This is a genomic window from Acrocarpospora catenulata (assembly GCF_018476525.1).
In the GTDB taxonomy this organism is placed as follows: Bacteria; Actinomycetota; Actinomycetes; order Streptosporangiales; family Streptosporangiaceae; genus Acrocarpospora; species Acrocarpospora catenulata.
Genome location: NZ_JAHCST010000005.1, coordinates 1 through 115,343, shown reverse-complemented (window position 1 = coordinate 115,343; position 115,343 = coordinate 1). Strand labels below are relative to the sequence as shown.

Genomic DNA, 115,343 nt, shown 5'->3' with positions numbered 1-115,343 from the left:
TCGCCAAACTCGCCGAGGGCATGCCCCCCGACTGGGCGGCAACCGTCTGGCTCATGGCCGGGTGCGGCCTACGCATCGGCGAAGTCCTCGCCTTCAACGAAGACTGCCTTCTGTTCGGCGGCAAGCGAATCAGAATCTCCCAGCAGGTCACCCAGAAGCACGGCTTAGGCCCGCTCAAGCACCGAGAGGAAGGCGAATACCGGGACATCCCCCTTCCCCGGTTCATCCACAAGGTCATTACCACCCACCTGGACAGCCACAGCAGCAACGAAGACGGCTACCTGTTCCAGGGACGCAGGCACCCGTACGTGAACCATGAAGTGTTCCGCGTCAAGTTCAAGGCCGCTGCCAAGGCGGCCGGACTCCCCGAGGACTTCACCATCCACGGCCTCAGACACGCCTACGCCTCCATGCAACTCTCCCAGGGCATCCCGATCACCGACCTGTCCCATTGGCTCGGCCACAAGGACATCAACGAGACCTACAAGACCTACGCACACCTACTTGAGGAGGCATGGGACCGCGCCCTTGAAGCAATGGAGAACGCCTATCAAGCGGCCATCACGCCAGAAGAAGATCGTGCCGCGTGCTGACGTTGTGCTGACCCTCAAGCCCACAGAAACCGGTCTACCTTGGACTTTTGCCCCCAGATGGCACATTCCCAGTATCGTCCACCCAGAGAATCCCAGGTCAACGGCCTGGGATTTTTCGTTTCGAAGATCGCTGACCATGAAATCGGGAACGAAACGGGAGTACACCGCTCCCGCAAGATCAATATTGCGGTGATCGCGACTCATGGCTGGTCCGCGTCGACAGCCGCGGGCGGCAAGGTCACCCTGGTGGAGTTCCTGGGCCTCGAATGCGAGGCGCAAGAAGTATGCCGGGGAGGTCACCGATGGTGATGGCGGCGGGCCGCTCGTGCGGCCCGCCGCCGTCATTGGCTACGCGAAGGGCAGGCGGATGACGCTCTGGTTGCCGATCCCGACGTTGGTCGTGGTGGAGCCGATCGCGCTCCAGATCTCGACCCGCACCGAGCCGTTGGCCAGGTTGCCGAGGGCGCCGGTGGCCGTCTTCACCCCGGACGCCTGGGTGTAGTGCTCCCAGCCGCTCACCGGGTCGGTGGCGAAGTACGCGTACGTCTCCACCCGGTCCCAGCTGCCGTTGCCGGTCAGGTCGTAGGAGACCCTGATCTGCGTGGCGTTGCCGACGTTGGTCCCGGCGTCCACGAACACGTCGAACGTGGTGGCCGCGCCGCTGAACGTGCCGGTCAGCCCGGTCGCGTTGTAGACGGCGGCGTTGGTCGGGACACCGTCGTGGTTGCCATTGGCCGCGGCCAGTGTGACGCTGCCGGCCGCACCCGTCGTCCCCGGCAGCGAGCCGTTCGACTGCGGGTACCGGTTGGCGGAGAACTGAGCGGGCGGTGAGGGCGACGGGCTGGGCGACGGGCTGGTGCAGACGCCACCGCCGTAGACCTTGAACTCCCACAGCGAGTAGCCCCATGCGGTGCCGCGCGCCGTACCGTAGAGCCGCACGTAGCGGCCCGACCCGGACACCGTCAGGTTGTCCGTGCCGCCGTCACCGGTGGTGGTGGTGTAGATGTCGGTCCAGGTCGTCCCGTTGGTGGAGGTCTGGATCTGGTACGACCGCCCGTAAGCGGTCTCCCAGGTCAGTTGCACCGACGAGATGTTCTGCACCGAGCCGAGGTCCACCTGGATCCACTGCGGGTCGCTGAACGCGCTCGACCAGCGGGTGGCCCCGTCGCCGTCGAACGCCAGGTTGGCCGGGTAGCCGCTCTCGATGCTCGACGAGGTGGCCGGTCGGCCCTGCGAGAGCAGCGAGGTCGGTGTGCACGGCGAGGGCGACGGGCTCGGGGACGGGGACGGGCTGGGCGACGGGCTGGGCGACGGCGTGCCGCCCCCGGTCGCGTTGCCGCCGCTCCAGGTGAACAGGCCCGAGGTGACGGTCTTGCCGGCCGGCGCGGTCAGCGTCGTGCCGTTGGAGAAGGTCACCGTCAGGGAGCTGTTGGTGATGTTGGAGGCTACGTAGGTCCGTACACCGTTCTTCACGAAGACCTTCGCCAGCGGGTGGTTCGCGGTGACCGTGGTGTCCACCGTACCCAGCGAGGCCAGGTTGCGCAGCCAGTGGAAGGTGTGCGCCTTGCTCTCGCCCTCCTCGGAGGTGAATCCTGGATTGGCCTGGAAAGCTGCCAGAGCGGCCGGTCCGTCGCCGAGTGCCCGGAACTCCTGGAGGATGTCCTGCCAGACCGTCGGTGGGCCGCCGTTGTTGGTGACCAGCTCGTTGTAGTTGGTCAGCACGTAGGCCGGGTACTCGCCGAGGTAGAAGTGGCCACCGGTGATCGGCAGCATGTTGATGCCCTGGATCATCTCGGGCTCGGCGCTGAACCAGGTGGCGTACGCGCCGCCGGAGCCCCAGACCATGCCGACCGTGGAATGCCCGAAGGTGGACGGGAAGTTCTGGTTGCGCACGTCGAACCAGTACTCCTGGATCGCCGCGGTCTGGGTGGCGTAGATGAACACGCCGGCGTCGCGGACGGCGGTGTTGCCGGTCGCCTGACCCCACTGGATCAGGGCGTTGGCGAAGTTCATCCCCTCCGAGGAGGACTCCTGGTTGTTGCCGGAGCCGAACGCGCCGTGCCCGGACGCCCAGTCGTGGCCCGCATAGATGTCGAAGTCACGCAGGTACGGGAAGCGGGTGTCGTTGCGGTCGTAGTTGTTGGCGTCTCGGATCAGCAGGTCGACCATGCCGCCGTACTGGCCGTTGGTCGCCCAGGTCGGGTCGAACTTCGCCAGCGTCGCCGCGGCCGCGATGTAGTAGCCGTAGTGGAAGTGGTGGTCGTTGAGCTCGGCGTCCGAGCCGTAGGAGGCCGGGTAGCCGAGCAGGGTGCCCCAAGCCGAGTTGTAGTAGAAGACCCGGCTGGTCTTTCCCGGGCTGGCGGTGAACCAGTCGTTGAGCCTGGTCCGGATGCGGTTGAGCGCCGAGTCCCGGACAGCGGTCAGGTTGAGCTGGTCGGCGATCTCCGCGATGCGTGCCGCCCGGCCCAGGCCCTTGCCGGTCCAGTAGGTGTCGTCGCCGAGGCCTGCTGTGGGGTCGCCGAGCTCCGCGTTCAGGTAGTTGGTGATGGTGGTCAGGTCGCCACCGGCGTTGTCGCCGACCGCCGGAATCTCCGGCAGCACACCCTGGAACTTCATCGTCGTGCTGAACGAGGTGCCGGTGACCACCTTCATCTGGCCGCGCGCCGAGATGTAGGTCTGCGCCAGCGGCGTCGAGCCGGTCAGGTAGTTCCACTGGTGCGGGTAGAGCGCGATGACGGTGCCGCTCGCGTTGCCTTCCCGGGCCGTGGTGGTGAAGGTGTAGGTGGTGCTGACGTTCGAGGTGCCGGGGTTGTAGGAGTACGACACCCGGGTGCCGGTGACGTGCGCGTGGGCGTACTGCGCGTAGGTGTTCGCCAGGCTGGTGCGGGTGGCCGCCGGGGTCGACGGCGACGTCGGCAGCACCGCGACCGAGAAGTAGTTCTGCCCGTTCAGCGTCGAGGAGATGCTGGTCCCGCTGACCGTCCAGGTCGAGCCGCTGGGGGCGAAGCCGAGGTAGTCCTTGCCGTTGACGGTGAACCCGATGGTCCCGCCGCTGTTGGACCACACGGTCGGGGTGCCGCTGGTGGTGATCTGCGCGTTGCCGCCGGTCTTCTGGAAGTAGGCGAACGGCAGGCCGTGCCCGATCGTGGCCTTCAGCGTCCGCGTGCCGTCACTCCAGTACGGGGTGACCGTCCAGTCCGTCCAGCCGTCCACCTTGGTGTCCGGCGAGTTCAGCCCGGTCACGCCGACCAGGATGTCCTGCACGTACGGGTAGTGGTACTCCCCGACGCCGGTCGCGGTGCCGCTGATCGCGGCCACGGTGTTGTAGGAGAAGCCGAGGCCGCCGGCGAACGTGTCATACGAGATCGGGTGCGCGTGCAGCGGCTCGCCGTAGGCGCAGTCGAGCCGCTTGAACAGCAGCGACGACCACCAGTCGTTGGTGGGGACCGCGCCGGCCGGGGCGTTCGCGGTGACGTAGGCGCGCGGGTTGGTCGACAGCGATCCGCAGCCGGACGGCAGGGCACGGCCGGCCGGCAGCGTATCGGCGTACGACCCGGCGCCGACCGTGCCCGCCTGGGCGGCAGGCGTGCCGGCCACGAAGGCGAGCATCGTGGCGATCATCGCCAGCACCACGCCGACCACGACCGGCCGCGACACGGTACGGCGGGCCGGCGGGCCGGCGCTGGGCAGCGAGGTGCCGGGTAACTGAGCCCCGATGGGCTGGTCCATTTTTCCTCCGTGGGGGGACGACCGGGGGTGCGAGAGTCGGGGGGCGGACGGATCGGTGGCTACAGCGGGTGATGTCTCGGTTTCGAGATGGAATCGGGGACGCACCGGAGAAAGCGGACGGGCTCGCCACTGCACTGAGAGCGCTCTCTCAGCGCGCAAACTAACGCCCGGAATACTTCTCGTCAATGTTTCTCAGTGATTGCCCGGAGGTTAATCCCTCCGGTGCAGGTCAATGCGGTCCGGTGTCGCGGCGCCACAGCCGCCCCGGCGCCGCACGCCCTCGGGGTGCGGGCTGCGACGTCGACCAGCGGGTGGCACCGGCGTGGGCGGATGCGAGGGAACGGCGGTCCTCCCGCGGCGGACCGCGCGAGGCGCGCCCGTCGCCCTTGTCCATTGACGAGCGAGGGAGCCCGGCCTAACCTGCGAGAGCGCTCTCTACACTGGAGGCTCTTCCAAGACGAGTACTCGTGAACCTTCTTCCCGGCGAGGGAACCCGTCCCGCTCCTCTTACCTGAGCCGCCTCACTCGACGAATGTGAGGACTTTGGCAAATGCCTACCAAGCGAAGGGTCTTAGGCACCCTGGCCGCGATCGCCATGGCCATTCCGATCGCGCTCGCCGCCCCTGCGCCCGCCCAGGCGATCGGACCCGCTCTCCTGCCCGTGACCGTAACCAACAGCACAGGCCGCGCCGACGCGGTCTATCTGTACGTGATCGGCGTCAACCTCAGCACCGGCCGGCTCGGCTACGTCAACGCGGCCGGCACCTTCGTCCCCTGGACCGGCGGCCAGATTCCGCCGTCACCGGCCCCGGACGTGTCCATCGCCGGACCCGGAAACGGTGCCAGCACGACCATCCGGTTCCCGCGTGGCTTTTCCGGCCGGGCGTACTTCTCCTTCGGCGAGAAACTCAAGTTCTTCCTGACCCCCGACGGACTCGTGCAACCCGCGCCGTGGGCGAGCGGCGACCCGAACCGCGACATCCTGTTCGACTGGAGCGAGTTCACCTACAACGACTCCGGGCTCTGGCTCAACAGCTCCCAGGTCGACATGTTCGCCGTCCCGCACGCCGTCACCGTGACCGGCGCCACCGGCGCCACCAAGCGCACCGGCGACGTCGTCTCCAACGGGCGCCAAACCACGATCAACTCGATCCGGGCGCAGGCAGGATGGGCGAACACCGCCTACACCCGTTCCGACGGCACCGTGCTGCGCGTCCTCGCGCCGGGCAAGGCGGCCGAGGCCGGCCTGTTCAGCCCCACCTACCTGGACGGCTACATCACCTCGGCGTGGAACGCCTACACCGGCAGGACACTGACCGTGGTGCCGTTCACCGACCAGCCCGCCATCAGGTACTTCGGCCGGACCAGCGGCAACGTCATGAACTTCACCAACTCCGCCGGACAGCAGGTCGCGTCGTTCAACAAGCCGACCAGCGCCCATGTCTGGGGCTGCGACGGCAACCTGCACGCGCCCAACGACCAGGTCGTCGGGCCGATCGCCCGCACGCTGTGCGCCGCCCTGAACCGCGGCACCCTCGGCACCATCGACACCCAGCCCAGCCTGGACGCGTCCCAGTTCTACCTCAACAACCCAACCAACCAGTACGCGAAGATCATTCACGCGAACATGGTCGACAAGAAGGCCTACGCCTTCGCCTTCGACGACGTCGGCGCCTTCGAATCGCTGGTGCACGACGGCGACCCGCGCTCGGCCGGCATCATCCTGAGCCCGTTCGGCGCCGGCGACCCCAATCCCCCGGCCTCATGGGTCAGCCTGGTCAACAAGACCAGCGGCAAGTGCCTTGACGCCCGCTCCTCCGGCACCGCGAACGGGACGGCGATCCAGCAGTACACCTGCAACAACTCCTACGCGCAACAGTTCCAGCTCCAGCCCACCAGCGGCGGCTACGTGCGGATCAACAACCGCAACAACCCCGCCCAGGTGGTGGACGTGAGCGGGGTGTCCACCGCGGACAACGCGTTGCTGCACCTGTGGGCCTATGGCGGCGGCAACAACCAGCAATGGCTGGCCGTTTCCGAAGGCGGCGGTTACTACCACTTCACGGCCCGGCACAGCGGCAAGTGCATCGACGTGCCAGGCGCGTCCACCGCCAACAGCGTCCAGTTGGTGCAGTACACCTGCAACGGCACCGGCGCGCAGTCGTTCCGGCTCGTCACCCAATCCTGAGATCCCCTCGGTCTCGACAAAGCCCCGGCTGGAGCCGGGGCTTTGTCGAGAGGGTCAGCGGGCGGTGGTCAGTTCGACGGGCAGGTCGCGGCGGCTGATGTTGAGTTTGCGGTAGATGCGGGTCAGGTGTTGTTCGACCGTGCTGACGGTGATGAAGAGTTTGTCGGCGATTTCGCGGTTGCTGTAGCCGATCGCGGCCAGGTCGGCGACCCGGCGTTCCGCGCTGCTGAGGGTGGAGGATTCGGGACGTCCGCCGGGTTCTGCGTCCGAGGAGAGCGCGCGGACGAGGGGTTCGGCCGCGCACTCCTCGGCCAGGGTGAGGGCCTGTTTCCGGACGGTTCTGGCTCGGCGGGCTTCTCCGGCCCGGGTGTAGGCGGAGCACAGGTCGGTCAGGGCGCAGGCCAGTTCATAACGGGCGCCGGCCTCCTGGAGCAGGTCGGCGGCCTGGCGCAACAGCTGGGGGCGGATGCGGGGTTCTCCGGCGGCGGCGAGCAGGCGCAGGGCCGCGCCGTACTCGCGGGTTAACAGCGGACCTGCAAGGCCGATCTGGTCCTGGATGAGCTGGCGCGCCCGGGCGGAACGCCCGGTGCGCGTCAGCGCCTCGGCCGCGCCCAGCCGCCAGCTGACCAGGCCAGGGCGGTCAAGCGCCCACGAAGCGGTCAGCTCACCCACGGTGCTGAAGTCACGCAGGGCGGCACGCGGATCACCGGCCGCGAGATGGCAGTGACCGCGGGCGTCCAGGTACTGCAGGCCGTAACGGGTGTTCGCCATCGGGTCGGGCACCGGCTGGACCGCCAGCTCGGCGGCTTCCTCGTGACGGCCCATGGCGGTCAGGGCCCGCAGCCGGACGGACAGCGGCCCGCCGAGCGCGACGCCCCAGCTCGTGGCGGGCACCAGGTGAAGGGCGAGTTCCCCGTAGCGGTCGGCGGCCATCAGGTCGCCCTGGCGCAGGCTGATCTCGGCCCGGATGGCGGCCAGCCGCGCCTGCCGGCTGGGCGCGCGGCGGGCGACAGCCTCCTCGATGTACGCGTCGCACCAGGGCGCGGCCAGGTCCAGCCGCCCGCCGAAGGTCATGGCCAGCAGCGCGCACTCGACCGCGTCCATGGACATGTCGTCCAGCCGGGCCCCGCGCAGGACGCGTTCCAGGTCGGGCACGACCTCGGCCCCTGGCTCGCCGGTGAGCACGGTGGCGAGCCCGGCGGCGGCCTGCAGCCGCTGGATGCTGCGGGCGGAGGTGATGACCCGGCCGTCGGCGGGCGCGTCCGGCAGGTGCCCGGTCATCAGGGGGTAGGTGCAGCGCAGCCAGGCGCGGGTGGCCCGCACCTCGGCGACGGCGCGGGCGTCCATGCCGGTCGCGGGGCCGACGTGGGTGAGCACGTCGGCGGCGTCGTCGAACCTGCCGTGCCACATGAGCGCCTTGGCCAGCACGACGGCGTCGGCGTCGGCCAGGCAGCCGGAGCGCAGCGCGTCCGCCAGTTCGGCCAGGTAGAGGGTGGGCGCGCCGGGGTTGATGCGCCATTCGGCCCGGACCAGCAGGGTTTTGATCTCCGCCCGGCGTTGCTCGTCGGCGCAGGCGCCGTCGGCGAAGGTGAGGTAGGTGACGGCGTCGGCGACCCTGCCCTCGTCCAGGGCCGTCCTGGCGGCCTCCTCCAGGGCGGGTACGGCCCAGGGGCCGCCGCCGTCGCTGGCGGCCACCAGGTGCCCGGCGACCGCCTCGGCCGCGGCGCCACCACGGAAGGCCAGCTCGGCGGCGCTGCGGTGCAGGGCCGCCCGGTCGTCCTGGTCCATGTCGGTGAGGATGGCGGCCGGCGCCGCGCGGTGGCGGAACCGGCCGGCCTCGTCGAGCACACCCATTTCGGCCAGGGAGCGCAGGCCGTACTCGACGGCGTCGGTGCCGAGGCCGGTCAGTTTGCTCACCTCGCCGGGGCGGACGTCGCCGGCCTGCCCCAGTACGGCGAGCGCGCGGGCGACCCGCGGCAGCCACGGCTCGGCCCGGCCGAGGCAGGAGAGCACGGCCCTGCCGTAGTTCTCGCCGCCGCCGGGGGGATCCGCGAGCAGGGCCGTCACCAGCAGGGGGCTGCCGCCGGTGGCGTGGTGCAGCCGGGCGGCCTCCGCCGGGCTCGCGACCTGCTCGGCCAGCCGGGCGACGCCCGCCGGGGAGAGCGGGCCGAGCCGCAGGTGCCGGCAGTGCGGCTGGCGGAGCAGGTCGGCCTGGAAGAGCGCCGGCGGGTGCCAGGCCACGTCGGCGTGGCTGAACGCGGCCAGCACGTGCCGGAACCGCACCCGCCGCGCCAGGTAGGACAGGCACAACAACGACGCCTGGTCGGCGAACTGCACGTCGTCCACCACGATCAGCAGCGGGCAACGTTCCGCCAGTTCGAGCAGCATGGCGCAGAGCGCATGGGCCACATGCGAGTCGACCCGGTCGCCGGTCTCGCGCACGCCCTCGTCGAGCAGGCTCAGCATGCGCTCGCGGTCGGCGACCACGAGCGGGGCGTTGTGCAGCAACTGGCCCAGCACGGCCAGCGGCAGCTCGGTCTCGGCGCTGGAGCAGACCGCGTGCAGGGCCAGCGCGCCACGCTCGAAGGCCAGGTCGACCAGGTCGTCGAGGAGGGCGCTCTTGCCGACGCCGATCGCTCCCCCGACCAGGGCGATCCTGCCTTCCCCGTGGACGGCGTCGTCGAGCAGGCCGCGCAGCTGTGCGACGGCTTCGTCGCGTTCGGCGAGTTCCATGACCGCCCCTCAGGCCCGGGCCAGCGCGGAGCGCACGGCCGCGCAGGAAGCGCCGATGACGTCGCGGTCGCGGCCCGCACCCCAGACGGGACGCCCGCCGACCACGCACTCGGCGTAGGCCATCACCCGGTCGGAGCCGGCCACCCCGGCCCGGTGGATCATGCGGACGTCGATGTTGAGCGCCGCCAGGCTGCCGCCCAGAGTGTGCACGTCGTCGCCGGTCCGGGCGTCGAGCCTGGCCCCCTGGAGGTAGAGGGTGACCGGCACGAGCGGGCCCAGCGGGGCGACCCTGGCCAGGTATTCGCGTTCGAACAGCCGGCCCAGGTCCTCGGCCGGGAGTTCGCCGCCGGCGGCATCGGTGGCGGCCTGGACGACGCGGGCGAAGTCGGCGCGCATGGCCTCCGGCAGGTCGATGCCGTGGCAGGAGCTCATCAGGTAGGCGACGCCGCCCTTGCCGGACTGGCTGGTGATGCGCACGATCTCCTCGTAGGTGCGGCCGATGTCCTGCGGGTCGATCGGCAGGTACGGAATGGTCCACGGCAGCTCACGCGGGTCCGCGCCGGCCTGCTCGGCGGCGCGTGCCCGCGCGTGGAAGCCCTTGCGGATGGCGTCCTGGTGAGCCCCGGAGAAGGCGGTGTAGACCAGGTCCCCCGCGTACGGATGCCGGGGGTGCACGGGCAGTTCGTTGCAGTGCTCGACGACCTGCCGGATGGCGGTGATGTCGGAGAAGTCGATCCCGGGGTCGACGCCCTGGCTGTACATGTTCATGCCGAGGGTGACCAGGTCGAGGTTGCCGGCCCGCTCCCCGTTGCCGAACAGGCAGCCCTCCACCCGCTGTGCCCCCGCCAGCAGCGCCAGTTCGGCCGTGGCCACGCCGGTGCCGCGGTCGTTGTGCGGGTGGATCGACAGGCACACGTGCTCGCGCCGGGTCAGGTTGCGGTCCAGCCACTCGATCTGGTCGGCGAACAGGTTCGGGGTCGATCGCTCGACCGTGGTCGGGAAGTTGAGGATGATCTCGCGGGCGGGCCCCGGCTCCCACACGTCCATGACCGACTCGCACACCTCCAGCGCGAAGTCGAGTTCGGTCTCGTTGAACAGCTCGGGTGAGTACTGGAAGGAGAGATCGCAGCCCTCGAGCGACCTTTCCGCGTACTTCAGCATCAGGCGGGTGCCCTGCACCGCGAGGTCGCGGCACTCGTCCCGGGTCATCCCGAAGACGACGTCGCGGAAGAACGGCGCGGTGGCGTTGTAGAGGTGCACGGTGGCGCGGGCGGCGCCCCGAACGCTCTCCAGGGTGCGCCGGAGCAGCTCGTCGCGCGCCGGGGTCATGACCGTGATGCGCACGTCGTCGGGGATGAGGTCACGTTCGACGAGCATGCGCACGAAGTCGTGGTCGTCCTGGCTGGCTACCGGGAAGCCGACTTCGATCTCCTTGTAGCCCATGCGGACCAGCAGGTCGAACATGACGAGTTTGCGTGCGGGGTCCATCGGGTTGACCAGGGACTGGTTGCCGTCCCGCAGGTCGGTGGAGAGCCAGCGTGGCGCTGCCTGGATGGCGCGGTCCGGCCAGCGGCGCCCCGGCAGCCCGACCGCGGGAAAAGGTGTGTATCGCGTGGTGTCCACGGCAATTCCTTTCTCGGTCCGAGACGTGCTCGACGCCTGGACGCTATTGCCGGGCCCGGGCGCGGGCAATGAAAGTGGACCGGAGGAACCGGTGGAGTATCGAAAGGAGTACGCCGGCTACCACCTCCTGCGCAGCACACTTAACGACCTGCGTAAAGAGTGCGCATACTCCCCGGCATGGCGACCATCAGACTTCTCTCGCAACCGCTCCGCGGCGGCTTCGGCCGCACCCTCGGAATGTGCGTGACCGAGGCACGTCCATCCGTTCTCGTTATTTTCCTGATGCGTTTCGCGACGGGTGCGGCGCTGGAGACCCGGGTGGCCGGCTGGGACGTGACGCGGGTCTGCGCCACCGCCGTGGTCTGGGAACTGGCGGTCTTCGCGGTCTACCTGTTCAACGGGGCGATGGACCTGCGCGAAGACCAGGTCAACGGGTCGCGGCGGCCGATCGCGCGGGGCGACCTGGCGCCGGCGGCGGCGCTGACGGTGTCGCTGGCCGCGGCCGTGGCGGCGTTGCTGGGCTCGCTCGTGCTGGGCGGCCTGACACCCCATCTGGTCGCCGCGCTGCTGGTGCTCGGGTTCGCCTACTCGGGGCCGCCGTTCTACCTCAAGCGGCGCTCCAGCACCACGGCCGTCGTCGGGATGTCCGGCGGGCTGTTGTCGTACTGCGCCGGGTTCACCGCGCCGAACGTGCCGGTGCAGGACATCGCCGTGCTGCCGATGCTGGCGGTGGCCGGGTCGTTGTGGATGGCGGTGGTGGGCACGCTGGCCAAGGATCTGCCGGACATCGCCGGGGATGCGGCGGCCGGGCGCAGTTCGGCGATCGCGGCCCTCGGCGAGCGGCGGGCGCGGTGGGTGCTCTCCGGCGCGGCGCTCGGGCTCGCGCTGACCTTCTGCGCGGTTTCGGTCACGTTCGACACGCCATTACTGCGGTCCGCCGGGACAATGCTGGCCGGGGCCACCGGAATAGCCATTCTCTGCCTTAGCGCGGCGGCCCGCGGAAATCGCGTTCGGCAACGCCGCCCTTACCGTCTGTTCATGGTTACGCAATACGCGGTGCATATCGCGGCGTTGTTGCCCGAAACAGCGGAAAACATATTGCCGATTTCATAGGTCTGGTCCAGGATGGAGCCAATCGGCCGCCTCCATGTTGGAGGGTTCGTTGGCGGAGGACACCCCTCGGCGCTACATCGACCACCATCGCGCGGAGATACTGAACGCTTACGCACGCGCTTTGGAGCAGTCCGACAATCCGTTGAGCCGGGACCGGACGGCACTCGCTCAGGCCCTGGCCAACGCCGGGCAGATCCTTGACGACATGGGCGAGGCGTTGCATGGCGGAGAACTGCGCCTCGACCGTCACCACTCGCGGCTGGCCCACGAGATCGGCGCCACCCGCGCCGAGACCGGCGTGCATCCCGAGCAGTCCCTGCGGGCCGCGTCCGCCTGGTTCCAGGCCGTCGTACGCACCCTGGAACAGCACCTCCCCGGAGACGAGGAGGGCCGGCGGGTGTTCGCGCTGGCGGTGCTGAGCCTGGAGCAGAGCATCAACGCCCGGGTCAGGGAGGCCGCGACCGGCTACTCAAGTTTTCTGCTCAACCGGGTCCGCGAGGCCCAGCAGGAGGAGCGGCGGCGCATCGCCCGGGAGCTGCACGACCGGATCGGCCACTGGGTGAGCGTCACCCAGCGGCATCTGGAGCTGTTCGAGCTGTACCGCGACAGTGAGCCGGTGGCCGCGCTGGCCAAGGTTCAGGTCGCGATGCAGGCCACCCTGGAGACCATGCACAACCTGCGGGCCGTCACCTCCGAGTTGCATCCGCCCGACCCGCTGAACAGCCTGGAGAAGGCGCTGCTCGGTTACCTCGAAAGCACCTCCACCGAGGACGCGGTGGTCAGCGCCAAGGTCAACGGCAACGAGATGTGGGCCACCCCCCACGTGCTCGACGAGACCTTCCTCATCCTGAGGGAGGCCGCCAGGAACGCGCTCGGCCACGGCGCGCCGTCGATCGTCCTCATCCGGGTGGACATCGCCCCGCACGAACTACGCGCCTCCGTCGACGACGACGGCACCGGCTTCGACACCACCCGCCGGCCGGTCCACGGCGGCGGGGTGGGCCTGCGATCCATGCAGGAACGGGCCCGGGCCGTCGGCGGCTCGGTCGCCGTGAACAGCAGCCCCGGCGGCGGCGGCACCCGCGTCGAACTGCTCATACCGCTCTGAGTCACTCCGAAGGCCAGGACATGGGTGAAATCAACATCGTGATCGTTGACGATCACGCGCTCTTCCGCGAAGGGCTGCGCGAGATCCTGGAATCGCAGGAGGACCTGCATGTCGTCGGGGAGGCGGGTGACTCCTACGCCGCCGTGGCGGTGGTCGCGCGGGAGCGCCCCGACATCGTCCTGCTGGACGTGGAGATGCCCGGGGAGGAGGTCACCGACACGGTGACCCGGATGCGCTCGGCCTCACCGCGCAGTCAGATCCTCATCCTCAGCATGTACGACGGCCCGCAGCTGTTGCGCCAACTGCTGGCCAAGGGGATCAGGGGTTACCTGCTGAAGAGCGTGCACTGGCAGGAGCTGGTCGCGGCGGTGCGCAGCGTGCACAACGAGACCGACCGGGTGGTGTTGTCGGTGTCCCGCGAGTCGCTGGCCAAGCTGGAGCAGTCGCCGACCGCCGCGACCCTGACCGACCGGGAGCGGGAGATCCTGGAGCTGGCCGCCGACGCGCTCAGCAACCACCAGATCGCCACCCGGCTGACGCTGACCGAGGCGACCATCAAGCGTCACCTGCGGAACGTGTTCGCCAAGCTCGGCGCGGTGTCCCGGATCGACGCGGTGAACAAGGCGATGGCGGCCTCGCTCATCACCCCGCACCGCGACCTGATGGCGGGGCGCCGGCCCGCTCCCCCGAGGGGTTTCCCGGAGGGAAGGCCTCGTCCAGGCGGCGCAGGTGGCCGGGGGTGAGCCGGACCTTCGCGGCGCTGAGGTTCATCTCCAGGTGGATCGGGTCCCTGGTACTGGGCACGGGCACGATGTGCTCGCCCTGGGCCCGCAGCCAGGCCAGGGCGAGCCGGCTGATCCCGATGTCCAGGTCGGCGGCGACCCGTTGCGCGGCGCGCAGCCGGGGGAGCGCGGCGGCCAGCCGGGCCGAGGTGAACCGGCGGTCGGCGCGGCGGCGGTCCCCCGTCCGGAGCTGGCCGGGTGAGGTGATGCGCCCGCCGAGGAACCCCCGGCCGAGCGGGCGGCAGGCGATGACGTCCAGGCCGAGTTCCCGGGCGGCGGCGATCTCGCCGTCCTCTGGGGTGCGGTGCCACAACGAGTATTCGGCGACGAGCGCCGTGACCGGGCAGACGGCGTGCGCGCGGCGCAGTTCGCCGGCGGTGACGCCGCGCACGGCGATTGCGGCGACCTTGCCGGATTCCAGCAGCCGGGCGGCCCTCTCCATGGTCGCCTCGATCGAGCGTCCTGGCACGGCTGGGCTGACCGAGTAGAGGTCGATGCGGTCCATCCGCAGGCGGCGCAGGGAGGCCTCGCAGTCGCCGGCCACCCGCCACGAGCCGGTGCCCGTCGAGATCATGACCCCGTCGCGGCCGGCGAGCGCGCGGCCGACCAGCGACTCGGCCTGCCCGCCCGGATCGTACGCGTCGATCAGGGTGACCCCGGAATCCAGGGCACGGCGGATCAGGGCCGTCCCGGACGCACTACTCACATGTCCGTACGCTCCAGAAATGGACATACAGCCCAGTCCGATCCCGGACGCAGCCAAGGTAACGCGCATCTGACCTTCCACGTCGCCGTTCCGCCGTCGGCATTAATGAGTAAACCGTGGCCGGGACGCGGGGCAACCCCCTAATTTTCGCCCCCTAATTCCCGGGCCATTCATTGACCCGGCCGCAGGCCGCCGAGAAAACTCTAGGAAAAGCTTAGGAAAGCGCTCCACGCGCCCCGCCGGAAAACGATATTCAGGGGTGACACTGGTGTTTCAGCAATGGCTTGTCGCTGACCCTTCCGCTGCGGTCCCCCTGGAGTCCATCGCGACGCTCGGGCCCGAGGGAACCAGCAGTGAAAGTGCCGCGGTCCACCTGTGGGCGGCGCGCGGCCGGGGTGGCCCGTCGCGGGTCCGGCTGCTCGACACGTACGAGGAGGCCGCGGCGGAGCTCAAGGCGGGGCGGGTCAGTCACCTGCTGGTCGCCAACGCCTACAGCGGCATCAACACGTTCTACATGGACCGCGAGTTCTCCCTCGCGCTCGCCTTCGTGTACGACACTCCCCCGTACGGGCTGGCCACGCCATGCCCGGGGAGCGTACCGCACGCGGTCAGCATCGCCACGCACCCGGCGGCGGCCCCCCTGGTGGGCGAGCTGCTCCCGGCGCGGCACGCGGTGACCACGATCCTCTACACCGACTCCACCAGCGTGGCGGCGGCCACGGCGCGGCGCGCGGAGACCGACCTGGCGCTGACCACGCAGCCGGCGGCGCTCGTGCACGAGCTGGAGTTCATCTCACGCACCCGGCCCATCCGCATGTTGTGGTCGGCCTTCACCCTGCACTCCCGAAGTGAGGACCCATGCTCGTGATCGATGGACCCGCGGTCCGTGAGCTCTACCCGATGTCCACCGCCGTCGAGGTGATGGCCGAGGCGATGCGGCGTTACAGCGGGGGTAAGGTCACGCTGCCGCTGCGGACGATCCTGCGCCCCGAAGGGGAGACCGGGCTGATGGGCACGATGCCCGGCTACGTCAGCGGCGACGACAGCGGCGACGATTGGGCGGGCTTCGGGCTGAAGGCGATGATGCTCAAGCCGGAGAACCCCGCGCGCGGGCTCGACCTGCACATCGGCGTCGTGATCGTCTTCGACCGGGAGACGGCGCGGCCGCTGGCGATGATGGACGCCTCCGCCGTGACCGCCGTGCGCACGGCCGCCGTGACCGCGGTCGCCACCGGCGCGCTGGCCCGGCCCGACGCCGGTGACCTGGCCATCCTGGGCTCGGGCGTGCAGGCGCGCAGCCACCTGGAGTCCATCCGGCTGGTACGGCCGCTGCGCCGGGTCCGCGTGTGGAGCCCCAACCCCGACCACGTCAAGGCGTACGTGGAGTGGGCGTACGAGGAGCTGGGCGTCACGGTCGAGGCCACCGACGGCCCGGCCGCCGCGCTCGCCGGCGCCGACCTCGTCTGCACGACCACCTCCACCCGGGACCCGATCGTGCGGGCCGCCGATCTGGCGCCCGGCGCGCACGTGAACGCGGTCGGCTCGTCGTTCATCGACCACCGGGAGCTGTTCCCGGACGCCGTGGCGGCGGCCTCGCTCTTCGTGGACAGCCGCGAGTCGGCCACCCGCGAGTCCGGCGACCTGCGCGGCGCAGTGGAGGCCGAACTGGTGGACCACGGCCACATCCTGGCCGAGATCGGCGAGGTGCTGCTCGGCGCCCACCCCGGCCGGACGAGGGACGACGAGATCACCCTCTACAAGTCGCTGGGCCTCGGCGTGCAGGACATCATGTCCGGCTTCGCGATCGCGGCGGCAGCCAAGGCCGCAGGCCGGGGGCTGGAGTTCTCCCTGGATGGTCACTGACATGCTGGTCTGCACGGTGGACTCTTTCACCGACACGCCTTTCCGTGGCAATCCCGCGGCCGTCTGCCTGCTGGACGGGCCGGTCTCCGACGACTGGATGCGGGCCGTGGCCGCCGAGATGCGCCATTCGGAGACCGCGTTCCTGCTGGGCCGGTCACTGCGCTGGTTCACCCCGGCGGCGGAGGTCGCGCTCTGCGGCCACGCGACGCTGGCGACCGCGCACGTGCTCTACAGCACGGGCCGGGCGTCCGGGCGGGTGGCGTTCGACACGCTGAGCGGGGTGCTGACCACGGACCAGGCCCCCGGTGGGCTGATCACGATGGACTTTCCCGCGATCGCGGCGGCCGAGGCCGCCGCGCCCGCCGGGCTGGCCGAGGCGCTCGGCGTCAAACCCGGGTGGGTGGGCCGCAGCCGGTTCGACCTGCTGGTCGAGGTCGGTACGGAGGACGAGGTGCGCGCCGCGGCACCCGACTTCGACCGGCTGGCCGAGATCGACACGCGGGGCGTGATCCTCACGGCGGCGGCGATCGGCCAGGGCGCGGACTTCGTGTCGCGCTTCTTCGCCCCCCGCTACGGAGTGCCGGAGGACCCCGTCACCGGGTCGGCGCACTGTGTGCTGTCCCCGTACTGGTCGGAGCGGCTGGGGCGGGACCGGCTCACCGGTGCCCAGTTGTCGGCGCGTGGCGGAACGGTGGTGACCACACTGCGTGGCGACCGCGTCGAGCTGGCCGGGCAGGCGGTCAGCGTCTGGTCAGGTCAGCTGCACGTTTGAAGAAGCTCCCCGCCGGACGAGGCGGGGAGCTTTCAGCGTGCCACCAGTTCGGCGACGGGCCGGAGCCATGCCGCGTGACGGGGGTTCCGGCCGCGCACCACGTCCGTGTAGGCAGCGGCGAGGGACGTCGTGACCGGTCCCGGCCGGCCTGAGCCGATGGCGCGGCCGGCCAGTTCGATCACGGGGACGATCTCGGCTCCGGTGCCGGCAAGGAAGACCTCTTCGGCGGTGAACAGGTCGTCGCGGGTCAGCTCGCGCACCTCCGCCGGCACACCGAGGTCGGACGCCAGCGTGAGAACGGTGTCGCGGGTGATGCCCGCCAGGATCCCGGCCGAGGCGGGCGGGGTGACCAGCGTGCCCTGCCGTACGGCCAGGACGTTGGCGGTCGTGGCCTCGGCGACCTGGCCGCGGGTGTTGAGCAGGATGGCGTCGGCGTACCCGGACGCGCGGGCGTCGTCGAGGGCGAGGGCGTTGTTGACGTACCCACCGGTGATCTTGGCCCGGACGGGGAGCACGTCCTCCGGCGGGCGCCGCCACGCGCTGAGCGCGCAGCGGATGCCCTGCTTGTCGGTGTAGGACCCCATCTCGAAGGCGTTGATGGAGAACGCGTCGGAGACGCCGCGCAGCTGGACCCCGGGGGGTGTGCCGGGCAGCAGCCGGAGTTTGTACGCCAGGGGCCGCACGTAGACGTCACCGCCATCAGGCCCGGCGCGGCCGAGCAGTTCGGCGGTGATCGCGCACAACTCCTCGACCGTCAGCCCCACCTCGATGCGCAACATGGCGCAACTGTCCAGCAGCCGCCGGTAGTGGTCGTCGGCGCGGAACAGGGCGAGACCGCCGTCCGGCTGCCGGTAGGCGCGGATGCCTTCGAAGACGCCCGTGCCGTACTGCAACGCCTGCGTGGTGACCGGCACCCGCGCGTCGGCGAGGGGCACGAACCTTCCTTCGTGGTACGCCCACGGGATGACCCGCGGAGTCGTCATCACGACCTCCCGGCGGCGATGGCCAGGGCCACGGCGCGCTCGGCGTCGTCGGCCTGGCGCCGGTCCTCGACCCTGGCGGCCTTCCAGCTGACCATCGCGCCGGTCGTGCTGACCGCGCCCACCGGGCCGTACTCCACCCGGAGCGGCACGCCGAGCGCGTCGTGGCAGTCGCGGGCCATGGCGGCCTCGTCCACCCGCAGGCCGCCGGGCGGCGGTTCGAGTCGCAGCGTGAGCCCGTCGGCGTCGATCACGATCTGGTAGTCGAGGTAGCCGCGCGGGCGGCGGAGCAGCAGGTCCTCCAGGTCCAGCCCGCTGATCCTGCGGCCGCCGACGGTCAGTTCGTCGCGGGTGCGCCCGAGGACTTCGAGGGTGGGCGCGGGGATCGGGGCGCCGGGCCGTGGCGGGGTCAGCCGCACCAGGTCGCCGGTGCGGTAGCGGACCAGCGGCTTGCTGCCCTGGTAGAGCGAGGTGACGACCAGCTCGCCCGCCGCCGCGGCCGCGCCGGTGGCCGGGTCGACGACCTCGTAGTAGTTGAGCAGCGGCACCGTGTAGAGGAGGCCGTCGGCCGCGGCGGCGCCGAGCACGGAGGCCTCCTGGGAGGCGTAGAGCGCGTTGTACGCCGTGGCGCCCCAGACGGCGCCGACGTTCTCCAGCAGGCTCGGCGAGGCCGGCTCCCCGGTGCACATGATCACGTCGAGCCGGAAGTCGCGGCGCGGGTCGAGACCGGCCGCATGCGCCCGCTTGGCCAGCGCGAGCGCCATGCCAGGGGTGCTGAACAGACCGGTCAGCGGGAGGTCGCGGAGCACCTCCAGGGCCCGGCCGTAGCCGACCATGGGCGAGTGCGGCCACATCTTCGCCACCGCCAGGTCCAGGTTGCGGCAGACGTCTCCGAAGGTGTCGCCGAACGCGTGCATCTCGGTCGGCCCGGACACACCGATCACCTGGCCGTCCCCGTACTGCCGGAAGATCGTGCCGTAGTAGAAGGTCAGCGCCATGTTGTTGCTGAGGGAGTCCACGTTGTCGCGCGGGCAGGGCGTGCTGGCGCCGGTGGTGCCGGTGGTCTCGTAGTAGATCCAGGCTCGGGGCAGCGGGCGGGACAGGATGCGGGCCCGCGCGCGGCGCAGGTCGTCCTTGGTGGTGAACGGCAGGCTTTCGGGGCCGGTCAGCGTGGCCGGGTCGATGCCGGCCAGGTGGTCGCGGTAGAAGGGCGAGTTGACCTGCGCGTACGCGACGGTCGCGCGCAGCCGGTCGAGCTGGTGCGCGGCGAGGTCCACCGCCGACCAGCGCCCGGCGACGAAGGCGGCGTAGTCGTCGCGCAACTCCCGCCCGAACCTGGCCATCCGCTCGTCAAACAGCGTGAACACGGATGCCTCCGTTCACGTCACTCTCGACGACGTCGACCATCACCCAGTCGCTGATCTCCCGCCAGAGCCGCACGGACTGCTGGTGGAACGGGTGGACCAGGTAGCGGTCGAGGGCGTCCTCGTCGGCCACCGTGCCGACGACGAGGAAGTCGTAGGCGATGGCACGCGGCGAGATGTTCCGCGCGGCCTGCCAGGTCAGCAGGTCGCCGACCTCCTCGCCGACCCGCGCGGCCATCCGCTCCGCGCGCTGCGCGATCGGATCCTCCCAGGAGACGCCTGGTTTCAGCTTGAAGAGCACCACATGCTTGATCATTTAAGGAGACCTTCCTCCAGCCCGCGGGCGTCGATGGTGAGCTCGGCGAACCGTTCCGCCCGCGCGGTCCTGGCCCCGGCGAGCCGGGAGAACACGCGGATCGCGGCCGTCTGCCGCTCGCCGAGCGAGAAGTCCAGCCCGCCGAAGTACGCGGCCAGTTCGTCCGGCCGCAGGCCCGAGCCGGGCGCGGCCGACGCGGCGACCTCGCGGGGGTGCGCGCGGGCCAGCGTGATCGCGGCGGTCAGGGTGCGGCGCACGTCGGCGACCGCGGCGGGGTTGGCGGCGGCGAACTCGCGCCGCGCGGCCCAGACCGCGAAGACCATCGGCAGCCCGGTCCACTCGTGCCAGACCTGGCCGAGGTCGTGCACGGCCCAGCCGGGCGGCGTGCGGAGCGTGCACCTCAGCGCCTCGTCGCCGATCAGCACCCGCGCGTCGGCGTCCGCGTCCGGCGGCACGTACACCGGGCGGACCCCGGCCACGTCCTCCAGGAACATCCGCGCCAGCAGCACGCTGGTCCTGCTCACCCTGGTCAGCGCCACCGGCCGCCCGTCCAGCTCGTACGGCGGGACCCGGCCGGCCAGCACACACGACCGCACCGGCCCGTCGCTGCCGATCGCCAGGCCCGGCAGCACCACCAGCCGATCCCGATGGCGCAGCGCGTGCACCAGGCTCACCGGGCTGACGTCGAGCCGCCGCCCGAGCAGCGCCTCCCCCAGCCGGGGCGGCGTGTCGGACCGCAGCGGGTACCGAGCCCCGAGCCGCGCCAGCCCCCACCGGATCGGATGGCAGTTGAGGAACGCGATGTCCCCCAGCCGGGTCATGACGCCCCCATTCCGGACAACACCCTGTCCGCCGCCGCGGCCCCTTTGGCCAGCTCGTCGCGGGAGATCGTGAGCGCGGGGCGGAACCGCACCGCGCGCTCGCCGCCGGGCAGCAGCAACACCCGTTCGTGCACGCGCATCCGCCGCAGGAACTCGGCCCGGGTGCCCGCGTCGGGCAGGTCGAACGCGGCCATCAGCCCGCGCCCGCGCGGGTTGGCGACCAGCCCCGGGTGAGCCAGGCCGAGCTGCTGGACCAACTCCAGCAGGTAGCCCCCCAACGCCGCGGTTCGCGGGATGAGCCGGTCGCGCTCGACCACCTCCAGGATCCGGGTCGCCCGGACCATGTCCGCCAGGTTCCCGCCCCAGGTCGATCCCAGCCGGGAGGGCACCGTGAAAACGTTGCCGGTCTCGTCCACCCGCCGGCCGGCCATCACCCCGCACACCTGGGTGCGCTTGCCGAACGCGACCACGTCCGGAGCCAGTCCCAGCTGCTCATAGGTCCAGCGCGTGCCGGACGCCCCGCACCCCGTCTGCACCTCGTCCAGCACGAACAGCACGTCGTGGCGGTGGCACAACTCCTGCATGCCGCGCAGGAACGCGGGGTCGACGTGGTTGTCGCCGCCCGCGCCCTGGATGGGCTCGGCGATGAAGCAGGCCACCCGGTCGGCGTGTGCGGCGAGGTAGTCGGCGGCGGGCCGGAGGCCGTCGCGGAAGTCCAGGCGCGGCCACCGCCAGGCCGGGTAGCGGTCGGTGACGGCGGGATCGGTGTTGGTCAGGCTCATCGTGTAGCCGCTGCGGCCGTGGAACGCGTGGCGCAGGTGCATGACCTCAAGCGCCGGCTGTCCCGTGCGCCGCGACTTCCAGTCGAAGGCGATCTTCAGGGCGTTCTCGACCGCCAGCGCGCCGCCGTCGATGAAGAACAGGTGCGGCAACGCGGGATCGCCGAGCACGCGGACGAAGGTCTCGACGAACCGGGCGTACTCGACCGTGTGCAGGTCCGGATTGGTCACCTTGTGCGCGGCGGCCGTAACCAGGGTCGCCACGAACTCCGGCTCGGCCAGCGCCGGATGGTTCAGGCCGAGCGGCAACGAGCCGTAGAAGGAGAGCAGGTCCAGGTACGCCTCGCCGGTGCGCGCGTCGACCAGCTGGGAGCCCTGGCTGCGCGCCAGGTCGACCACCACGTCGAGCGTGCTCACCTGCACGTGCCTGGCCAGGCTGGCCCGGACCTCCGCCGGGTGCACGGTCATGTCCACTCCCCCAGGTCGAGCAGGTCGAGACGGTCGAGTACGGCATCCGCCCCCGCGACAGGACCCGGCCGCCCCGGCACCGCGACGCAGGCGAGACCGGCGGCCTTGGCGGCGCGCACGCCGATGACCGAGTCCTCCACGGCGAGCGCCTCCCCGGCGGGCACACCCGCCCGGCGCAACGCGACGCGGTAAAGGTCCGGGGAGGGCTTGTGCAGGGCGGCGTCCTCTCCGGTGACCACCGAGGAGAACCCGGCCAGGCGCAGCCGGGTCAGGTGGTGTCCCACCCAGCGGGCGGGGCTGCTGGACACCACCGACACCGGGACGCCCCGGGCCGCGGCGGCGGTCAGCAGTTCGGGCACGCCCGGCCGGGCCGGCTCCAGGTCGGCCAGCTGAGCCCGGCGCCCGCGCTGCCAGGCGAGCACCTCGGGCCCGATGGTCCGGCCGAGCTTGACGCGCAGGTCGGCCAGCGCGACCTCGGAACCGCGTGAGTTGCCCGCCATGCGGACCCACAGCGCGTCGGGGTACTCCAGGTCGAACGAGGCGTACAGCTCCTGCCAGGCGCGCAGCGCGGCCCGCTCGGTGTCGCAGATCAGCCCGTCGAAGTCGAGGAAGAGCGCGCGGACGGCCACCTCACACCCCCAGCGCCGGGAGCCGGGCGCAGAACCGCGCCAGCGCCTCGGTCCAGTGCGCCATGGGGTGGCCCAGCGAGGCGATGCGGTCCATCCGCAGGTGCGAGTCGCGCGGCCGTTCCCCGACGAAGCCGAAGTCCGCGAGACCGGCCCGGGTCACCTCGCCGCCGAGGTGGCGGGCGACCTCGCGGCCGACGTCGTACCAGGACGCGCGGCCGCCGTTGGCCGCGTGGATGGTGCCGGTGTACGGGTGGCGCAGCAGCCACACCAGGGCGCGGGCCAGCTCGTCGACGTGGGTCGGGCCGCTGAACTGGTCGTCGATCAGGGCCGGCCGCTCCCCCGCGCGCAGCGCGGCCGTCAACTCGGCGACCTGGTCGCACGCACCGCCGTACAACCAGGAGGTCCGCACCACGAGGTGGCTGGGCACGAGGGCGGCCAGGCGCTCCCCGGCGAGTTTGGTAAGGCCGTAGACGCTGACCGGGTTGGGCGCGTCGCTCTCGCGGTAGCCGCCGCGCCGCCCGTCGAAGACGTAGTCGCTGGAGATGTAGACCAGCCGCGCGTCGAGGCGGGCGCAGGCCTCGGCGACGTGGCTGGTGCCCTCGACGTTGACCCGCATGGCCAGCCGCGGGTCGCTCTCGCAGGCGTCGACGACGGCGAGCCCGGCGGCGTGCAGCACGACGTCGGGCGCGAACGCGTCGATCGAGCGGCGCACGGCCGTGCCGTCGGCGATGTCGAAGTCGCCCACCGACACACCGAGCACGGGCCAGTGCGCCGTCTCGGGTTCCGCGGCCAGGGCGGCGGTCACGGCGGTGCCGAGCAGACCGTCCGCGCCGGTCAGGTAGATCCGCATCACAGGTGGCCGAACTCGGCCAGCAGCTCGGTCACGGTGGCGCCGGACGCGATCTTCTCGCGGATCACCCGCTCCTTGCCGATCTGCACCTTGGTCTGCGCCAGCACGACCTCCGCCTGGTCCGCGGGGACGACGGCGATGCCGTTCTCGTCGGCGACGACGAGGTCACCGGGGTTGATCACCTGGCCGTCGACGACGATCGGCACGTTGACCCGGACCGGCTCGGTGCGGTCGTGCACGGCGGTCGGCGAGGGCCGCGGCACGGTCGAGCGGTACCAGACGGGGAAGCCGAGGTCGCGGATCTCGTCCACGTCGCGGATGGCGCCGTCGACGATCCCGGCGGCGACGCCGGCCTTCAGCGACAGGGTGGACATCAGGCCGCCCCACATGGCCGTGCGGGTCACGCCGTGGCAGGCCAGCACGATGACGTCGCCAGGCTTGGCGCGGGCCAGCACCGGCATGCAGTCGACCAGGTCGTCCACGGCCAGTTCGACGGTGAGCGCGGGACCGGCCACCCTGTCCTTGGGCGTGACCGGCAGCAGGCCGCCGATCGCGCCCCTGCGCCGCTGGGCGTCGGTGACCAGGCAGCTCGGGCTGTACTCGGCCAGCACGTCGCGGAACCCGGCGACCAGCTCCGCGGCGGGCCGGATCAGCTCGTTATAGACGGTGTCCATCGGCTGTCTCCAATCGAGGGGGCAGCGCGGCGCCGATGGCCGCGGCCAGGTTGTCGGCGTGCAGACCGTGCGCGGTCAGCACCTCGTCGTCCGCGCCGCAGCGCGGTATGCCGGTGAGCGCGAGGCCGCGCAGCGTGGGGCGGGCCCACGGGTCCAGGTCCAGCAGGGTGCGGGCGATCAGGTCGGCCTGGCCGCCCCGGGCGTACTGGTGCTCGACCACGAACAGGTGGCCGGCCTCGGCGACCAGTTCGGCGAGCCAGGCGGAGTCGAGCCGGTTGTGCCAGGGCAGGTTGGCGACGGTCACCGAGACGCCCTCGCCGGCCAGCCGTTCCGCGGCGCGCAGCAGGTGAGCCAGCACGACCGGGCCCGCGCCGAGCGCCACCACGCTGCCGTCGCCCGGGCGCACGACCTGCCCGCGCCCGGTCACCAGCGGCGCGGCCGGCAGCGCGGCCACCTCGGCGGGCACGGGCACGCTGGCCAGCCGGAGGTAGACGCTGTCGGGGGCGGTCAGGCAGTAGTCCACGGCCTCGGCCAGCTCGGCCGCGTGCGCGGGTTCGAGGATGACCAGGCCGGGCACGCCCGACAGCGCGCCGACGTCGCGCACGGCCTGGTGGGAGTGGCCGGGGGCGGCCGGGAGCAGGCCGGCGAGGCTGCCGACGTAGACGACCCGGCGGCCCTCGGTGGCGTTGTTGTAGATCTGCTCGTTGGGGCGGGCGTGCAGGAAGCAGGAGAAGGAGTGCGCGAACGGCACCATCCCGCCCGCGGCCAGGCCGCCGGCCATCGAGACCATGTCCTGCTCGGCGATGCCGCACTCCACGAACCGCCCGGGGTGCGCGTCGCGGAACGGGATCAGGCCGGTGTCCAGGATCAGGTCCGCGTCGAGCGCGACCACCCGCTCGTCGTTGGCGGCCCGCTCGGTCAGCAGCCGTCCGTAGATCTCCGGGAGCCGGGGACCGCCCGGTTTGGCGGGCAGGTCCACGGTGGCGCTCTCCAGCGCCACCGGTTCCAGGTCGTACGGCTCAAGCACGGCGGCCAGCGTGGTCAGCAGCTCGCCCTGGGCCTGGTCGTGGTCCTGCGGCGTGGGAGCCCCGCTGTGGTGGCGATACCGCCACTCGCCGGGGGCCATCGAGGTGGCGGCGAACGTGGCGCAACCACCACCCTTGACGGTGTCGGCCACGATGACGGCGGGCTGCCCGGCGAAGGCCGTGCGGCGTTCCGCCAGCGTGGCGGCGATCGCGGCGACGTCGTGGCCGTCGCAGCGGAGCGCGGCCCAGCCCGCGGCGGTGAACTTGGCGGCCAGGTCGCCGAGGTCGCTGACGTCGCGCACCCAGGTGTCCGACTGGATCTTGTTGTGGTCGACGATGACGGTCAGCTCGCCCATGGCCTGCCGGGCCGCCCCGGCCAGGGCCTCCCAGTTCTGGCCTTCCTGCAGCTCACCGTCGCCGGTCAGCACGTACACCCGCCGCCGCCGGCCGCTGAGCCGGTCGGCGAGGATCAGGCCCTTGGCCTTGGAGATGCCCATGCCCAGCGAGCCGGTGTTGAACGGCATGCCGGGCGTGTTCACGTCGGGGTGGCCGGGCAGCCCGTCCAGGCGGCGGAGCCGGTGCAGCAGGTCCTCGCCGAGCAGGCCGAGGCCGATCAGCGAGGCGTACAGTCCGGGGGCGTCGTGCCCCTTGGAGGAGAAGTAGACGTCGCCCGCCGCGGTGAACGGCTCGCGCAGCTCCGCCAGCAGGAGCCAGGCGACCAGGTCGGCGGCGCTGAAGCTGGAGCCCAGGTGACCCGACCCGGCCCGGCTGATCATGTGCAGCGTGTTGATCCGTGACATCGTGGCGAACGCCCGGGCCCGGTCGCCCGGGTCCGGCACCTCCGCCAGCACCCGCAGGAACTCGCGGCGCGGCACCCAGGACAGCGTCCTGCGCATGGCTCTCCTCCCATCACCAGCAGCTGTAGCCGCCGTCGACGACGAGCTCCACGCCCGTCACATATCTGCTGAGGTCGGAGGCGAGGAAGAGCAGCGGCCCGACCAGGTCGTCCGCCTCCGCCATCCGGCGCATCGGCACCCTGGCCCCGAACTTCTCGCGGAAGGCCGGGTCCTGGTCACCGAGCACGCCGCCCGGCGACAGCGTGTTCACCCGCACCCCCTCCGGGCCCCACAACGCGGCCAGGTAGCGGGTCAGCGAGGCCACCCCGGCCTTGGACATTCCGTACGCGGGGGGTTTGAGGAACGGCGGATCCAGCGGCAGATGCTCGTAGAGCCGGGGATCGGGGGCGAGCCCGCCGTAGAGGGAGCCGATGTTGATGATCGACCCCCGGCCGCGGCGGGCCATCTCCGACCCGAACACCTGGCAGACCCGGAGCGTGCCGTGCGCGTTGACCGCGAACACCCCGCCGGAGGCCTCGTCCGGGATGTCGGAGAACCGCCAGCTGCCGCCGAGCGCGGACGGCGGCTGGTCGATGCCCGCGTTGTTGACCAGCACCGACGGCGCGCCGAGCGCCGAAAGGCACTCGGCGAGCGCGGCGCGCAGCCGCCCGGGCTCGGTGATGTCGGCGGGGATGAGCACGAACTCGTCCTCGCGGCCGTCGAGCACTTCCTTCAGCTGCGGGCTCGGCCCGTCCCTGACGTCCAGCCCGGCGACGCGGGCGCCGGCGTCGAGCAACGCCTTCACCCAGACCGCCCCCAGGCGTCCCAGCACGCCCGTGACGACCGCCACGTTTCCGGACAGGTCAATCACTAGATCAGCACCCCCAGCGTGATGTCCGCGTCGGGTTCGAGATCCTGGGCGAGGCAGCGGCCCAGCACGAGCGTCATCTGGTCGGGGCTCAGCCCGTCGCCGGGCGACCTGATCGCGATGTCCTCCCCGGTGAGCCGGTGCCCGGCCCGCAGCGGCCGCCCGGCGACCAGCTTCTTGCCCATCTTGCGCAGCGCGAGGCGCTCCTGCGGCAGCAGCCGCTTGACCGGGTCGCCGAGCGCCTCGCGGTTGCGGCGCAGCCCCTCCACCAGCGCGGCCAGGTCCTGCGGCTCCAGCGAGAAGTGGTGGTCGCTGCCCGGGCGGGTGCGGTCCAGGGTGAGGTGCTTCTCGATCACACGGGCGCCGAGCGCGAACGCGGTCCAGCTCAGCTCGGGGCCCAGGTCGTGCCCGGAGAACCCGATCACCGTGGTCGGGAACTCCGCGCGGTAGGTGGTGATCACGGAGAGGTTGAGCTCGGCCGGGGTGGCCGGGTAGACCGCGGTGCACTGGAGCAGCGCCAGCTCGGGGTTGATGGGCAGGATCGCGTCGCAGGCCCGCCGCACCGCGTCCATGTCGGCGGCGCCGGTGCTGACGATGAGCGGTTTGCCCACCTTGGCGGCGTAGGTCAGCAGGGGGATGTTGGTCAGGTCGGCGGAGGCCATCTTGATCGCCGGGAGGTCCAGCTCGGCGAGGAAGTCGACGCTGCCGAAGTCGAAGGCGGTCGAGATGAAGTCGATGCCCAGCTCGGCGGCGAGCACGGCCAGCTCCCGGTACTCGCGCCGGCCGAACTCCAGGGCCTCGCGGTGCAGGCCGTAGGTGGCGCCGTAGCTGTTGCGGCCGGTGTACGGCTCGTCGTACATGCGGCGGGTGAAGAGCCGCTTGTTGTCGCGCTTCTGCAGCTTGGCGGCGCTGGCACCACTGGCCGCGGCGCGGCGCAGCAGTTCCTCGGCCTTGGCCAGGTCGCCCTCGTGATTGTGGCCGATCTCGGCTATCACGTAGGCGTCGGAGTCATCGGATATGGCGCGGCCGTTGATGTTGAGCTCTCTCACCGGTCGAATCCCTTTCATGACCAGATATGGAGGGGACCCCGCGTCGTGATTCCGATGAAGAACGACAGGGTCACCCTCCGTCCACTGCCTGCGTTCGGACGGACGAGGTGATAGTTGCGGGGATCGAACAGGACGCCGTCGCCGAGTTCGGCTCTGACCTCGGCCACCGGCTGGTCCTCGGCGAGGGCCGAGTCGTAGCCGTAGCCGTCCCGGTGGCCCTCGTCGGAGGGCCGCCAGCGGCGGCGGAAGACGACGGACTCGCCGCCGCCCTCCGGCATCGACAGGAAGCAGTTGAAGGCGAGCTGGCAGACGGGGATCTCGTCCAGCAGCCCGGGGAACTCGCGGACGACCTCGTCGAAGTGCATCCGAGCGCCCTGGTTGATCTCGCGGATCATGCCGGCGAACATGGGCCGTCCGCCGGACGTGGCCCGCCGGACGTCGTCGTGCCAGCCCTCGCGGAGCCGGTCGGCGGCCAGGTCCAGCGGGTCCTCGCCGTGCAGCAGCGTGGCCCTGGCCTTGGCGGAGCGGTCGCCGTAGTCCCAGTACTCGGCGGTGAGGCCGTTGTTGCCGTAGTAGTCGTACGCCGCCGGGCCCAGCTTGGCCACCCGGGGCTGCACGAACCGCTCGTCGTAGCTGCCCATCTCGCAGCCTTCGAGCGCGCGCATGACCTCCTGGCACTGGTGCCGCGTGAAGAAGTCGCGAACCCGGACCGCGGCCACGACACCGGCGGACAGTCGGAGGATGTGCTGCGGTTCGAGGCGGTCGGTGACCTCTGTGCCGAACAGCACGAGATTGTCTGATAACGCGGTTGTCACTGCTCTCCCCTTTGCTCCCATTCGCTGATCAGCGCCGCGAGGCGGTCGAGTCCGGCGTCGATCTGATCCGGTGTGAGCAGGCTGCAGGCCAGGCGGATCTGCCGGTGGCCGCCCTGCCCGCCGTAGAAGTGGTGCATCGGGGTCCAGATGACCCCGTGCTCCCGTGCCGAGTGCGCGAGCACCTCGTCGTCGGCGGTGAACGGCACGCTCAGCACGGCGAAGAAGCCGCCGCCCGGCCGGTTCCAGGTCACCCGCGAGGGCGGCGGGAAGCGGCGGGCCAGGCCGTCCAGGAGCAGGCGCAGGTTGCGTCCGTACAGCTCGGTCTCGGCGCGGTTGGCCGCGCGCAGGTCGAAGTCGTTCTCCAGCAGCTTGCCGGCGATGACCGCCTGCGCGACGGGCGGCGTGTTGACGCTGATCATGCTCTTGACCTTGGCCAGCTCGTCGGCGAGGGTGCCGCCGCCGCGCACCGGCTGCCCGGCGGCCACGAAGCCGACCCGGGCGCCCGGCATCGCGGTCTTGGAGTACGACCCGAGGTAGACCACCACGCCGTGGCGATCCAGCGACCTCAGGGTCGGCATCCGCGGCCCGAACAGCCCGTACGGATTGTCCTCAAGCAGCAGCACGTCCTGCTCGGCGGCCAGGTCGAGCAGCGCCAGCCGGGTCTCCAGGTCGAGGCTGAGCCCGGTCGGGTTGGCGAAGTCGGGCACCAGGTAGCAGGCCCGGGGGCGCAACCCGTCCCGCCGGCATTTGTCGATCTTGGCGGCGAAGTCGTCCAGGTCGATGCCGGTCCGGCCGCTCTCGACCGGAACGACGGGCAGGTCGGTCAGCCGGGCCGCGCCGGTGACGCCCACGTACATCGGGGTGGTGGCCAGCAGCACGTCCCGCTCGTCCGCGCGCAGCGTGCGCATCAGCAGGAAGAGCGCCTCCTGGCAGCCGACGGTGACCACGATCGACTCGGGGTCGGCCGTGATGCCCTCGTCCGCCGCCAGGTTCCTGGCGATGAGGTCCTGGATGACGCCCTTGGTCCTGCCGTACTGGAAGAGCCGATCGCGGGCGACCCGCGGGCCGATGTGGTCGACGTAGACGCGCAGGTAGCGGTGCACGTCCTCGACGGAGAAGAACCCGGCGTACGGCCGGCCGGGGGCGAACGAGATCGCCCCGGGGTAGCGGTCGGCCACCTCGTTGAGCAGGTTCATCGAGGTCAGCGCGGGATCGGAGAGCGACGGGTGGAGTTCGCTCAGGTCTAGCATGGGAACACCTCCGCCGTGAGCCGGCCCGCGGCGGCGAGGTCGGGGCACCCGGCGAGGGCCAGCGCGTTCTCCAGCTCGGTGCGCAGCAGCGCCAGCACCGCGGCGGCGCCGTCCCTGCCGCCCGCGGCGAGCCCCCAGAGCGCGGGCCTGCCGAGCAGCACGCCGGACGCGCCGAGGGCGAGCGCCTTCAGCACGTCGCCGCCGTCCCGTACGCCGCCGTCGAGCAGCAGCTGGCAGCGGTCGCCGACGGCCTCCCGCACGGCGGCGAGCGCGGTCAGGCTGGCCACCGCGCCGTCCAGTTGCCTGCCACCGTGGTTGGAGACGACCAGGCCGTCCACGCCGAGGTCGGCCGCCCGGCGCGCGTCGCGCGGGTCGAGCACGCCCTTCAGCACCAGCCGGGCCGACGTCCGCGCACGCAGCCACTCCACGGCCGACCAGTCGAGCGACGGGTCGATGGTGACCGCCGCGTGCTCGGCCAGCGGGGAGCGCCCGGTCCGCCGGGTGCGCGCCGCGTCGTCGGGCGCCCTGAGGTTGGCCGGGCGGACCTCGGCCGGGAGCGTGAATCCGCTGCGCACGTCACGCAGCCGCCGCCCCATGGCCGGGACGTCCACGGTCAGCATCAGCACGCCGCAGCCGGCCGCGTCGGCCCGGGCGACCAGTTCGGCGGTCACGCCCCGGTCGCGCAGCCAGTAGAGCTGGAACCAGGTGTCCGCGCCGGTCGCGGCGATCTCCTCGATCGGCACGCCGGACAGGGTCGCCGCGGTGAACGGCACGCCGGCGTCCCTGGCCGCCGCCGCGAGCGCGGGTTCGCCGCCGGGGTGGATCGCCCCCTGGAAGGCCATCGGCGCGATCGCCACCGGCATGCTCGCCGGGGTGCCGAACAGGACCGTGGCCAGGTCGGGGTGGGAGACGTCGCGCAGCACCCGCGGCACCACCGCGCAGCGGTCGAACGCGCCGACGTTGGCGCGCAGGGTGCGCTCGCCGCCGCTCCCGCCGGCCACGAAGTCGAACGCGTCGGCGGGCAGCGCGGCCATCGCCGCGCGCTCCGCCTCCAGCATCGACGCCCAGGAGATGGCCGCGGAGGTCATCAGGCGTCCCTGGTGGCGCGCTCGACGGCCTCGTAGAGCTTGCGGATGTTGTTGCTGCCGAACGTGGTGGCGCCCTGCCGTTCGATCAGCTCCATGAACAGGGTGCCGCGCGGGTGCTCGGAGCGGGTGAAGATCTGGAAGAGCTGGCCGTCGTGGTCCTGGTCGGCCAGGATGCCGCGGCTGCGCAGCGCCGACACCGGATGCGCCGGGTGGTCGAGACGGCCGGCCAGCTCCTGGTAGTAGGGGCCGGGCGTGCTCAGGAAACGCACGCCGCGCTCGCCCAGCTCGTCCACCGCGCGCAGGATGTCGGGCACGCTGAAGGCCAGGTGCTGCACGCCGGAGCCGCCGTGGTTCTTGAGGAAGTCGTCGATCTGGCCGGGCTGGGCGCCGGGCAGGGGCTGCAGCAGGGTGATGGTGACCTCGCCGGAGCGGCTCTGCACCACTTTGGACTGCATGGCCTGCGCGCCGACGTGGATGTTCTCCTCGAAGATCTGCTGCCAGCCGAACGCGCGCTCGTAGTGGGCGACGGTGTCGGCCAGGGTGCCGGACTCCAGGCAGACGGCCACGTGGTCGATGTCGGTCAGGCCGGGCGGGGCGGGTTCGTCAGAGTCGGCCGGGCCGGCCGGGCCGGCCGGGCCGTCGACGAAGACGTGGGCGACGTCGCCGAAGCCGGCGATCCCCTCGCGCAGCCGCTCGGCGCCGGCGGCCAGGGCGTCGGCCGTGGCCGCCGCCGCGTCCGGCACCCGCAGGGCGATGGTGGCCACGCCGTCCCCGTGCTGCAGGACGTACGCGCTGGCGGGGTGGTCGTCGGCGGTTCCCTGGGTGACCACGAGGGTGATGTGGCCCCGGCGCAGCACGACCGACTCGTGATCCGCCGCGTGCCGCCGTCCGGCGACGTGGAAGCCGTACCGCTGGACGAATTCGCCGGACCGGGCGGCCGCGTCGCCCACGTACAGCTCGACGTGGTCGATCGCGGCATGCGATCCAGCCGTTCGGTGCGTCATGAGTACCCCCACGGAAATGGACCGGATTAATTCGCTCAGCAGCCTACGAAGGCATTTTTCAAAGGGTCAACGAAATGGCGGGGAATAGGAGCTCGGCGTTTTCCGAGGGGTGCCGATAAATGGTTCAGGGGTCGCTGAATAAGGGTCGAGATTAAGGGTTGTCCGTTCTTCGCACGGCCGCTGACGATGATCTCGTCCACTCGCTTCACCGACCTATGGAGAGATCCATGAGCAACCCGTTCGAGGACGACGCGGCGGTGTACCGGGTTCTTGTGAACGCGGAGGGCCAGCACTCGTTGTGGCCGGAGTTCGCCGATGTGCCGGCCGGGTGGCAGGTCGTGCTGACGGCCGGGAGCCGCCGCGAGTGCCTGGACTACGTGGCCGAGCACTGGACCGACATGCGCCCCGCGAGCCTGGTGGCGGCGCTGCGTACCGGCCGGTCGTAGCCATGTGGTACACGATCCCCGACCTGGTCAGGCGGTGGGCCGCCGAGACCCCGGCCGCGCCGGCGCTGATCGCCGGCGGCCACGTGCGCACGTACGCGGAGCTGGCGGCGCGGGTCGACCGGACGGCGCGCGCCCTGGCGGCGCGGGGCGTCGGCACCGACGAGGTGGTGGCGCTGGCCCTGCCGCGCTCGGCTGACCTGGTGGTCGCCATGCTGGCCGCCATGCGGGCCGGCGGCGCCTTCATGCCGGTCGACCCGCGCCTGCCGGCCGAACGGATCGCGTTCATGTGCGCCGACACGCGGCCCCGCTGCCTGCTGACCACGGCGGAGCTCGCGCCCGGCCTGCCCGAGACCCCCGGCGTCGAGCACATCCTCGTCGGCGAGGTCGTCGACGACTTCGGCACCGACCTGGTCGAGGACCTGGCCGGAGACGCCGGCTCACCGGGCGGGTTGCTGCCGTCCCAGCTGGCGTACGTGATCTACACCTCGGGTTCGACCGGACGGCCGAAGGGCGTCGCGGTGACGCACGCGGGGATCGCGGAGTTCACCGAGGACCTGCTGAGCAGCGCCGGGGTCGAGCCCGGCGGAGTGGTCGCGCTCATGGCGTCGCCGAGCTTCGACGCCTCGATCATCGAGCTCCTGCTGGCGCTGGGCTCGGGCGCCGCCCTCGCGATCGCGCCGCCGGAGCTCGTGGGCGGCGCCGAGCTGAGCGGCTTCTTCGCCGAGCACGGCGTGAACTACTCGATCGTCCCGCCGTCGGTGCTGGCCACCGCACCCTCGCCCGGACCGTCCGAGTTGCCGGAGTTGCGTGGCCTGCTGGTCGGCGGTGAGGCCTGCCCGCCCGCCCTGGTGCGCGCCTGGGCCCCGGGCCGCCGCATGGTCAACGCCTACGGCCCGACCGAGGCGACCATGGCCGTGACGATCAGCCGCCCGCTGGTGGCCGGTCACGACGCGCCGCCGATCGGCCTGCCCGTCGGCGCCACCCGGCTGTACGTGCTGGACGGCCGGCTGAACCCGGCCGAGGAGGGCGAGCTGTACGCCGGCGGCGACGCGCTCGCCCGCGGCTACGTGCGCCGCCCCGGCCTGACCGCCGAGCGGTTCGTGGCCGACCCGTTCGCCGCCGACGGCAGCCGCATGTACCGGACCGGCGACCTGGTCCGCAGGCTCCCCGACGGGCAGCTGGCCTACCTGGGGCGGGCGGACGACCAGGTCAAGGTCCGCGGCCTGCGGATCGAACTCGGCGAGATCGAGGCCACGCTCGGCGCGCACCCCGCCGTCGAGCAGGCGCGGGTCGTGGTCCACGAGGACCGGCACGGCGAGCGCCGCCTGGCCGCGTACGTGGTGCCGGCCGAGGACGCCGCGTCCCACCAGGAGGGCGCCGGGCAGCACGTCGACGAATGGCGGCAGATCTACGACGAGGTGTACACCGAGATCGACCACCGCGGGTTCGGCTCGGACTTCTCCGGCTGGAACAGCAGCTACACCGGCGACGCCATCCCCGAGGAGCAGATGGCCCGCTGGCGGCAGGCGATCGTGGACCGCGTGCTGGCGTTCGGGCCACAGCGCGTGCTGGAGGTCGGCGTCGGGTCCGGCCTGATCCTGTCGGAGATCGCGCCGTTCGCCGAGGAGTACTGGGGGACCGACTACTCGGCGCCCGCGATCGAGGGCCTGCGCGCCTGGCTGCCGTCCGTGCCGGAGCTGGCCGCGAAGGTCAGGCTCGCCGCCCAGGCGGCCGACGTGCTCGACGGACTGCCCGCCGGTCACTTCGACACCGTGATCATCAACTCGGTCATCCAGTACTTCCCCGACGAGGACTACCTGCGCCGGGTGCTGAACCAGCTGCTCGGCCTGATCCGGCCGGGCGGCCGGATCTTCGTGGGCGATGTGCGCAACCTCCGTCTCGTCCGGGCGATGTGGACCGCGATCCGGCTCGGGCAGGCCGGCGACGGCGAGGACGCCGTGACTCTGCGGCGCGAGGTCGAGCAAGCCGTCGCGCTGGAGAAGGAACTGCTCGTCGACCCCGACTTCTTCGCCACGCTGGACGCCGCGGCCGTGGACGTGCGGATCAAGCGCGGGGCCGATCACAACGAACTGACCCGCCACCGCTACGACGTCGTCCTCCACAAGGGCCCGGTCAGGGCGCGCCGGCTGGCCACGCTGCCCGCGGTGTCATGGGACGAGGCGGTCGAGAGCCACGATCTTTTCGCGGGCGCTCCGGGCGGGTTCCGGCTGACGGGGGTGCCGAACGGCCGGGTGGCCGGAGAGGTCGCGGCGGCGCGGGCGGTCCAGGAGGGGCTGCTCCCGCCGGTGGCGGCGATCAGGGCCGCGGAGACCTCGGGGCCCGATCCCGAGCGGTGGCCGGAACTGGCCGCCCGGTACGGCTACCAGGCCGCGATCACCTGGTCGCCGCACGACGAGGAGCGCCTCGACGTCGTCTTCACCAGGGCCGCCGACGCGGCCGTGGACGGGACCTATCTGGCGACGTCCGTCGCGGGGCCGTTCACCAACGATCCCATCGCGACGCGGCGGCGCGGTCTCCTGGTCGCCGAACTGCGGACGGCGCTGGGCGCGCGGCTTCCCGCTTACATGGTCCCGGCGGCGTTCACGTTCCTGGACCGGCTGCCGCTGAACACGAGCGGCAAACTGGACCGCCGGGCGCTGCCCGAGCCGGACTTCGGCGGCGAGATCTCCGGCCGCGGGCCGCGCACCCCGCTGGAGCGCACGCTCTGCGAGATGGTCACCGACCTGCTGGGGCACTCCCGGGTCGGCATCGACGACAGCTTCTTCGACCTGGGCGGGCACTCGCTGCTGGCCACCCGCCTGATCAACCGGATCCGCGCGGTGCTCGGCCGCGACCTGGCCGTCGCCACGCTCTTCGCCTCGCCCACGGTGGCCGGGCTGGCGCAGGTCCTCGCCGGTTCCGGCGAGGCGGGCCCGGCCCTGAGCGTGCGCGAACGCCCCGAGTCCCTGCCGTTGTCGTACGCGCAGCGCCGCGTGTGGCTGCTGACCCGGCTCGATCCGCTCGGCTGGACCTACAACCTGCCGCTGGTGTTGCGGTTGTCGGCCGCGCCCGACGTGGCCGCCCTCACCGCCGCCTTCGCCGACCTCGTGGCACGACACGAAAGCCTCCGCACGATCTTCCCCGAAACCGACGGCGAACCACGCCAGCAAATCCTCGACCACGCCGACGTCCTCACCATCGCCACCCACGGCGACCCCGCCCAAGCCGCACGCCACACCTTCGACCTCACCACCGACACCCCCCTGCGCGCCTGGCTCTTCCCCGACCACACCCTCCTGATCGTCCTGCACCACATCGCCGGCGACGGCTGGTCCATGGCACCCCTCGCCCGCGACCTCGCCACCGCCTACGCCGCCCGCCTCACCGGACACGCACCCGACTGGCAACCCCTCCCCGTCCAGTACGCCGACTACGCGCTCTGGCAGCGCGAGCTCGACAGCACGGGCGACGTGGCCTTCTGGCGGGACACTCTGGCCGGTATCCCCGATGAGCTCGCGTTGCCGTACGACCGGCCGCGGCCGACCTCCTCCAGCTACCAGGGCGAGCTGCTTCCCTTCGCCATCCCGGCGGCCGTGCACGAGGCGCTGCTCGGGCTGGCCCGCGAGAGCGGCGCGACGTTGTTCATGGCCGTGCACGCGGCCGTGGCGGCCCTGTTCACCCGGCTCGGCGCGGGGACCGACATCCCCCTCGGTTCGGTCGTGGCGGGACGTAACGACGAAGCCCTCACCGACCTGGTCGGGTTCTTCGTCAACACCCTGGTCCTGCGCGCCGACACCTCCGGCGACCCGACCTTCCGCCAGCTCCTCACCCGGGTACGCGAAACCGACCTCACCGCGTTCGCCCACCAGGACCTCCCCTTCGACCGTCTCGTCGAAGCCCTCAACCCGGCGCGCTCCCTCAGCCGGCACCCCCTCTTCCAGACCATGCTGGTGCTCCAGAACAACGAGACGATCGGGTTCGACCTGGCGGGCCTGTCCGTGGACACCCGCTCCGCCACCTCCTCGGCGGCCCAGTTCGACCTGTTCTTCAACCTCACCGACCAGCCGTCCGGCGGCATCACCGGTGAGCTGATCTACCGCACCGAGCTGTTCGAGCGGGCCACGGCAGAGAGCCTGGTCACCCGGCTGACGCTGATCCTCCAAGCGGCGGCCGAGAACCCCGACACCCCGCTCAGCCGCCTGCCCGTCCTCACCGGCGACGAACGGCGGACGATCCTCGGCGCCTGGAACGAGACCGGGCGCGACATCGCCTACCCCACCTTGGTCAGGCTCTTCGACCAGCAGCTCGTCCGCACGCCGGACGCGCCGGCCGTCACGGACGGCGCGACCGAGCTGAGCTACCGCGACCTCGACCGGCGCGCCAACCTGGTCGCGCACGAACTGGCCGCGCTCGGCGCCGGCCCCGACACGCCGGTCGCGGTGCTGCTCGACCGGTCGGCCGAGCTGGTCGTGACCGTGCTCGGCGTGCTGAAGGCGGGCGCCTGCTACGTGCCGCTGCCCGTCGACGCGCCGCCCGAGCGGCTGCGCCTGATGATCGAGCAGGCGGGCGCGGACATCCTGGTCACCGACCGGCCCGGCGTGGGCGGCACCCGGCACGTGCTGCCCTGCCCGGCCGGACGCCGGGACAACGCCCCGCTGGTGGATCCGCGGCCCGACCACCTGGCGTACGTGATGTTCACCTCCGGCTCCACCGGGGTGCCCAAGGGCGTCGCGCTGACCCACCGCAACGCGGCCGGTTTCGTCTCCGACGAGGTGTGGACGGCTCCGCAGACCGTGCTCATGCACTCGCCGACCGGCTTCGACGCGTCCGTGCACGAGCTCTGGGTCCCGCTGCTGCGCGGCGGCCGCATCGTGATCGCCCCGCCCGGCGCGCTGACCCGGATCGACCCGGCGCTCGGCGTCACCCGGCTCTGGCTGACCTCCGGCCTGTTCTCGGCGCTCGCCGAGGAGCCGGCCAACTTCGACGGTGTGCGGGAGGTCCTCACCGGCGGCGACGTGGTGTCCGCCGCGGCCGTCCGCCGCGTGCTCGACGGCCGGCCCTGGCTCACCATCCGCGCGTTGTACGGCCCGACCGAGACCACCACCTGCTCCACCCGGCACCCGCTGACGGACGCGGCCACCGTCCCGGCGTCCGTCCCGCTGGGCGGCCCGATGGACAACACCCGCCTCTACGTGCTCGACGAGTGGCTGCGCCCGGTGCCGCCCGGCGTGCCGGGCGAGCTCTACATCGGCGGGAACGGCCTGGCCCGCGGCTACCTCGGCCAGCCCGCGCTCACCGCGGAACGCTTCGTCGCCGACCCGTACGGCCCGCCAGGCGCCCGCCTCTACCGCACCGGCGACCTCACCCGGCGACGGCCCGACGGCACGCTGGAGTTCATCGGCCGCACCGACGCCCAGGTGAAGGTACGCGGCTACCGCGTCGAACCGGGCGAGATCGAGTCGGCGCTGACCGCGCACCCGGCCGTCGCCGACGCACACGTGGCGGTCCGGGACGAGCGCCTGATCGGCTACCTGGTCGGCGCGACCGACCGGGACGTGCCCGCGGTGGCCGCGCTGGCCGCCCGCACGCTGCCCGACTACATGCTCCCGGCGGCGTACGTGGCGCTGGACCGGCTGCCGCTCACCCCGAACGGCAAGCTCGACCGGGACGCGCTCCCGACCCCCGCGGTGCGGACGGGCGCGGACACGGCGCGCACCCCGCACGAGGAGATCGTCGCCAACCTCTTCGCCGACCTGCTCGGGCTGCCCGCGGTCGGCGCGCACGACGACTTCTTCGCCCTCGGCGGGCACTCGCTGCTCGCCACCCGCCTGGTCAACCGGATCAGGGCGGCGCTCGGCCGCGACCTCGGCGTCGCGGCGGTCTTCGAGTCGCCCTCCCCCGCCGGTCTGGCCGAAGCCCTGGCCCGGGCGACGGCCGACGCCGCGCCCCCGCTGGTCGCCCGCCCGCGCCCGGACGACCTGCCGCTCTCCTCCGCCCAGCAGCGGTTGTGGTTCCTCAGCCGGTTGAACGGCCTGGGCTGGCCGCTGGTGTTGCGGCTGCGCGGCCCCCTGGACACCGCCGCGCTGACCGGCGCCCTGACCGACGTGGTGAACCGGCACGAGAGCCTGCGCACCGTCTTCCCCGAGATCGGGGGCGAGCCACGGCAGCGCATCCTGCCGGGCGTCACCGCCGGGGACTTCCTCACCGTCGCCGACGTCGAGCCGGACGCGCTGGACGAGCAGGTCGCCGCGGCGGCCGGGCACCAGTTCGACCTGACCGCCGACACCCCGCTCAAGGCCTGGCTGCTGCGCCAGGCCCCGGACGAGCACGTGCTCGTGCTGGTGCTCCACCACATCGCCGGTGACGGCTGGTCCATGGGCCCGCTCGCCCGCGACCTGAGCTCCGCGTACGCCGCGAGGGCGGCGGAACGCGCGCCGGACTGGCCGCCGCTGCCGGTGCAGTACGCCGACTACGCGCTCTGGCAGCACGACCTCGACACCAGCGACCACCTGGCCTTCTGGCGGGACCGGCTCAGCGAGCTCCCCGAGGAGCTGGCGCTGCCGTACGACCGGCCACGGCCGAGCGTGTCGGACCACCGCGGCGACCTGGTGTCGTTCCAGGTGCCCGGCGAGCTGCACAACCGGCTGGCGGGCCTGGCCAGGGAGAGCGGCGCCACCCTGTTCATGGTCATGCACGCGGCGGTGGCCGCGCTCTACACCCGGCTGGGCGCGGGCACCGACATCCCCCTCGGCCTGGCCGTCGCGGGCCGCGGCGACGAGGCCCTGGACGACCTGGTCGGCTTCTTCGTCAACTCGCTGGTGCTGCGCGCCGACACCTCAGGCGACCCGAGCTTCCGCGAACTGCTGGCCCGGGTCCGCGAGGCCGACCTCGGCGCGTACGCCCACCAGGATCTGCCGTTCGACCGGCTGGTCGAGGCGCTCAACCCGGCCCGCTCGCTGGCCCGGCATCCGCTGTTCCAGACCATGCTGGTGCTCCAGAACAACGTGCGCGCCGAGTTCGCGCTCGACGGCGTGACCGCCGAGGTGGACGCGGGCGCGGGCGGCGGGGACGCGATCCGGGTCGGTCCTGTCGACTTCGACCTGTCCATCAGCATGGTCGAGAACCACGGCGAGGACCGCACGCCGGAGGGCATCACCGCCGACCTCCGGTTCCGGACCGAGCTGTTCGACCGGGCGACCGTGGAAAGCATGGCCGACCGGCTGCTGCGGCTGCTCGACGCCGTGGCCGCCGAACCGGACCTGCCCATCGGCCGGGTCGAGATCCTCACCCCGTCCGAGCGTGACTGCCTGACGCGCGGCTGGAACGACACCGCGCGCGTGACGCCGGTCGGCTCGCTGCCCGAGCTGTTCGCGGCGCAGGCGCGGCGGACGCCCGACGCGGTCGCCGTGCACGACGACGACGTGCTGCTGACCTACGCCGAGCTGGACCGGCGCGCCAACGCGCTGGCCTGCCGCCTGGCCGGCGAGGGGGTCGGCAGAGACGAGCCGGTCGCGATTCTGCAGCGACGGTCGGCGGAGTACGTGGTGAGCGTGCTCGGCGTGCTCAAGGCAGGCGGCGTCTACCTGCCGCTGCCGCACAACGCGCCGCCCGGCCGCCGCGAGTTCATGATCCGGCAGACCGGGGCGCGCATCCTGATCACCGACGGCCCCGACACGTCCGGACTGACCGTGCTCCGGCCCGACCGTGCTTCCCGTGACCTGCCGCCGGACATCGGAATCCACCCCGACCAGGGGGCGTACATCATGTACACCTCCGGCTCGACCGGCGCGCCGAAGGGCATCCTCGTCACCCAGCGCAACGTCGTGGACTTCGCGCTGGACAGCCGGTGGCGGGCCGAGCCGCCGGACCGCGCGCTGATGCACTCGGCGCTGGCGTTCGACGCGTCCACGTTCGACATCTGGACGCCGTTGCTGTCCGGCGGGCGGATCGTGGTGGCGCCGGCCGGGGACCTGGACACCGAGGTCCTGGCCAGGACCATCCGGTCGGGCGGGGTCACCTCGGCGGTGTTCACCGCGGCCCTGTTCCACCTGATGGTCGAGGACGCGCCGGACGCGCTGGCGGGGCTGCGCCTGGTCTGGGCGGCCGGTGACGTCGTGTCGGTGGAGTCGGTGGCCCGGCTGCTGCGCCGCGGCTCCGGCACCCAGGTGGCCACCGCCTGGGGCACCACCGAGACCACGGTCATCTCGTCCTGGCATCCGGTGAGCGAGGCCGACGGGCGCACCATGCCGATCGGCACGCCGATGGACAACACCCGTCTGTACGTCCTGGACCGCTGGCTGCGGATCGTGCCGCCCGGCGTGACCGGCGAACTGTACGTCGGCGGCTCCGGCCTGGCCCGCGGCTACGTCGCCCAGCCGGGCCTGACCGCCGAGCGCTTCGTCGCCGACCCGTACGGCCCGCCGGGCGAACGCCTCTACCGAACCGGCGACCTGGCCCGCCGGCTGCCGGACGGCGTGCTCGACTTCGTCGGACGCGCCGACGGCCAGGTCAAGATCCGCGGCTACCGGGTCGAGCCCGGCGAGATCGAGACCGTGCTCACCCGCCACCCGGACGTGGCCCACGCCGCCGTGGTCCCCCGCGAGGACCGGCCCGGCGACCGCCGCCTGGTCGCCTACCTGGTACCCGCCGACGGCACGGCCGACGTGCCCGCGGTACGGGCGCACGCCGCGCTCAGCCTGCCCGACTACATGGTCCCGGCCGCCTTCGTGACCCTGGACCGGCTGCCGCTCACCGCGAACGGCAAGGTCGACCGCCGGGCGCTGCCCGCGCCACAGACCCAGATCGGGACCACCGCGCCGCGCACGCCGCAGGAAGAGGCCCTGTGCCGGCTGTTCGCGGACGTGCTCTCCCTGCCGCAGGTCGGCCCGGACGACAACTTCTTCGACCTGGGCGGGCACTCGCTGCTGGCCACCCGCCTGGTCAACCGCGTCCGCGCGGCGCTCGACGTCGACCTCACGGTGGTCGCCCTGTTCGAGGCGCCGACCGCGGCCTCGCTCGCCGCCCGTCTGACCGCGCCACCCGACAGCGCGCCGGCCCGGCCGAAGCTGCGGCCCCGCGCGCTCGCCGCCAGGGAGGGCCGATGACCACCACCCCGACGATTCCGCTGTCCTACGCCCAGCAGCGGCTGTGGTTCCTCAGCCGGCTCGACCCGGCGGGCGCGGGCTTCAACCTGCCGCTGGTGTTGCGGTTGTCGGCCGCGCCGGACCTGGCCGCCCTCACCGCCGCCTTCGCCGACCTCGTGGCACGACACGAAAGCCTCCGCACGATCTTCCCCGAAACCGACGGCGAACCACGCCAGCAAATCCTCGACCACGCCGACGTCCTCACCATCGCCCCCCACGGCGACCCCGCCCAAGCCGCACGCCACACCTTCGACCTCACCACCGACACCCCCCTGCGCGCCTGGCTCTTCCCCGACCACACCCTCCTGATCGTCCTGCACCACATCGCCGGCGACGGCTGGTCCATGGCACCCCTCGCCCGCGACCTCGCCACCGCCTACGCCGCCCGCCTCACCGGACACGCACCCAACTGGCAACCCCTCCCCGTCCAGTACGCCGACTACTCGCTCTGGCAGCGGGAGGTGCTCGGCGACGAATCCGACCCGGGCAGTGAGATGTCCCGTCAGCTCGGCCACTGGCGGGAGCACCTCCGCGACCTGCCGGAGCAGCTGGCCCTGCCGTACGACCGGGCGCGGCCGGCAGTGTCGTCGCACGCGGGCGCGAGCGTGCCGATCCTGCTGGGCCGCCAGACGCGGGAGCGGCTGTCGCGGGTCGCGCGTGGTGAGGGCGCGACGTTGTTCATGGCGCTGCACGCGGCCGTGGCCGCCCTGTTCACCCGGCTCGGTGCCGGAACCGACATCCCCCTCGGTTCCGTCGTGGCAGGACGTAACGACGAAGCCCTCACCGACCTGGTCGGATTCTTCGTCAACACCCTCGTCCTGCGCGCCGACACCTCCGGCGACCCGACCTTCCGCCAGCTCCTCACCCGCGTACGCGAAACCGACCTCACCGCCTACGCCCACCAGGACCTCCCCTTCGACCGCCTCGTCGAAGCCCTCAACCCCGCCCGATCCCTCAGCCGCCACCCCCTCTTCCAGACCATGCTCGTGCTCCAGAACAACGAGACGGCCGGCTTCGAGCTGGGCGACCTCGCGGCCGAGGTGAGCGAGGTCGAGGCGGCGACCGCCCAGTTCGACCTGTCGTTCAATTTCACGACGGAGCTCGCGGGCGAGCTGGTCTACCGCACCGAGCTGTTCGAGCGGGCCACGGCGGAAAGCCTGGTCACCCGCCTCACGCTGATCCTCGAAGCGGCGGCAGACAACCCCGACACCCCGCTCAGCCGCCTGCCCGTCCTCACCGCCGACGAGCACCACACGATCCTGAAGACCTGGAACGACACGGCGTATCCGCTGCCGAACGCCACCCTGGCCGAGCTGTTCGCCGCCCAGGCGGCCCGCACGCCCGACGCGATCGCGGTCGCCGCCCCGCAGACCGACCCGCGGACCGAGCTGACCTACGCCGAGCTCGACCGGCGCGCCAACACGCTGGCGCACCAGTTGGCCCGGCTCGGCGCGGGCCCCGACGTGCCGGTCGCCGTCGAGCTGGAGCGCGGCCCCGATCTGCTGGTCGCGTTCCTCGGAGTGCTCAAGGCCGGTGCCTGCTACCTGCCGCTGGCGCCGGACGCGCCGCCCGAGCGCCGCGCCGAGATGCTGGCCCGCAGCGGAGCCGTGACCGTGGTGGACGCCGTCCCCGCGACCGGCACACCCGAGCCGCCCGCGGTGAAGGGCCTGCCGGGCGACCTCGCCTACGTCATGTACACCTCGGGGTCGACCGGCGTCCCCAAGGGCGTGGCGGTCACCAACCAGGGCGTGGCCGCGTTCGCGCTCGACCGGGGCTGGCGCGCGGCCGAGCCCGTGCGGTTCCTGTTCCACGCGCCGCACGCCTTCGACGCCTCGACGCTGGAGATCTGGGTGCCGCTGCTGACGGGCGGAACGGTCGTGGTCGCGCCGCCCGGCGAGGTGGACCTGACCGCGCTCGACCGGCTGCTGCCGCGCGACGCCAGGGCCCGGGTGCACGCGACCGCCGGGCTGTTCCAGGTGGTCGCCGAGGAGAGCCCGGCCGCCTTCGCGGGCGTCGGCGAGGTGCTGACCGGCGGCGACGTGGTGCCGGCCGCGGCCGTTCGGCGGGTGCTCGCGCACTCCCCCGGGCTGACCGTGCGCGCCCTCTACGGCCCGACCGAGACCACCATGTGCGCCACCCGGCACACGATGACCGGGAACGTCCCCGATCGGGTGCCGATCGGGCGGCCGATGGACAACACCCGCGGCTACGTGCTCGACCGCGCCCTGCGGCCGGTCCCGCCCGGCGTCGAGGGCGAGCTCTACCTCGCCGGGCCCGGACTGGCCCGCGGCTACCTGGGCCAGCCCGCCCTCACCGCCGACCGCTTCGTCGCCGACCCGTACGGGCCGCCAGGCGAGCGCATGTACCGCACCGGCGACCTGGCCCGCTGGCTGCCGGACGGCGTGCTGGACTTCGCCGGACGGGTCGACAGCCAGGTCAAGATCCGCGGCTACCGGGTCGAGCCCGCCGAGGTCGAGGCCGTGCTCACCCGCCACCCGGACATCAGCCACGCCACCGTCCTGCCGGTCGAGGGCCGCCTGGTGGCGTACGTGCTCCCGGCCGGGGCCGACCTGGACGCGCTGCGCGAGCACGCCGCCCGGCACCTGCCCGAGTACATGATCCCGGGCGCGTTCACGGCGCTCGACGAACTGCCGATCACCCCCAACGGCAAGCTCGACCGTGCCGCCCTCCCCGCCCCGGCCGCGCCGGAACGTGACGACACCGCCCCGCGCACCCCGCGCGAGGACGTCCTGGCCGGGCTGTTCGCCGGGCTGCTCGGCCTGCCGTCGGTCGGGATCCACGACGACTTCTTCGCCCTCGGCGGGCACTCGCTGCTCGCCACCCGCCTGGTCAACCGGATCAGGAGCGCGCTCGGCCAGGAGGTCGGCGTGGCCGCCGTGTTCGACGCGCCCACCGTCGCCGGCCTGGCCCGGACGCTGGAGCGGGCCGACACCGGCCGGCCCCTGGTCGCAGGACCGCGCCCCGAGCTGCTGCCGCCCTCCTACGCCCAGCAGCGGTTGTGGTTCCTCAGCCGCCTGGACGCCCTGGGCTGGACCTACAACCTGCCGCTGATCCTGCGCCTGGACGGCCCGCTCCAGTGGCGCGCGCTCTCCGCCGCCCTCACCGACGTCGTGGCCCGGCACGAGAGCCTGCGCACGGTCTTCCCCGAGCACGACGGGCAGCCGTACCAGAAGATCCTGCCGGTCGAGGAGGTCGCGGGCAGGCTGCTCACCCGGGTGGTGATCGCGAAGAGCAAGCTGGAGACGGCGGTCGCGGAGGCCGCGCGGCACGTGTTCGACCTGACCACCGAGGTCCCGCTCAAGGCGTGGCTGCTGCGCGCCGGACGGGACCGGCACGTGCTGGTCCTGCTCACCCACCACATCGCCTCCGACGGCTGGTCGATGGCCCCGCTCGCCCGCGACCTGGCCACCGCGTACGCCGCCCGTCTGGCCGGACGCGCGCCCGGCTGGGAACCGCTTCCCGTGCAGTACGCCGACTACGCGCTCTGGCAGCGCGAGCGCGGCCTCGGCGAGCAGGACGCCTTCTGGCGCGAGTACCTGGCGGGGCTGCCGGACGAGCTGGCCCTGCCGTACGACCACGCCCGGCCGAGCGTCTCCGACCAGCGCGGCGGCCTGGTCCCCGTCGCGATCCCCGCGGACCTGCACGGTCGCCTGCTCGACCTGGCCAGGGCCGGCGGCGCGACGTTGTTCATGGTGCTCCAGGCGGCGGTCGCGGCGCTGTTCACCCGGCTGGGCGCGGGCACCGACATCCCGCTGGGCTCCGGCTCGGCGGGCCGCACCCACGACGCGCTGGACGACCTGGTCGGCTTCTTCGTCAACACGCTCGTGCTGCGCGCCGACACCTCCGGCGACCCGAGCTTCCGCGAACTGCTGGCGCGGGTCCGCGAGGCCGACCTCGGCGCGTACGCCCACCAGGACATGCCCTTCGACCGGCTGGTCGAGGTGGTCAACCCGCCGCGTTCGCTCAGCCGCCACCCGCTCTTCCAGACCAGCGTGATGCTGCACAAGAACCAGACGCCCGACTTCGACCTGCCGGGCCTGCGCGTCCAGGTGGCGCGGACCTCGTCGGTGGCCGGGCAGTTCGACCTGTCGTTCAACCTCACCGACCACGAGCTCACCGACCACGAGCTCACCGACCACGAGGAGGGCGGCATCACCGGTGAGCTGGTCTACCGCACCGAGCTTTTCGACCACGCGACGGCGGAAAGCCTGGTCACCCGCCTGACGCTGATCCTCGAAGCCGCCGCGGCCGACCCCGGCACGCCGCTCAGCCGGCTGCCGATCCTCACCGCCGCCGAGCGGGACACGCTGCTGGGCGGGTGGAACGACACCGACCAGGACGTGCCGGACGCGACACTCGCCGAACTCTTCGCCGCCCAGGCCGCCCGCACCCCCGACGCCGTGGCGGTCGCCGACGGCGAGACCCGGCTGACCTACGCCCAGCTCGACCGCCGGGCCAACACACTCGCGCACGACCTGGCCGGGCGCGGCGCGGGACCGGACACCCCGGTCGCGATCATCATGGAGCGTGGTCCCGGCCTGCTGGTGGCGATCCTCGGCGTGCTCAAGGCGGGCGCCTGCTACCTGCCGCTCATGCCCAGCCTCCCGGCCGACCGCCGCGACCACATCCTGACCGCGAGCGGCGCCGGGATCGTGCTCACCGCCGCGCCCGACGCGGAGACCGCCGGGCCACCCCAGGTCGCGACGCATCCCGACACGCTCGCGTACGTCATGTTCACCTCCGGCTCCACCGGCGCGCCCAAGGGCGTGGCCGTGAGCAACCGGGGCGTCGTGGTGATGAGCCTGGACCTCGGCTGGACCGAGGGCGCGCTGGAGCGGGTGCTGATGCACGCACCGCACTCCTTCGACGCCTCCACGTTCGAGATCTGGCCGGCGTTGTTGTCCGGCGGCACGGTCGTGCTCGCCCCGCCCGGCGACCTGGACGTGGCCGAGGTGAGCCGGGTCATCGCGACGAACCAGGTGACGTGCGCGCTGTTCACGCCCGCGCTGTTCAACCTGATGGCCGACGAGGCGCTGGACGCGCTGGGCCTGCTGCGGCAGGTGTGGACCGGCGGCGACCTGGTGTCCACCACGTCGGTGCAGCGGGTGATCGACGCCTGCCCCGGCACGGTGGTCACCGCGGGCTACGGCCCGACCGAGACCACGGTCATCGTCACCTCCCACCCGATGCCCGCCGAGCACCGCGTCGGCCGCCGCGTGCCGATCGGCCGCCCGCTCGGCAACACCCGGCTGTACGTGCTCGACCGCCACCTGCGCCTGGTGCCGCCCGGCGTGCCCGGCGAGGTGTACGTCGGCGGGCCCCGGGTCACCCGCGGCTACGTGGGCCAGCCCGGCCTGACCGCGGAGCGTTTCACCGCCGACCCGTACGGGACGCCCGGCGGCCGCATCTACCGCACCGGGGACATCGCCCGCTGGCTGCCCGACGGCACGCTGGAGTTCGTCACGCGGGCCGACGCCCAGGTCAAGATCCGCGGCTACCGGGTGGAGCCCGGCGAGATCGAGGCCGTGCTGACCCGGCACCCGGACGTCGCGCACGCCTCCGTCGTGGCCCGCGAGGACCGACCGGGCGACCGCCGCCTGGTCGCCTACGTCGTCCCCGCCGACGTCGACCTCTTTAACGTCGACCTCTCGAACGTCGATCTCGCCGACGTCCGCGAGCACGCCGCCGCGCTGCTGCCCGACTACATGGTCCCGGCCGCGTTCGTGCCGCTGGACCAGCTGCCGCTGACCCCCAACGGCAAGGTGGACCGCCGGGCGCTGCCCGCGCCGCAGGACACCGGGCCCGCAGGCGACCTGCCGCGCACCCCCGGCGAGGAGCTCCTGGCCGGTCTGTTCGCCGAGGTCCTGGCCCTGCCATCGGTCGGCGTGCACGATGACTTCTTCGCCCTCGGCGGGCACTCGCTGCTGGCCACCCGCCTGGTCACCCGGATCAGGGCCACCCTCGGCCACGACCTCGGCGTCGCCGCCCTGTTCGAAACGCCCACCGTGGCCGGGCTCGCCGCCGAACTGGGCTCGGGCTCCTCCCCGCGCGACGCGCTGCGCACGATGCTGCCGCTGCGCCGCGGCTCCGGCCGCGCCGCCCTGTTCTGCGTGCACCCGGGGGGCGGCATGAGCTGGTGCTACTCCGGCCTGCTCCGCCACCTCGACCCGGCCATCCCCGTGTACGGCCTGCAGTCCCGCACCCTGCACGAGCCCGGCCCGCTGCCCGCCTCGGTGCACGAGGTCGCGGCCGACTACCTGGAGCAGATCCGCAAGGTGCAGCCGCGCGGGCCGTACTTCCTGCTCGGCTGGTCCTTCGGCGGGGTCGTCGCCCACACGATCGCGGCCCGGTTGCGGGCCGAAGGTGACGAGGTGGGCCTGCTGGCCCTGCTCGACGGCTACCCGGCCGCCGGGGCGGACGACGACTACCTGCTCGACGAGCGGGAGATCATGGCGCTCGCCTTCGACGGGCTGGACGTGCTGGCGGACGTGGACGGCGACGTCTCGCCGGAGCGGGTGCTGGCCATCCTGCGGGAGAAGGGCAGCGCCTTCGGCAGCCTCGACGCCGACGTGGTGGCCGCGCTGCTGCGGGTGACCGTCAACAACGGCCGCCTGCTCCGCGAGTACACCCCGCCCGTCTTCCGCGGCGACGCGCTGCTCTTCCAGGCCGGGCGCGAGGGCGGCCTGGCAGAGCGCGTGGCGCTGTGGCGGCCGCACATCACGGGCCGGGTCGAGACGCGGGTGCTGGACTGCGGGCACTCGCATATGACCTCGCCCCCGTCCCTGTCCGCCGTCGGGTCGGTCGTCGGCCCGATCCTGGCCGCTGTCAACAAGCCGAAGGAGAGCAGGTCATGGTTGAAGTGATGGTCCTGCGGGTGTTCACCGACGTCGCCGGCGCGTACGGCAACCATCTGGGCCTGGTGCTCGACGGCGGTCAGGTGGCCGAGGCCGACCGGACCACGCTCGCGGCCAAGCTGGGCTTCAGCGCCACGGTCTACGTCGACGACCTCGCGACCGGCGAGCTGCGGATCCACACGCCCGGCGGCGAACTGCCCTTCGCCGGTCACCCGGTCGTCGGCACCGCCTGGGCGATCGCCAGGGAGACCGGCGCGCTGCCGGCCACCGTGCTGCCCCCGGCCGGTCCCGTGCCGGTCCGGCAGCAGGACGGCAGCATCTGGATCACCGCCTCGCTGGCCGGGACCCCGCCGTGGTGGCACGAGCGCCTGGCCACCGCCGCCCAGGTCGGCGACCTGGCAGGCCCGCTGGACCCCGGCCAGGACATGACCCAGCTCTGGGCCTGGGAGGACGAGACCACGGGACACGTCCGGGCCAGGGTCTTCGCCGGGCGGCTCGGCATCACCGAGGACGAGGCCTGCGGGTCGGCCTCCATGCGCCTGTCCGCCGCCCTCGGCCGGCCCCTCACCGTGCGGCACGGCGCCGGCTCGGTGATCCACGTACGGCCGGGCGTCCGTCCCGGCACCGCCGACGTCGGCGGACGGGTCGTCCGCGACGAAGTCCGTCACCTGTAGCGCCTCACCCCACCGCCAGACACACAGCAAGAGGAGTCGTCCGATGCGCATCCCCCACGTCCTCGACGTGACCCTCAGAGACGGGGGTTACGTGAACCGGCACGCCTGGTCGCTGTCCGACGCGATCCGGGTGGTGCGCGCCGTCGCCGACGGCGGCGTCCTCAGCGTCGAAGTCGGTTACTTCCGCCCGGAACGGCACGACGTGGACGGCGGGACCGTGCCCGCCGCGTCCTGCCCGCCGTACTACCTGGAGAAGCTGCGGGCCACCGCGGCCGACACGACCACGCTGGTGGTGATGGTCCGCGAGCCGGTCCCGGCGGCGCACTACCGCGAGCTGGCCGACCTGGGTGTGGGCATGGTCCGGCTGCCGACCCGGCCCACCGCGTTCGACCAGGCCGAGCGCGAGATCGCCGCCATCCACGACGCGGGCATGCGGGCCGCGCTCAACCTGATCCGGGTGAGCGAGCTCGATCCCGCCGCCATCGCCTCCGCCGCCGCCGTGGCGGAGCGGGCCGCCGCCGACGTGTTCTACCTGGCCGACTCCAACGGCAGCCTCTTCCCCGAGGACGTCCCCGAGCTCGTCGAGGTGGCCAGGCAGGCCACCTCGGTGCCGCTCGGCTTCCACGCGCACGACGGCCTCAGCCTCGCCTTCGGCAACTCGCTCGCCGCGCTGGCCGCCGGCTGCGAGTACGTCGACGCCTCGCTCGGCGGCCTCGGCAAGGGCGGCGGCAACCTCTGCCTCGAACTGCTCGCCAGCTACCTGCGGGCCCGCGGCGAGGCCCCCTTCGACCTGACCCCACTCGCCCTGACCAGTGCCGACGTCATCTCCCCGCTCCGCGAGGGTGGCGCGATGGCCCGCTGCGAGTCGATCGTGTCCGGCCTGCTCAACCTCAACATCGACGAGATCGCCAACCTCCGCGCCAAGGGCGGGGTGCTCCCCCTGCTGAACTCCTAACAAAGGTGAATTCAATGACCGGCTTCGTGGCGGAACTGGACCAGCTCATCAGCGAGCGCCGCAAGATGACCAGCCCCCTCTACCAGACCATCCTCGCCGGCAAGGCCACCCAGCGGCTGTTGCAGACGTTCGTCGTGCAGCGCTGGCCCATCAAGAACCTCTGGACCCGCAACATCCTCGGCATCGCGTCCCGGGTGGACGACTACCGGCTGCGTGCCCTGCTCGTGGAGAACATCTACGAGGAGGAGACCGGGTCCCTGTCCGGCTCCTCGCGGCACCTGGACACCTTCGCCGACTTCGGCAGCGCGGTCGGGGTGACCAGGGAGTACCTGGACGACCCGCGCCCCTGGGCGGAGACCTCGGCCGTGGTCGCGCACAACATCGACGCGTGCAACAACACCGACGTGCACTTCACCGCGGGCGTCGCCTCGGTGCTGCTGCTGATGGAGGGCCAGCCGCCCATCGTCACCGCCGACGGCGGGCGCAGCATGCTCTCGGTGATGCGTGACGACTACGGCCTGCCCCGCTTCGGCTACGAGTTCTTCGTGCACCACGCCTCCAGCGACGCCGGGTCCGACGCGGTCAGCGAGCTGGAGGACGAGCACGCGGCCGCCGCCCGCGAGCTGCTGGTGCGCTACTGCGACACCCCCGAGCTGCGGCAGCAGGCCCACGACTACCTGGTGCGGGCGCTGGAGCTGCGGCACCGTCACTTCGACGCCATCCTGCGCGAGGCCTACGACCCTTCCGAACCTGTCTTCCGTTACCCGAACGCGTGACGGCCGTGCAGCGAGATCACCGAAGCCAGGTCTTCCACGCCGGCGCGTGGTGCGACGCGGCGGACGCGACCGTGCCGGTGGGCGGCCTCGCCCTCCGGTACGGCGTGTCGGTCTTCGAGGGCGTACGGCTCTACCGCCGGGCCGACCGGTCGGGGGTGCGGCCGTTCCTGCTGGACGCGCACGTCCGCCGGCTCGGCTACTCGCTGGCGCTCAGCCGGATCCCCGACCCCGGCATCGACAAGATCCCGGAACTGGTCGACGACCTCGTGCTGCGCAACGGCATCGACGACGACGCGTACCTGCGGATCGCCGTCAACGCGGTCAACCCCGGCCTGATGGACGCCGAGGTCGAACCGGCGCTCACCATCTCGGCCACCCCGATGGGACGGAAACGCTGGCTGCGCGACGGCGCGTGGGAGGGCATGCGGTTGCAGGTCAGCCTCTGGCAGCGCGCCTGCGACCTGGCCTTCCCGTCGGCCGCCAAGGGCATCCCCAACTACGGCGGGCCGCGGCTGGCGCTGCTGGACGCCAAGGCCGCCGGTTTCGACGGCTGCGTGCTGACCAACGCGGCCGGGCGGCTGTGCGAGGCCCCGACGGCCGCCCTGTTCCTGGTGCGCGACGGCGAGTTGCTGACCCCGGCGCTCACCGAGGGCGTGCTGCCCAGCATCACCCGCCGCTGGGTGCTCGACCGCGCGAGTGCGCTCGGGCTGACGGCGCGCGAGACGGTGCTCGGCCGGATCGACGCCTACCAGGCGGACGAGGCGTTCCTGTGCGGCACCGGGCTGGAGTTCGCCCCGGTCCGGTCCTTCGACGGGCACGCCGTGCGCGCCTGGCCGGACTCCCCCGTCACCCGGGCGCTCGTCGGCCGCTACTTCGAGGAGGTCAGGTCGTGATCCGCTGGGACTCGGCCCTCGCGGCGGCGGCGACCCTGGTCGCCCGCGGCCCCGCCGTCCACCGGGCCATGGCCGAGGTGGTGCGGGAGGCTCCCGCGTACCAGAACAAGCGGTTCCCGCTCTCGCCGCTGCCGCTGACGGTCAGTGAGACGGCGGCGCTGGAGTTCTCCCGGGCGGCGGAGGACTATGTGCGGCTGCTCAACAAGATCGTGCGGCTGTACCAGACGGAGGAGCAGGTCCGGCGGTGGTACCGCCTGGATCCGGCGGCCGAGGCGCTGGTGCTGGCCGACCGGCGGCTGGCGGACCAGGTGCAGGTCTGCCGGCTCGACGGGTATCTGGAGCAGGGCACCGAGCGTCCGTACCTGCTGGAGAACAACGCCGACGCGCCCGCCGGGAGCCTGTTCACCGGGCGGATCAACCAGATCGTGGCGGAGGTGCTCGAGCGGCTCGGCGTGGACCTCGGCCCGGCTTCGCCGCTGACCTACACCTCCGAGCACGCGCTGCTCGACGTGCTCGGGTGGCCCGAGCACGTGGCGATCCTGCAACCGGCCGGGGCGGTGACCCGGGAGAGCAGCGAGATGGCCGCCGCCTTCACCGCCGCGGGCGTGGACGCCTACGTGGCCGACCCGCGCGACCTGCGGGTCACCCGCGGGCGGGTGCACTTCGGCGGGCGGCCCGCCGACGCCTGCTGGAACAAGCTCAACACCGCCCCCTGGCGGGCGCTGACCGCCGACGGCGGGTTCGTCGCGCGCTGGCTCGACGCCGTACAGACGGACTCGTTCACGCACGTCAACCCCTTCGGCGCGCGCTACGTCGCGGAGAGCAAACTGTCGCTGGCCCTGCCGCAGGAGCCGCGCTTCGCCGAACTCTTCTCCGACGAGGAGCGGGCGCTGGTGGCCCGGCTGCTGCCGTGGACGCGCCGCGTCGCCAAGGACGCGCCCGGGGTGGACGGCACCGCCCTGCTGTACGACGACCTGATCGAGCGCCCGCACCGCTACGTGCTCAAGGAGCCCTACGACATCCGCGGCGACGGCGTCACCATCGGCCGGGCCGTCTCCCGGACCGGCTGGGAGGACGCCATCATCGCCGGGCTGTCGGACGGCCACGTCGCCCAGGCCCACATCCCGCCCACGGCCTACCCGACGATCGGTCCTGACCACCCGTCGATCACGGCCATGCCGGTCACCTTCGACACCTACGTGATGCGCGGCCGGGTCCTCGGCTTCGGCTCGAAGGCCGGGCTGAACCCGCGGCTCAACGTGTTCCAGGGCGGCCAGAAGCTGGCCGTGCGCGTGATCGGGGACGTGTCGCCATGAGGCCGGACCGCGTCGTGCTGCGGATGGTGACCGCCAAGCTGAGCCGGCCCTTCGAGAACCGCTGGCAGTCGTTCGAGACGTGGACCAAGGTCCTCGTCCGGGCCGACGCGGACGGGCTCTCCGGCTACGGCGAGTGCACCGCGATGGAAACGCCGTACTACAACTACGAGACCATCGAGACCGCCTGGCACCTGCTGGCACGTTACCTGGCGCCGCTCGTGCTCGACGGGCGGGACATGAGCGTGGTCAGCGGGCACGAGGAGGCGAAGGGCGCGCTGGAGTGCGCGCTCTGGGACCTGCGGGCCCGCCTCGCCGGTCGTCCGCTCTGCGTAGAAATCGGCGGAGCCGTCCGCCCGGTCGAGGCCGCGGCCACGGTCGGCATCGAGCCCTCCCCGGAGGAACTCGTCGCCGCCGTCGGCGCGGCGCGCGACGCCGGGTACCACCGGGTCCGCGTGAAGATCCGCCCCGGGTGGGACCTGGTCCCGGTCCGGGCGGTCCGCGCGGCCTTCCCCGGCCTGCCGCTCATCGCCGACGCCAACGCCGCGTACGGCCCCGGCGACCTGGACCACCTCACCGGCCTGGACGGGCTGGGCCTGCTGGCGATCGAGCAGCCGTTCGGCGCCGGGATGATCGACGAGAGCGCCGCCCTGCGGCGCAGGCTGACCGACACCACCGTCTGCCTGGACGAATCGGTCAAGTCGGCGGCCGATGCGCGACGCGCGCTGCGCGCCGGGGCCTGCGGGATCGTCAACATCAAGATCGGCCGGGTGGGCGGGCTGGCCGAGGCCATCAGGATCCACGACCTCTGCCGCGACCACGGGGTGCCGACCTTCGTCGGCGCCAAGTACGAACTCGGCGTCGGCCGTTGGACCAACCTGGCCCTGGCCACGCTGCCGGGCATGACGCTCGCCGGCGACGTGGGGCCGAGCGCCCGCTACTACGTCGACGACGGCGCCTTCCCGACCGTGGAGTTCGCCGCTCCCGGCTGGGTCGAGCCGCTGGCCGCCCCCGGCATCGGGGCCGAGCCCACCGACGGGGTCGCCGTCACCCGCGAACTAGTCCTCACCAAGGAGTGATCATGTCCCCGTTGAGCAAGCACGGCACCGCGCCGATCAGCGACGCGCTGGACCAGCTCGGCGTGAACGGCGGTCTGCCCGGCCTGGCCCGCGTCTCCGGCCGCGGCGTGGTGAGCGGCCCCGCCTTCACGCTCCGCTTCGAGCAGGTCGAGCCGGGGCAGCCCGGCCCGGCCGCCGACTTCATCGACGACGTGCCCGCGGGGTCGGTCATCGTGATCGCCAACGAGGGCCGCACGCACTGCACGGTCTGGGGGGACATCCTGACCGGCGTCGCGCTGGCCAGGGGCATCGCCGGGACCGTGATCGACGGTTGCTGCCGGGACGTGGACGACACCCGCGAACTGGGCTACTCGGTCTGGAGCCTCGGCGGCTACATGAAGTCCGGCAAGAACCGGGTGCGCCTGGCGGAGGTGCAGGTGCCCGTGGTCGTCGGCGGCGTCCTGATCCGGCCCGGCGACGTGGTGTGCGGCGACGGCTCCGGTGTCGTGGTGGTGCCCGCCGAACTGGCCGCCGACGTGGCGGACCGGGTCGAGCGCATCGCCGCGATGGAGGCCCTGGTCCGCGCCGACCTCGACGAGGGAGTGCCGCTGGCCGAGGCGCGCCGCCGCCGCGGCTACAACGCCGCGGCCCTGCCCACCGCCGCCGACCGGCCGAGCCTGCGGGCCAGCTGATGAAGGCCCTCGTCGGCGGGCTGGTGCACGAGTCGAGCACCTTCGCCGCCCAGGTCACCGGCACGGTCGGCCTCGACGGTTTCGTGGTCGCCGACGGCTCCGCGCTGCTCGCCGCGTTCGAGGGCACCAACACCGTCCCCGGCGGATACCTGGCGGCCTGCGCCGAGCTCGGCGTCCCGGTCGTGCCTCTTCTTCACGCCCGCGCCGAGCCGGCCGGGCCGGTCTCCCCCGAGGCGTACGAGATCCTGGCCGGCCGCCTGCTCGACGCGGCCGAGCAGGCGGCCGCGGGCGATGAGCCGTACGCCGTCCTGCTGGACCTGCACGGGGCGGGGGTGATCGCCCCAGAGGAGTCGCTGGAACTGCGGCTGCTGCGCGAGCTGCGGGCGCGGCTCGGCGGCGTCAGGGTCGCGATCACCCTCGACCTGCACGGCAACCTGGTGGACGAGCTCGCCGACCTGGCCGATGTGATCGTCGGTTTTCACGAGTACCCGCACATCGACATGGCAGAACGGGCCAGGCGGGCGGCTTCCGCGCTGCTGGCGGGCCGGGCGCGGACGCGGATCACGCGGCTGCCGATGGTGCTGCCGCCGTCGCCGACCGACGCCGGGCCCGCCGCCGAACTGCGGGACCTCGCCCGGGCCGCCGAGCGTGCGCCCGGCGTGCTGGCGTGCAGTGTCTTCCACGGCTTCCCGTACGCGGACACGCCGCAGGCGGGATCCTCCGTGGTGACCGTGGGAGCCAGCGCCGACGCCGTCAACGCACGGCTGGCGGCGTGGTTGTGGGACGAGCGCGAGCGCTTCCGTACCGAGCCGGTCACGCCGGAGGACGTGGTGGCGGCCGCCGTGAGCGGGCCGGGGCCGCTGGTCGTCGGCGACGCCTCCGACAACCCGGGCGGCGGCGGCTGCGGAGACGGCACCCACCTGCTGCGGGCCGTGCTGGACGCCGGGCTGCGGGCCTGTTTCGCGACCGTGCACGACCCGGCGGCCGTGCGGGCCGCCATCGCGGCCGGGGTCGGCGCGGAGCTCGACCTCGACCTCGGCGGGCGGCACGGCGTGTTCAGCGGCCCGCCGCTGCGGGTGCGCGCGACGGTTCGCGCGATCACCGACGGCCGGATCGTGCAGCGCAGCATGCGCGCCGGCCAGGAGGCCGACTTCGGGCCCAGCGTGCGCCTCACCGTGGGCCGCGCCGACGTGATCGTCTCCACCAACCGGCTCCAGGTGCTCGACCCGGAGATCCTGCTGCTGCACGGCGTGCGGGTGGCGGACCACGAGCTCGTGGCGGTCAAGTCGGCCCACCACTTCCGGTCCGGCTTCGCCGGGGTGGGCGCCCGCTTCGCGGTCGCCGACACCGCCGGTCTCACCAGCCGCCAGGTCGAGCGCATCCCCCACTCCGGGCCCAGCGCCCGCCTCTGGCCGATGAACCCCGCCGCCCTACCTGAAAGGAGCGCGTACGAGTGAACCCGATCCAGGCCATAGTCAGCCGCCGCAGCGTCGCCCGGCTGACCGCCCCCGCCCCCGCGGACCACGAGCTGATGTTGCTGGTGGAGAAGGCCGCGACCGCCCCCGACCACGGACTGCTGCGGCCGTGGCGGCTCATCGTGATCCGCGGCGAGGCGCGGCGCATCGTCGGCAGCGCGCTGGCCGCCGACACCGGAGACGACCGGGACGCCGGCAAGCCGCTGCGCGCCCCGCTGCTGGTGACCATCGTGTTCCAGCCGCAGGCCGGCCGGAAGGTCGCCGAGTGGGAGCAGCTGGCGGCCACCTCCGCGATGGTGCAGAACCTCAGCCTGCTGCTGCACATCCGCGGCTGGGGCTCCATCTGGCGTACCGGGCCGCATTTGGACAAGCCCGCCATCCGCGAGGCGCTCGGGCTGGCGGAGTCCGAGCGGCTGCTCGGGTGGCTCTACATCGGCACGCCCGAGCCCCACCAGCGGGTCGTGCGCCGCCCGAGCATGGACGTGCGAACCCGGGTGTCCTCGCTCGACGAGACGCTCGACCAGTCGCTCGACCAGTCAGGAGCCCGGTCGTGAGCGCCGAGAAGCGCCTGGCCGAGCTGGGCCTGACCCTGCCCGAGGTGCCGCGCCCGGCCGGCCTCTACCGGTCTGCCAAGCAGTCGGGCGACCTGGTGTTCGTGTCCGGGCACGTGCCCATGAACCTGGATCCTGGTATTCCGGTGATCGGCCATGTGGGCGGGGAGTTGACGCTGGAACAGGGCCAGGAGGCGGCCCGGCTGACCGCGCTGTGCATGCTGGCGAGCCTCCGCGCCGACCTCGGCGACCTGGACCGGATCAGGAGCGTGGTCAAGCTCTTCGGGATGGTCAAGTGCGCCCCCGGGTTCACCCGGACCCCTGATGTGATCAACGGCGCCTCTGCGCTGCTCGCCGAGGTGTTCGGTGACGAAGGCCGGCACGCGCGCTCCGCCATCGGGGTGGCGGAGCTCCCGTTCGGCATGGCCGTGGAAATCGAAATGATCGTCGAAGTGGAGCCGTCATGAGCACGCCGAACATCCGTGAGATCGCGGCCGACCTGGCCGCGGTCGCGGCGCTGATGGAGATCGCGGACAACCTGGGGATATTCCACCTGCTCACGCCGGGCGCGACGGTGTCGGCCGCCGAGCTGGCCGGGGCCGCGGAGCTGCCCGAGCACGGCGTCACCTCGTTCCTGGAGGCGCTGGTCGCGGCCGGGCTGCTGGAGTGGACGGAGTCGCCGCGCCGCTTCCGGGTGAGCGACGACTTCGCCGACCGCACCTACGAGGCGGGGTACCTGTCCTGGTCGCTGGGCGCGAACCGGCCCTTCATCGAGCACGCCGCCGAGTTCCTGCGCGACCCGGTCGGCGCGGCCGCGGCGCACCGCAGGAACGGCCGGCACGTGGCCGTCAGCTCGCGCTGGATCGGGGCGAAGGGCTTCTACCCGGCCGCGATCGACACCATCGTCGCGGTCGCGCCGCGCCGGATCGTCGACCTGGGCGCGGGCGCGGCGGGCCTGCTCATCGACCTGCTCGGCCGGTTGCCCGAGGCGACCGGTGTCGCCCTCGACCTCAGCGGCGACGCCTGCCGGGAGGCCGGACGGCGGGCCGCGGAGGCCGGGCTGGCGGAGCGGCTGGAGGTGGTGGAGCGCTCGGTGGAGTCGCTGGCCCAGGACCCGTCGCCGGTGCGGGGCGCCGACGTCATCCACGCCGGTTTCGTGTTCCACGACGTGATCCAGGACGCCGACGTGTTCGACCTGGTGCTCAAGAACTGCCACGAGGCGATGCGGCCCGGCGGGATCATGGCGATCACCGACGCCGTGCCGTACGCGCCGGACGAGCGGGAGCGGCGGTTCAGCGCGCTCTTCACCTACCTGCACGCCAGCAGCATGGGCGTGCGGCTGCCCAGTGAGGAGGAGTGGCTGGACCGGTTCACGGCCGCCGGGTTCGCCCAGGCCGAGTGCCGCGCCCACCGGTTCCCGACCGGCCGCCTGTTCGTCGCCACGAAATCATGAAGCGCGCGGTCTTCCCGGCGCTCCAGCAGCCCGACTGGCCGGACCGCGACGCGCTCGCCGCGGCCGTCGCCGACCTCGCCGACCTGCCGCCGCTGGTGCCGGCCAAGGAGTGCGACCAGCTGAAGGCGCGGCTCGCCGCGGTGGCCAGGGGCGAGGCGTTCCTGCTCCAGGGCGGCCACTGCGCCGAGACCTTCGCCGACGTCACGGCGGAGGGCGTGCACGCCACGCTGCGCACGCTGCTGCAGATGGCCGTCGTGCTCGTCCACGCCACCGGCCTGCCGGTGGTCAAGGTCGGCCGCCTGGCCGGCCAGTACGGCAAGCCGCGCTCCCTGCCCACCGAGACCAGGAACGGGCTGACGCTGCCGGCCTACCGCGGCGACGCGGTCAACGGGCTGGCGTTCACCGCCGAGGCCCGGGAGCCGGACCCGGCCCGGCTGCTGCGCGCCTACCACGCCGCCGCGACCACGCTGAACCTGGTCCGCGCCTTCACGGCGGCCGGTCACGCCGAGGTGCCCGCGTGCGGCGTCTCGACCGCCGCGTCCAGGGCGGCGGAGTTCTACACCAGCCACGAGGCCCTGCTCCTGGACTACGAGAGCGCCCTCACCCGCAAGGACTCCCGGACCGGGGAGCACTACGGGCTGTCCGGCCACATGTTGTGGATCGGCGAGCGCACCCGGCGGCTGGACGGCGCGCACCTCGAGTTCGCCGCCGGGATCGGCAATCCGATCGGGGTGAAACTCGGCCCGAGCGTCGACTGCGACGAGGCGCTGACCCTGATCGACCGGCTCGACCCGGACCGCGAGCCCGGGCGGCTCACCTTCGTCATCCGGATGGGGGCGGACCGGGTCCGCGACCGGCTCCCCGCCCTCGTCGAGAAGGTCACCGCCTCGGGCGCGCGGGTCGTGTGGGTCTGCGACCCCATGCACGGCAACACCTACCAGGCGGCGTCCGGGCACAAGACCCGCGACTTCGACACCGTGCTGGACGAGGTGCGCGGCTTCTTCGAGGTCCACCACGCCCTCGGCACCCATCCGGGCGGCGTCCACCTGGAGCTCACCGGCGGCCACGTCACCGAGTGCGTCGGCGCCGGCGTACGGGCCGAGGATCTGGGCCGGCGGTACGAGACTGCCTGTGATCCCCGGCTCAACCACACCCAGTCGCTGGAACTGGCGTTCCGGGTGGCCGGGATGGTGCGGCACCGGGATCAGGTGTTCCGCGGCGACCACATCATCAGCAGGAACTCGATCGGGATGCCCTCGGTGCCCTCCGGGTCGTTGAACTCCTGAACCAGCTCGTCCAGGCGCGCGCGGAACTCCACCGCCCGCGCCGGGGGCAGCACGTTGTCGAGCGCGATCACCAGCGGCGCGGGCGTCTCGTCCGCGCCGTTGCCGTCTGTACCCTCCGATGTTCTCTCCTGGCCCAGCCGCCCCGCCATGACGTCGCGCAGCAGGCGGGCCCGGAAGTCGTCGAGCGTGGCCAGGATGGCGGCGGCCAGCTCGTTCTTGTTTCCCGGCTCCGACACCAGTTCGCGGCTGATGCGCAGGCTCAGCTGGGCCGCCTGGTACTGGTACTCGATGATGCCGGAGACCACGCGGGTGCTCGCGACCCTGATGAGATCCACCTTCTCCAGCACCTTGATGTGCCGGTAGAGCCGGGTGGGCGGCTGATCCAGCTCATGGGCGAGTTCCTTGACGCTGAGCGCGGCGCGGGGGTCGCGCATCAGGCAGCGCATGATCGCCAGGCGGAGCGGGTCTGACAGGGCTTTGAGCGTCTCGACGTCGTCGACGTGGCGGATAACGTCCATTTACCAAAAACCTCCTCATTCAGCATTGCGTCAACCATACTCCACAGGGTTACCATTCACGTATGAGTGAACATGTCATAGAGAGTGAACGGATGACCGCCACACCAGGCGTCGCCATGATCGGCTCCATGAGCGACGAGCCTGAGACGCCTTCCCCCGCGCCCGCTGCCACGCATTCGGCCGCGCCCTCCGCCGCGCCCTCCGCCGCGCTCTCGGCCGCAGCCGGGCCCGAGGTCGGACCCGCCGGTGAAACCGAGGCTGTTCCCGTCCCGCTGCGGCGCAACTGGCGGTTCCAGGCGCTCTGGGCCGGGGGGTCTGCCGCCAACGTGGGCGTCGAGGCGGCCGAGGTCGCCTACCCCCTGCTGATCCTCGCGCTGACCGGTTCGCCGGCCCTGGCCGGCCTCTTCGGCTTCATCCAGGTCGGCACCGTGATCCTCGCCGGGTTACCCGCGGGCGTGCTCGTCGACCGCTGGGACCGCCGCCGCGTGCTGCTGGCCGCCGAGATCACCCGTGTGGTCTCCATCGGCTCGATCGCCGCCGCCCTGTACCTGTCCGCGGTCACCGTGCCGCACCTGATCGCCGTCGCGGTCGTGCTCGGCGCCGCCACCGCGTTCGGCGCGCCGGCCCGCATGTTGCTGGTCCGCGCCGTCGTGCCGAACACCCAGCTCACCAGCGCGCTCAGCCAGGAAGAGGCGCGGGGCGCCGCCGCCGCGCTGGCCGGCCCGCCGATCGGGGGCGCCCTGTTCGCGCTCTCCCGGGCCTACCCGTTCGTCACCGCCGCGATCGGCTTCCTGGTCTCCCTGATCACGGTCGCCGTCGCCGCCCCCTCGAACAAGCCGGCCGCCGAGGGTGACCGCGCCGGGGTCTGGTCGGAGGCCCCCAGCGTCTTCGACGGCGTACGCTACCTGCTCGGGCACCGGACGATCCGGGCCGCGCTCGCGATGATCAGCGTTTTCTACTTCAGCGTCACGGCGGCGATCCTCGTGGTCGTGGTCGCGCTCCAGCTGGAGGGCGCCTCCGCCGGGACGATCGGGCTCGCGCTCAGCGGCACGGCGCTCGGCATGCTCGCCGGGTCGGTCCTGGTCCCGCGCCTGCACCGCAAGCTCACCCCCGGCCGGTTCCTGATCGCCTCCTCCACCGTGATGACGGTCGCGGTCGCGCTGCTGGCCCTGCCGTACGGGCCGGTCTGGGTGTGTTTCCTGCTCTTCGTGGCGGCGCTGCCGCTGCCCGCGCTCCGGGTGCTCGTCGACCTGCTGATCTTCCGTCAGACCCCGGACGAGCGGCGCGGCCGGGCCATCGCCGCCACCATGACGATCGTCGGCGTCGGCGCCCCGCTGGGCTCCCTGGCCGGCGGCCTCGCGCTGCAGTTCACCACGGTCGCCGTGACCGTGCTCGGGTTGGCGGCGCTGCAGGCGCTGCTCACCATCGGCGGCCTGTTCGACCGCCATCTGCGTGCCGCCCGCTGGCCGGCCGAGTGAGAAGGGGACGACCATGCTGACCAAGCCGATTTTCATCGTGGGCCACCCGAGGTCCGGCACCAGCCTCGTCCGCAGCCTGCTGGAGCGCAGCGACCAGATCTGGACCATCGGCCGCGAGGGCAAGCCCATCTGGGAGCGCCACCTGCACCCCAGCACCCGTGACTGGCACTCCAACGAACTGACCGCCGCCGACGCCACCCCCGAACTGGCCGCCACCCTGCGGGACGAACTGCTGGCCGCCTGCCGCCGCCCCGGCGTCGAGTGGGCCATGGCCGACAAACTCGACTTCCTGCACTTCATGAGCGCCCAGGGCATCCGGCCCTACTACTACGACGTGCCGTTCGCCGTCCTGAAGGAGCACTTCCCCGAGGTGCCGCCGGAAGGCCCGCCGACCGCCCCCAACGGCGACGAACTCGACGAGATCACCCCGTTCTGCTTCCCGCCCCGCGGCCCCCGCCCGACCGCGGACCAGCTGGCCGACGGCATCCGCCTGGTGGAGAAGAGCATCCAGTCCTGCTTCCGCGTGCCGTTCCTGCGCGAGGTCTTCCCCGACGCCAAGTACGTCTTCGTGGTCCGCGACCCCCGGTCGAGCATCGGCTCCCTGATGGACGCCTGGCTCAACCCCCGCATGTTCTTCTCCTACCGCATGCCGGTCCCGCTCCGCATCGAGGGCTACTCCGACGTCTTCCCCTGGGGCAAGGAATGGTGGAACCTCAGCCTGCCCCCCGGCTGGGAGGACTGGATCGGCCTACGCCTCGAAGAGGTCTGCGCCCTGAGCTGGCTCACCCACAACCAAGCCGTCCTCCAGGCCGCCGAAACCCTCGCCGACGACGCCATCCTCGTCCGCTACGAGGACGTCAAAGCCGACCCCGCCACCACCTTCGCCCACATCGCCGAAACCGTCGACCTCCCCTTCGCCGACGCCTGGCACTCCACCGAACTCCCCATCGTCATGACCCAAACCCGCCCCGACCCCAACAAGTGGTGCCGCCACGAGCCCAAAATCACCTCCGTCCTCCCCCTGATCACCGACCTGTCCACCCGCCTCGGCTACTGACCCGCCCGGCGGGTCGATCGGCGAAAGAAGCGAGCCCGCGGGGTCAGGCCGAGCGGCGGAGGGCGCGGTGGGATTCGGCGAAGGCGTGTTCGGCGGGGATGCCTGAGGGGAGGGTGGCCAGGTGGGTGGACCAGCGGGCGCGGTCGCGTTGCCAGCGGGTCAGGTAGGCCGTGCACAGGTCGGGGGTGATGTGGCGGAGCTGGGTGAGGGCGGCGTACAGGGAGCGGGCCATCGGGAGGCGGCGGGCGTCGGTGCGGCGGGCGACTCGGTGGAGGACGTCCAGGATGAACTCGTGGCGGGCCCGGATGAAGTCGTGCCAGAAGGCGCGGTCGGCGTCCTGGATGGTGGCGCCCTGGTCGATCAGGCAGAACAGGCCTTCGGCGAGCACGTCGCCGAACTCCTCGCCGGCGGCGCGCTGCGGCGAGGAGTAGGGGTCGAACTCCTGCTGGATCGCGATTCCGGTCACCGACAGCGGGCGCAGCGTACGCTCGCCGAGCAGGAAGAACCAGTCCTCGTTGTAGACGGCCGGGAAGAACCCGTCGGTGCGGTCGGCGGCGACGGCCAGGGCGCCCGCGCCCACGAAGGAGTCCTGGGCGCCGCCGTTGTCGCGGTGCGCGTGGCACACGACGGAGTTGTCGTGGAATCCCTCGATCCGCAGGGCGACGCCGTCGTGGTCGTCGAGGAGTCCCGCCGCCCGGCGCAGGTCCTCGGGGTCGGGCACCTCGATGTCGTCGTCGAGGAAGACCACCCGTCGCCAGTCGGCGGCGCGCGCCAGCATGAGGCCGAGGTTGCGTTTGGCGCCGAGGTCGCCGGAGTGGGCCAGCCGGGTTCCGGCGAGCAGTTCGGCGGTCTCGGCCACGGGCAGCGGCAGGACCGGCGGCAGGTCGAGGGCGACGAAATCGACGTCCAGGTCGGTCAGGGCGCGCGCGACGCGGGTGGCGTTCACCTGGGGGCCGCTGCACAGCGCGATCAGCGGGCAGCGCAGATGCCAGGCCAGTTTCGCGGCCCTGGCGATGTAGTCGACCGGCCGGACCGTGGGCACGATGATCGCGTCAACGTCGCGCGGGATCGTCGCGCTGGGCTCCTGAAGGAGTTTCCGATGGGTTCCACCATGACGCGGCCGTGCAACCGCCCTCATCCGGGCCTCCGACTCGTGGGGAGCCTGATTCAGCAGCGTACCCCACTCGCCCCGACTCGGACGGATGAGCCGAAATGGGCTTGATTAGGATCAGGCATTTATCACGATTTCGGACTTCCGTGCCGTCATCTTCATAAACGGTATCGGATGTCTCGATAGGTGATTCCTTCCATTTTTGGAAGCCGTGGCGGGTGTAAAGGGCCATCGCGGCGTGATTGTCCATGCCGACACCCAGCACGACATGATCGTGGCCGCGGCCGATGAGTTCTTGTTCCGCCCGATGCACGAGCGCGGTTCCGAAACCGCGCCTGCGGTGGGCGGGGTGCAACTCCAGGTGGGTGAGGAGCGGGACGCCGGGCAGTTCCTTCCGCAGTTCCTCCTCTTCGGCTTCGGCGAGCCAGACGTAGATGTGACCGATGGCAGTCAGGCCTTGCCAGGCGACCAGCAGGAATCCATGGCCTTCGCGTTGCCGCGTGAGCGCGTGAGCGAAATAGTGCGGCTGCCCGAGCGCCTTCACCAGCGCGGGCAGGTCCTCGTCCGCAGCCCGCTTGATCTTTACGCTGTCGGTCTCCCCCGGGCCGCGAATCTCCGAAACGAACTCTTTTGACGAATCACCCGAACCCGCCCAGCGAGCCTCCTGGCCGGGCCTTCGGGGGCTGACCGGGACCTGGTCGCGCGGGCGAGGCGGAGTGAGCGGTTCGACCTTCCGGGCCAGGACCGCGTCGAGATGGTCGCGCCACAGGTCCCGGTCTTCGGCCCAGGCGTCCAGATAGGCCGTGCACAGATCCGCGTCCACCCGCGACAGCTGCGCACGGGCGGCCTCCAGCGACGACTTCGCCCTCGGCGCGGCCTCCCACGTGGCGCGGCCGAGCCGGGCAAGCACGTCGTCGATGAAGCGTTTCCGCAAGTCCAGGTAGGCCCGCCAGAAACGGGTGCCGGCGCCTTTGACCGTGCGCTCCTCGTCGAGCAACCAGTAGAGACCCTCGCCGAGGACCTCCCCGAACTCCTCGGTCATCGCCCGCACCGGCGAACGATACGGGTCGTACTCGTGCTGGGCCGCCCGCCCGGTCACCGGCAGTTCGGGCAGTTCGCCGTCGCGGAGCAGGAAAAGCCAGTCCTCGTTGTACACCGAAGGGAAGAAAGGGGTGTTCTCCGACACACGCACCGCGAGCGCACCCGCGCCGACGAAACGATCCTGCTCCCCCTCGGTCATCAGGGAGGCATGGCAGACGACCGAATGGTCGGGGAAACCGCCCACGTCCAGCGCGACCCGCTCGAAACGGTCGAGCAGCCCGGTGGCGCGGCGCAGATCGTCCGGGTCGGCCACCTCGATGTCGTCGTCGAGGAAGACGACGTTCCGCCATTCCTCGCGCAGGGCCAGCGCGAGGCCGAGGTTGCGTTTGGCGGCGGTGTCGGCGCGACGGTCCAGGACGTCGTCGCGGAGCAGGCGCGAGGTCGCGAAGGCGTGGCCGTATCCGGCGGGCAGATCGAAGGCCCGCAGACGCACGCCGTCCTCCCGCAGGTCCTTCCGCAGCCGTTCCGCGGAGGTCCAGTCGCCGCTGCACAGGGCGACCAGGCGGCAGTCGAGTTCGCGGGCCAGCCCGGCGGCGGCCCGCAGATAGGCGGCCGGCCGGACCGTCGGCACGATGATCGCGTCCACCTGCCCGGACGGTGGTGCGCCGGGGAGTTCGAGGAGCAGCTTCCGATGCGAGCCGTGGTGTTTCATTGCGGCCACTTGTGCAGGACGGTGCCGGGAACCGTCAGGTCGGGCGTGACCACGGCCGCGTTCTCGACGGCGACCCGGATGATCAGGCTGAACTGCTGCTGCTCCCCGAAATGTTCGTGAACCCATTCGCCGTTGCGGTCCCGGAACCGCTCGTCGGTGAGCATGCGCACCGCGCCGTACACGCCACGCGCGAACATGCCGTTGCACAACGTGATGGTCCGCTTGCGGTTGTACGGATTCGGCCCTCGATAAAAATGCGCCACATCCTCGACGAGCCGCTGATCGACCACCACGGGATGATGCCGCTCCCCGTTCACATCGAAGTACGGCCCGTTCTCGCCACCCCAGTCGTTCACCTGCCGGACCGGCAGATCCTCCAGCCGCCCCAGGGCATTGCGCATCTCGACGTTCCAGTCGACCCCGCCCAGCATGACCAGATGCCCGGTGAAGTCGTCCGACACCAGCGTCCCTGTCTTCCTGAGGTGAACCAGGCTGGCCGGATTCATCGCCCGGATGTGCCCGTGCAGCTCGAACAACGCGTCCAGATCGGCGTAGGTGTACAACTGCACGTAGTCCGGATCGTACTTATCCGTGTACGGCATCCGCTGCCGCATCTCCTCCGGCAACTCCGCGCACACGATGGTGATGACCTTCTCATCGTCGAACCGCCACAGATCCCCGTCCCTACGGGGCTCGGGAACGGCCGGCGAATGCCCCATCGCCTTGGCCCGTAACGAGGCCAGCTCCCCCAGCAGCTCGGTACGCCGGTCCTCCTGCTCCTCCGACAGCTCACCCACGTCCGGCAGCCGCAACCCCGTGCCCGGACGCGCGGCGAAGAACAACGCGTACGACTCCAGCCGCGCCATCGGCGGCAGTTTCGGCTTCGTCCGGGACTCCCAGGACGAGATGAGCGGCACGCTGAGCCGCCCCAGCGCCTCGGCCAGCTGAGGCTGCGTGATCTGCTCCGCTTCCCGCAGGGCGCGCAGGCGGCGTGCCAGGGCGAGCGCGGCATCCTCCGTCCGGTCCACCTGCCACCTCTTCAGCTGAAGTTCAGAAATCCCGTTTATGCACGTCGACGCATATCCGCCAAGCTTAGGCGCCATCGTAGACCCACAAGCCCGGCACCGTCGCGTTACTACATCACAGAACGGGCAATCATAAGTAAAGAACGACGCACCTTAACTGAACTTCAGTTAAGACATCGGCGGGACCCCGCGTCGACTCCACCGAGCACGGGGCCCACCTCCTCGCAAGTGGTCCATCAGCGCATCACACTTCGGGATCCACCATGCTCACTTTAACGCTTCACCCCCTGGGCGCCGCCGCCGAAACCTTGACGGCCCGCGCCGAATCGTCCCCTCTACTCCTCATCGTCGTGGTGTTCCTGCTGTTCGCCGCACTCGGGCGAGCCCGCCAGGCACTGGAGATCCTGCGCCCCCTCTGGAACGCCCTGGTCGCCCTCGTGATGTTCTTCGGGGCGATCGCCCTGACCGTCGCGGTCCTCTTCATGTCCCTGACGACGGGTTAACTGAACTTCGTCAGCGAGATGTACGTCTCCAGCGGCTCGTCGATCGCCTCACCATCGAGAAAGCGGGTCAGCAGGCGTAGACGCGCCTCAGTCCTCCGGGAGGAGTGTTCCGAGGGGGCCGAGGTCGAGGTTCAGGTCGGATGGGGAGAGGCCGAAGCGGTCGCATACCTCCGTCATGGCCTCCTCCAGTCGCATCAAGGTCAGGCCGAGTACCTCGATCTGCTCGTCGGACAGGTCTTGTTGCTCCATTCGCCGTACGCACTGGCGCTCCACCAGTTGGCGGACGAGTTCGACGAGGGTGAGCACCAGGCGGGAGAGGTCACGCTCCATCGCCTCGGAATCGGTTTGAAGGCGCAGTCTGGTGGTGCGCGCTGGTTGGCCGCTTTCTGTCACGGTCTCACCTCCTGGTGCGCTCGTCGCTCGGCGCTTCGCATTCGCGTACGGACATGATCAACGTGCGGATGGAGATCCGTACGAGATCGATGTCGGCGATGGAGAGGACCAGGTCGCCGCTCACTACCACGCCGCCGGCCAGCAACCGGTCCAGGAGGTCGACGAGGGCCACCCGTTCGGATGGCAGGCGGCCCTCTCTGGCCAGTGCGGCTCCTCGCGGGTTTTCAAGCGTCACCGAGCACCTCCGGCCGGGAGTCGGCGAGGTCGGTGAAGGAGTAGGGCGCCCAGGGGCCGGTGAGTTCGACGTCGACGCCCTGGCCGCGCAGCTCTTCGACCACGCGGGCGAACTCCTCGCGACGGTCGCGCTCGACGAGGTACGCCCCGTTGAGGATCATCAGCTCCTTGCGGCCGGACAACTGGGGGTCCTGTGCGCGGTGCCGTCGGCTGGCGACGGCGAAGGACGACAGGGTGTCGTGGATCTGTTCCGCGCGTGCGGCGGCCTGGCGCCACGCCTCCTCGCGACCGCGCAGGCTCGTCTGGCGCCGCCGGAGGTAAGCCGTTCCGGGACCGCCCGATCCGGGCGGTCCCGGAGCGGTGGCCGGAGAGGGCGCCGTCAGGTCGACATAGGCCTTCACGCCCCATTCCTCCCGGTCGGCGATGCGGGTGAGCACCTCCATGAAGTCGTCGTGCCGTCGGCTCAGGAGGTCCCTGATCTGCTCGTCGCCGCTGTACACGGTGACGAGCCGGACCGGCGCGGTGGGCAGGTGCTCCGCGACCACCTCCACGACGTGATGGTGTGCGCCGGCGGTCTCGCCCAGCCAGTCGAGGTCCTCCATGGACTTGCGCAGGGGCTCCGCGCCGAACTGCTCCAGCGGAACGGTGCTGACGTAGGCGAGGAGTCCGGCGTTCGCGATGGTACGGACCCTCGTGCCGGCGACGCCGAGCAGACCTTCGGGGCAGGGCGGCGGGGTGTCGCGGGTGACCGCGTAGAGGTAGGTCCCGGTATCAGTCACGGTGATCATCCGATCGTCCGCGCTCCAGGGGTCGGCCTTCCTCGAATGCGGACTCCAGAGGCCGGCCCTCCTCCAGGGCGGACAGCCGCGCGCGAAGTCTGCGGTTCTCCTCCAGCAACCCGCGGTTGTCCCCCGTGAGCCACGGGTCGTGCTCCCACCAGTCGATGCCCATCTCCCTGGCCGTGTCGACCGAGGCGATCACCAGGCGCAGCTTGATCGTGAGTAGCTCGATGTCGAGGAGGTTCACTCGGATGTCTCCCGCGATCACCACGCCTCTGTCGAGCACCCTCTCCAGGATGTCGCCGAGGTTGGCGGGCTCGTGGCGGCCCGCCACGGCGGGCGGGGCGGTATGACGTACGGCAGGCGCGAAGCGTGAGCCTTCCGTCATGTCATGACCTCCCATACGAGATGTCGCCGCTGCCTCGCCGGTAGCGTGCCCTCCTCCGGTAGGCGAGGAGGTTGCCTTCCAGGTCGAGGTCGGCCTCGTAGAGCGCCAGGATGTCGCCGGAGGAGGGGATGCGGCGGTCCTCGACGACCTCGACGACCACCACCCAGCCGCCTTCCGCCGGTTCCACCAGAGTGACGCCCTCCGTCTCTTTCGCGGTCAGATCGGCGATGTGCCGTAGCCCGGCCTCGCTCGCGGTCACGGCCGTCAGGTCGCCGCGCCGCGGGGGAGGCCGGAAGTCCTGGTCCTCGACGGGACGTACGATCCTGCGCTTGGCAGGCATGGGGTCACCTCCTCTCCGTGTCCTCCGGCAGGTCGGCGTGTTGACCGGCCATCCGTCGCAGGACCAGGTCCATGGCCTCGGCCGCCTCCTCCTCGGAGAGCCTGCCCGCGGCCCTCGCCTCGTCGATCTCCTCCAGCTCACGCCTGGCCACCGCCGGGTCGTGGAGGCGGCGGTCGGCCTCGTCGCGCAGCAGTTCCCCAAGGCGGATCACGCCTTTGAGCGGCGCCAGCGGGAACCCCAGGATGGAGGTGAGAAGTCCCATCACCCGGCGCCCTGCTCCTGCGACACGACGAAGTCGTACGGCGCCATCGGCCCGAGCAGCCGCAGTTTGACCCGCTCCACCCATTCCTGCCCGATCTTCTCCACGAGTTGCTCCAGCTCGTCCTGCCGGTCGGTCTCGACGAGAAGGGCCAGGTGGACGGCGTCCAGCTCATGCGATGGCGGGCGGACCGCCGTCATGACGCTGACCGGCTCGACGCCTTGCCAGAGCGCCGCCGTGTCCGCTTCCCGCTTGGCCATGACCGATTCGTTGATCGTTTCGCCGAGCTCGATGCGGAGGGTCCGCGCGGCGTCCTCGGGCAGGTCGCGGATCTCCTCTCGCAGGCGCGCGGCTTCGGGGTTGTCCCTGAGGATCTCTTCGAGGACCACCTCCTCCACGTAACGCCCTTTGATCACGTACTGGGCGCATCCCTCCAGCTCCGTGAGGGCGTCGTCGAACTCGTCGTGGTACGGGGCCAGGAATTCCTCGACCACCGCGTCGCTGGTCGCCAGCACGGCGCCGAAGCGGATCGGAAGCACCGGCACCTCCGCGGCGGCGGTCGCGTCGAGGAGGTGCTCGTGCGCGAAAAGGTCCTGGGGCGTACCTAGTCGGCGACCGAGGTCGATGTCGCTCACCAGGGCGGCGATCTTGCCGTGCCGCACCGGCCGTACCCGCGCGGGCGGGTCTCCCACGCCCGTGGTCTCGGGGTCGACCTCGACGTCCGCGGGCACGACGCCGTAGATGTAGCATCCGAGACTCTGAGCGGGCCGACCCATGTCAGTCTTCCTCCTGCCGGCCCGTGCGGGGTGCCGCGTGTTCGGGCCGGTCGAGGTCATCGGCGAAGTCGCGCAGCCGCTCACCGGCCGCTTCCAGCGAGCCTCGGGCGCCGCCCTTGCCCCGCTCAAGCTGTACCGCCTCCGGCGTGCCCCGGTCCTGCGTCACGGTCTCCACGATCTCCGGGAGCCCGGGCTTCCTGGACTTCGCGAGGTCCAGCCGGTCCGTCGCCTCGGCGAAGCGGAGATAGGTGTCCACGCTGGCCACGACGATCCGCGCGTCGATGCTCAGGAGTTCTATGCCGATCAGCGAGACGCTGACGTAGGCGTCGATGACGAGTCCCTTGTCCAGGATCGTGTCGATGACGTCGGCGAGGCTGGTCCCGGACGGGAGGTTGCTGACTCCGCCACCTCCCACAGGCTGAACCGTCATGCGTTGCCCCTCATCGGTTGTCGTTCCACCGGCCCGTCACCGCGTACGCGTGCCCGCCGCGCTCCAGCGCCGCACTGGCCGTTCGACGCCCGCTCTCTCCGGTCGCTCTCGGGCGACGACGGGCTCCGGGGCTTCCTCTTCTTTCTCGGGCTGCTTCTCCCCCTGCTCCGCGGCTGTCGCGGCCATCGCGATGACCTTCTCCACGGAGAGCAGGGCCCGCTCGGCGAGAGCCTGAACGAGATTCCGCAGCTCCTGAATGAGCCGATCAGTCGGCAGGACCAGACCGGCCTTCGCTACGAGCGGAACCTTCGGTGCGGCCATCGCGCTCACCCCTTCGCCCTGGTGACCGAGATCCCCTATCCCCGAAAACCGGATAAATGCACACATAACCGCAAATAATGGACAAACTTGGTGCTGGCGGCTGAGTCGCGCTAAGCCATCCAGTCCGTCCTCGACCTGCCGACGCCGGCTTCCTGGCCCTCTGCCCGGCCTTCGTCGCGGGCGCGGGCGAGTAGGTCCGCGAGCCGCCGCCGGCGTCGCCGCGTGATGACCCGGTAGACGAGGACGAGGGCCGCGAGGATCGCGACGAGGATCAGTTGCGGCCAGGGCAGGGCCCAGACCGTCACGGTGGCCGAGGTGCGCTCGATCATGGCGCCGGCCGGGCCGCCGGATTGGACGGCAGGGGACACGGTGATGCTCGTGCTGAGCGGTCCCAACGCCCAGACTCCCGGGATGCGGGCCTCGACCTCCCGGCTGTCGCCCGGGAATATCTCCTCGACGTCGGCCTTGGCGTCCTGTTCGGCCAGGCCGAACAGTTCGGCGACGGTCACCTTGCCGCTGCCGGTCACGGCGACGTTGCCGTCGTTACTGGCGGTGTAGGTGACGGTGACGGTGCCGGCGGAGAAAGGGTTCCACGACTGCCGGTACGTGGCGGTGAGGCCGCTGACCGCGACCGCCGCCCTGACCGTGCCGCTGGCCCGCATCATGACCCGGAAACCCACCCGGCTCTCGACGGCGACGGTGCCCTGCTTGCTGGTGACGGTGGCCGCGATGCCGGCCGGATGGTCGCCCGGCGTGGCGTCCGAGGGCACGGTGATGGTGAACGGCACCACCTTCGTCTCCTTGGGCCCGACCCTGATCTCGTTCTGGACCTGGATCCAGGTGCCCCCGTCCACCGAGGGGCGGTCGGACTGGAGCATGTTGAAGCGCCCCTTGTCGGTGAGGTACCCGTCGGCCGCCTTCAGCGAGAAGACGGCGGCGCCGTCGCTGAAATTCCGCACGGCCAGGTGCTCGGTCACCGTCTGTCCCGGGTCGAGCGTGAGCTCCACCCAGCGGCGGCCGTCCGGGCCCTGCGCGCCGGCCGGCTGGACCGACCAGGTGAGCGTGGGTTTGGCCGGTTCCGCCACGGCGCCGGCGGGCGCGATCGGCACGGCGAGGAGCACCGCGACCAGTACGGCGAACAGCCGCGGCAACGCCTTCGGCAAGGTTCGGATCATGGCGAGGTCCTTCGAGACATAGGGGGTGTGGCGGGGGGCCGCGTCGCCGCGACCCCCCACCCGTGCGTTTACTCGAACAGCGACAGGGTCAGCGTCGAGGCGTAGGCGCCCGCGGCGACGTTCGCCGGGGTGCGCAGGAACAGGTTGGCGTTGACGGCGTACGCGCCGCCGGTGACGGTGCCGGAGTCGAACGTCGAGACCAGCAGTTCCTGGTCGACCAGACCGACGTTGTTGCCGGGCTGGGTCGGCTGGTCCAGGACGGTCACGACCTCCTCACCTTCGGAGACCAGGCCGGTGCCGCCGCCGTCGATCAGGTGCGGCTTCCAGCCGAGGTGGCCGGCGCTGATGGGCGCCTGGCCGCTGCTGCCGACGAAGTCGGTGGCGTTGCCCAGCACGGCCCACGCCGCGCCGCCGGGAATCTCCTCCAGCGTGCGGGTGTCGGTGACCGTCACCGTCGGCAGGGTGCCGACGAACTGGCGGACCTCCAGGGTCGAGCCGTCCTCGGACAGCGCGACGGAGTCGGCGGCGATGGACATGGCCAGCACGCCCGGCTCCCGGATCGGCTCGATGTCGACCGTCACCTGAAGGCTGCTGCTGTCGCCGGGGTCGGCCAGGGCCGGCGCCTGCAGCGCCACCGCCGCGGCCAGTACGGCGCCTGCCGCGACCAGCCACTTCGGATTCGTACTCATGCGATGCTCCCTTGTCGGGTTGGGGTTGATGGGGAAGGAGGGAATCAGGAGCAGGTGACGGCGGGGTGTTCCGCGGTGTAGGCGGTGGTCACCTGCTTGCCGTCCACAGTCCCGGTGGCGCGGACGGTCACCGAGCCCGCCGTGACTGCGGCCGCCCGGGTGGCGAACGACTGGTAGGCGTTGGCACCCGGCGCGACGTCGGCGAAGGACCGCTCGCCGTACGGGGTCTCCAGGGAGATGTTCACCGCCGACCCGTGGTCGTTCCGCGCCTGTACGGCGAGGAAGACCTTGCCGCCGATGCACCGCGGCTGGTCGGTGACCGTGACGGGCACCACGGCCGGCTTGGTGCCCGGGTCGTCGGCGAAGACCCGCCATTCCGTGATCGCGACCGCGGAGTAGGTGGTGCCGTTGCCGTTGGCCCGGATCGTGGCCCGCACCCGGGGGGTGGTGACCGGGGTGAAGGTGACGTTGTTGAACGCGGTCGTGCTGGTGCCGTAGGCGGACGCGCCGGGCACGTCGCGCCAGGCCGCGGCGGCCTCGTCCCAGTACTGCAGCACCCAGCCGTCGGGCTCGGCGACGCCGTCGCCGGTGCCGCGGTTGGAGTCCCGCCAGAACTTCAGCTCGGTCCCGGTGATCCGCACGGGGCGCGACCAGTCGTACTGGACCCACTGGGTCGCCGGGCGGCTGCCGGACCAGGTGCCCCAGATCTGCGCCTGGGCCGGGCTCGCCGGGTCGGCGTTGTCGTTGAGGGCGGTGATGCTGTTCCAGCTCGCCGTGTACGAGGCGGTCGGGGTCGCGATGGGCCCGATGTTGCCGGTGAGCGGCCCGGACAGGTCGGCCGGGATGGTGACCGTCTTGGCGGTCTCCAGGTTCCCCGCCTGGTCGAGCGCCCGGAAGGACACGGTGTGCCGGTTGGAGTCGGGCGCCGCGATGGCGCCGGTGTAGGCGGTCCAGGCACCCGTGTCGATGGCGTACTCGATACCGGCGACCCCGGAGGTCGCGTCGGTCGCGGTCACCGTGACCTGCCGGGTGGTGCTGTTCAGGGTGCCGGTGCTGACCGGTGCCGTGGCGTCGATGCGTACGGCGAGGTCGGCGGGCGCCGAGGTGTTGCCCGCGCGGTCGGTCGCGGTCGCGGTGACGGTGTGCTGGCCGTCCCCGGAGACGTTGACGTCGACCTGCCGGACGTTGGCGGTGGCGGTCGGCTGGCCGTTGTCGACCCGCGACTCGATGGTCATCCGGCCGCCGCGGTCGTCGACGCCGGCGATGCGCACCCGTACGGCCGACCGGAACCAGCCGGCGCTGCCCGCGCTGCCGCTGGGGGTGAGCGTTAACATCGGCGGTGTCACGTCGCCCGCGGTGTCGTCCGGCGAGATGACGGTGACCTGCGTGGAGACGCGACCGGCGGCGTACCCGAGCACGGTGCCCTGGAGGGTGAACGTGCCGGGCTGCGCGACCTGCTCCCCGGTCAGCGGGTCCCAGTAGACCGGGATCTGCAGGGTCTCGCCGCCGAACGACACGGGGACGGTGCCGGGCAGTTCCTGCTCGCCCACTTCGACCGTGATCGCCGCCGGCGTGACGGACTGCGGCTGCGCGGCGAGGATCTTCCACTCCTCGACCGCCACCGCCGAGTAGGTGCTGCCGTTGGTGGACGCGTCGAATATCGCGCGGACCTGGGTGGTGGTGACCGGGTCGAAGTTGGTGTTCTGGAAGCCCGACGTGCTGGTCGGGTAGCCGGTCGGGTTCGGCACGTCGGCCCACTGGCCGGTGCCGAGGTTCCAGTACTGGATGCGCCAGCGGGCGGGTGCGGCCACGCCGATGCCGGTGCCCTGCGCCTGGTCGTTCCAGAAGTCGATCTGCGAACCGGAGATCCGCATCGGCTGGTCCCAGGTGTACTGCACCCACTGCTGGGCCGGGTTGTTGCCGGTCCAGGTCCCCCACATGTCGGGCGGCAGCGGGTTGGACCGGACGATCTCGTCGTTGAGCGCCTTCACCCAGTACTGGGTGGGCACGGGCTCGTTGGAGACGGTGACCTTCGCCTCCTGCGCGATGTTCGCCCGGGGCGTCAGGTCGCGTCCCTTGACGGGCGTCGGCGTGACGAGCTTCATCCGCGGCGGGGTCTGCGTGTCGTCCCACTCGACCCGGTCGATCGCCACCGAACGGCGGAAGTGACCGCCGCCCACGGCGTCGGCGGTGTGGTAGGCGAGGTACCACTTGCCGTTGAACTCCACGATGCCCGGGTGGCTGGTCGTCGAGGAGACCGGCCGGAGCATGGTGCCCCGGTAGGTCCACGGCCCTTCCGGCGAGGAGGCCGTCGCGTAGGCGATGCAGGCGTGGTAGTTCGCCGGGGTGCACGCTGAGGTCGGGCCCGCGTTGTTCCCGGCGTACGCCATGTAGTAGGTGCTGCCGCGCTTGAAGACCCAGGGCGCCTCGAAGAAACCGGTCAGGCCGGTGATGGAACGCTGGGTGCCGATCGGGGTCTTCATGTCCTGCTGGTACTCGAGCATCCGCAGGTTGCCGAAGGTGCCCCACCAGACGAACACCCGCTGGTTGGGGGCCTGGCCGTCGATGAGGATGGTCGGGTCGATGTTCTGGATGGTGTTCGTCGTGGGCACGCGCTGGGAGATCAGCGGCCCGCCCACGTAGTCGGTCCACGGACCGGTCGGCGAGGTCGCGACGGCCAGTCCGATGGCGAACTTGTCGGACGCCGGGCTGTTGCGCTCGCTGACCGGGAGGTACCAGTAGTAGCGGCCGTCCACGCCCTGGATCATCTGGCCCGCGTACGCGCGGCCCGCCGTCGCCCAGGAGAAGACCTGCTCCGGGCGCGTCAGCGACGGGTAGTGGGCCCACTGGCCGGCTTCGACGTCCGTGGTCCGGAACGCGCCCCACTCGTTCATGATGAAGTCGTTCTGGGACGGTCCGGCCTGGTCGTGGCCGGTGTAGAGGTAGAGCTCGTCCTTGCCGCTCTCGTTGCCGGGAGCGCCGGCCGGTACGACGACCGGGGCCGGGTCGGCCGAGTAGTAGCTGCCGTCGCCGAGGATGGGGTTACGGGTGTTGGTGAAGATGTTGGGGTCGGCGGCGTAGGCCGGCGTGGGGAGCGCGACCAGGCCGCCGGCGAGGAGACTGGCGACCGCCGCCGCGGCGGTCCTGCGTAACCGGCGCGAGCGCGTGGGGGTGACGGGGCGGTGGCGCCCCATGGCGATGTTCACGGTGGTGCTTTCCTCACTGTCAGGGGAAGGTGGCGGCGCCGGTCGGGCGCCGCCACCCTGAGGTGCTAGCCGCAGCTGAGCGCGCCGAACGACGCGTCCGTCTGCGTGGTTACCGGCTGGCCGTTGAAGGTTCCGGTGGCCTTCACCGTGGTGGTTCCGGCCTGCACCGTCTTGGCGCGGGTGTTGAACGCCTGGTAGGCGAACTTCCCGGGAGCCACACCGGACACCGTCTTCGACCCGTACGGCGTGATCAGCTCGATGGTGAGCGGCACGTCGTCGTCGTTACGGACGTTGAGCGAGACGTAGACGTTGGTGCCGGTGCACTGCGTGCGCGCCTGGATGTCGACGTCCCACGTCGGGGTCTCCGGCGGGTTGCCGACAGTGAGGGTCAGCGTGGTCCGGGTGGCGCCGGCCTGGCTGACGTAGTCGGGCAGGATCAGGTCGCCGATGACGGTGTAGCGACCTTCCGTGTTGACGATGCTCGGGTTGAACTGCCAGTTGACACCGATGGCCTGGTTGTCCCTGGATCCGTCGTTGTAGGAGACCTCCACCTTGTTGGGCAGGTAGGGCAGCTCACCCACTTCGACCTTCTGCTGGAACGACTCGGCGCCCTGGATCGAGATGCCGCCCTGCGACATCTCGGGCCGCACGTAGACGCGGGCCTCGGCGATCAGGCCGTAGGCGTCGTTCGTGCCGTAGACCACGAACGGGTCCACGTTGGCCTCCGCGACCATGTCCGCCGTGATCGGCTGCCAGTTGAAGCCGATGGCACCGCGAGCGCCGCCGGCGTAGATCCCGTCGAGCGTGCTCGGCAGGGTGGGCACCTGGCCCACGCCGGTCCGGATGAGCACCGGCGAGCGCACCGAGTCGACGGTCTCGCCGTTGGCGCGCCAGCGGAGCACGCCGGTACCGGCGCCGCTCCCCTGGACGCCCCAGATGCGGATGCGCATCCGGTTGGTCGTCACCGGTTCGAAGTTGAAGTGGTTGTAGGCGTTGATGGCCAGACCGTTGGCGTAGCTCGATCCACCGTTGAGGGTGACCGGCGTCCAGGTGGTGCCGTCCGAGGAGGTCTCGATGGCGTAGGTCGTGGCGTTGGGCCGGCGGGTGCCGCCGTTGTCGTCGTACCAGTAGATGTCGGTCGAGGTGAGCCGCACCGGCGAGGCCCACTGGTACTGGATCCACGCCTCCGTCGCGGGACTGGTGCCGTTGCGGGTCTGGCCCCAGTTGCCCCAGCCGTTTCCGGAGCCCGGGTTCGAGCTGGCCGGGTTGGTCGCCTCGTTGACCCGCGCGTGGTTCTCCCACGACGCGGTGCCACTGGTGGTGATCGTCGCCGAGGAGCCGAACTCCGCGGTGACAGCTCGCTTGGCGAGGGTGACCGCCACGGTCGCCGTCGACCGCTTCTCGCCGTCGTCGGCGAAGAACCGGAACACGTAGTCACCGGCGACGGTGCCGGTCACCCGGGTCGCCAGCGCCTTCGGGTCGGCGAAGATGACGCCCGCGCCCTGCGGCGCGGAGACGGTCTCCCAGCCGAAGGTGAGCTCGTTGTCGTACGGGATGCCGTCGTCGGTCGCGGTGCCGACCAGCCTGGTGGACAGGTTGCCGTCCCCGGAGGCGTCGCGCGCCACGGTGACGGTGGGGGCCTGGTTGGAGACCGCTGGCACGTCACGCCCGGAGCTGAACACCTGGATCTCGGAGATCGCGGTGTAGAAGGTCGGGTTGTTCGTGAAGACGATGCGCACCTTGCTCGCCGTCACGCCGTTGAACAGCGCCTCGTTGAACTTCGCCGACGGGACGGCCGGGTTCTTGAACTGGCCCGGCACCTCCTTCCAGCCGCCGCTGCCGTTGGGCACCTGGACCCACCAGCGCGCCGGCTCGCGGTAGCCGCCGGTCTGCCGGTCGCTGACGAAGAACACCTTCACGTTGTCGAAGGACTTGGCCGAGCCCAGGTCGAGCTCGACGTAGCCGTTCTTGTCAGTGGTGCCGTAGTTGCCCCAGTACGGCTCGTTGGCGGTGACACCGTCGGTCACCGCGGCGAGCGACACGGGCTGCTCGGTCGTCTTGATCGCGCCGGGCGTGTAGTTCATCGAGGTGGTGCTCCACCCGGGCGTGTGGAACTGCCGCCACGGCGTCGGCCGCACACCCTGCTGGGTGTAGGACGAGCTGAGGGTGGCGCCCGACGCCAGGTTCGGCGCGTTCTCGGTGAGGTCGATGCCGGCCGTCTTGAGGTACTCAACGACGCGGTTGTCGTCGATCGGCGTGTTCACGGCGGTCGGGAAGTTGCTCCCGGCAGCCGCGGTGAAGGTGACGGTCAGCCCGTCCTCGGCCTGGACCTGGTTGGTGTTCGGGTCGTAGGTGAGCTTGCCGAGCTGGTCGGTGGTGACCTTCTTGTCGCCGTTGATGAACAGGCTGTAGCCCGCGCCCAGGCCGTACTTGCTGCCGTCCGGGTCCCAGACGATCGTGACGTCCTGGCCGTGGTAACGCAGGTTGTTGACCATGAAGTGCTGGTAGCCGAACTTGATCGGCCACAGCTCGATCTTGTCGTCGGAGCGCGGCTGGATGCCGGCCATGTCCTCGACGAAGATGTAGTTCATGTTCCCGAGCATCACGTGGTTCGGGTTGTTGCGGTTGTAGGTCTTGGCGGTGGCGTTCCAGTTGGAGTAGTACTCCGCCTGGTTCGGAACCCGCATGTCCGCACCCGGGTAGACGCTCCAGGCCATCCAGTCAAGCAGCCGCTTGGCGTAGGCCGGGGTGACGTACTTCTGCTCCGGGTCGTAGTGGCGCAGCGCCGACCGCACGCCGCGGTACTGCACGGTGAAGTTGATGTTGGAGAAGTTGTTGGAGCCGCCGATCCCGTAGGCCGCCCGGTCGTACTGGTTGGCGGTGTAGAACGGGAAGATCGGGAAGTTGTCGCCGTAGGTCAGGAAGCGGAAGCCGTCGACGTACTTCTGCCACTGGTCGTACGGGATGAGGTTCTCAGCGTAGACGTCGTAGAGGTTCGACTCCTTGGCCGGGATCAGGGTGCGGGCCGCCGTGGGCAGCGGGTTGGCCTTGCCGTTGGAGCTGGCCGCGCTGGTGGCCCCGTAGGACGTGCCGGCCAGGAACATCCGCATGTCGGTGCTCCACAGCCGGTTCAGGATCGCGTCCCTGATGCCGTTGGCGCTGGTCGCCATCTGGTCGACCTTGGCCTGGTCGGCGCCGGACAGCTGGTAGAGCTGCCGGGCGGCGTCGAACGCGCCCCACACGTACGCGGACTCCGGACGCTCGATCGTCCGCGCGCCCGCCGCGCCGGCGTTGGACTTCGGGAAGCCGAAGGAGATGGCGTCCGCGTCGTTGCCCGGCATGTAGTTGGTGTCGTAGGCGATGAGCTTGTCGTTGTTGCCGTCGTAGTGCTCGAGCTGGCCGACGCCGTCGCCCTCGAAGAACTTGGCGAACTTCTTGGCCACGTCCTTGCCGCCACCGTGCACGTTGTAGGCCTCAAGCCCGGCCGTGCCGATGTACTGCGAGTAGTGGTTGTTCCAGCTCGTGTGACCGGGGCTGTCCAGGAAGGCCGAGGAGCCGGAGAGTTCGCCGATGTTGAGGATCTGGCCGTACGGCAGGTACGGCGTACGCTGCCACTTGGTGTCCTGCAGGTGCATCGGCTGGGTCAGCGCCACGGCGTTCTGGTAGAGGTTGGACCCCTCGACCGTCGTCGGGTACTGGTAGACGTGGCCGGTCGCGTTGGCGTCGAGGCTGTTGTAGCGCTCGCCCCACCAGCGGTAGACGATGGCCTTCTCCAGCGCGGGATCCGGGACGTTGATGTAGGGGATGTCCTGGGCCCAGCGGCGGTTGAACGCGGTGATGCCGGTGCGCACCGCCGTGGCCGGCGTCATCTGGGCGTACTCGTTGTAGCTCTCCACCGTCTTCGGCAGGGTGGCCGAGGAGACCGCGCCGACGACGGACAGCGAGACGGTGCCGCCGGCGGGGACGGTGATCTCGCGGTCCAGGTTGGTGCCGCTGCGGGTGAACCCGGCACCGGTGAGGTCAACCTTGATCGTGTTCCACGGGGTGTCGATCAGGCCGTTGTTGGAACCGCTGGTGATGACGCGGGTGCCGGTGAGCTCGGCCGTGGTCGCGCCGGCCTGGGTGGCCAGCGGCGAGGCGGCACGGACCGTGAAGGTGGCCGCCGAGCTCCCCGGGTTGGTGAAGTCGATGGCGGTGACCGCGACGTTGTCGTACGTGATGAACTTCGTCAGATCGGCGGTGACGCCGGTGGTGCCGATCGTGAACCGGCCCTTGGCGTGGCTCGGCGCGTTGAACCGGTTCGCGCTCACCTCGCTGACGGTCTGTCCGGGCACGGTGACGGTGTACAGGTTGCCGAGGTTGTTGGGACCGCCGACGAACGTGCTGCCGGCGAAACCCATGGTGGTGAAGTTGCTGGTGCTCGCGCCGCGCATGTACAGGGAGCGGCCTCGGGTCATCAGCACCGCCGACCCGAGTGTTCCGCTGACGCCCAGCATGCGGTCGAGGTAGTAGTCCGTGCCGCCGGCGGCCAGGTCCTTGTCGAAGATCGACTGGTACATGCTCGACGCGGTGAACGGCACGCCGGGCTTGAGCTGGTTGGCGACGTCACCGGCGTTGGCGTATACCGGGTCCCCGATCTCCATGACGTGGTTCAGGCCGTTGGTGTAGATACCCACGTCAGACTCGTTGCCGGGCAGGACAGGGCCGGCGGCGTGAGCGGTGTGCGGTAGTGCGACCACCCCTCCCGCCAAGAGCGCCGCGAGAGCCGCCCGGGTGGGCGCCCTCCCTAAGCGTCTGGTGATCATTACTCCTCCTGGTACCAATGGGGGATTTCGTTGGCCGGACGTGTTCGATGCCGACCACGCGCGGCTGGTAGGTGGATTGGTTGCTTGCTTGGCTGTTGGCGCCGCGGTCCCTGCCTGGCGCGGGCGCCGCTGTCGTGGGTGAATCAGCCGGCCTCGTGGCACGCTCCACGGCCACGCATCCCCGGGACGGTTGGATACGTGTGCCCGGTCAGGTGCACGACGGCCGGTCGTACGGCTCGGGTCCGTCCACCTGGTGGTGCACGACCACGCATCGCGGTCCCCGCTACCCGCACAGCGTCCTCCCTGGGGATAAGGGGTTACTCGCGACAGGCAGCCAGACCCGCATGGTGGCGGGACCCCGGTTGCCCCAACGGTGGTACGGCACGAGCCGGAGGGTGACCGGCTCCGCGCCCTCCCGAGGGTTCTCCGGCGTGTACGGCCAGCCGTCCGGTTCCGGCCTGGCCAGCGCCGCCTCGACGTCAAGCTCGACGACCCCGTCCACCACGCGCTCGGCGGGCTCGCTCCGGAGGACCCGCACTTCGGCCAGCGGCGGGTCGTCCGCCACCGACTCCGCGCAGTAGACCAGCGGCCCGCGCTCGACCGCCACGCTGCCCCGGACCGCGTCGATCCTGGAGTCCGGCACGGTCCACCTGGAGGTGACCGGCAGGTCGAGGCTGATCACGTCACCGGTCCGCCACCCGCTCTCGGCCTCGGCCACCGCGTAGCCGGGGGACACCGCGCGACGCGAGCCGCCGTGGGAGATCGTGGCGCCCTGCGCCCAGGACGGGACTCGGAGGGAGATCCGCCCAGGCCCGCCCTCGGCCACCCGGACCGTGATCTCCCCCGACCACGGATAGTCGGTCTCCACGCGCAGCACGAGCCCGTCATGCCGGATCTCGGCGGGTGTGTAGTGGTGGATCCACACCCCGGAAGGGTCGGTGGCGGCCAGGTAGGCGGGCAGCGAGGCGAAGGTGCGGACGATGTTGCTCGGGCAGCACGACACGGTGAACCACGGCGAGCGCAGCCCGCCCTCGGACGCCAGGTTGATCCCGTCGAGCGGCTCGGCGGGCACCCGGACCTGCAACGGGTTGGCGTAGAAGAACGACCTGCCGTCCAGCGCCGGGCCGGTGGCCAGCACGTTGTACAGGGTGCGCTCGGCCAGATCGGCGTAGCGCACGTCCCCGGTGGCCAGCAGCAGCCGGTGGGAGAGCATGAACGAGGCGATCCCGGCGCAGGTCTCCGAGTAGGCCCGGTCCGGCGGCAGCTCGTAGTCGTCGCCGAAGGACTCGCCGGAGTGGCGCGAGCCCATTCCGCCGGTCAGGTAGGTGCGCCTGGCGACCGTACGCTCCCACTGCGCCTCGGCCAGCTTGAGCAGCTCGGTGTCCCCGGTCTCGACGGCGACGTCGACCACCCCGCAGGCCAGGTAGAGCGCGCGGACCGCGTGGCCGCGGAACACCCGCGCCTGCCGTACCGGCATGTCGTCCTGGAAGTAGCCGCGGCCGAACTCGATGTCGCCGAGGGCGGGCAGGCCGCGGCGCTCGACGAACCTCCTGGCCATCTCCAGGTACCGCTCGGTGCCCGTGGCCCGGTACAGCTCGACCAGGGCCATCTCCACCTCGGGGTGGCCGCAGGTCTCGGTGGTCGCCATGAAGCGGTCGCAGATGTGGTCGGCCGCCCTGCGGACGACCTGGGTCAGCTCGTCCTCGCCGTGCGTACGGAGCCTGGCCACGCCCGCCTGGATCAGATGGCCGTAGCAGTACAGCTCGTGGCCCCACTCGAAGTCGGTGTAGCGGGCCCCCGACCACCGGGTGTTGAGGTAGCCGTCGCTCTCCTGGGCGCGGGCCACCGTCTCGGCCAGCTCCGGCAGGCCCGGGTGGTCGGCCCAGGCCATGCCCTCAAGCAGCTTGTAGATCTCCGAGTCGCTGAACTCCCTGCCCCGGCGCGGGCGCTCGCCGCGGAAGTTGGCGATCCAGCCCTCTCGTTCCATCCATTCCTGGCAGTGGGCGATCGTGACCTCGCGGTTCAGGACGATCCGATCGCCCCAGAAACCCGGCGTCGGCTGTATGGCGTCCAGGCCGAGGGGGGACAGCACACCGGAGGAAGGCAGGACGGGACTGGCCACGCAGAGCTCCTGAGATGAAATCCGCGCACGTGGTAGCGCTGGGAATGCTGGAGGGACAAGGAGGAGGATCAGACAGGGAATCGCCGGGACGCCGGCGTGCGGCCTGCTCCTCCGCACGCCATCGTGGCCAGGGCAGCAGGGACCGGCACACGTGGCTTCATCGACCTCTCCTTCCGATACTCCCCCGACCCAATGTCCGAAAGCACCTAAAAGGTTTTCGTAACGTAGAAGAAACCTGCGGCGCTGTCAATGATGGAGATCCAGGTACCATGAGTGCCGGTTAACGGGGAGTGCGATGGGAAAGGTTTTCGTGACATGACGACCAGGCGGGCGACCATAACAGACGTGGCCGCCCTCGCAGGCGTGTCCATCGCGACCGCTTCCAAGGCTCTGAACGGCCGCGATGACGTCCGGGCCGAGACCAGGCGGCTGGTACTGGACGCCGCCGCCCGGCTGAGTTTCCAGCCGAACACGCTAGCCCGGGGCCTGCTGTCCGGGCAGACCCACACGGTCGGTCTGCTCACCGGCGACATGGTCGGCAGGTTCGGAATCCCCGTGCTCCTCGGCGCGGAAAACGCTTTCGGGGCGGGCGAGGTTGCGGTTCTGCTCTGCGACGCCCGCGGCGACGCGATCAGGGAGCAGCACTACCTCCGCACGCTGCTCTCCCGCCGGGTGGACGGTCTCATCGTGGTCGGCGAGAGCACCAACCCCCGCCCGTCGATCACCAGGAATTTACCGGTCCCCGTGGTCTACGCCTACGCCCCCTCCGAGGACCCCGACGACGTGTCGTTCGTCCCCGACGACGTGGGCGGCGCGCGGCTCGCCGTCAACCACCTGATCGCCACCGGACGGTCCCGCATCGCGCATGTCACCGGACCCGCCGACTACAAAGCCGCCACCGACCGGGCCGAGGGCGTGCGGCAGGCGCTCGCCGAGGCGGGGCTGGAGCAGGCGGGCCAGACGCTGTACGGCGCGTGGTCCCAGCGGTGGGGGCGGCACGCGGCGGAGATGCTGCTGATGACCGACCCGGAGGTCGACGCGGTGTTCTGCGGCAGCGACCAGGCGGCCGCCGGGTTCATCGAGGCGATCAGGGAGCGCGGCCGGCGCGTGCCCGACGACATCGCGGTCGTCGGCTACGACAACTGGGAAGTCCTCTCGGAGGAGACCCGTCCCACCCTCACCACGATCGACCCCGACCTGGAACACCTGGGCCACACCGCCGCCCAGCACCTGTTCGCCGCCATCGACGGCAAAGCCACCCCCGGCGTCCACACCCTCCCCTGCCGCCTGGTCATCCGCGACTCCACCGCACCGTGACCCATGTCCCACCGCTGAGGTGAAATGTCAGCCCACCGACTTCATCGGGGTGATGACTTCGCCGTCGGCCAGCGCGAGAACCGCGTCGGCACATCGACGGGGCCGGTCGGGATTTCGGCGATGACAGGTCGGGTCAAGGCGTTCGTCCAGAAATGGGAAACGTCAGAAGCTGTACATGATAGCGAGCCCGATCCAGACGAAGCAGACCGTGATGAGGGCGTTGACGATGAACGTGGCGATCAGTCGTGATTTGAAGGTGGGGATGCAGGCCGCGGCGGGGAACACGGCGGCGATCAGCCATACGACCAGGCCGGATGGGCGGCAGGTGTCGGGGCAACTCGCCACCCCCATGATGGTGATGATGTAAATCAGGCCGCCGACGAAGCATGCGGCGAACAACGAAGCCACGGCCAGGATGGCGTCACCGAGGCGCTTTGTCGCCCGGTCGGAAAGCTGACGGCGGGCGGGCGCGGGGCCGTCGGGAGTGATCATCAGGACGATCTCCCTGTCAGATGAGGTCATGAGTTGATACGTACACAGAGGCGGTGATTCCTCATTTCCATAGAAATTCGGTATTTGGCACTGGGAAGTCGTCCCGATATGGGCGGATATCGCCCGCAACCGCGTCGTAAGTGATCCGCCCAGCGTCTCGGCCCGCTACGGCACAGGTGACCGCTCCGACCCCGCGGCCCGGACCGCTGACATCTCCATGATCGCCACCCAGGTCTTCGGCTCCTGCACTACCTGATCCCGCTTGACGCAGACGGGTAACTCTGGATACGAGAGGGACATGGCATTTCGAACGACCGTTCTTCTGGTGTTAGGGCTTCTCGTGCTTGGCGGGTGTACGAGTGCCACGCAGCCCGATTCTCCGCAGGGCGCTTCCGCTGAAAGCGGTGGTTCGGCGCGGCCGACGGGCGGGGAGAGTGCGGGCTGCGCGGTCAGTGCGGTGCGGAAGGATCCGCTGCCCGCCGGCCTCGGTGGGGGGTTCAGCGATCCGAACGTGCCGCCTCCGTGGATGGGTGACGACAATTTCGTTGCCGTTCTCTTCTATGCGGAGAACGACGACCCTACGCTCAAGCCGGGCGGAGAGTTTCCAGGAGGCAAGCAGACGAAAATCCTCTGGCTGATTCGCGATGCCGTCGGCCCGCTCACCATTCAGGGATCGGCTCCCGGGCCGCAGGGAGATTTCACCCAGAAGATCGATGGTTCGGGCTCCTATCCGAGCATCGTCGTCGTTCCGCGCGAAGGGTGCTGGACCATCGACGCGACGGTTGACGGACGACACGTGGGTTCGATCGTTCTTCCCGCCGCCTAGGGCGCTCAGACTGCCATCGACCTGCAGATACGTTCCTATCTAGATAGGTACACGCAAAAAGCGACCCTTTATCTGGAAAACTTCCCTTTTTCCGTCTACCCGTATTCCAGAGTACGTGTCGTGAAATGGAAGATCGTTAAGGCGGCGCTATTACATTCCGGCCTGGGTAAGTTTGTCCGGGCCAGGTCGGGGCGGCTAGGGTGCGAACATGGGGCTCGTTCCCGGGCCGGGCTATCTGCCTGTGCCGACCGCCCCGCGACTGGCGCGCACACAAATGCGGCAGCCGCCTCGCATTCACCTATGTAGACCCGTCCCGGTGAGGCCTGTTCCGGGAGGCGAAGGAACAAGAGCGGGGGCTTGTCATGTCGTTGAACGTCGCCCGTACCGTTGGGCAGCCGCAGGAGGCGGTCACCGACGGGTTCACACTCGTGGTCGACGCGCTGCGGGCCAACGGGGTCGAGAAGATCTACGGAGTGGTCGGCATTCCGGTCACCGACCTTGCCCGGGTCGCGCAGGCCGAGGGGATTCGCTACATCGGGTTCCGGCATGAGCAGGCCGCGGGACACGCGGCGGCCGCGGCCGGGTTCCTGACCGGGCGGCCGGGCATCTGCCTGACGGTGTCGGCGCCCGGGTTCCTGAACGGCCTGGTGGCGCTGGCCAACGCCACCACCAACTGCTTTCCGATGATCCAGATCAGCGGATCGAGCGAGCGCACCATCGTCGACCTGCAGCAGGGCGACTACGAGGAACTCGACCAGCTCAACGCCGCCAAACCCTTCGCGAAGGCCGCCTTCCGGGTGGACCGGCCGGAGGACATCGGCCTCGGCGTCGCCCGTGCCATCCGGGCCGCGGTGTCCGGGCGGCCGGGCGGGGTGTATCTCGACCTGCCGGCGGCGGTGCTCGGCGCCACCGTTCCGGCCGAGGTCGCCCAGGCGTCGGTGTTCCAGGCGGTGGATCCGGCGCCCGCGATGATCCCCGCACCCGAGTCCGTCGCCAGGGCACTGGACCTGCTCACGCAGGCGGAACGGCCGCTCATCGTGCTCGGCAAGGGGGCCGCGTACGCGCGGGCCGACGAGGCCATCCTGTCCTTCGTGGAGACCACCGGCATCCCGTTCCTGCCGATGTCGATGGCCAAGGGACTGCTGCCCGACGACCATCCCCAGTCGGCGGCCGCGGCCAGGTCCCTGGTGCTCGGCCAGGCCGACGTGGTGATGCTCGTCGGGGCCCGGCTGAACTGGCTGCTCGCCCACGGGCAGCCGCCGCGCTGGTCGGCGGCAGCCAGGTTCATCCAGGTGGACGCCGACCCGGTGGAGATCGACAGCAACCGGCCGATCGAGGCCCCGGTGATCGGTGACATCGCCTCGGCGATGGCCGCGTTCACCGATGCCCTACGGCCGGGGCAGGTCACCGTACCGGACGCCTGGTGGCAGGCGATCAGGGGCCGGACCGAGCAGAACGTGGCGAAGATGCACGCCAGGCTCACCGCCGACGCCACGCCGATGAACTTCTCCACCGCGCTGCGCGCGATCCGCGACGTGCTGGACGGTCACCGCGAGGCCTACCTGGTCAACGAGGGCGCCAACACGCTCGACTTCGGCCGCGACATCCTGCCGATGTACCGGCCGAGGCACAGGCTGGACTCCGGCACCTGGGGGGTCATGGGCGTCGGCATGGGGTACGCCATCGCGGCGGCCGTCGAGTCGGGCGACCCGGTGGTGGCGGTGGTGGGCGACAGCGCGTTCGGGTTCAGCGGGATGGAGATCGAGACCATCTGCCGGTACCGGCTGCCGGTGGTCATCGTCGTCTTCAACAACGGCGGCGTCTACAAGGGCGACGAGGTGAACACGCATTCGGCCGACCCCGCCCCGACGGTCCTGCTGCACTCCAGCCGCTACGACAAGCTCATCACCGCCTTCGGCGGCACCGGCTACCAGGCCGACACCCCGGACGAGCTCGGCCACGAGCTCCGGGCGGCCCTGAAGACCGGCGAGCCGACGCTCATCAACGCCGTCATCGACCCGGCCGCCGGAACCGAAAGCGGCCATCTGACCAGCCTGAACCCCAGGACGCACTGACCAGGAGCACGACACCAGAGCGAGAGGAGACGCCATGGCCACGGAGATCACCACGCACGGAGCCGCCACCCCGGACGAGCATCTGGACCCGGGCAAGCCACACGCGCTGGAGCACATCACGGTCGTGGATTTCACCCGCGTGCTGGCCGGGCCGACGTGCACCCGGATGCTCGCCGACGCGGGCGCGCGGATCATCAAGATCGAACGGCCCGGGTCCGGAGACGACACCCGCCAGATGGGCCCGTTCCTCAGCGACGGCAGCTCGGAGTACTTCCGGTTCGCCAACCTGGGCAAGGAGAGCATCGCCCTCAACCTGAAGGATCCCGATGATCTGGCCGTGGCCGAGTTGATGATCGCCAAGGCGGATGTCGTGGTGGAGAACTTCCGTCCCGGCGTCATGGCCAAGCTCGGCCTCGATCCGGCCAAGCTGGTGCAGGAGCATCCGCGGCTGATCGTCTGCTCCATCTCGGGCTTCGGTCAGTACGGGCCGTTGCACATGCAGGCGGCGTACGACACCGTCATCCAGGCCATCTCGGGGATCATGGACGCCACCGGCGAGCCGGACGGCGGTCCCACCAGGGTCGGCACCTCCATCTCCGACATCCTGGGCGGCGTCTTCGGCTACTGCGGCATCCTCACCGCGCTGGCGGCCAGGGAGCGTACGGGCAAGGGCACCACCGTCGACGTGGCCATGCTCGACGCCACCTTCGCCACCATGGAACAGGGCCTCATGGACGCCCTCGGCACCCACCACCGTCCGCACCGCATCGGGAACCGGCACCCGTCCATGGCGCCGTTCGACACCTTCCGCTGCGCCGACCAGCTGATCGCGATCTGCGTGGGCAACGACCACCTCTTCGGCATCCTGGCCAACACGCTGGGCAAGCCGGAGCTGGCCGGCGATCCGCGCTTCGCCACCAACGTGGACCGGACCGGGAACCAGGCCGAGCTCAAGCGCGTCATGGAGGAGGTGCTGCGGACCGACAACGCCGCCGCCTGGCACGAGCGGCTGGAGGACGCGGGCGTGCCCGTCAGCCTGGTCCTCAACGTCGACGACACCCGCAGGCTGGAGCACATCAAGGTGCGCGGCATGGTCAAGGAGGTCGACGGGTACCAGGTGCCCGGCAACCCGATCAAGTTCGGCGCCTACAACTCGCTGGGCACCTCGATCCCGGCGCCGTCGCTGGACGACTGCGGGGACGCGTTGCGCGAGGAGTTCACTCGCGGTGCCGACCAGGGCTGACCCGGTGCTGATCGAGGAGAGCGAGCGGGTCGCCCTCGGCGTGGCCGGCGGCCCGCGCCTGTCCTATCGGCAGCTGGGCCAGCTCGTACGGGTGCTGGCGGACCGGTTCGCGGAGGCCGGGATCGGCCGGGCGGGTCCGGTCGCGATCTACTGCGACAACCGGCCCGAGTTCGTGCTGGCGCTGCTCGCCGCCTGGGCCGCCGGGGTGGCGGCCGTGCCGATCGATCCGCAACTGAGCGGCGCCGAGACAGGTGCGCGCCTAGCCGCCGCCGGAGCCGGGGACATCGTCCTGCCGCGCCATCTGCGTGACAGCTACCCCGGTGACGCCTGCCCGGCGTGGGTGATCGACATCGACGCCGAGCGCGGCGAGGTGGCCGTCACCGGCATCCGCCCAGGCGAGGCGGCGCAGGGCCGGGACCACGATCCGGACCTGGCCCTGCTGATGTTCACCACGGGAAGCACCGGCACGGCCAAGATCGTGCCGCTCAGCCACGCCAACCTGGCCGCGTCCGTGGACGGCATCGTGTCCACATACCGACTCGGGCCCGGCGACGCGACGCTGGTGGTCATGCCGCTGTACCACGGCCACGGCCTCGTCGCCGGGCTGCTCGCCACCCTCGCCAGCGGCGGCGCGGTCTACCTGCCCGCCGCCGGGCGCTTCTCCGCGCACCGGTTCTGGGATGAGATCGTGGACGCGAAGGCGACCTGGTACACGGCGGTGCCCACCGTTCACCAGATCCTGCTGGCCCGCGCCGTCACCGACTACCCGGCGGCCGCCCCTCCGGCGTTGCGGTTCATCCGCAGCAGCAGCGCGCCGCTGGCGCCCTCGGTCCTGCGCCGGACGGAGGAGCGGTTCCACGCGCCGATGATCCCCGCGTACGGGATGACCGAGACCTCGCATCAGGCCGCGTCGAACCCGCTCCCCCGGGACGGCGTGCGCAAGGACACCTCCGTGGGTGTGCCCACCGGCCTGCACGTCCGCATCGTCACCTCCGACGGCAAGCCCGCCGGGATCGGTGAGACCGGTGAGGTGTGCGTACGCGGGCCCGCGCTCACCAAGGGCTACTTCCGGGACCCGCAGGCCACGGCCGCGGCGTTCGTCGACGGGTGGTTCCACACCGGCGACCTCGGCCACCTGGACGCCGACGGCTACCTCTTCCTCAGCGGGCGGATCAAGGACATGATCAACCGTGGCGGCGAGAAGATCGCGCCGCAGACCGTCGAGGCGGCGCTGCTCTCCCATCCCGCAGTCCAGGACGCGCTGGCGTTCCCCGTGCCCGACGCCAAGTACGGCGAGGAGGTGAACTCCGCCGTCGTTCTCCGGCCCGGCCGGCACGCGAGCCAGGACGAGCTGCGGGAGCACTGCCGGGGCCGGCTGGCCGCCTTCGAGATCCCCAAGAAGATCTACTTCCTCGACCGCTTTCCGCGTACCACCAAAGGCGACGTCGATCGCCGCGCCCTGCGCTCGCACTTCACCGACACCCGGTGACGACGGTGAGCGATAGCACGATAATGCGGCAACCACCACGATCACGCCGTTACCCACCCTGGACGGGACAATGACCGCGTCGCACGTGCCACTGCTCGTTCTTTCCGCAGGTCAGCGATGTGGGAGCACGCTTCTGCAACGTCTGCTGACCTCGCATCCGGAGGTGCTCATCTGGGGGGAGACCGGTGGGCAACTCGGAAAGATTCTGGAGGCCGCCGACCAGATGGGGGCCTGGTCGGAAAACCTCGGCGGGCAGGGGCGGACGGAGTTCTCGCAGCGTTCGTACCAGGGGTGGATGGCCAATCTCCTGCCCGACCGGGAGCAGATCACGGAGGCGATCCACCAGTTCGTGGACCTGCTTTTCGTGGAGCCCGCGGTCCGCCTGGGGCGTCCCATCTGGGGGTTGAAGGAAGTTCGCTACACCCTGGAAGATGTCCGGCGTTTTCAGATGTTCTATCCCCGATTAGCGGTGATCATGGTCATCCGCGACCCCCGAGACGTGCTCCGCAGCCTGGACGAGTGGGAGCGCAAGACGGACGGCCGCTGGACCCGGGCCCTGACCGAGGGCGCGGTCGAGAACTGGGCACGGGTGGCGGAGGACTTCCTGGCCCCGCCGGACGCCGGCCTCCCGATACTCCGCCTCCGGTACGAGGACATGACCGCCGACCCCGACGGCACGTACGAGGCCGTCGCCCGGCACACGGGCCTGGGCGTGACGGCCTTCGACCCCAACGTGTTCGCCACCCGGGTACACGCCGGCGAGGATCTCGCACACCTCCCCCGCGACCTGCGCCAATGGGACGACCTACCGGATGATCTGCGAAGCCTGCTCGACCCGCCGCACATCCAGTCACTGCTCCACGCCTGCGGCTACCAGCGTGGTGTCCGTCCCCTGTCCTAGAGTCCGGAACAAGATGATGATGTTGCCGGAAGGGGTGGATTGTGCGGACGGGTCCGCTGGGGCGTACGGGATTGTCGGTGACTCCCCTGTGCATCGGCACGAGCGCGCTGGCCAGCATGCCGGAGCTGTACGGCTACGCGGTGAGCGCCGAGCGCGCGGTCGCGACCATGCTGGAGGTACTCGACGGTGAGATCAACTTCATCGACACCTCCAACGGGTACGGCGACAGCGAGCGGCGCATCGGAGAGGCGCTCCGCGCCAGGGGCGGGCTCCCGGCGGGGTTCGTGCTGGCCACCAAGGTCGACCCCGACCCGGTGACGGGCGACTTCTCCGGGGACCGGGTACGGGCCTCGGTGGCGGAGAGTCTGGACCGCCTGGGGCTGGATCGGCTGCAACTCCTCTACTTCCACGATCCGGAGCGGATCCCGTTCGAGCAGGGCATGGCGCCGGGCGGCGCGGTGGAGGCCCTGGTCAAGCTGCGCGAGGAAGGCGTCGTCGAGCACCTCGGGGTGGCGGGCGGGCCAATCGGGCTGTTGCGGCGGTACCTCGCCACCGGGGCGTTCGAGGCGGTCATCACGCACAACCGGTACACGCTGGTGGACCGGTCGGCGGAGCCACTGCTGGCCGACGCGGCCGAACGCGGGATCGCGGTGGTGAACGGCGCGCCGTACGGGGGCGGCATGCTGGTCAAAGGCCCGGACGAGCAGCCGAAGTACGCCTACCGGACCGCGAGCGACCAGACCCGCGAACGTGTCCGCGCCATGCAGGAGGTCTGCCGGGCGCACGGAATCCCGCTGGCCGCCGCCGCCCTGCAGTTCTCGCTGCGGGAGCCGCGCATCGCCTCCACCATCGTCGGCATCACCACGCCGGAACGGGTCGCGCAGACGCTGGAACTGGCCAGCCTGCCGATCCCCGGCGAGGTGTGGGAGCGGCTGGAACCGCTGGCGGCGCCGACGGAGGAGTGGCTGGACTGACACATCCGTTTAGGACAGGAAGGAAGAGATCATGGGTTTACCGTCCCCGGGCCGTTTCGGGTTGGTGGGTAGCGGGTGGCGTTCGGAGTTCTTCCTGCGGCTGGCCAGGACGTTGCCCGAACGGCTGGCGGTGTCGGGGGTGGTGACCAGGTCGGCCGAGCGGGGGGCCGAGGTCGAGGCCCGCTGGGGGGTGCCGACGTTCCGGTCGGTCGGGGACATGCTGGCGGCGGAGCGTCCGGAGTTCGTCATCCCCTCGGTGCCGTGGCCGGTCACTCCGGTGGTGACCAGGGAACTCGTCGAGTACGGGATTCCGGTGCTGGCCGAGACGCCGCCGGCCGCCGATCTGGACGGGCTGCGCGAGCTGTGGGACGCCGTGGGGTCCAGTGGTCTGGTGCAGGTGGCGGAGCAGTACCTGCACATGCCGGGGCACGCGGCGCGGCTGGCGCTGGTGCGCGACGGGGTGATCGGGGAGGTGACCTCCGTGCAGGTGTCCTCCACGCACCTCTACCACGCCGTTTCCATGATCCGGCACCTGCTCGGGGCCGGCTTCCAGGAGGCGACGGTCAACGCCCGGTCGTTCACCGCGCCGCTGGCCGACCCGCTGTCCAAGGACGGGTGGGCGGAGGATCCGAAGCCCCAGCCGGCGCGCACCACCATCGCCACCCTGGAGTTCGCCGGCGGGATGGGCCTCTACGACTTCACCGACAACCAGTGGTGGAACCCGCTGCGTGCCCGGCGGATCGTGATCCGCGGGTCGCTCGGCGAGGTGGTCGACGACCGTGTCGTCCGGCTGACCGAACCGGGCACCCCGGTGGAGTCCCACCTCATCCGCCGCCAGACCGGGATCGACCTGAACCTCGAAGGGTTCGACCTGGACCACATCAGCTTCGACGGCCGGGTGATCTACCGCAACGCGTACCAGGGGGCGCGTTTCTCCGAGGACGACCTGGCCGTGGTGAGCCTGGCATGCCAGATGACGGCCTGGTGCCGCGGCGAGGCCCCGGAGCCGTACCCGCTGGCGGACGGCTGCCAGGACCACCTGCTCAGCCTGGCGATCGAGGAGTCGGTACGCACCGGCACGACGGTCACCACCAGCCGGGAGCCCTGGGCGCGATGACTGGAGACGGGGCAATGCGCGGGCAGGAGGACGGCGAGTCCCTCTCCTGAGCCGGGCCGGCCGGAATTGTCGGTGGGCACTCGTACGATCCGCCCCATGCGGAGTCTTGCGACGGTGGGGCGGATCGCGGCGGCGGGATTCCTCGGCCCTGGTGGTCATCGCCGGTTCCGCCGCCAAGGTGACCCTCCCCGACCTGGGCGCGGCGGTCGACGCGCTGCGGCCGGTCACCGCCGAGGCGCTGCTGGACGCCGTCGGAACCTAGAGACGGATGTGGGCGAGCCCGATCCAGGCCCGGCGCAGCGTTCCCTGTAGGGCGGTGTCGGTGTTCGGGGTGAGGGTCAGGCCCGCGCGGCCGGCGATGTGGTCGGCGATCTGCGGGATGGTGAGGTGGTCTGTTCGTAGGTGCTCGGCGAACTCCGGTTCGCGCAGGCGTTCCAGGCAGCGGTCGAGTTTGGAGATGGCGAAGCTCTCCCGGCGCAGGGCGGCGGCCTTTCCGGCCACCGCCTGGACGGCGCGCCCGAAACCGCGTTCGCGGAGCCGGCGCAGCACCGTTTCGCGGCTGGCCAGCAGCGCGAAGTGGCGGACGTCGTGGCGCTCGCGGAGCCGTACGACGGTCTCCTGGAAGTAGGCCGGCTCCACTACGGTCATGGGCGCGATCACCGGGCCAGGGTGCCTGGTGAGGACGAGGTCCAGTACCTCGTACACGCCCTGCCGCCAGGCCGGCATGTCCTGGAAGTCACCGCGCAGCGCGGGGGGTGTCATCCGGTGCAGGCCGAAGCCGACGCGTTCCGGGTCGCAGACCACGCTGCCGGGTAGCCTCCGCCGGATCTCGTACGCGGTCTGCGTCTTCCCGCCGCCGAAAGGGCCGTTGATCCACAGGAGCATGCGTTCATTCTGCGGTGTCAGGGATGCATGCGGGCGCCTTTGCTCACCCGGTCCACCGCGTTCCGCGGGCCGTGGACGGCGAGGCCGACGAGGTCGAGGGCGCTGGTGGGGACCGCGCGGACCGCCGCACGGTTGGCGGCGTCGTGGCCGGTGGCGAACAGGTCGGAGGTGAAGACCGACATCGGCAGCTCGCGGGCGAGGGCCCGGCCGTGGGCCAAGGTGAGCTGCTCCTTAGACGCCTCGAACACCAGGACCGGCTGGCGGAACATCGGCAGGTAGGTCAGCCCGTCGGCGTCCTGGTAGGGCTCGCCGACCACCTCGGGCACGGCCGACCCCAGCCCGCTGACCAGGAAGGCCGTCACATTCAGCCGCTGCCACACCAGCAGGTCGTCCCGGAGCAGAACAGCGATCTTGGTGTCGAAGCGTACGGTCTCGGTTTCCATGGCCGCCAGGCTGCCGGACCCGCCGGTCACCGGTCTTGTACGATCCTGGCATGGCGGCCGAACGCGAGCGCGCGGCCGAACGCGAGCACGTCAGGGCGTGGCGACCGGCGATCAGGGGCATCACCGAGGTCCTGCACGCGCGGTTCACCGAGCACGCCTATCCCCTGCACGTCCACGACTCGTGGACAGTGCTGATCATCGACGACGGCATGGTCCGGTACGACCTGGACCGGCACGAGCACGGCGCGCTCACCAAGCTGGTGACGGTGCTCCCGCCGTACGTGCCGCACAACGGGCGGGCCGCCAGCGCGCACGGCTTCCGGAAGCGAGTCCTCTACCTGGACCGCGCCGAACTCGGCGAGGAGATGATCGGCCCCGCGGTCGACCACCCGGCCCTGCCGGATCAGGCCCTCCGCCGCTCGATCGACCGGCTGCACGGCGTCCTGGCCTCCCCCGGCGACATCCTGGAGGCCGAGAGCCACCTGGCCCTGATCCGCGAACGCCTCCACCACCACCTCGGGCGTGCCGAGCACGGGGATCCCGCCGATCCCCCGCTGGCCCGTCACCTCCGCGACCTGCTGGACGCACGGCTGCGCGACGGCATCTCCCTCGACGAGGCGGCGCGCCTGCTACATCGCCACCCCACCCATCTCATCCGCGCGTTCACCCGCGAATTCGGGATGGCCCCCCACCAGTACCAGATCTCCCGCCGCGTGGACCTGGCCCGCCAACTGCTCCTCCAGGGTCTCCCTCCAGGCACCGTCGCCGCCGAGACGGGCTTCTACGACCAGCCGCACCTGAACCGCCACTTCAAACGCATCCTCGGCGTCACCCCCGCCCGATTCGCGGCATCCGGGCGCCGACTCCCCTACAGTCACCGACATGAGCGCATCGTGCCTGACCCAGGCGGGACGGCCCGCCTTCGTGGTGAACGTCGAGGTCTTCCTGGAACGCGACGGCCAATGGCTCCTGATCAGACGCGGTGAACAGGAAGCGCACGCTCCGGGTCAGCTCGCCGGTGTCGGCGGCAAGGTCGAATCCGACGGGACCGTCGAGGAGGTGCTCGAACAGACCGCCAGGCGCGAGGTGCGCGAGGAGGTCGGCATCGACCTCTCCGGCGTCCCCGTCACCTACGTGACCAGTTCGTTCTTCGTCACCGACGACGGCGACCCGGTCATCAACGTGGTGTTCCGGGCACCACTGCCCGCCGACCAGGAGCCTGTCGCCGTCTCCCCTGGTGAGGTTGCCAGCGTGGTGTGGCGCACCCTTGCCGAGGCCGAGGCCGACCCCGGCTGCCCGCCGTGGATCCTGCAGAGCCTGCGGCTGGCGAACGGCTGACCTGCCGGTGGCGTGGCCGCACGCCACCGGCAGAACCAGATCAGCCCTTGAACGCGTCGCGGTTCGCGGACAGCACGTCATGCAGGGAGATCGGAGCGCGGCCGGTGAGGTCGTGGACGGCGGTGGAGACGTGCTCCGCCCAGCCCCCCCGGGCTGAAGTGCCGAAGGAGGCGATCAGCGGGGCGGCCTCGGGTGGGAGGCCGGCCGAGAGGAGGCCCTGGATGAAGGACTCGTCGTCGACGTCCACGACCTCGACCGGCTGGCCGCCGAACTCCGCGGCCAGCGCGGCCAGGGCGGCGGAGTCGATCGCCTCCGGGCCGGTGATGTCGTAGACGGCGTTCTCGTGGCCGTCCGAGGTGAGCACTGCCGCGGCGGCGGCCGCGCAGTCCTCGCGGGAGACGTAGGCGCTGGCGCCCTTGCCGCTGTTGGTGATCAGCTGGCCGCTCGCGGCGGCCTGGGCGACGGTGGGCACCTGGAACTCTGCATAGATGTTGTTGCGGAGGAACGTCCAGGTCATGCCGCTGCCGCGAATGGCGGTCTCGGTGATCCGGTGGCTGGCGGCGACGCCGGCCGGGTTGTCCGGCTCGGGGCTGCTCAGCGAGGTGTAGAGCACGTGGCCGACCCCGGCGGCGGCGGCCGCGTCCACGGCCTGACTGTGCAGCACGAGACGCTCCGGGCCGACCACGTCGACCGAGATCAGCAGGAGCCGGTCGACGCCGGTCAGGGCGGCGCGCAGCCCGGCCGGGTCGGCGAAGTCGCCGTGGCGGACGTCGGCGCCGCGCTGGGCGTACGCGGCGAGCGCGGCCGGGTTTCGGGTGAGCAGAACCGGGCGTTCGCCCTGGTCGAGCAGCAGGTCGGCGACGCGGCGGCCAAGATTGCCCGATGCTCCGATGACGGCGATGGTCGGCACTTCGGATACCTCCAGAGAGTTCTGTAATCAGACTGACGACAGTTAATCATAATCAGATCGGTTGCAGTTATAGAATGCGGGGGTGAGCAGCCCCACCAACACCCGCTTCGCCGTCGCGTACCACGCGCTGGGCCTGCTCGCGTCGATCCCCGGCGAGCCGCTCAGCTCCGAGCAGATGGCCGTCAGCGTCGGCACCAGCTCGGTCTACCTGCGGCGGGTGCTCGGCCTGCTGCGCGAGGCCGGGTTCGTGACCTCCCGGCCGGGCGTGTACGGTGGCTGGCTGCTCGCCCGCGCCCCGCACGAGGTCAGCCTCGGTGACGTCTGGCGGGCCGCGCAGGGAGACGGGCCGGTGCTCGGCATCCACGGCCCCCCGCCCACCTGCCCGGTCGGCAGCTCGGTCAGCGCGCGGCTGGCGGAGGTCGAGCAGCGGGTGGCCCGCGCGATCGTCGCCGCGCTCGACGAACTGACCCTCGTGGACACCCTGCCCGACGGCGCCCCCTTCACCGCCGACGTCCTGACGGTTCCCTCCCCGGAGGGCGAGCGGCCCGCTCGCCGCCCCCGGCGCCCGGCGCCCGCCTGATCCGGCGCGGAATGCCGGCCGTCCCCCCGTGGTTGCGGTACGCCGAGAGAAAGAGGTGAAGGGTGTCCGTACCACTGGAGTTCGCTGTTGACACGTTCGGGGACGTCACCGTTGACGCGGACGGCAACCGGCTGCCGTACCCGCAGGTGATCAGGAACGTGGTCGAGGAAGCCGTGCTGGCCGATCAGGTGGGCATCGACGCGATCGGCATCGGGGAGCACCACCGGGACGACTTCGCCGTCTCGGCGCCGGAGATCGTGCTGGCGGCGATCGCCGCCCGTACCGAGCGGATCAGGCTGAGCACCGCGGTGACCGTGCTGAGCTCGGATGATCCGGTGCGGGTGTTCGAGAAGTTCGCCACGCTGGACGCGGTGTCCGGAGGCCGGGCGGAGATCATCCTCGGGCGTGGTTCCTTCACCGAGTCGTTCCCGCTGTTCGGCTTCGACCTCGCGCAGTACGAGGAGCTGTTCGAGGAGAAGCTCGACCTGTTCGCGCACCTGCTCACCGAGCGCCCGGTCACCTGGCAGGGCAAACTGCGGCCCGGGCTGACCAACCAGCACGTGTACCCGAAGACCGAGTCGGGCCGGTTGCGCACCTGGATCGGGGTCGGCGGCAGCCCGCAGTCGGTGGTGCGCGCGGCGAGCTACGGGATGCCGCTGATGCTCGCCATCATCGGCGGCCCGTCGGAGCGTTTCGCCCCCTATGTCGAGCTGTACCACCGCGCGCTCACCCAGCTGGAGCTGGAGCGGCTGCCGGTGGGCGTGCACTCGCCCGGGCACATCGCCGAGACCGACCGGCAGGCACGCGACGAGCTCTGGCCGCACTACCAAGCCATGCACGACCGCATCGGCCGCGAGCGCGGCTGGGGTCCCACGACCAGGAGCCGCTTCGAGGCGGAGGCCGACGAGGGCGCGCTGTACGTCGGCTCGCCGGAGACCGTGGCCGCGAAGATCGCCAAAACGGTGTCCACGCTGGGCGTGGACCGGTTCGAGCTCAAGTACAGCTCCGGCACGCTCCCCCACGAGCGGCTGCTGACCACGATCCGCCTGTACGGCGAGGAGGTCGTACCCCGGGTCAGGCAGCTCCTGGCCCCGGCCACCGCCCAGTGACCGGGGCGGCAGTTCAGATCGGCAGGATGTCGCGCCAGCTGTAGCGAGGTTCGAAGCCGAGCGCGGCGCGGGCGCGGTCGATGGTCATCAGGGACTCGAACTCGCCGAGTTCCCTGGTGATCCTGGTGGCCGGGAAGACCTCCGCCATGAGCCGGGCCGAGGGGGTGGTCATCACGGTGTCGGCGGCGGCGATGATGTAGCTGGTGGCCCCGGTGACGCCGGCCTCCAGGGCGAGGCGGGCGGACAGGGCGCAGTCGCGGACGTCGATGTAGCTCCAGAGGTTGAAGCGGCGGGACTCGGGGTCGTCCCAGAAGCTGGGGAAACGCTCGTAGTCGGTGGGCCTGATGACGTTGGAGAAGCGCAGGCCCACGAACGGGATGCCGCTCCAGCCGGAGACCGCGTCCGCCATGGTCTCGGTGAGCACCTTGGACAGGGCGTAGCTGGTGGTCGGGTACGGGTAGTGGTCCTCGTCCAGCGGCGCGTACCTCGGGGGGACCTCGAAGTTCAGGCCGAGGGTGGTCTCGCTGGAGGCGTACACGACCCGGCGCAGGCCGAGGGAGGCCGCGGCCAGGAACACGTTGCCGTTCATGGAGGTGTTGGCGGTGAGGGTGCGGGCGGGCGGCAGCAGCGTGGGGGCGGGGATGTTGGCGATGTGCACCACCGCGTCGGCGCCGGTCAGGACCTCGACGGTGTCGCCGTAGTCGGTGAGGTCGGCCCGGGTGTACTGGAAGTCCGGGCGGCTCCACTGCGCGGGAAGGGTCGCCGGGTGGGGGGCGATGTCGGTGGCGATGACGTGGTAGCCGTGCGCGAGCAGCTCGTGCACGGTGGCGGCGCCGACGACACCGGCGGCTCCGGTGACGCAGATCGTCTGAGGCATGGTTCTCCTGACAGCGGTGCTGATCTGGTACGAATCCTGCCACGCCCCCGCAAAGCCAATTAAAAGGAAACCTTCCTATTGACAAGCTATGTCACCACAGGGTTACATCCTCTTAATTTAAGAGGTGAAAGTAACCTCGCACCGGGTCAGACGCGGTCCCGGCCCGCTGAGATCCCCCAGAACACGGGTCCGCGCCTGACCGCGGACCCCAGACCGGAGGTATCCATGCGCAAACCCCGCCTCCTCCTGACGGTCGCCACCGCGGCCGTCACGCTGGCCACCGCACTGGTCGCACTGACAAGCGCCACGCCGGCCTCGGCCGCCATCGGCCCGGTCACCTGGTCGGACGAGTTCAACGCCGCCTCCGGAGCCCCGATCGACGGTTCCAAGTGGAAGTTCGACGTCGGCGGCGGTGGGTGGGGCAACAACGAGTTGCAGTACTACACCAACACCACGCGGAACGTGTACCACGACGGCCAGGGACACCTGGCCATCACCGCACGGAAGGAGAACCCGTCCAACTTCCAGTGCCACTACGGCACCTGCCAGTACACCTCGGGCCGCATCCTCACCGCCGACCGGTTCACCCAGGCGTACGGGCGGTTCGAGGCCAGCATCAAGATCCCCCGGGGCCAGGGCATCTGGCCGGCCTTCTGGATGCTGGGCGGCAACAACTGGCCGACCACCGGTGAGATCGACATCATGGAGAACGTGGGCAGCCAGCCCAACACCGTGTACGGCACGGTGCACGGCCCCGGTTACTCGGGGGGCAGTGGCGTGGGCGGCAGCCGTACCGTCGGGGCGCCGCTGGCCGACGCGTTCCACACCTACCGGGTGGACTGGTCCCCCAACCTGATCGTCTGGTACCTCGACGGCTCGGAGTACTTCCGGGTCACCCCGTCCAACATCCGCGGCAACCAGTGGGTGTTCGACCACCCGTTCTTCATGATCTTCAACGTGGCGGTGGGCGGTAACTGGCCGGGCAGCCCGAACGCCAGCACCGCCTTCCCGCAGACCATGCTGATCGACTGGGTCCGGGTCTCGGCCTGGACGCCCGACGGCGGCGGCGGCAACGCGCTCCGCTCCGCCATGAACGGCAAGTGCATCGACATCCCCGCCGCCAACCCCGTGGACCGCGCCCAGCTCCAGATGTACGACTGCAACGGCACGGTCGCCCAGCAGTGGTCCGTCAACGCCGACGGCACGGTCCGCGCGATGGGCAAGTGCATGGACGCGGCGGCGGCCGGCACCGCCAACGGCACCGCCATCCAGCTCTACACCTGCAACGGCACCAGCGCCCAGCGCTTCACCCTCAGCGGGGCCGGCGACCTGGTCAACATCGCCGCCAACCGCTGCGTGGACATCGTCGACCTCAACCCGGCCAACGGCGCCCGCCTGCAACTCTGGGACTGCGCCGGCACCTCCAACCAGAAGTGGACCCGCTCCTAGCCGCCTGATTCCCGATCCGCCCACCTCGCGAGTGGGCGGATCGGGCTACACCTGGTGGCTCTCCCGGGCGGCGAGGATCGCGGGCAGGTACTGATCGCTCCACTCGCGGACCGCGTCGATCAGCACCAGCAGGCTCCGGCCCAGCTCGGTGAGCTCGTACTCGACCCGGGGCGGGTTCTCGTCATAGGCGGTACGGGTGACCAGGCCGTCGCGGCACATCGTCCGCAGGGTCTGCGAAAGCACTTTGGGGGTGATCGCGCGCAGCGGCACCCGGAGTTCGGTGAAACGGCGGGGACCGCCGGCCAGGCAGAGCACGATCATGCCCGTCCACTTGTCACCGATCTGGAAGGGCAACGCGCTGGACGGGCACATCGGGTGGAACATGTCGGGATCCAGCGGCTCGGCCATGGCCCGCAAGTCTAGGCCGGTATCGTTGAGGTAACCAGTATCCCGTGGATACCGTCCTGGTCATGAGCGTGATCACAGTGTTCGGAGCAGGCGGGCGAGCCGGTCGTGCGGTAGTCGCCGAGGCGGTGGCACGAGGGCACCGGGTGGTGGCGGCGGTACGCGACCCGACCCGCCACCAGGATCTGGCCGCGGATCGGGTCACCTTACGCCAGGCCGACGTGACGGACGGGTCCGCCGTGGCCGGCGCCCTCCACGGCGCCGACGCCGCCGTCCACGCGGTGTCCCCGTTCTCCGGCCCCGAACAGGGCTTCGCCACTCTGGACCCCGATTTCTTCGTCAAGGCGGCCGACGTCCTGCTGACCGGGCTCACGGCGGCAGGCGGCCGCAGACTCGTGGTCATCGGCCTGTTCGCGACCCTGCCCACCCGATCGGGCGGCCTGGTCATGGACGACCCCGCCGTATTCCCGCCGGAAATCCGCCCCTTCGCCCAGGCCCACCTGGACGGCCTGACCCACCTGCGAGCGGCGGACACCTCGATCGACTGGCTGATGCTGACCCCACCGGCCGGGCTGTCGCCCGCCCTTCCGCGTACGGGCAAGTACCGGATCGGGGCGGAAGAATATCTGGACGAGGGCACCCTTTCCTACGCGGATCTGGCCGTCGCGGTCGTGGACGAGATCGAGCGACCGGCCCACCGTCGCGTCCGGCTCCCCGTCTACGGGCAGTAGTCGCCGAGGGGCTGGATGTAACGGGATAAATCCGGCATGGGAAGCTGGTGGGCATGGCGAACGTGCTGGTGACGGGGGCCACCGGGTACGTGGGTGGTCGGTTGGTGCCCGAGTTGATCGCGGCGGGACATGACGTTACGTGTGTGGTGCGGCGGCCGGAGCGGCTGCGGGACTACCCGTGGGTACGGCAGGTGCGGGTACGGGCGGGGGACGTCACCGACGCCGAGGCGATGCGGCGGGCGCTGAGCGGGGCAAAGGTGGCCTACTACCTGGTGCACTCGATGGGCGGCGGGCGACGGTTCGCGGAGCGGGATCGATGGGCGGCCATGGCGTTCGCCGAGGCGGCGGACGCGGTGGGCGTGGGCAGGATCGTCTACCTCGGGGGGCTGACGCGGTCGCGGGAGAAGCTGTCGGCGCACATGGCCTCGCGGGGTGAGGTCGGGGACATCTTCCTGCGGGCGAGGACGCCGGCGGTGGTGCTGCGGGCGGCGATGATCATCGGCTCTGGATCGGCGTCGTTCGAGATGTTGCGGTACCTGACCGAGCGGCTGCCGGTGATGACGACGCCGAAGTGGGTGAGCAGCCCGACGCAGCCGATCGCGATCCGGGACACGTTGCGGTACCTGGTGGGCTGGGCGTCGGTCCCGGGCACGGTGAACCGGGCGTTCGACATCGGCGGTCCCGACGTGCTCACCTATGGCGAGATGATGCGGCGGTACGCGGCGGCGGCCGGGCTGCCGCAACGGGTGATCATTCCGGTGCCCGTGCTCACGCCCTGGCTGTCCAGCCAGTGGGTGGGTCTCGTCACGCCGGTGCCCGCGAACATCGCCCGTCCGCTGGTGGAGTCCCTGCGGCACGAGGCCGTATGCACAGAACACGACATTTCCCAATACGTTCCGGACCCTCCGGACGGGTTGATCGACTTCGACGAGGCGGTACGGCTGGCGCTGCGGCGCGTCAAGCAGGCGGACGTGGCCACCCGCTGGTCCTCGGCCTCGACACCCGGGGCGCCCAGCGACCCCCTGCCGACCGACCCCGCCTGGGCGGGCGGCAGCCTGTACACCGACGAGCGCACCCGCGAGGTGGCCGCCCCGCCCGGCGCGGTCTGGCGGGTGATCACCGGGATCGGCGGCGCGAACGGGTGGTACTCGCTGCCGACCGCCTGGCGGATCCGCGGACTCATCGACCGCCTGATGGGCGGGGTGGGCCTGCGGCGGGGGCGCCGGGATCCGGACCGCCTCCGGGTGGGCGACACCGTCGACTTCTGGCGAGTGGAGGAGATCCAGCCGGGACGGCTGCTCCGGCTCCGGGCCGAAATGCGCCTCCCTGGCCTGGCCTGGCTCGAACTCTCGGCGGAACCAGGCCGCGAACCGGGCAGGACGGTCTACCGCCAGCGGGCGCTGTTCCACCCGCACGGCCTGCTCGGCCACCTCTACTGGCTCAGCATCGCCCCGTTCCACCGCCTGATCTTCGGCCGCATGCCCGGCAACATCGCCCGAGCCGCCCAAGCCCGGTCGGCACGCACGACCGGAACACACGTCACCCGAGCCAACCGGGAAGCCCCATCGGCACCAGATCGAACCGGACAACCGTCGGGCACCGCGCCCCAGCCCTGATCCACTCCGCGCCTAGGCTGGGGCCATGCGGAACTCGATCACCGGCCTGGCAGGCGACTTCGACTACGAGACACACGGGCGCGGATACGCCGTACAACGCAGAACCGACCCCCGGATCGCCGCGCTGGTGCACGCGGCGCTCGGGAACGGACGCACTCTGATCAACGTCGGGGCGGGCGCCGGATCATACGAACCCGAGGACCGGTACGTCGTCGCGGTCGAACCGTCCGAGGTCATGCGCGCCCAGCGCCCCCCGCACCGGGTTCCCGCGATCCGCGGCACCGCCGAGGACCTGCCGTTCGACGACGGCGCCTTCGACGCGGCCCTGGCCTCGGTCACCGTGCACCAGTGGTCCGACGCCGACAAGGGCCTGCGCGAGCTGCGCCGGGTCACCCGCGGCCCGGTCGTCGTCCTCACCTTCGACGGAACCGCCCTCGACCTGCTCTGGCTGGCCGAGTACGCGCCCGAACTGATCGCCGCGGAACGCCGCCGCTACCCCGACATCGCCTGGATCGCCGAACGGATCGGCCCGAACTCCCACGTCGAGCCGGTCCCCATCCCCATCGACTGCGTGGACGGCTTCACCGAGGCGTACTACGCCCGCCCGGAACGCTTCCTCGACGAGACGGTACGCCGCTCCCAGTCCGCCTGGGGCTTCGTCGACCCCGAAGCCGAGGCCCGCGCGGTCGAACGCCTCCGCACCGACCTGGAGACCGGCGCCTGGGACACCCGCTTCGGCCATCTCCGCGAGCAGCCGGAGTTCATCGGCTCCCTGCGCCTCGTGGTCGGCCTCCCCTAGACCACGCCGGTCTGGACGGTGACGGTGATCGAGGCGCCGGCGTGGGTGTCGAGATCCCGGAAGGTGAGGGTGAGGTCCGGGCCGGTGGTGTGGGCGGCGAGCAGCGGGTGGCCATGGATGAGGCCGCTCACCGGCCGGCGCCAGGTGACGGTGAGCGTCGTCAGGTCGCGGCGGGGATCGGCGACGGTGAGGGCGGCCGTGCCCGTTCCGGACTGGCGGAGGAGGACGGCGCACGGGGCGGAGGCGGTGAGGTCGCCGACGGTGCCCGCGAGCCAGAAGTTGGCGGCGGTCAGCGCCAGGGACGGAACGTGGACGGCCTGCTGGGCGGAGGTGTTGGCGAGGATCCGAGCCCAGGCGGGAAGGGCGGCGCGGGCCCGGGTCTCGGCCTGGGTGGCGCCCGGCATGAGCAGGTACGCGTATCCGGCGGACGCCGGATTTGTGCCGTGGTCGAGCCAGAAGGTGGCGTAACCGCGGGTGACCCTGGTCGTCGCGGAGGTGCGCCGGTCGTGGCGCGTATGCAGACGGGTGCCGCCGCGGAGTTGGTGCACGGTCTGGCCGGTTCGCAGCGCAGGGGCCGGGGGGTCGGCCTCCGTACCGGGCAGGAAGACGTAGCCGCCGTGACCGGCGAGGTGGGCCCAGCCTTCGGCGGCGTTCACGACGGGCGGGGTGGTGGTGCGGCGGTTGTCGACGATGGTCTCGACGGGGACGTCGTCGGCGGCGGTGATGCCGGCGCCCAGGCAGAGCACGGCGTCGTCCAGGAAGAACCAGGACTTGAAGGCCTCCAGGGTGCTTTCGAAGCCGTTGAGGTGCTGGCCGACGCCGGCGTAGACGCCGTCGGTGGCCCCGCCGACCCAGCGCGCGGGCGGGCAGGTGTCCCCCCAGCCGGGACCGGCGCCGTCGGGCAGCGGGCGGGTGGAGACGGTGGTGCCGGGCAGCCGGTACGGGTCGACGGTGTGCCAGAACGAGTCGGAGTACTGGTCGGCGTGGCCGCCGGCCCACCAGTAGAGCATGCCGGAGCCGGTGTGCCAGCCGCGCAGGTTCTCGCCGTTGCCGTGCTCGTAGTGGCCGACCCGGTCGGAGGCCATGCTGAGGGCGGCACACCAGCCGGGGCGGCGGTGCACGGCCCTGGCACTCATCGGCATCAGGTGGTGGCCGGTGGGCTCGGTGGCGGCGGGGATGGCGGGGTCGTTCAGGACCCTGGACAGGCGGGCGTGGAAGGCCAGGTCGGTGCGTTCGGCCTTGGCCAGCATGGGCTTGTTGCGGTGCGCCCAGCCCTTGACCACGGCCTGCCAGCGGGCTCGTTCCGGGGCGGATTCGGCGAGCAGCAGGATCGAGGCGGCGATCTCGCGGCCGGCCTTGTGGTCGCCGAAGGGGTCCCTGCTGATTCCCCGGCCGCGGACGAGGTCCATGCAGACGCCGTCGTGGATGAACGGCGTGAAGGACCTCTCGACCAGGTCGTGGATGGTGTTGTCGGTTGTCGCCCAGGGGGTGCCGCGCAGCACGGCGAAGAGGGTGGCCAGACCGGCGAGCAGGGTGGCACCGTAGGCGCCCTGGTAGGGGATGGTCGAATGCTGGATGAAGGAGCCGTCCCGGTAGAAGCCATCGCCTTCCTCGACGTACCGGAACACCGGCGCGAGGGCGGACACCGCCAGATCCGCCTTCTCCGGGTCGGCGCGCAGGATGGCGCGCAGCAGCATGACCAGGCAGAGGTCGACCCGGTTGGCGGCGGTGCTGTTGCCGCCGTAACGGCCCAGGAGAGATTCCGGGACGTAATGGTCCACGGAGTCGCGCAGGTCACGGCTCTGCTGCTCGGTGACGTGCCCGCCCACGAGCAGCGCGGCGTCCAGCAGCGAGCGGGGCACGCCGATCTGCCAGTGCCACCAGTTGCCGGAGGCGTCACCCCCTGCCGGGTAGACCGTACGCCGGTAGTGATCGATCCCCTGCGCGACGGCCGCCCCCAACCGGGAGTCACCGGTCACCCCCGTGCCGGGCAGCACGTACGCCTGGGCCATCGTCCGCAACCGCTGCGGCGTCCCCATGAAGGAAGGGAACGGCAGATCCGCCCAGAGCCCCCCGGCTGCGAACGCCATGGTCTCCCGGAACCGCCCGGCCGCCGCTCCCAGCCGGCCCAGCCTGGTCCGGTACGGCTCCACCCGCGGGTCGAACACCGCCCCGGCGGACACCTCACGCCACTGACGCCGTAACGCGATGAACGACCGATCCGGGGTGTGCGCCGCCCGGGCGGGCACCAGCGCCCCCGCCAGCCCGGCCACGGCAGCCGCACCCACCTGGAGAAGCAACCGCCGGGAAGGACCACCCACGTCACAATTATGTGACGCGGGTTACTTCATCCGGCCCATTGACTTCATGTCGCCCGAACGGGAACGGCTCATGACCTGTCGGATTCGGGCGGGTGTGCGGCCGGTGAGCTTGCCCAGCATGCCGGTGGGCTGCTGGACGGGCCTCCTGCGGCGGAGCATGGCGGTCAGGCCTTGGCGGGTCGGGGCGGTGGGCATGGCGTTCGCCATGGTCTGCCGCAGGGCCGAGCCGGTGCGGGTGCGGCGGCTCAGGCGGCGGGCGGTGATTCTGCCCCGCCGGAGCGCCCCGGCCGCGCGGCCATACTCGATCGAGCGCGACGGACGGCGGCGGAACATGGCGGGGAGGCCACGCGGCATGGCGGTGGCGGCCGTGCTCATGCGGCGGTGCTGGATCATGCGGCCGGCGGTCAGGCCGGTGATGACGGCGGCCACCGCGAACAGGACCGCGGGGTGGCGTCTGACGCCGCCCGCCATCCCCTGGGCGCGGGATCTGACCTGGGCTTTCACGTTGGTTTTCGCGGCCAGGGCGGCCACGGTCTGGCCGAGTTCCTCGCGGGTTCTGCGGAGGTCCTCCTCCAGGGCTGCCCGGTCGGGCGACTGTCGGGTGTGTGGAATCACGTCGTTGACCACCTGAGCGTCGTCGGGATGGGCGTGCGAACGAGTGTGGGAACGAGCGAGGCGCTGGTGCATCTCGGAGGGCGCGCTGGTCCGCTGTTCCGGCACGGTGCGGCCGGTGGCAGTGAAGATCAGCTCCGGATCGGCGGTGGACGGCCCAGCCGTCTCGGGACGGCCCTCGGCCTGCGGGTTGACGTTCGGGATGTTGAGCGAACCCATCGTGGTGACCGGGAGCATCTGCCCCACCACCGCGCGGCGCGCCCCCACTTGCCCGGCGGTGACCGGGGTGGCGGGTACGTCGGGATCGCTGTCGTCAGTCATGGTGGTTCCTCCCCTGCGCGACGCCGGCCTTCACGGCGTCGATGTCGGCCCGGATGCTCCGCATCGTGGCCGCGGGCGTGGGCGGACCGGTCTGGGTGACGTGGAACCTGCCGACCGCGGCGAGCAGCCCGGCCAGCACCAGCAGCGCCACGCCGACGATGAGCGCGGCCGCCCAGGCGGGCAGCACCAAGGCGATCGCGAGCACCACGCAGGCGATCAGGGTGGCCGCCCCGAAGAAGGCCATCAGACCGGCTCCACCGAACATGGCGGCGCCCTTTTTCGCGTGCTGGCCCTTGTGGGTGAGTTCGGTCTTGGCGAGACGCACTTCGTTCTTGACGAGCCGGGATACCTGGTCGGAGACCTGCTGGACCAGTTCCGGCATCGAGAGAGATTCCTTCAGGTTGCCTGACACGTTCCCTCCTTCGTCCTACCGTTTCGCCTACCCGCGCTTTCCGCGAGAAACCTCGGCACACGCTGGTGGACGGCAAAGGTTCGGTGTGCGACTCGCCAGGTGGGCGCAAGTCATCCGTGCGAAGGGCGGTGGGGCGCGGAAATACGCTGAGCAGGGCGGATGTCGGTCCGGTAAATCAACTTTCAGGTTCCGGAGGGGCGAATTCGCAGAACCGGAGAATCATTTACCCAACACCTGGCTAATGCGGGGTGTAATGGTTATTTCAACGAGGGTCCCGCGAGTTCCGCCGCGTCGGTAGCTTAGCGTTCCCAAGGTTATCCGCGAGACACCGTGAACTTGGCACGTCGAAAACGTTCATTGTTGGCTGTGAGCGCACTCGGTGCACGCCCACCCCGATACCAACCACTGACCAGGCGAGGCGGTCCACCGAACCGACAGGACGCTCACCGCCTCACGGCACTCACCACCAGACGACGCTCACCGCCTGACGACGCTCACCGCCTGACGACGCTCACCGCCTGACGACGCTCACCGTCAGATGGCACTCACCTCCCGATGGCACTCACCGCTTGACGGCTCGCACCGCCTGACGACGCTCACCGTCAGACGGCACTCACCTCCCGGTGGCACTCACCTCCCGATGGCACTCACCGCTTGACGGCTCGCACCGTCAGACCGCTCGCACCGTCAGACCGCTCGCACCGTCAGACCGCTCGCACCGTCAGACCGCTCGCACCGTCAGACCGCTCGCACCGTCAGACGACGTTCGCCTCTCGACGACACTCACCGTTTGACGGCGCGGAGCACGACGAACTTGGGGTCGCTCGCGACGACCTGGCAGTTGCCGAACAGGCGGCGGAGTTTGGCGTGGTAGCCGAGGTGGCGGTTGCCGACCACCCAGAGTTCGCCGCCTTTCCTGAGGGCGCGGCGGGAGCCGGTGAACATACGCCAGGCGGTGGCGTCGCTGGTCGCGCGGTGGCTGTGGAACGGCGGGTTGTTGAGCACCACATCCACACTCTCAGGCGACATTTCCGACATGCCATCAGCGACGTGGAACTCGGCCTTGCCGGTGATATTCGCTTCGAAGGTCGCACGGGCGGAGGCCACCGCCGGGTACGACTCGTCCACGAAGATCAGTTCGGCATCGGGGTCGATCAACGCGGCGGCCAACCCGACCACACCGTTCCCGCACCCAAGGTCCACCACCCGCAACGGCCCACGCAACTCCGGCAGATGCTTCAGAAAGAACCGAGTCCCGATATCCAGCCGCTCAGCACAGAACACCCCGGCGTAATCGCACACCACCCGACCGGAAACCGGCCCGGCATCCGCGTCCAATGTGTACGTCTTCGGCCACGGGCTGGGCTCGCGGGGCAAATCCGGATCAGGCGTACAGAAGATGAGCCGAGCCTTCCGCTCGGCCAGCGAGGTCCTGGTCGGCCCAAGCACCCGCTCAAACAACCGCAACGTCGAGGTGTGAATCTCGGTCACCATCCCGGCCCCGACCACGACGGTCCCCGCGTGCACAGCCGGAGCCAGCCTGCACAACTGATCCTCCAGCAGCGCCAGACTCTTCGGCACCCGAACCAGCAGCACATCTACCCGCTCCGGCGGCGGATCCAAGCTAGACAGCAGCCGAACTCCCCCGACCCCGTTCCGCTCCAGATTCGCTTCCGTGGCCCGCTGACTCAGCAACGAATCAGTGATCTGGACCGGCTGATACTCGGCCAACGCGGTCGCAAGCGCCCCCCATCGATCGCCGACCACAACCACGGTCCCACCGACCGACTCCAGGTGACGCAACAGGTAGGCATCGGCGGCATCCCACGCTCGGAGACCGTCCCGCGTGGCACCGTCCCCGCGCACAAGATCAAACTCTTCCGGGCTTCGCATGACCCGCCCAGGCTAGCGGGTCCAGCCCAGGCAAAAACAAGCGGAATGACCTGGCCGCAGGCGGGAGCGGGTGGCCGGAAGGAGACCCGAAGGTCCCGGGGCCGGGAGCCAGAGCCCAGAGCCGGGAGCCAGAGCCCAGAGCTGAGGGCCAGAGCCCAGATCCGGAGGCCGGAAGGCGGAGGCCGGAGGGGCGGAGGCCGGAGGGGCGGAGGCCGGAGGGGCGGAGGACCCCGGGAGGCGGAGCCGGGAGCCGAAGGGGCGGAGCCGGGAGCCGAAGGGGCGGAGCCGGGAGCCGAAGGGGCGGAACTGGGGGCCAGAGCCCAGAGCCGGGAGCCAGAGCCCAGAGCCGGGAGTCGGAAGTCGGAGTGGAGCCCCGCGAACATTAACGGGTGGGTGGAGTTCCCCGGCAACCAATCCTTCGTATGCCGGAGCGGCAGGCAACCCTCCCGGCGGAGCCGGGCCCGGACCCAGAGGGTCAGGAGGGTGGGTGGTGGAGGTAAGCCATCGGGGGATATAGGCCCTGACCTGCGGCTATGTCTCTACGCAGCGGCCGGAAGGGGCGTTTGGCCCGTGTGTGGCCCGTCGTTTACGGGCTCGTTTGCGCTGGTCACAGAGCCGAGCGCAGCGGCATCAAAGGCCGCCTCAATCTTAGCGTTCACGGCGTCCTCATCGGACTCGATCCAGTGCGCGTACACCGCGAACAGGACCTTGACCGTGTGCCCCATGCGCTTGGCGACTTCCAGCGGGTTGACGCCCGCCGACAGTTGCATGGTGGCGTTGGTGTGCCGCAAGTCGTACGGGCGTCGCGCGACCTGGGAGGCGTGCTCAGCAGCGGGGAAGGCCGCCTTACGAGCCTGCCGCCAGATCTGGCCGTAGACGCCCTTGTCGATCCGGGCACGGTCGGTGCCGTCCCAGAACAGCCGCCCGTCATCCGCCGTGCCGTGCGTGGTGATGTGCTCGCGCAGGATCGCCACGAGCGCCGGAGGGATGGGCACGATCCGGACCGCCTTACGGCCCCGATGCTTGAGCCCTCGCTGTTCGTGGCTTTCCCCGGTTCCGGTCCACAGCTCACCGACGTCGGGCGAGGACCCGCACAGGGTGAGCCGCCCCCATCCGGTCTTGGGCAGGTGGCAGTCAGCCTCACGCAGGGCGATCACTTCGGCCGGACGGCACCCCGCGTAGTACATGACCGCGAAGAAGGCCCGCAGACGCGGACCCCGCTCACGGGCCAGCGGACCCTTAAGCGACTGGCAGGCATCCAGCAGCCGCGCCACCTGGTCACCGCTGGGGATGATCACGGGGGAGATCTCGTCATCACTGATCTGCCGTTTCTTGCTCTTGATCGCCGGAAGGGGATTGGTGTGGACCAGCTTCTTGGACACCGCCAGCTCGAAGGCCCGGTGCAGGGCGGCCCGCCGATGCCGGACCACGGCCGGAGAGGCAGGCTTGCCGTTCTGGAGTCGGGCGATGCCGTCCAGCAGCGCGCGTAAGACCGTGTCGTCGGCCAGGCAGGAGACCGGCCGCGTGTAGGTCGCCAGCCAGGCCAGCGCCGTCGTGATCGAGTCCGGCACCGGTTCGCGGTTGACCCTGCCGGGAACGAACGCCCAGTTCATCAGCGCCGCTCTCAGATCCTTGTCACACGGCCGGTTACGCCGCGCCTTGAGAGAGGTCTCCAACATCAACATCGTGATGTCGGTCAGGTCCCGGGCGATGCCCCGCCGCGTGTTGGCGGAGGCTTCATCCCAGCCCCGGGCCGCCAGCTCGACGACGTGATCGAACCACAGCGCTTGAGCACGCCCCCAGGAGACCGGTTCGCCCGTCGCAGGGTCCCACTCTTCCCCGATGACCCTGGCCGCAGCGGTGAGTTTGGCCTGATGACCCTGCGCCAGGGCTTTGGTCAGGAATGACCGGCTGTGCTCTCGCTCGTTGACGACCCACCGCAGTTCCCAGGGCTTCCTACGGCCTTCACGCTTGCGAATCTTCCAGAACTGAATGTCGAGCGTGTTTCCCATGTGCCGTCCCCTTTCTAGTCGAGTTCCTGTTCTGCTAACCATTTTACCCATTCTTTGCGGGAAATACGCCTATCCCCGTTGGGAATTCTGATCGATTTCGGGCCTTTCCCGATCGCGAGCCACCTATAGAAAGTGGATCTAGGAACCCGCAGGATACGGCAGCAATCAGCCACCGTCAGAAAATCATCGTCCAACTCACTACGCGCCATTCTGACCCCCTTTCATAAATGCGCCCACGGGCCAGCTACGGGCCAGCCACGGGCCACCGGGAATAACTGCCGAATTCACCGGCACCGCCATTACCGCGAAAGGGATCCAACCTGGGCACCGCGTACAGTGACCCCGCCAGCCCGACCGCCGACGCTGGCACACGCCCCCCTGCAACCCCCCGTAACCGGACCGTGACGCCGGTTGCGGACTCCCGGACCCGCCCGCCCGCCCAAGGACCAGAACGAAGAGGAGCCTTCGGCACGCTCTGTCGAAGGCGACGCTTACCCGCTCCACCCACGCGCCGACCCGCAACCCTGCCACCGACCGGCCGCCCGTCCGGGCAGGGGTACCCAGCGCACGCATCGGAGCCCAAGTTCGCCGGTACGGCCCTTTCCCGCTCTGACCACTCACGGCGACCCCTCCACCGCCGCCGCTTGATGCCGTTCGGTCTCCGCCCGTCTTCGGATGCGTTCGGCAACCAACCGCAACAGCCGCACCGCCACCGGCTCCAACGCCGGATCAGACGCGCTCACCCGCCGCCACACATACCGGCCCGGCTCCCGCTCCTCCTGATCCGGATCCAGGCCCAGCGCCGCCAGCGCCCATGCCCTGCGGTCGGCCTTGTGCCCCTTCAAGGTCTTGCCCGACCACTTGCGCGACACCAGCACCCGCCGACCGCCATAACCCAAGTGGTCGGGCTTGTGCGCCTTCTTCCGGCACCAGCCCGGACGCAACCCCGCCTTGCCGTTCTTGGGCTGCACCCCGTACCGCAACCAGTTCGCACACTCGGGTGAACAGGGTTCCCACCGGACCGCATCCACCAGCCGCGCCACATGATCCGCGTTCGCCGATCCGGGCGGAGCGTCCCAGCCCTCACCCAGCGACTTCGACAGGTACTTGGACAGGTACTTGATCCGCTGGTCGGCATCCAGGGTCCCGCCTAGCACGCCCTGCATGTCGAGCTGAGTACCGAACCTCAGTACATGCAGCGGTTCGGCCCCGGGGCTTTCCGCCACCCGGTCCAGCGCCTCATCCCAGGTGGGCAACACCTCACCCGTTGAAGGATCCACATACCCCGCCCCGTCCCGCCAGACCGGAACGCGCTCCCCCTCGAACCGCACCACATCCACCGCAGGCCACCACACCTGGTGATAAGTGGCCGCCACCACCCGCCGCAACTCAGCACGCGGCAAAGTGCCCCGGATCGCCATGTGCAGGTGTGGCGCACGGCGTTTCTGGGGTTCGACGACCGCGAAGTACTGGACATCGAACCCCGCCACACGGCGAAGGTTCTGCACGAACCGATCCACCAGCTTGGAGAAGTGCAACGCATCCCGAGCCGCCGCCGCATAGTCGTACCGCTCCGGATCAACCGGAACCCCGTCCTTCACCTTGCCGTAGGACGGCAGCGTGAGCGTGAGGAACATCGACGGCCGGAACGCCCGCCCGTTCCGCCCCTCAAAGGTCCGCCCTAGCGTGGAGTCCCGCACCTCACGCCGAGGCAGGTCCGGCACATCCTGACGCCGCCGCGTGCTCCGAACCCGACGCGCAGCCCCGTCAGCCGACCCGTCAGCCGACCCGTCAGCCGACCCCTCACCGGCCGACTCATCACCCGCATCCCGCCGCACAGGTTGCGCCGCCGCGATCTCCCCATCCAGTTCGGCAATCGCCGCATCCAGATCCGCCGTGTCCTCACCGGCCGCCGCCGCATCATCACGCCAGCCCACCGCCTGAACCCGCAGCTCACCCAGATACCGCCGATACTCCCCAGCAGACATGAAGTCCCCCGAGACCGGCTCTTCCTCCAGGTGCCAGCCTTCCCGGCATTGAGCCCGCCGCAGATCCCGCACCCGCTTGGCGCACGGCGGACACCAGCTCTCCCGCCACGACCCGCACGGCAGGTCAACGATCTCCGTCCGCCCCGTCACCACATCCTGACGACGCATCGGCACCGGCCGCACACACACCCCATGCTCGACCGCCAGCCGTTCGGCAACCGCCGGATCAACCACGGTCGGCATGAACACCACCGACGCATCCGGGCGGGCCGAGACCACGCCCACGACTTCCTGTCCAGGTAACTCGCGCAGCACAACAACTCTCCTGATGGCTGAAAAGGCTTTGATGACCAGCAGGCGAATCCGGCCGAAACCCGAGCGCGCACGCCAGCACGCACGCCCGGACCACGACACCACCCAGGGGAGAGTGAGTGAGAGTAGGAACCGCCAGCAGAAACCGCTGAAAATGAATCCCGGCTGATAAGCCGGGCTAGGAAGGGCTAACAGCCGCGCCTATGCGGCATTACCCGAGAACGCGCGTCCGCGCAGGCAGACCGGCAGCGGGACGCCACAGCGCATCACTCCTCATGTCGGCTGGATTGTTTCCAATGAAACGAATGACGGTCAGGAATAGTTCCCTGTCCACATGCGGAAACAAGGATTATTGACTTCATCTGACTGTCATTGTTTTTGACGCTGGAAACATCCGCTCCGATACCCAAAGCGATACTCAGAACCGCGCTATACCTACTCAAGACGTAACCGGGGGCTCCAACGGATCGGACTCATAACCAACCGGCATAACCAAAGCCCAGCCAGCACCCCGACACCCCAGCACCCAATTGCCGAACACGGAAGGGGAAGGACAGGAGGGCAAGGGAAGGCGAGGGAGAGCGAGGAAGCCGGGGCGAACCCTACGCGGCCCGACCAGCCGGGCAGGAGCGCACGCTACGGACCGGACATGGCTCCGGGGCTCCGCCCCTAAGACACCAAACAACGCCCGGACCTCGCAGTGCACCCCTGCCTACGACCGTTCGGGGGAACACTCCGGGCACCGCAACCCCGGCAACTTGACCGGTCTCCTGATAGCTGGTCGGGCGATCTGCCGAATTGTTCTTATATGAGTCAAGGTGCGCCGTGCGGCGCACCGGTTCGCGAGGAGGTGAAAGACCTTCTCCCCCAAACTGTCGCAGCAGGGCGGGGAAGCTGAGGGCAGCCTGAACCGGGTGG

The 115,343-nt window shown here is 71.0% G+C and carries 93 protein-coding genes (1 of these 93 running past the window's edge); 43 read left to right on the top strand and 50 right to left on the bottom strand.

Annotation, left to right across the window (positions count from 1 at the left end):
• Positions 1-593: the end of a tyrosine-type recombinase/integrase gene (locus KIP79_RS07045; protein ID WP_214103860.1), read on the top strand. Its footprint begins 613 nt before the window's first position; only the last 593 of its 1,206 coding nucleotides appear in the window; the start codon falls outside the window, past its left edge; the stop codon is at positions 591-593.
• A gap of 348 nt (positions 594-941) precedes the next feature.
• On the opposite strand, the gene KIP79_RS07040 is transcribed toward KIP79_RS07045, so the two are convergent.
• A complete protein-coding gene (locus KIP79_RS07040) occupies positions 942-4,322 on the bottom strand; it encodes a glycosyl hydrolase (protein ID WP_250212809.1) in 3,381 nt (1,126 codons plus the stop codon).
• A gap of 550 nt (positions 4,323-4,872) precedes the next feature.
• On the opposite strand from KIP79_RS07040, the gene KIP79_RS07035 reads away from it, so the two are divergent.
• Positions 4,873-6,510: a beta-1,3-glucanase family protein gene (locus KIP79_RS07035; RefSeq protein WP_214103859.1), complete on the top strand. Its 1,638-nt coding sequence runs from the start codon at positions 4,873-4,875 to the stop codon at positions 6,508-6,510.
• 54 nt (positions 6,511-6,564) lie between these two features.
• Here KIP79_RS07035 and KIP79_RS49235 read toward each other — a convergent pair whose 3' ends face one another.
• Positions 6,565-9,243, bottom strand: a complete 2,679-nt coding sequence (locus KIP79_RS49235) for a helix-turn-helix transcriptional regulator (protein WP_214103858.1) — start codon at positions 9,241-9,243, stop codon at positions 6,565-6,567.
• A 9-nt stretch (positions 9,244-9,252) separates the two neighbouring features.
• Positions 9,253-10,866 carry a 2-isopropylmalate synthase gene (locus KIP79_RS07025; protein ID WP_214103857.1) on the bottom strand — a complete coding sequence of 538 codons (1,614 nt, stop codon included), beginning with the start codon at positions 10,864-10,866 and terminating at the stop codon, positions 9,253-9,255.
• A gap of 177 nt (positions 10,867-11,043) precedes the next feature.
• On the opposite strand from KIP79_RS07025, the gene KIP79_RS07020 reads away from it, so the two are divergent.
• The 3 genes from KIP79_RS07020 to KIP79_RS07010 are packed head-to-tail and all read left to right on the top strand — an operon-like array spanning position 11,044 to position 13,830.
• Positions 11,044-11,979 (top strand): UbiA family prenyltransferase, encoded by a 936-nt coding sequence (locus tag KIP79_RS07020; RefSeq protein ID WP_214103856.1) that lies wholly within the window; start codon positions 11,044-11,046, stop codon positions 11,977-11,979.
• Between the two features lie 49 nt (positions 11,980-12,028).
• Positions 12,029-13,087, top strand: coding sequence for a sensor histidine kinase (locus KIP79_RS07015; protein WP_214103855.1), 1,059 nt, complete (start codon positions 12,029-12,031; stop codon positions 13,085-13,087).
• A 20-nt stretch (positions 13,088-13,107) separates the two neighbouring features.
• A complete protein-coding gene (locus KIP79_RS07010) occupies positions 13,108-13,830 on the top strand; it encodes a response regulator (RefSeq protein ID WP_214103854.1) in 723 nt (240 codons plus the stop codon).
• Here the strand turns inward: KIP79_RS07010 and KIP79_RS07005 are convergent.
• On the bottom strand, positions 13,730-14,575 hold the full coding sequence (locus tag KIP79_RS07005; protein ID WP_308169606.1) for an aldo/keto reductase: 846 nt from the start codon (positions 14,573-14,575) through the stop codon (positions 13,730-13,732). The two genes, KIP79_RS07010 and KIP79_RS07005, sit on opposite strands and share 101 nt — an antisense overlap.
• Before the next feature lie 259 nt (positions 14,576-14,834).
• Here KIP79_RS07005 and KIP79_RS07000 point away from each other — a divergent pair, with 259 nt between their 5' ends.
• The 3 genes from KIP79_RS07000 to KIP79_RS06990 are packed head-to-tail and all read left to right on the top strand — an operon-like array spanning position 14,835 to position 17,210.
• On the top strand, positions 14,835-15,443 hold the full coding sequence (locus KIP79_RS07000; protein WP_214103852.1) for a hypothetical protein: 609 nt from the start codon (positions 14,835-14,837) through the stop codon (positions 15,441-15,443).
• Complete coding sequence (locus KIP79_RS06995; protein ID WP_214103851.1) at positions 15,434-16,438, top strand: ornithine cyclodeaminase family protein; 1,005 nt, start codon at positions 15,434-15,436, stop codon at positions 16,436-16,438. Before KIP79_RS07000 ends, KIP79_RS06995 begins: the two co-directional genes overlap by 10 nt.
• Positions 16,428-17,210, top strand: coding sequence for a PhzF family phenazine biosynthesis protein (locus KIP79_RS06990; RefSeq protein WP_250212808.1), 783 nt, complete (start codon positions 16,428-16,430; stop codon positions 17,208-17,210). The genes KIP79_RS06995 and KIP79_RS06990 overlap by 11 nt, the downstream gene beginning before the upstream one ends.
• Before the next feature lie 32 nt (positions 17,211-17,242).
• On the opposite strand, the gene KIP79_RS06985 is transcribed toward KIP79_RS06990, so the two are convergent.
• Genes KIP79_RS06985 through hppD form a run of 15 tightly spaced genes read right to left on the bottom strand, consistent with a single transcriptional unit; the run spans position 17,243 to position 32,026 of the window.
• The gene (locus KIP79_RS06985) at positions 17,243-18,193 is read right to left on the bottom strand and encodes a branched-chain amino acid transaminase (RefSeq protein WP_214103850.1); all 951 of its coding nucleotides are present in this window, start codon (positions 18,191-18,193) and stop codon (positions 17,243-17,245) included.
• Positions 18,193-19,557: a phenylacetate--CoA ligase family protein gene (locus KIP79_RS06980; protein ID WP_214103849.1), complete on the bottom strand. Its 1,365-nt coding sequence runs from the start codon at positions 19,555-19,557 to the stop codon at positions 18,193-18,195. Before KIP79_RS06980 ends, KIP79_RS06985 begins: the two co-directional genes overlap by 1 nt.
• Positions 19,541-19,870, bottom strand: coding sequence for a Dabb family protein (locus KIP79_RS06975; RefSeq protein ID WP_214103848.1), 330 nt, complete (start codon positions 19,868-19,870; stop codon positions 19,541-19,543). Before KIP79_RS06975 ends, KIP79_RS06980 begins: the two co-directional genes overlap by 17 nt.
• A complete protein-coding gene (locus KIP79_RS06970) occupies positions 19,867-20,691 on the bottom strand; it encodes a menaquinone biosynthetic enzyme MqnA/MqnD family protein (RefSeq protein ID WP_214103847.1) in 825 nt (274 codons plus the stop codon). The genes KIP79_RS06975 and KIP79_RS06970 overlap by 4 nt, the downstream gene beginning before the upstream one ends.
• Entirely contained in the window at positions 20,688-21,938 is a 1,251-nt protein-coding gene (locus KIP79_RS06965; RefSeq protein WP_250212807.1) for an aminotransferase class III-fold pyridoxal phosphate-dependent enzyme, read from the bottom strand. The genes KIP79_RS06970 and KIP79_RS06965 overlap by 4 nt, the downstream gene beginning before the upstream one ends.
• The gene (locus tag KIP79_RS06960) at positions 21,935-22,567 is read right to left on the bottom strand and encodes an HAD family hydrolase (protein ID WP_214103846.1); all 633 of its coding nucleotides are present in this window, start codon (positions 22,565-22,567) and stop codon (positions 21,935-21,937) included. The genes KIP79_RS06965 and KIP79_RS06960 overlap by 4 nt, the downstream gene beginning before the upstream one ends.
• Before the next feature lies 1 nt (position 22,568).
• Positions 22,569-23,417: an SDR family oxidoreductase gene (locus KIP79_RS06955; protein WP_214103845.1), complete on the bottom strand. Its 849-nt coding sequence runs from the start codon at positions 23,415-23,417 to the stop codon at positions 22,569-22,571.
• Positions 23,417-24,091 carry an RraA family protein gene (locus KIP79_RS06950; RefSeq protein ID WP_214103844.1) on the bottom strand — a complete coding sequence of 225 codons (675 nt, stop codon included), beginning with the start codon at positions 24,089-24,091 and terminating at the stop codon, positions 23,417-23,419. The genes KIP79_RS06955 and KIP79_RS06950 overlap by 1 nt, the downstream gene beginning before the upstream one ends.
• Positions 24,075-26,012: a thiamine pyrophosphate-binding protein gene (locus KIP79_RS06945; protein WP_214103843.1), complete on the bottom strand. Its 1,938-nt coding sequence runs from the start codon at positions 26,010-26,012 to the stop codon at positions 24,075-24,077. The genes KIP79_RS06950 and KIP79_RS06945 overlap by 17 nt, the downstream gene beginning before the upstream one ends.
• A gap of 13 nt (positions 26,013-26,025) precedes the next feature.
• On the bottom strand, positions 26,026-26,823 hold the full coding sequence (locus tag KIP79_RS06940; protein ID WP_214103842.1) for an SDR family oxidoreductase: 798 nt from the start codon (positions 26,821-26,823) through the stop codon (positions 26,026-26,028).
• The gene (locus KIP79_RS06935; protein WP_214103841.1) at positions 26,823-27,869 is read right to left on the bottom strand and encodes an N-acetylneuraminate synthase family protein; all 1,047 of its coding nucleotides are present in this window, start codon (positions 27,867-27,869) and stop codon (positions 26,823-26,825) included. The genes KIP79_RS06940 and KIP79_RS06935 overlap by 1 nt, the downstream gene beginning before the upstream one ends.
• Positions 27,870-27,883: 14 nt before the next feature.
• Complete coding sequence (locus KIP79_RS06930; protein ID WP_214103840.1) at positions 27,884-28,657, bottom strand: 2OG-Fe(II)-dependent halogenase WelO5 family protein; 774 nt, start codon at positions 28,655-28,657, stop codon at positions 27,884-27,886.
• A 23-nt stretch (positions 28,658-28,680) separates the two neighbouring features.
• A complete protein-coding gene (locus KIP79_RS06925) occupies positions 28,681-29,934 on the bottom strand; it encodes an aminotransferase-like domain-containing protein (protein WP_250212805.1) in 1,254 nt (417 codons plus the stop codon).
• A complete protein-coding gene (locus KIP79_RS06920; protein ID WP_250212804.1) occupies positions 29,928-31,022 on the bottom strand; it encodes an alpha-hydroxy acid oxidase in 1,095 nt (364 codons plus the stop codon). Before KIP79_RS06920 ends, KIP79_RS06925 begins: the two co-directional genes overlap by 7 nt.
• Positions 31,022-32,026: a 4-hydroxyphenylpyruvate dioxygenase gene (hppD, locus tag KIP79_RS06915; RefSeq protein ID WP_214103839.1), complete on the bottom strand. Its 1,005-nt coding sequence runs from the start codon at positions 32,024-32,026 to the stop codon at positions 31,022-31,024. Before hppD ends, KIP79_RS06920 begins: the two co-directional genes overlap by 1 nt.
• Positions 32,027-32,253: 227 nt before the next feature.
• On the opposite strand from hppD, the gene KIP79_RS06910 reads away from it, so the two are divergent.
• The 15 genes from KIP79_RS06910 to KIP79_RS06840 are packed head-to-tail and all read left to right on the top strand — an operon-like array spanning position 32,254 to position 59,616.
• The gene (locus tag KIP79_RS06910; RefSeq protein WP_214103838.1) at positions 32,254-32,472 is read left to right on the top strand and encodes an MbtH family protein; all 219 of its coding nucleotides are present in this window, start codon (positions 32,254-32,256) and stop codon (positions 32,470-32,472) included.
• 2 nt (positions 32,473-32,474) lie between these two features.
• Positions 32,475-41,576 (top strand): non-ribosomal peptide synthetase, encoded by a 9,102-nt coding sequence (locus KIP79_RS06905; RefSeq protein ID WP_214103837.1) that lies wholly within the window; start codon positions 32,475-32,477, stop codon positions 41,574-41,576.
• The gene (locus tag KIP79_RS06900) at positions 41,573-48,499 is read left to right on the top strand and encodes a non-ribosomal peptide synthetase (protein ID WP_214103836.1); all 6,927 of its coding nucleotides are present in this window, start codon (positions 41,573-41,575) and stop codon (positions 48,497-48,499) included. The genes KIP79_RS06905 and KIP79_RS06900 overlap by 4 nt, the downstream gene beginning before the upstream one ends.
• Positions 48,487-49,164, top strand: a complete 678-nt coding sequence (locus tag KIP79_RS06895; protein ID WP_214103835.1) for a PhzF family phenazine biosynthesis protein — start codon at positions 48,487-48,489, stop codon at positions 49,162-49,164. Before KIP79_RS06900 ends, KIP79_RS06895 begins: the two co-directional genes overlap by 13 nt.
• Positions 49,165-49,207: 43 nt before the next feature.
• Positions 49,208-50,119 carry a hydroxymethylglutaryl-CoA lyase-like TIM-barrel protein gene (locus tag KIP79_RS06890; RefSeq protein ID WP_214103834.1) on the top strand — a complete coding sequence of 304 codons (912 nt, stop codon included), beginning with the start codon at positions 49,208-49,210 and terminating at the stop codon, positions 50,117-50,119.
• Between the two features lie 14 nt (positions 50,120-50,133).
• A complete protein-coding gene (locus KIP79_RS06885) occupies positions 50,134-50,895 on the top strand; it encodes an iron-containing redox enzyme family protein (RefSeq protein ID WP_214103833.1) in 762 nt (253 codons plus the stop codon).
• 5 nt (positions 50,896-50,900) lie between these two features.
• Positions 50,901-51,788 carry an aminotransferase class IV gene (locus KIP79_RS06880; protein WP_214103832.1) on the top strand — a complete coding sequence of 296 codons (888 nt, stop codon included), beginning with the start codon at positions 50,901-50,903 and terminating at the stop codon, positions 51,786-51,788.
• Positions 51,785-53,104 (top strand): hypothetical protein, encoded by a 1,320-nt coding sequence (locus KIP79_RS06875; RefSeq protein WP_214103831.1) that lies wholly within the window; start codon positions 51,785-51,787, stop codon positions 53,102-53,104. Before KIP79_RS06880 ends, KIP79_RS06875 begins: the two co-directional genes overlap by 4 nt.
• The gene (gene menC, locus KIP79_RS06870; protein ID WP_214103830.1) at positions 53,101-54,180 is read left to right on the top strand and encodes an o-succinylbenzoate synthase; all 1,080 of its coding nucleotides are present in this window, start codon (positions 53,101-53,103) and stop codon (positions 54,178-54,180) included. The genes KIP79_RS06875 and menC overlap by 4 nt, the downstream gene beginning before the upstream one ends.
• A 2-nt stretch (positions 54,181-54,182) precedes the next feature.
• The gene (locus KIP79_RS06865) at positions 54,183-54,851 is read left to right on the top strand and encodes an RraA family protein (RefSeq protein WP_214103829.1); all 669 of its coding nucleotides are present in this window, start codon (positions 54,183-54,185) and stop codon (positions 54,849-54,851) included.
• Positions 54,851-56,308 carry a M81 family metallopeptidase gene (locus tag KIP79_RS06860; RefSeq protein WP_214103828.1) on the top strand — a complete coding sequence of 486 codons (1,458 nt, stop codon included), beginning with the start codon at positions 54,851-54,853 and terminating at the stop codon, positions 56,306-56,308. The genes KIP79_RS06865 and KIP79_RS06860 overlap by 1 nt, the downstream gene beginning before the upstream one ends.
• On the top strand, positions 56,305-56,880 hold the full coding sequence (locus KIP79_RS06855; protein ID WP_214103827.1) for a nitroreductase family protein: 576 nt from the start codon (positions 56,305-56,307) through the stop codon (positions 56,878-56,880). Before KIP79_RS06860 ends, KIP79_RS06855 begins: the two co-directional genes overlap by 4 nt.
• Positions 56,877-57,344, top strand: coding sequence for a RidA family protein (locus tag KIP79_RS06850; RefSeq protein WP_214103826.1), 468 nt, complete (start codon positions 56,877-56,879; stop codon positions 57,342-57,344). Before KIP79_RS06855 ends, KIP79_RS06850 begins: the two co-directional genes overlap by 4 nt.
• A complete protein-coding gene (locus KIP79_RS06845; RefSeq protein ID WP_214103825.1) occupies positions 57,341-58,330 on the top strand; it encodes a class I SAM-dependent methyltransferase in 990 nt (329 codons plus the stop codon). Before KIP79_RS06850 ends, KIP79_RS06845 begins: the two co-directional genes overlap by 4 nt.
• Positions 58,327-59,616, top strand: coding sequence for a 3-deoxy-7-phosphoheptulonate synthase class II (locus KIP79_RS06840; protein WP_214103824.1), 1,290 nt, complete (start codon positions 58,327-58,329; stop codon positions 59,614-59,616). Before KIP79_RS06845 ends, KIP79_RS06840 begins: the two co-directional genes overlap by 4 nt.
• Here KIP79_RS06840 and KIP79_RS06835 read toward each other — a convergent pair.
• Complete coding sequence (locus KIP79_RS06835) at positions 59,535-60,134, bottom strand: ArsR/SmtB family transcription factor (protein ID WP_214103823.1); 600 nt, start codon at positions 60,132-60,134, stop codon at positions 59,535-59,537. The genes KIP79_RS06840 and KIP79_RS06835 overlap by 82 nt on opposite strands.
• Positions 60,135-60,226: 92 nt before the next feature.
• Here KIP79_RS06835 and KIP79_RS06830 point away from each other — a divergent pair, with 92 nt between their 5' ends.
• Positions 60,227-61,612 (top strand): MFS transporter, encoded by a 1,386-nt coding sequence (locus tag KIP79_RS06830; protein WP_214103822.1) that lies wholly within the window; start codon positions 60,227-60,229, stop codon positions 61,610-61,612.
• Between the two features lie 13 nt (positions 61,613-61,625).
• Complete coding sequence (locus KIP79_RS06825; protein ID WP_214103821.1) at positions 61,626-62,669, top strand: sulfotransferase family protein; 1,044 nt, start codon at positions 61,626-61,628, stop codon at positions 62,667-62,669.
• 43 nt (positions 62,670-62,712) lie between these two features.
• On the opposite strand, the gene KIP79_RS06820 is transcribed toward KIP79_RS06825, so the two are convergent.
• The 3 genes from KIP79_RS06820 to KIP79_RS06810 are packed head-to-tail and all read right to left on the bottom strand — an operon-like array spanning position 62,713 to position 66,561.
• Positions 62,713-63,711: a hypothetical protein gene (locus KIP79_RS06820; protein ID WP_214103820.1), complete on the bottom strand. Its 999-nt coding sequence runs from the start codon at positions 63,709-63,711 to the stop codon at positions 62,713-62,715.
• Between the two features lie 10 nt (positions 63,712-63,721).
• Positions 63,722-65,533: a GNAT family N-acetyltransferase gene (locus tag KIP79_RS06815; RefSeq protein WP_250212833.1), complete on the bottom strand. Its 1,812-nt coding sequence runs from the start codon at positions 65,531-65,533 to the stop codon at positions 63,722-63,724.
• The gene (locus tag KIP79_RS06810) at positions 65,530-66,561 is read right to left on the bottom strand and encodes a helix-turn-helix domain-containing protein (protein WP_214103818.1); all 1,032 of its coding nucleotides are present in this window, start codon (positions 66,559-66,561) and stop codon (positions 65,530-65,532) included. The genes KIP79_RS06815 and KIP79_RS06810 overlap by 4 nt, the downstream gene beginning before the upstream one ends.
• Before the next feature lie 260 nt (positions 66,562-66,821).
• Here KIP79_RS06810 and KIP79_RS06805 point away from each other — a divergent pair, with 260 nt between their 5' ends.
• Positions 66,822-67,061, top strand: a complete 240-nt coding sequence (locus KIP79_RS06805; RefSeq protein WP_214103817.1) for a hypothetical protein — start codon at positions 66,822-66,824, stop codon at positions 67,059-67,061.
• 87 nt (positions 67,062-67,148) lie between these two features.
• Here KIP79_RS06805 and KIP79_RS06800 read toward each other — a convergent pair whose 3' ends face one another.
• The 14 genes from KIP79_RS06800 to KIP79_RS06735 all read right to left on the bottom strand — a co-directional run bounded on the left by KIP79_RS06800 (position 67,149) and on the right by KIP79_RS06735 (position 82,978).
• Positions 67,149-67,454 carry a gas vesicle protein K gene (locus KIP79_RS06800; protein WP_308169605.1) on the bottom strand — a complete coding sequence of 102 codons (306 nt, stop codon included), beginning with the start codon at positions 67,452-67,454 and terminating at the stop codon, positions 67,149-67,151.
• Positions 67,455-67,458: 4 nt separating this feature from the next.
• Positions 67,459-67,689, bottom strand: coding sequence for a gas vesicle protein (locus tag KIP79_RS06795; RefSeq protein WP_214103815.1), 231 nt, complete (start codon positions 67,687-67,689; stop codon positions 67,459-67,461).
• Positions 67,679-68,476: a GvpL/GvpF family gas vesicle protein gene (locus tag KIP79_RS06790; protein WP_214103814.1), complete on the bottom strand. Its 798-nt coding sequence runs from the start codon at positions 68,474-68,476 to the stop codon at positions 67,679-67,681. The genes KIP79_RS06795 and KIP79_RS06790 overlap by 11 nt, the downstream gene beginning before the upstream one ends.
• A complete protein-coding gene (locus tag KIP79_RS06785; RefSeq protein ID WP_214103813.1) occupies positions 68,460-68,855 on the bottom strand; it encodes a gas vesicle protein in 396 nt (131 codons plus the stop codon). Before KIP79_RS06785 ends, KIP79_RS06790 begins: the two co-directional genes overlap by 17 nt.
• Position 68,856: 1 nt before the next feature.
• Positions 68,857-69,195 carry a gas vesicle protein GvpO gene (gene gvpO / locus KIP79_RS06780; RefSeq protein WP_214103812.1) on the bottom strand — a complete coding sequence of 113 codons (339 nt, stop codon included), beginning with the start codon at positions 69,193-69,195 and terminating at the stop codon, positions 68,857-68,859.
• Positions 69,196-69,199: 4 nt separating this feature from the next.
• On the bottom strand, positions 69,200-69,457 hold the full coding sequence (locus tag KIP79_RS06775) for a gas vesicle protein GvpG (protein WP_214103811.1): 258 nt from the start codon (positions 69,455-69,457) through the stop codon (positions 69,200-69,202).
• The gene (locus KIP79_RS06770; protein WP_214103810.1) at positions 69,457-70,230 is read right to left on the bottom strand and encodes a GvpL/GvpF family gas vesicle protein; all 774 of its coding nucleotides are present in this window, start codon (positions 70,228-70,230) and stop codon (positions 69,457-69,459) included. The genes KIP79_RS06775 and KIP79_RS06770 overlap by 1 nt, the downstream gene beginning before the upstream one ends.
• A gap of 1 nt (position 70,231) precedes the next feature.
• Complete coding sequence (gene gvpJ, locus KIP79_RS50370) at positions 70,232-70,660, bottom strand: gas vesicle protein GvpJ (RefSeq protein WP_214103809.1); 429 nt, start codon at positions 70,658-70,660, stop codon at positions 70,232-70,234.
• Positions 70,661-70,696: 36 nt separating this feature from the next.
• Entirely contained in the window at positions 70,697-70,981 is a 285-nt protein-coding gene (locus KIP79_RS06760; RefSeq protein WP_214103808.1) for a hypothetical protein, read from the bottom strand.
• 110 nt (positions 70,982-71,091) lie between these two features.
• Positions 71,092-72,156, bottom strand: coding sequence for a WxL protein peptidoglycan domain-containing protein (locus tag KIP79_RS06755; protein ID WP_214103807.1), 1,065 nt, complete (start codon positions 72,154-72,156; stop codon positions 71,092-71,094).
• 68 nt (positions 72,157-72,224) lie between these two features.
• Positions 72,225-72,845, bottom strand: coding sequence for a hypothetical protein (locus KIP79_RS06750; protein WP_214103806.1), 621 nt, complete (start codon positions 72,843-72,845; stop codon positions 72,225-72,227).
• 44 nt (positions 72,846-72,889) lie between these two features.
• On the bottom strand, positions 72,890-76,051 hold the full coding sequence (locus KIP79_RS06745; protein WP_214103805.1) for an OmpL47-type beta-barrel domain-containing protein: 3,162 nt from the start codon (positions 76,049-76,051) through the stop codon (positions 72,890-72,892).
• Between the two features lie 65 nt (positions 76,052-76,116).
• Positions 76,117-80,856: a galactose-binding domain-containing protein gene (locus KIP79_RS06740; RefSeq protein ID WP_214103804.1), complete on the bottom strand. Its 4,740-nt coding sequence runs from the start codon at positions 80,854-80,856 to the stop codon at positions 76,117-76,119.
• Between the two features lie 283 nt (positions 80,857-81,139).
• Complete coding sequence (locus tag KIP79_RS06735) at positions 81,140-82,978, bottom strand: glycoside hydrolase family 127 protein (protein WP_214103803.1); 1,839 nt, start codon at positions 82,976-82,978, stop codon at positions 81,140-81,142.
• A gap of 345 nt (positions 82,979-83,323) precedes the next feature.
• Between KIP79_RS06735 and KIP79_RS06730 the strand changes: the two genes are divergently transcribed.
• Entirely contained in the window at positions 83,324-84,295 is a 972-nt protein-coding gene (locus KIP79_RS06730) for a LacI family DNA-binding transcriptional regulator (RefSeq protein ID WP_308169604.1), read from the top strand.
• Positions 84,296-84,457: 162 nt separating this feature from the next.
• Here KIP79_RS06730 and KIP79_RS06725 read toward each other — a convergent pair whose 3' ends face one another.
• Positions 84,458-84,787 carry a hypothetical protein gene (locus tag KIP79_RS06725; RefSeq protein ID WP_214103801.1) on the bottom strand — a complete coding sequence of 110 codons (330 nt, stop codon included), beginning with the start codon at positions 84,785-84,787 and terminating at the stop codon, positions 84,458-84,460.
• 298 nt (positions 84,788-85,085) lie between these two features.
• Here KIP79_RS06725 and KIP79_RS06720 point away from each other — a divergent pair, with 298 nt between their 5' ends.
• From KIP79_RS06720 to KIP79_RS06685, 8 genes are all read left to right on the top strand, one after another.
• A complete protein-coding gene (locus tag KIP79_RS06720; protein ID WP_214103800.1) occupies positions 85,086-85,613 on the top strand; it encodes a hypothetical protein in 528 nt (175 codons plus the stop codon).
• 362 nt (positions 85,614-85,975) lie between these two features.
• Entirely contained in the window at positions 85,976-87,688 is a 1,713-nt protein-coding gene (oxc, locus tag KIP79_RS06715; RefSeq protein ID WP_214103799.1) for an oxalyl-CoA decarboxylase, read from the top strand.
• A gap of 34 nt (positions 87,689-87,722) precedes the next feature.
• On the top strand, positions 87,723-88,931 hold the full coding sequence (locus tag KIP79_RS06710) for a CaiB/BaiF CoA transferase family protein (protein WP_214103798.1): 1,209 nt from the start codon (positions 87,723-87,725) through the stop codon (positions 88,929-88,931).
• Positions 88,915-90,420 carry an AMP-binding protein gene (locus KIP79_RS06705; protein WP_214103797.1) on the top strand — a complete coding sequence of 502 codons (1,506 nt, stop codon included), beginning with the start codon at positions 88,915-88,917 and terminating at the stop codon, positions 90,418-90,420. Before KIP79_RS06710 ends, KIP79_RS06705 begins: the two co-directional genes overlap by 17 nt.
• Positions 90,421-90,490: 70 nt before the next feature.
• Entirely contained in the window at positions 90,491-91,321 is an 831-nt protein-coding gene (locus KIP79_RS06700; RefSeq protein ID WP_214103796.1) for a sulfotransferase family protein, read from the top strand.
• A 77-nt stretch (positions 91,322-91,398) separates the two neighbouring features.
• The gene (locus KIP79_RS06695; protein WP_214103795.1) at positions 91,399-92,295 is read left to right on the top strand and encodes an aldo/keto reductase; all 897 of its coding nucleotides are present in this window, start codon (positions 91,399-91,401) and stop codon (positions 92,293-92,295) included.
• A 31-nt stretch (positions 92,296-92,326) separates the two neighbouring features.
• Positions 92,327-93,412, top strand: coding sequence for a Gfo/Idh/MocA family protein (locus KIP79_RS48905; protein ID WP_214103794.1), 1,086 nt, complete (start codon positions 92,327-92,329; stop codon positions 93,410-93,412).
• 106 nt (positions 93,413-93,518) lie between these two features.
• Complete coding sequence (locus tag KIP79_RS06685; protein WP_214103793.1) at positions 93,519-93,674, top strand: hypothetical protein; 156 nt, start codon at positions 93,519-93,521, stop codon at positions 93,672-93,674.
• Here the strand turns inward: KIP79_RS06685 and KIP79_RS06680 are convergent.
• Positions 93,671-94,297, bottom strand: coding sequence for an AAA family ATPase (locus KIP79_RS06680; protein ID WP_214103792.1), 627 nt, complete (start codon positions 94,295-94,297; stop codon positions 93,671-93,673). The genes KIP79_RS06685 and KIP79_RS06680 overlap by 4 nt on opposite strands.
• Before the next feature lie 17 nt (positions 94,298-94,314).
• Positions 94,315-94,740 (bottom strand): DUF2000 domain-containing protein, encoded by a 426-nt coding sequence (locus KIP79_RS06675; protein WP_214103791.1) that lies wholly within the window; start codon positions 94,738-94,740, stop codon positions 94,315-94,317.
• 50 nt (positions 94,741-94,790) lie between these two features.
• On the opposite strand from KIP79_RS06675, the gene KIP79_RS06670 reads away from it, so the two are divergent.
• Together KIP79_RS06670 and KIP79_RS06665 are read left to right on the top strand one after the other, a co-directional pair.
• Complete coding sequence (locus tag KIP79_RS06670) at positions 94,791-95,726, top strand: helix-turn-helix domain-containing protein (RefSeq protein WP_214103790.1); 936 nt, start codon at positions 94,791-94,793, stop codon at positions 95,724-95,726.
• Positions 95,623-96,078, top strand: coding sequence for an NUDIX hydrolase (locus KIP79_RS06665; RefSeq protein ID WP_214103789.1), 456 nt, complete (start codon positions 95,623-95,625; stop codon positions 96,076-96,078). The genes KIP79_RS06670 and KIP79_RS06665 overlap by 104 nt, the downstream gene beginning before the upstream one ends.
• Before the next feature lie 40 nt (positions 96,079-96,118).
• On the opposite strand, the gene KIP79_RS06660 is transcribed toward KIP79_RS06665, so the two are convergent.
• On the bottom strand, positions 96,119-96,988 hold the full coding sequence (locus tag KIP79_RS06660; RefSeq protein WP_214103788.1) for an NAD(P)H-binding protein: 870 nt from the start codon (positions 96,986-96,988) through the stop codon (positions 96,119-96,121).
• Positions 96,989-97,070: 82 nt separating this feature from the next.
• Here KIP79_RS06660 and KIP79_RS06655 point away from each other — a divergent pair, with 82 nt between their 5' ends.
• Both KIP79_RS06655 and KIP79_RS06650 read left to right on the top strand, forming a co-directional pair.
• On the top strand, positions 97,071-97,568 hold the full coding sequence (locus tag KIP79_RS06655) for an Rrf2 family transcriptional regulator (protein ID WP_214103787.1): 498 nt from the start codon (positions 97,071-97,073) through the stop codon (positions 97,566-97,568).
• 62 nt (positions 97,569-97,630) lie between these two features.
• Positions 97,631-98,677, top strand: coding sequence for an LLM class flavin-dependent oxidoreductase (locus KIP79_RS06650; RefSeq protein ID WP_214103786.1), 1,047 nt, complete (start codon positions 97,631-97,633; stop codon positions 98,675-98,677).
• 13 nt (positions 98,678-98,690) lie between these two features.
• On the opposite strand, the gene KIP79_RS06645 is transcribed toward KIP79_RS06650, so the two are convergent.
• Positions 98,691-99,554 carry an NAD-dependent epimerase/dehydratase family protein gene (locus tag KIP79_RS06645; protein WP_214103785.1) on the bottom strand — a complete coding sequence of 288 codons (864 nt, stop codon included), beginning with the start codon at positions 99,552-99,554 and terminating at the stop codon, positions 98,691-98,693.
• 225 nt (positions 99,555-99,779) lie between these two features.
• Between KIP79_RS06645 and KIP79_RS06640 the strand changes: the two genes are divergently transcribed.
• Positions 99,780-101,003: a glycoside hydrolase family 16 protein gene (locus tag KIP79_RS06640; protein ID WP_214103784.1), complete on the top strand. Its 1,224-nt coding sequence runs from the start codon at positions 99,780-99,782 to the stop codon at positions 101,001-101,003.
• Positions 101,004-101,048: 45 nt separating this feature from the next.
• Here KIP79_RS06640 and KIP79_RS06635 read toward each other — a convergent pair whose 3' ends face one another.
• Entirely contained in the window at positions 101,049-101,411 is a 363-nt protein-coding gene (locus KIP79_RS06635) for a winged helix-turn-helix transcriptional regulator (protein WP_214103783.1), read from the bottom strand.
• A gap of 62 nt (positions 101,412-101,473) precedes the next feature.
• On the opposite strand from KIP79_RS06635, the gene KIP79_RS06630 reads away from it, so the two are divergent.
• From KIP79_RS06630 to KIP79_RS06620, 3 genes are read left to right on the top strand one after another with little or no spacing between them, the layout of a single operon-like run.
• The gene (locus KIP79_RS06630; RefSeq protein WP_214103782.1) at positions 101,474-102,139 is read left to right on the top strand and encodes an NAD(P)-dependent oxidoreductase; all 666 of its coding nucleotides are present in this window, start codon (positions 101,474-101,476) and stop codon (positions 102,137-102,139) included.
• Positions 102,140-102,192: 53 nt separating this feature from the next.
• Positions 102,193-103,755: an SDR family oxidoreductase gene (locus KIP79_RS06625; RefSeq protein WP_214103781.1), complete on the top strand. Its 1,563-nt coding sequence runs from the start codon at positions 102,193-102,195 to the stop codon at positions 103,753-103,755.
• A 25-nt stretch (positions 103,756-103,780) separates the two neighbouring features.
• A complete protein-coding gene (locus KIP79_RS06620) occupies positions 103,781-104,554 on the top strand; it encodes a class I SAM-dependent methyltransferase (RefSeq protein WP_214103780.1) in 774 nt (257 codons plus the stop codon).
• Here KIP79_RS06620 and KIP79_RS06615 read toward each other — a convergent pair.
• The 7 genes from KIP79_RS06615 to KIP79_RS06585 all read right to left on the bottom strand — a co-directional run bounded on the left by KIP79_RS06615 (position 104,551) and on the right by KIP79_RS06585 (position 114,530).
• Positions 104,551-106,875 carry a polysaccharide lyase 8 family protein gene (locus KIP79_RS06615; protein WP_214103779.1) on the bottom strand — a complete coding sequence of 775 codons (2,325 nt, stop codon included), beginning with the start codon at positions 106,873-106,875 and terminating at the stop codon, positions 104,551-104,553. The genes KIP79_RS06620 and KIP79_RS06615 overlap by 4 nt on opposite strands.
• A 21-nt stretch (positions 106,876-106,896) precedes the next feature.
• Positions 106,897-107,808, bottom strand: coding sequence for a DUF3618 domain-containing protein (locus tag KIP79_RS06610; RefSeq protein WP_214103778.1), 912 nt, complete (start codon positions 107,806-107,808; stop codon positions 106,897-106,899).
• Positions 107,801-108,220, bottom strand: coding sequence for a phage holin family protein (locus KIP79_RS06605; RefSeq protein WP_308169603.1), 420 nt, complete (start codon positions 108,218-108,220; stop codon positions 107,801-107,803). Before KIP79_RS06605 ends, KIP79_RS06610 begins: the two co-directional genes overlap by 8 nt.
• A gap of 783 nt (positions 108,221-109,003) precedes the next feature.
• A complete protein-coding gene (locus tag KIP79_RS06600) occupies positions 109,004-110,113 on the bottom strand; it encodes a methyltransferase (protein WP_214103777.1) in 1,110 nt (369 codons plus the stop codon).
• Positions 110,114-110,652: 539 nt separating this feature from the next.
• The gene (locus tag KIP79_RS06595) at positions 110,653-112,125 is read right to left on the bottom strand and encodes a tyrosine-type recombinase/integrase (RefSeq protein ID WP_214103776.1); all 1,473 of its coding nucleotides are present in this window, start codon (positions 112,123-112,125) and stop codon (positions 110,653-110,655) included.
• 14 nt (positions 112,126-112,139) lie between these two features.
• Positions 112,140-112,334 carry a helix-turn-helix transcriptional regulator gene (locus KIP79_RS06590; RefSeq protein ID WP_214103775.1) on the bottom strand — a complete coding sequence of 65 codons (195 nt, stop codon included), beginning with the start codon at positions 112,332-112,334 and terminating at the stop codon, positions 112,140-112,142.
• A 408-nt stretch (positions 112,335-112,742) separates the two neighbouring features.
• On the bottom strand, positions 112,743-114,530 hold the full coding sequence (locus KIP79_RS06585) for a replication initiator (protein WP_308169601.1): 1,788 nt from the start codon (positions 114,528-114,530) through the stop codon (positions 112,743-112,745).
• Between the last annotated feature and the right edge of the window lie 813 nt (positions 114,531-115,343).

Excerpts from the sequence above, each read along its gene's own strand:
- KIP79_RS07040 (WP_250212809.1), bottom strand. The coding sequence starts at position 4,322 with ATGGACCAGCCCATCGGGGCTCAGTTACCCGGCACCTCGCTGCCCAGC.
- KIP79_RS07035 (WP_214103859.1), top strand. The coding sequence starts at position 4,873 with ATGCCTACCAAGCGAAGGGTCTTAGGCACCCTGGCCGCGATCGCCATG.
- KIP79_RS49235 (WP_214103858.1), bottom strand. The coding sequence starts at position 9,243 with ATGGAACTCGCCGAACGCGACGAAGCCGTCGCACAGCTGCGCGGCCTG.
- KIP79_RS07020 (WP_214103856.1), top strand. The coding sequence starts at position 11,044 with ATGGCGACCATCAGACTTCTCTCGCAACCGCTCCGCGGCGGCTTCGGC.
- KIP79_RS07010 (WP_214103854.1), top strand. The coding sequence starts at position 13,108 with ATGGGTGAAATCAACATCGTGATCGTTGACGATCACGCGCTCTTCCGC.
- KIP79_RS06995 (WP_214103851.1), top strand. The coding sequence starts at position 15,434 with ATGCTCGTGATCGATGGACCCGCGGTCCGTGAGCTCTACCCGATGTCC.
- KIP79_RS06990 (WP_250212808.1), top strand. The coding sequence starts at position 16,428 with ATGGTCACTGACATGCTGGTCTGCACGGTGGACTCTTTCACCGACACG.
- KIP79_RS06985 (WP_214103850.1), bottom strand. The coding sequence starts at position 18,193 with ATGACGACTCCGCGGGTCATCCCGTGGGCGTACCACGAAGGAAGGTTC.
- KIP79_RS06975 (WP_214103848.1), bottom strand. The coding sequence starts at position 19,870 with ATGATCAAGCATGTGGTGCTCTTCAAGCTGAAACCAGGCGTCTCCTGG.
- KIP79_RS06970 (WP_214103847.1), bottom strand. The coding sequence starts at position 20,691 with ATGACCCGGCTGGGGGACATCGCGTTCCTCAACTGCCATCCGATCCGG.
- KIP79_RS06965 (WP_250212807.1), bottom strand. The coding sequence starts at position 21,938 with ATGACCGTGCACCCGGCGGAGGTCCGGGCCAGCCTGGCCAGGCACGTG.
- KIP79_RS06955 (WP_214103845.1), bottom strand. The coding sequence starts at position 23,417 with ATGCGGATCTACCTGACCGGCGCGGACGGTCTGCTCGGCACCGCCGTG.
- KIP79_RS06950 (WP_214103844.1), bottom strand. The coding sequence starts at position 24,091 with ATGGACACCGTCTATAACGAGCTGATCCGGCCCGCCGCGGAGCTGGTC.
- KIP79_RS06945 (WP_214103843.1), bottom strand. The coding sequence starts at position 26,012 with ATGCGCAGGACGCTGTCCTGGGTGCCGCGCCGCGAGTTCCTGCGGGTG.
- KIP79_RS06925 (WP_250212805.1), bottom strand. The coding sequence starts at position 29,934 with ATGCTAGACCTGAGCGAACTCCACCCGTCGCTCTCCGATCCCGCGCTG.
- KIP79_RS06920 (WP_250212804.1), bottom strand. The coding sequence starts at position 31,022 with ATGACCTCCGCGGCCATCTCCTGGGCGTCGATGCTGGAGGCGGAGCGC.
- hppD (WP_214103839.1), bottom strand. The coding sequence starts at position 32,026 with ATGACGCACCGAACGGCTGGATCGCATGCCGCGATCGACCACGTCGAG.
- KIP79_RS06910 (WP_214103838.1), top strand. The coding sequence starts at position 32,254 with ATGAGCAACCCGTTCGAGGACGACGCGGCGGTGTACCGGGTTCTTGTG.
- KIP79_RS06905 (WP_214103837.1), top strand. The coding sequence starts at position 32,475 with ATGTGGTACACGATCCCCGACCTGGTCAGGCGGTGGGCCGCCGAGACC.
- KIP79_RS06900 (WP_214103836.1), top strand. The coding sequence starts at position 41,573 with ATGACCACCACCCCGACGATTCCGCTGTCCTACGCCCAGCAGCGGCTG.
- KIP79_RS06895 (WP_214103835.1), top strand. The coding sequence starts at position 48,487 with ATGGTTGAAGTGATGGTCCTGCGGGTGTTCACCGACGTCGCCGGCGCG.
- KIP79_RS06890 (WP_214103834.1), top strand. The coding sequence starts at position 49,208 with ATGCGCATCCCCCACGTCCTCGACGTGACCCTCAGAGACGGGGGTTAC.
- KIP79_RS06885 (WP_214103833.1), top strand. The coding sequence starts at position 50,134 with ATGACCGGCTTCGTGGCGGAACTGGACCAGCTCATCAGCGAGCGCCGC.
- menC (WP_214103830.1), top strand. The coding sequence starts at position 53,101 with ATGAGGCCGGACCGCGTCGTGCTGCGGATGGTGACCGCCAAGCTGAGC.
- KIP79_RS06865 (WP_214103829.1), top strand. The coding sequence starts at position 54,183 with ATGTCCCCGTTGAGCAAGCACGGCACCGCGCCGATCAGCGACGCGCTG.
- KIP79_RS06860 (WP_214103828.1), top strand. The coding sequence starts at position 54,851 with ATGAAGGCCCTCGTCGGCGGGCTGGTGCACGAGTCGAGCACCTTCGCC.
- KIP79_RS06845 (WP_214103825.1), top strand. The coding sequence starts at position 57,341 with ATGAGCACGCCGAACATCCGTGAGATCGCGGCCGACCTGGCCGCGGTC.
- KIP79_RS06840 (WP_214103824.1), top strand. The coding sequence starts at position 58,327 with ATGAAGCGCGCGGTCTTCCCGGCGCTCCAGCAGCCCGACTGGCCGGAC.
- KIP79_RS06835 (WP_214103823.1), bottom strand. The coding sequence starts at position 60,134 with ATGGACGTTATCCGCCACGTCGACGACGTCGAGACGCTCAAAGCCCTG.
- KIP79_RS06830 (WP_214103822.1), top strand. The coding sequence starts at position 60,227 with ATGACCGCCACACCAGGCGTCGCCATGATCGGCTCCATGAGCGACGAG.
- KIP79_RS06825 (WP_214103821.1), top strand. The coding sequence starts at position 61,626 with ATGCTGACCAAGCCGATTTTCATCGTGGGCCACCCGAGGTCCGGCACC.
- KIP79_RS06815 (WP_250212833.1), bottom strand. The coding sequence starts at position 65,533 with ATGAAACACCACGGCTCGCATCGGAAGCTGCTCCTCGAACTCCCCGGC.
- KIP79_RS06805 (WP_214103817.1), top strand. The coding sequence starts at position 66,822 with ATGCTCACTTTAACGCTTCACCCCCTGGGCGCCGCCGCCGAAACCTTG.
- KIP79_RS06790 (WP_214103814.1), bottom strand. The coding sequence starts at position 68,476 with ATGATCACCGTGACTGATACCGGGACCTACCTCTACGCGGTCACCCGC.
- KIP79_RS06785 (WP_214103813.1), bottom strand. The coding sequence starts at position 68,855 with ATGACGGAAGGCTCACGCTTCGCGCCTGCCGTACGTCATACCGCCCCG.
- gvpO (WP_214103812.1), bottom strand. The coding sequence starts at position 69,195 with ATGCCTGCCAAGCGCAGGATCGTACGTCCCGTCGAGGACCAGGACTTC.
- KIP79_RS06775 (WP_214103811.1), bottom strand. The coding sequence starts at position 69,457 with ATGGGACTTCTCACCTCCATCCTGGGGTTCCCGCTGGCGCCGCTCAAA.
- KIP79_RS06770 (WP_214103810.1), bottom strand. The coding sequence starts at position 70,230 with ATGGGTCGGCCCGCTCAGAGTCTCGGATGCTACATCTACGGCGTCGTG.
- gvpJ (WP_214103809.1), bottom strand. The coding sequence starts at position 70,660 with ATGACGGTTCAGCCTGTGGGAGGTGGCGGAGTCAGCAACCTCCCGTCC.
- KIP79_RS06760 (WP_214103808.1), bottom strand. The coding sequence starts at position 70,981 with ATGGCCGCACCGAAGGTTCCGCTCGTAGCGAAGGCCGGTCTGGTCCTG.
- KIP79_RS06755 (WP_214103807.1), bottom strand. The coding sequence starts at position 72,156 with ATGATCCGAACCTTGCCGAAGGCGTTGCCGCGGCTGTTCGCCGTACTG.
- KIP79_RS06750 (WP_214103806.1), bottom strand. The coding sequence starts at position 72,845 with ATGAGTACGAATCCGAAGTGGCTGGTCGCGGCAGGCGCCGTACTGGCC.
- KIP79_RS06740 (WP_214103804.1), bottom strand. The coding sequence starts at position 80,856 with ATGATCACCAGACGCTTAGGGAGGGCGCCCACCCGGGCGGCTCTCGCG.
- KIP79_RS06725 (WP_214103801.1), bottom strand. The coding sequence starts at position 84,787 with ATGATCACTCCCGACGGCCCCGCGCCCGCCCGCCGTCAGCTTTCCGAC.
- KIP79_RS06720 (WP_214103800.1), top strand. The coding sequence starts at position 85,086 with ATGGCATTTCGAACGACCGTTCTTCTGGTGTTAGGGCTTCTCGTGCTT.
- oxc (WP_214103799.1), top strand. The coding sequence starts at position 85,976 with ATGTCGTTGAACGTCGCCCGTACCGTTGGGCAGCCGCAGGAGGCGGTC.
- KIP79_RS06710 (WP_214103798.1), top strand. The coding sequence starts at position 87,723 with ATGGCCACGGAGATCACCACGCACGGAGCCGCCACCCCGGACGAGCAT.
- KIP79_RS06700 (WP_214103796.1), top strand. The coding sequence starts at position 90,491 with ATGACCGCGTCGCACGTGCCACTGCTCGTTCTTTCCGCAGGTCAGCGA.
- KIP79_RS48905 (WP_214103794.1), top strand. The coding sequence starts at position 92,327 with ATGGGTTTACCGTCCCCGGGCCGTTTCGGGTTGGTGGGTAGCGGGTGG.
- KIP79_RS06680 (WP_214103792.1), bottom strand. The coding sequence starts at position 94,297 with ATGCTCCTGTGGATCAACGGCCCTTTCGGCGGCGGGAAGACGCAGACC.
- KIP79_RS06675 (WP_214103791.1), bottom strand. The coding sequence starts at position 94,740 with ATGGAAACCGAGACCGTACGCTTCGACACCAAGATCGCTGTTCTGCTC.
- KIP79_RS06670 (WP_214103790.1), top strand. The coding sequence starts at position 94,791 with ATGGCGGCCGAACGCGAGCGCGCGGCCGAACGCGAGCACGTCAGGGCG.
- KIP79_RS06665 (WP_214103789.1), top strand. The coding sequence starts at position 95,623 with ATGAGCGCATCGTGCCTGACCCAGGCGGGACGGCCCGCCTTCGTGGTG.
- KIP79_RS06645 (WP_214103785.1), bottom strand. The coding sequence starts at position 99,554 with ATGCCTCAGACGATCTGCGTCACCGGAGCCGCCGGTGTCGTCGGCGCC.
- KIP79_RS06640 (WP_214103784.1), top strand. The coding sequence starts at position 99,780 with ATGCGCAAACCCCGCCTCCTCCTGACGGTCGCCACCGCGGCCGTCACG.
- KIP79_RS06635 (WP_214103783.1), bottom strand. The coding sequence starts at position 101,411 with ATGGCCGAGCCGCTGGATCCCGACATGTTCCACCCGATGTGCCCGTCC.
- KIP79_RS06630 (WP_214103782.1), top strand. The coding sequence starts at position 101,474 with ATGAGCGTGATCACAGTGTTCGGAGCAGGCGGGCGAGCCGGTCGTGCG.
- KIP79_RS06625 (WP_214103781.1), top strand. The coding sequence starts at position 102,193 with ATGGCGAACGTGCTGGTGACGGGGGCCACCGGGTACGTGGGTGGTCGG.
- KIP79_RS06620 (WP_214103780.1), top strand. The coding sequence starts at position 103,781 with ATGCGGAACTCGATCACCGGCCTGGCAGGCGACTTCGACTACGAGACA.
- KIP79_RS06610 (WP_214103778.1), bottom strand. The coding sequence starts at position 107,808 with ATGACTGACGACAGCGATCCCGACGTACCCGCCACCCCGGTCACCGCC.
- KIP79_RS06600 (WP_214103777.1), bottom strand. The coding sequence starts at position 110,113 with ATGCGAAGCCCGGAAGAGTTTGATCTTGTGCGCGGGGACGGTGCCACG.
- KIP79_RS06595 (WP_214103776.1), bottom strand. The coding sequence starts at position 112,125 with ATGGGAAACACGCTCGACATTCAGTTCTGGAAGATTCGCAAGCGTGAA.
- KIP79_RS06590 (WP_214103775.1), bottom strand. The coding sequence starts at position 112,334 with ATGGCGCGTAGTGAGTTGGACGATGATTTTCTGACGGTGGCTGATTGC.